Raw genomic sequence first — 115,343 nt, forward strand, 5'->3', positions numbered from 1 at the left:
ATCGGCCGCGAGGTTACGCATGGACAACCCCTCCAGGCCGTCCCGGTCGATGATGGCGAGCGCACTGTCACGGATCCGCTCGCGGCTGAGAATGCGCGGCCTGGCCACCATGAGCTCCTTCGTTGCGTTGGCGAACGATGTTAGCTTATAGTGGTCGGCATTGGCTAACGCCGTTCACCGTCAAGGAAGGTTGCGATGCGCAGGGACGTCTACACCCAGGAACATGAGGACTTTCGCGCGATGATCCGGGCGTTCATCGAAGCCGAGGTCGTGCCGGTGTACGACAAGTGGTTCGAAGACGGCATCGCGCCTCGCGACTTCTACTACAAGCTGGGCGAGCTGGGCCTGTTCGGCATCGAGATCCCCACCGAGTACGGCGGATCCGGCATCGACTCCTACAAGTTCCAGGCCATCATCACCGAGGAGTGCTCGCGCGCCGCAGTGTCCTTCGGCGGCTCCAGCGTCCACATCGGATTGTGCCTGCCCTACCTCAAGGAGCTGGCCACCGAGGAGCAGAAGCAGCGCTGGTTCCCGGGCATGATGTCGGGCGAGACCATGTTCGCCATCGCCATGACCGAGCCGGGCACGGGCTCGGATCTGGCGGGAATGCGCACCACCGCAAAGCCTTCCGGTGACGGTACGCACTACGTACTGAACGGGTCCAAGACCTTCATCACCGGTGGCGTCCATGCCGACCGCGTCATCGTGTGCGCCCGTACCGCGGCACCGCGGGAAGACGACCGACGGTTCGGCATCACGCTGCTGGTCGTGGACACCACCTCCGCCGGTTACACCGTCGGCCGCAAGCTCGACAAGTTGGGCCTGCGGACCTCCGACACCGCCGAACTGAACTTCACCGACGTGACCGTGCCCGCCGAGGACGTGCTCGGCGAGGTGAACATGGGCTTCTCCTACCTCGGCCGCAACCTGCCCCGCGAACGGCTGGCCATCGCGGTCGGCTCCTACGCCCAGGCGGCGGCCGCCGTGCGCTTCGCGGCGCAGTACACCAAGGACCGCACGGTCTTCGGCAAGCCGGTCGCCGCGTTCCAGAACACCAAGTTCGAACTCGCCGCATGCAAGGCCGATGTCGACGCCATGGAGGCGGTGGTGGACCGCGCGATGAACGCCCACGACGCCGACGAACTGACACCCGCCGATGCGGCAGCGGCCAAGCTGTTCTGCACCGATCTGGCGTCCAAGGTCATCGATCGCTGCCTGCAGCTGCACGGGGGCTACGGCTATATCAACGAGTACCCGATCGCTCGCCTCTACGCCGACAACCGGGTCAGCCGGATCTACGGCGGGACCAGTGAGGTGATGAAGATGATCATCGCCAAGGACATGGGTCTGTAGTCGACGGTTGTAACCGCCATCACAACGGGCGGTCGGTGACACCGGCGTCACACCCCCGTGGTGATCGTAAATCCCTTGCGCTGTGGTGCAATTGGCCGGTGATCATGGCACCTGGGGCCGATAGCACCGAATCGGTCGACGAGGAGCCCACCAACGACCCGAAGGAACCACCGTATCGGGCGGCGGGCGCGGTCCTGCTGCTGATCGTCGCGCTGATATTCGGCCTGACCTGGGTGCAGTTCCGCGGCTACCTCGAAGACGTTGTGCCACTGGTGATCATGGCCGAACGCGCCGGGCTGTCGATGGATCCGGGTTCGAAGGTGACCTTCAACGGAGTCCCGATCGGCCGCCTGACCTCCGCCGGGGTGGTGACCGAGGGTGACGATGTCCGTGCGAAGCTGCTGTTGGATGTCAAACCTCAATACCTGGAACTGATCCCGTCCAACGTGGATGCGCAGTTGCGCGCCACGACGGTCTTCGGCAACAAATACATCTCGCTGCTCTCACCCGCCGATCCGTCATCCGAACGACTTGAGCCCGGTGCGGTGATCAACGCGTCGGCGACCACCACCGAGTTCAACACCGTCTTCGAGACGATCATGGGGATCGCCCAGCAGATCGATCCGGTAAAGCTCAACCAGACCCTGACCGCCACCGCCCAGGCCTTGAATGGATTGGGAGACAAGTTCGGTCGGTCGCTGGTCGACGGCAACGACATCCTCGGCGAGCTCAATGCGCGGATGCCGCAGATCCGTCGTGACGTGTCCGGACTGATCGCATTGTCCGACACTTATGCCGATGCCGCGCCCGACCTGTTCGACGGCTTGGATAACGCCACGATCACCGCACGTGCCATGAACGACGAACGCGGTGCGGTGGACGCGGCGCTGCTGTCAGCGGTCGGATTCGGGAACAACGCCGCGGATGTTCTCGAGCGCGGCGGCCCCTACCTGGTGCGCGGCGCCCAGGACCTGTTACCGACCAGCGCGCTGCTGGACTACTACAGTCCGCAGTTGTTGTGCAGCCTGCGCAATTACCACAACGTGGCACCGAAGTACGCCGATATGCTCGGTGGCAACGGTTACTCCCTGGTGCTGCGCGACCAGCTGGTGGGGGCCGGCAATCGCTACGTATTCCCGGACAACCTGCCGCGTGTCAACGCCCGCGGCGGGCCGGGCGGCCGTCCCGGTTGCTGGCAGCCGATCACCCGGGACCTGTGGCCGATGCCGTACCTGGTGATGGACACCGGCGCCAGCATCGCCCCATACAACCACTTCGAGCTCGGGCAGCCGATCATGAACGAGTACGTCTGGGGACGTCAGGTCGGCGAGGACACCATCAACCCCTGATCAAGCCTTCCCCGTGCGCTTGCGGTGCTTACAGCCGGGCCAGCAGCACGGTCGCCGCTTCCCCTCCTCGAGCTCCTCCTGTGTCCGCCGTATCCGGCGCTCCCGGGTCTTGTCCTGCTTGGCGTCTTCGACCCAGCAGATGAACTCGTTGCGGGCCAGCGGCGTGATGTCCTTCCACGCCGCCAGCGCGGTGCCGTTGCCGATCAGCGCGGAACGCAGATCCGCGGGCAAGGGATGCACCACCCCGCCGGGGACCTGCTGTTCTGCCATGCCGGCAATATATCCCGGGGACTACTTTCCGAAGCCCGCATTGCGCAGTGCCTCCGCCATGGATCCCGACGGCGCCGACTCGCGACGGGCGGAGTTGTTACCGCGGTTGGGCTTTCGCTGCGGATCTCGCTGGTGATTGCCACGCTGCTGGTTGCCGCGGTTCTGCTGCCCCTGTCCGCCCTTGCCGGGCCCGCGGTCACCGCTGCGCGCGGCGTCGTCGTTGAGCCGCAGGGACAACCCGATCCGCTGCCGATCGATATCGACATCGACGACCTTGACCCGCACCACCTGTCCGGATTTGACCACTTCGTGGGGATCGGAAACGAATCGGTCCGACATCGCCGACACGTGCACCAGCCCATCCTGGTGCACGCCCACGTCCACGAAGGCGCCGAACGCCGCCACGTTGGTGACCACGCCCTCGAGCACCATCCCCGCCTTCAGATCGGCGACCTTCTCGACACCGGCGGCAAAGGTCGCGGTGGAGAATGCCGGGCGCGGGTCGCGGCCGGGCTTCTCCAGTTCGGCGAGGATGTCGGTGACCGTGGGCACGCCGAACCGCTCGTCGGCGAAATCTGTCGGCGCAAGCGCGCGCAGGGCGCGCTCGTTGCCGATCAGCTCGGCCAGCGTGATGTTGGAACGGTCCAGGATGCGCCGCACCACCGGATAGGACTCCGGGTGTACCCCGGAGGCATCCAGTGGATCATCGCCGCCGGTGATCCGCAAAAAGCCCGCGCACTGTTCAAAAGCCTTGGGCCCCAGCCGCGGCACCTTCAGCAGCGCGCTGCGGCTGCGAAATGGGCCGGTGTTCTCCCGATGCGCGACGATGGCCTCGGCCAAGGTGTCGGTGACACCGGAGACCCGCGCCAACAGCGGCACCGACGCCGTGTTCAGGTCGACCCCGACAGCGTTGACGGCATCCTCGACCACCGCGTCGAGACTGCGGGCGAGAGTGCCCGGAGTGACATCGTGCTGATACTGGCCGACACCGATCGACTTCGGCTCGATCTTGACCAGTTCGGCCAGCGGATCCTGCAGTCGCCGCGCGATGGACACCGCCCCGCGCAGCGTCACATCCAGTTGTGGCAGTTCGTGCGCCGCATACGCAGACGCCGAATACACCGAGGCGCCGGCCTCGCTGACCATCGCTTTCACCGGCGCGGGACCGCCTGCGGCGCGGATGTCGGCGATCAGTTCGGCGGCCAGCGCATCGGTCTCCCGGGAGGCGGTGCCGTTGCCGACCGCGATCAACTCGACACCGTGGCGGGCGACCAGCGCCGCCAGTGTGGCCTTGGCGGTATCCCATTGCTTCTGCGGCTGGTGCGGGAAGATCGCACAGGTGTCGACCACCTTGCCGGTGCCGTCCACCACGGCGACCTTGACCCCGGTCCGGAATCCCGGGTCGAGCCCCAGCGTGGTGCGCGTCCCGGCCGGCGCGGCCAGCAGCAGATCCTTCAGGTTACGGGCGAACACCGCGACGGCATCGGCTTCGGCGCGCTGGCGCAACCGGATGCGAGCGTCGACAGCCGCCGAGATCATCAGCTTGGTCCGCCAGGCCAACCGCACGGTGGTGGCCAGCCACGAGGTGGCCGGGCCCGCAGCGGCCAGGTCGATACCGAGGCTCTGCGCGACCCGCGCCTGGTACACCTCGTCGGCCCCACCGTCGAAGTTCACCGCGAGGATCTGCTCCTTCTCGCCACGCAACACCGCGAGCACCCGGTGCGACGGCATCTTCTCCAGCGGTTCGGAGAACTCGAAGTAGTCGCGGAACTTCTGTCCGGCCGGGCTCTTCGCCGCCTCGTCGGACCACGGTCCGGTCCGCAGCGTGCCGTCGGCCCAGAATTTGGTGCGCACGTCACCGACCAGTTCGGCGTCCTCGGCCGCCCGCTCGATCAGGATGTGCCGGGCGCCGTCGAGGGCGGCGGCGGAGTCGGCGACCTGCTCCCCCACGAATTCGGCGGCAATCTCGTCCGGTACCAGGGACGGGTCCGCGAGCAGCCGATCCGCGAGCGGCTCCAAACCGGCTTCACGAGCGATCTGCGCCTTGGTACGCCGCTTCGGCTTGTAGGGCAGGTAGATGTCTTCGATGCGGGCCTTGGTCTCCGCCGTCAGCAGCGCGTTCCTCAGCTCGTCGGTCAGCTTGCCCTGCTCCTCGATGGAAGCCAGCACGGCGTCGCGGCGCTGGTCGAGTTCACGCAGGTATGCCAACCGCTCCTCAAGGGTGCGCAGCTGACCATCGTCGAGGCTGCCGGTCACCTCCTTGCGGTACCGCGCGATGAACGGGACCGTGGCACCCTCGTCGAGCAAATGCACGGCGGCCGCAACCTGGCGTTCGGCAACCGCCAGTTCCTCAGCGAGACGGGCATTTACGGTACGGATCACGGGCGCGCTCGAAGTCACGCCGAGACCCTACCGAATAGCCCTGACAGCGGTTCGGAGGGTAAGAGCGCAGCGACCGGGATGAGTATCACGCGCAGGCACGTGCGGCCAGCACCCCGATCAGGAAGCATGCCAACGGCACCCAGCCGTCGGCCCCGGCCAGCCCGTTCTTGGCGACCAGCAGCATCGCCACCCCCGACACGCAGATCAGCACCCCTGCCACCACCGACCGAACCACCGCTCGCCCCGAGCGCGCCCCGGCCGCCCCGACCGGGGCGTCCCACCACGGCAGCCTGCGGTGTTCCAGCGGGGACAGCAGCAGGAACGTCACGAACATCACGACCGCGAAGACGGCCGCACGCAGCGCCAACATCGCCCAGAAGTCCTGCGCGTGCACGTCGTAGGCGTCGAGTCCGAATGCGTTCAGCGCAAAGGTGGCGACGGCGATCGCCGGGATGTGCCACAGGTAGAGGGTCATGGCGCCCGAGTTGCCGACCGCGACCACATACCAGACCCGGGGGCGCTGCGCCCAGCGACCGACGGGACCGGCGGCCGCGACGAAGACGCAGGACATCCAGATGCAGTGCAGGGCCAGCAACACCGTGGGCGGTGACACGTTCGAGACCCCGTGGCTGCTGCCGGTGGTGACCAGCGACACCTCGTAGGTCTGCGTCAGCGCCAGCAGTACCTGGGCAGCGAAAGCGATCACCGCCACGGCCAGCGCACCGACGGGCCTGATCAGCCTGCGGGCGTACGCCACGCCGATGACCACCGGGATCAGCCAGACGAACAAGAAGTTGCCGACCCCGGCTTCGGCCGAACCGACGGCGAACCGGATCTGGTCGACACCCGCGGCGATGGCCACCAGCAGCGCCACCACGGCCGCGGCGCCGCCGGTACTGCGGATGCGGGTGAGCAGCGGAACGAAGGCGATCACGACCAGGTAGACGCCCAGAAACCACAGCAGCGCCACACATTCGCGGCCCAACCGGTCGGCCGATTCGCCACCGAGGACCAACCGCGCCACCACCAGCGCCGCCGTCCAGAACGCCAGGTACCAGAACACCGGCCGGCACAGGCGCTGCGCGCGGCTCACCAGCCAGCCGCCCCATGGGGTGCCCGGATGCCAGCCGTAGGCGGCCGCCGCTCCGCCTGCGAAGAAGAACAGCGGCATCACCTGGACCACCCAGGTGATGGGGGTCAGTTGCGGCAACTCGCCGAGAATATTGCCGATCCACAGTCCGTCGCCGTCGATGGTGGCGAGCAACAGTGCACAGTGCCCGAACATGACGACGACAAGGGCGGAGAGCCGGGCGACATCGATGGCGCGGTCACGGTTACCCGCGTCGGCGGTCACCGATCTGGGCGCGGGCAGGAGCTTGTCGAGCGGCATGGCTACAGCGTGCCGCACTCGGCGGCCGCGCGGATGAGTAGGACTACCCGAGTTCAGGCGGTGTTGTCGGCCAGCGTCTCGATGCGTTCGAGCGCCTGCTCGGCGGCCGCGACGGTATCCATCCCACCGCCCGGTCCGCAGCTGGTCACCTCGATGGCTGCATTGTGTGCCGCCACCACCAGGTTGTCGCAGTTCCACTCCGCGCTGCGCAGCGACCACAGCACCGAACCCGCAGGTGCCTGCACGGCGGGCGCCTCGACGGTGAACGTGTAGGTGCGGTCGGCCATGGTGGTCACGTCCACCTCGCTGCCCGCGCAGGATTCCACGACCCGCCGCGCCGATGCGAGTGCGTCGGCGGCCGAGAAGTCCGACGGGTACACCGCGACCATCTCCTCGTTCACCACTTCGGAGCTGCCGTTGGCCCCTGACCAGTGCCCGCCGTCCTCGGCCGCGGGCCCGTGGTCGACGAGGAACGGCGGGTCGACCTCCAGGGCCGTGCCGGCACAGCTGTCCGGAACGACGACGGCGAATCTGTTGCCATCCTGATTCTGGATATCGGGGCTGAGCAGATCGGCGACCTGTCCGGCCGCGATCGGTCCGATCGACGCTTGGGACGTGGCCCGCGGGTTGTCCACCGTCCTGGTGCAGCCGGCCAGGACGCAGATCAGAATTACCGCAGCCAGGCGCTTCGTCACGGCTGCGAGTCTAGGCGTGGTGCCAACCCTGTGCCGTCACCGCATTTTCGCGGTGCACGTGCGCGCGAGCGTGCGCGATGGCCTCATCGAGACCGTTCATCAGATGGGTTTCGTGCCGCAACGATTCGAGGATGCCGACATTGGTCAGCAGATCGTGTTGCTCGGGGTCGACACCTTTGATGATGACCATCGTTCCGCGCGACTCCAGTTGTCCGGTGATCCGACTCAGGGCATGGGCACCCGTCGCGTCGAGGTGATGCAGGCCGGACATCCGGATGATCACCACCGCTGGCCCGGAGACCGCGAGTTCGGCGATCGTGGCCGACATCCGCTCGGCGGCACCGAAGAACATGGCGCCGTCCAACCGGAGCAGCATGATGTGTTCATCGCCGGGTCGGTACGGGCCCGGCAACGCTTCGCGATGAACACCACTGCGTCGGGCCATGGCGGCCAGCGCGAACAGCGCCGCCACCAACATCCCCAGTTCCACGGCCTGGATCAGATCCAGGCACACCGTGACACCCGCGGTGACCACGAAGATCAGCGCTCCCGACCGACCACTGCGCAGAATCCTGACGATGACGCCGCCGGAGATCATCGTCACCGCCGTCACCATCAGCACCGCGGCCAGTGCCGCCAACGGGATGGCACCCACCGGCCCACTGAGCAGATAGACGACGCCGATCAGCAGCACCGAATGCGTGAGCGCGGCGATCCGTGTTCTCGCCCCGGCTTTGACATTGACCGCGGTGCGCGCGATCGCACCCGTTGCGGGCATCCCGCCGAACAGTCCGGCGGCCACCGATGCCATTCCTTGCCCGACGAGCTCGCGATCGGGATCACCGGCGGCGGTGCCCGACAGACTCGCGGCCACCCGGGCCGACAGCAGCGACTCGATGGCAGCCAACGCCGCGATCGCCAGTGCCGCACCGAACAATGCCTTCATCGCCGCGAGATCCGCCTGCGGCCAGGTCGGCACGGGCAATCCGGCGGGCAGCTCGCCGATGCGTGGGATCGGCAGCGCGGCAACGGAAACCACCACCGATGCCACGATCACCGCCACCAGCGAGGACGGGAAGGTGGGGAGCAGGCGGCGCAGGCCGACCATCACCACGATCACCACGGCCACCACCAGCAGCGCCCACCGGGCGGTCACCCCATCTGCGGTCGTCAGCGCCTCGAGCGCAGCGGCCAAGGGCCGCAACCCCTCCGGCGCTGCGGCGCCGACAGCCGCGGGCACCTGTTGCAGAAAGATGATCACCGCGATGCCGAGGGTGAACCCTTCGATGACGGGCCACGGGATGACTGTCACGAGCCGACCCACGCCCGTCGCACCGGCGACGAACACCATGGCGCCGGCCAGGATGGTCACGATGGCCACGCTGGAAAGACCGTGCTGGGCGACGACGGGCGCCAACACCACAGCCATGGCTCCGGTGGGCCCGGACACCTGCACATGGGAGCCGCCGAACACCGCGGCGACGATGCCCGCGACGATTGCGGTGACCAGTCCCGCTGCCGCGCCTACCCCCGAGCTGATCCCGAATGCGAGCGCCAACGGCAGCGCCACCACACCCACGGTGATACCGGCAAGGACATCGCGTCGCCACGATGACCGCAGACCGACGTAGTCGCGAGCACCGGGCAGCAGCGCGCGGGCCGTTGTCCACCATCGCGACGGCTTCATCGCGCCGCCGTGCCGATGGGCGGCAGTGCGCCGATGGCGTCGAGCTGGTCGCGCTGAGCCGAGAGGGTGTCGGTCAAGAACACGCGCGCGATGACGAGCAACTCGGCGATCTTGGGGTGGGCGAGTTCGTAGTACACGGCATTGCCGACCCGGTGACCACGCACGACGTGGTGTCGCTTCAGCACGGCGAGGTGTTGGGAGAGCTGCGTGGGTTCGATGTCGGTATCGGCGAGGATCGCGCTCACCGGGGTGGCTGCCGCACTGGTCGAGAGAATCTCCAGGATCCGGATTCGCGCCGGGTGCGCCAAGGCCTTGAACAGATTGGCCTTGATCTCGTAGAGCGGTCGTTCGGGTCCGCCAAGGAAACTGTCCGCCACGTCCGCCGCACCCCTGATTGATGGATTGAGATAATTCGCAATTCACAATACCGACGTTTAGACTTCGAGTCCATGCCGACTGCCACAGGGCCCGAGACGCGACCCGGCCCGCTTCAGTACATCGCCTACTGCTACGGCAAGACGCTTCCCGCCCCCATGCGGCAGTGGCTCGCCGAGGACCTGGCCGGGCCCGGCGCCACGGTTCGAATGATGGCCAGGGTGGCGGTTCCGGCCGTCGCCATCCTGGCTCCCATCTGGTTCATCCCGATGTCGCTGTACCTGCACGTCAGCATGACCCTGCCGATCTTCATCCCGTTCGTGTTCTTCTCACACGCGCTCAACAAGGTCTGGCGGCGGCACATGCTCGCCAAGCACGGGCTGAACCCCAACCTGGTCGACGCCCTGTCCCGTCAGCGCAATGCGCACAAACACCGCGCCTATGAGGAGCGTTACGGGCCACGGTCGGGTCCCGCGGGCAGTCACGACATCTGATGCCCGGGCGCACTCGCCGTCGGTCCGGTCTGCGTCACCCGCCGCCGGGTGGCACCCCACAGGCCGACACCGATGCCGACGACCGCACCGCCGAGACCGATGATCCGCTGGGACTGCGGCATCTGATGGTGAACTCCGGCGCCACCGAGCAGGTCGGCGGCATCGGCCCCGCCGGAGGCGTGGGGGCACCTCCCGCTCGCGGGGGAAAACCACCCGCGGGTGTTCCTGCCGCGGACACCGGCGGCCAGCAACAATCCCCCGATCAACGCATCGCGGTATCCCATCGACCGCAACAACAACTGGGCGGTGGCGTCGGGGCGATCGGGCGAGCCCCACAGCCGGTTCGCGCGTAGCGGGTCCACCAAAAACGAGATGCCCGAAGCCATCCGCAATCCTCCGACTGCCACGGCCGCACCGTCGATCGACATGGCTGGCAGCCTAGGTCCGACCTCGGCCGGTCGGGCGCAATCGGCCCAACTCGCCTCCGGCCACGATCCCGCACCGCGATAATCGAGTGGTCCGCAGAGGCTCGACGAGGAGCAGATAGATGGCCAGCAGCGCCGACACCACATCCGAGCAGCAGTTCTCCCAGGATGTGGCCGCCACCCAGGAGTACTTCGACAGCCCGCGCTTCGACGGCATCACCCGGCTGTACTCGGCCCGCCAGGTCGCCGAACAGCGAGGCACCATCCCCTCGGACTATCCGGTGGCGCGCGAAGCGGCCACGGCGTTCTATCCGCGACTGCGGGAACTCTTCGAGCAGAAGAAGAGCATCACCACATTCGGTCCCTACTCTCCCGGCCAAGCCGTGACCATGAAGCGGATGGGGATCGAGGGCATCTATCTCGGTGGTTGGGCGACCTCGGCGAAGGGGTCGATCAGCGAGGACCCCGGACCGGATCTGGCCAGCTACCCGCTCAGTCAAGTACCCGACGAGGCGGCCGGACTTGTCCGCGCTCTGCTGACCGCCGACCGCAACCAGCAGTACCTGCGGTTGAAGATGACCCCCGAGCAACGTGCCGCGCAACCCCCGATCGACTACCGGCCCTTCATCATCGCCGACGCCGATACCGGGCACGGCGGGGATCCGCACGTACGCAACCTGATCCGGCGTTTTGTCGAATCAGGCGTCCCCGGCTATCACATCGAGGACCAGCGGCCGGGCACCAAGAAGTGTGGGCACCAGGGCGGCAAGGTGCTGGTCCCCTCGGACGAACAGATCAAGCGGCTCAACACCGCCCGCTTCCAGTTGGACATCATGCGGGTGCCCGGCATCATCGTCGCGCGCACCGATGCCGAGGCCGCCAACCTGATCGACAGCCGTGCCGACGAGCGTGATCAACCGTTCCTACTCGGGGCGACCAATGTGAAGATCCCGCCGTACAAGGCCTGCTTCCTCGCGATCACCCGGCGCTTCCACACCCTGGGGATCACCGAACTCAACGGGCATCTGCTCTATGCGTTGCCCGAGGGTGAATACGCGGCGGCCGAATCCTGGCTGGAACGCCAGGGTCTGCTCGACGCGGTGTCCAGAGCAGCCGAGTCCTACCGGCCCGGCCAATCCGTCGATGCCCTGTTCGACGAGGTGGAATCACAATTCGTCCAGGCGTGGCAAGACGATGCCGGGTTGGAGACCTATGGCGATGCGGTGGCCGAACTGTTGGAGTTCCGCGAGCGCGAAGGCGAACGCGCGGACATGAGTGCCGCCGATTGGCGGGAGTTCGCCAAGACCGCCTCGCTGTACGCCGCACGCGAGAAGGCGAAATCCCTCGGTGCGGACGTGGTGTGGGACCCCGAACGGGTGAAGACACCGGAGGGCTATTACCAGATCCGCGGCGGCATTCCCTACGCGATCGCCAAATCGCTTGCCGCGGCACCATTTGCCGACATCCTATGGATGGAGACGAAGACCGCCGACCTGGCCGACGCCCGCGAGTTCGCCCACGCGATCCACGCGGTGTACCCGGACAAGATGCTGGCTTACAACCTTTCGCCGTCCTTCAACTGGGACACCACCGGTATGAGCGATGACGAGATGCGGGCCTTCCCCGAGGAGATCGGCAAGCTCGGCTTCGTGTTCAACTTCATGACCTACGGCGGACATCAGATCGACGGGGTGGCCGCCGAGGAATTCGCGACCGCGTTGCTCCAGGACGGCATGCTGTCCTTGGCCCGCCTGCAGCGCAAGATGCGCCTGGTCGAATCGCCTTATCGCACACCGCAAACCCTCGTCGGTGGTCCGCGCAGCGATGCCGCGCTCGCCGCATCGTCCGGGCGCACCGCGACGACCAAATCGATGGGCAAGGGATCTACCCAACACCAGCACCTCGTGCAGACCGAGGTGCCCAAGAAGCTGCTGGAAGAGTGGCTGGCCATCTGGGGCGAGCACTATCAGCTCAGCGAGACACTGCGGGTCCAGCTGAGGCCGCGTCGCGCCGGATCCGATGTGCTGGAACTCGGCATCTACGGCGACGGGGAGGACAAGGTCGCCGACGTCATCGTCGATCCGATCAAGGACCGGCACGGCCGCAGCATCCTGACGGTGCGAGACCAGAACACCTACGCCGAGAAGCTGCGCAAGAAGCGCCTGATGGACGTGATCCATCTGTGGCTCATCCACCGCTTCAAGCCCGAGATCGTGTACTACGTGACACCCACCGAGGACAACATCTACCAAACCGAGAAGCTGAAGAAGCACGGCCTGTTCAGCAACGTGTATCAGGAGGTCGGTGAGATCATCGTCGCCGACGTCAACCAGGCGCGTATCGACGAGTTGCTGTCTGCCGACCGCGCGGCACTGGGCCGGCTGATCCGCAAGGAGGATTAGCCGAGCGCATCGCGAGCAGGGCCGAGGTTCAACAGCACCGTCTCGCCGGTGCCGGCCTCGGCACCGTCGTTGTCGGTGACGACGTAGAGGTTCCCGTTGCCGGCGATCGCGAAGCCCTCGACCTTTTCCTGAATGAATCCCTTGGTGGCGGCCAGATCGGGAAGTAGGTCGCGGGCGAGTGTCTTGGGCAGCACCGGCGGCTCGGCGGTACCGGCCGCACCGGGCCCGGCGGGCAGCGCGACCCGGTAGATGGCCTTCACCCTGGCCTCGGGACCGGTGCGGTTGTCGCGCTCGAGGACCAGCAACCCACCGTCGTGTACGACGATCTCGGACAGGCTCATCCGATCCCCGTCGGCCTCGGTCGGCTCCAGCCGGTAGCCGAACCAGTCCCACTGCCGGTTCGCCGGGGTGTACCTGCCCAGGCGCACGACTCCCGGTGGATCACCGGCGATCTCGCGCTGCAGGGTCACCCAGATCGTCTCGCCGTCGATCGCCACCCCCTCCAGGCCCTGACCGGCCAAACCCGTGGCGACCTCGGCGGGCAGCCGCACGTGATCCTTGACGGCACCGTCCGGCGCGACATTCACCAACTCGTTGCCGCCACCGTCGGGGCCCTCCACGGCCAGCACATAGCCGTCGGGACGTACCACCAGGCCCTCGATGTCCAGGCTCGCCGGTGATCCGTTCTCGGTGATGGGCAGTTCGCTGTCGATCAACGCGGGTGTCTTGGACAGGTCGATGCTCAGCACACGTGCCGGTCCGTACGCGCCGTCGGTCGCGGTGAACAGCCGGTCCGCAGCGGCCGGGTCGGCCGCCAGCGCACCGAGCGCGCCCCAGCCGATGGGCGTTCCGTCGAGGTCGCCGGAGACGACGGACGGGAACAGGGGCCTGCCGGCATCGATGCCCGCGTACGCACCGCCGTACCCGAAGATCGTGATCGCCGAACGCACGCCGTCATCGGCATGATCCGCCTCCGAAGAGACCACCAGCAGATTTCGCGAAGGGATCGTCAGGATGCCCTCCGGGTTGGCCGTGGTGGGCAGGATTTGGCGGAACGCCGGGGCCTTCGGGTCACTGACGTCATAGCCGGCGACGAAGTTGCTCCGCTCGGAGGCCACCAACACCATCGGCCGACCGCCGATCTCGGTGCTGATCAGACCCTCTGGTTCGGCGCCCCTCGATTCGGCCCGCGATTCCACGTGCATCCCGGTGCGGACCGCGAGCTCTTCCAGCGAATTGCCGGCGTCCCAGGTGATCTCGCCGGTGGCGGCGTCGAACACCGTCCAGCCTCTGGTACCGCCCTTCCAGTCACCCTCGTTGGCCGTGGCGACATGATCGTCACCGATCCAGCCGATGGCATCCGGTTCGCGCGGCACCGCCGCGATCGAGCCGCTCTGGTCGACGCTGCCGTCCTCGTGAGTGTCGATACCCTCGACGGCCTGGGTGCCCGCGCTGAAGATCGAGGAGACAGCACCGGTGTTCCCGTCGATGATGGCGATGCCGTTGTTCTCCTGCAGCGTCACCGCGACCTGTCCGCGCGCGTTGATGCTGACGTACTCCGGTTCGAGATCCTCCGGTGTGTCCAGACCGGCGGCGCGGGCCTGCTCGATGTCGAAGTCGACCCGGCGGGACCGCCACTGGGCGGGCCCACCTTCGAGGGTCAACAACTGGAGGAATCCGGTCGGCGGCTGCGGGAGGTCACCTTCGGCACCACCGGGTGGCGCGGTCTCTTCGTCACGCTGGTTCTCCATGGCGATGGCCGCAAAGCTGCCGTCCGGGCTCAGCGCGATCGAATCGGGCTGTCCACCGAGATCGATACTGCGCACCCGGGTCCGGTCGGCGACCCGGATGACGTCCACCCGTCCCGACGGTTTGGTGAGGTCCGTTCCGGTGCCGTCGACGACCACCAGCACGAACTCCCCCACCGCGGTGATCGATGTCGGCCGGTCGTCGGCGCGTCCGAGCGATCGGAGCGAAATGGTGCCTGCACCAACGGGGTTGAGAGGATCGCTGATGTCGACGAAGCCGATGCGCTTGGCGGCGGCATCGGTGTAGATGACGGTGTTGCCGTCGGCGCCGGCGGTGCAGATCTCGGCCGCGGTCTCGGCCGCCGGGTCCGCGCCCGCCGGCCGGTTCAGATACACCGGATAGGTCGCCAGCCGGTGGTAACGCTCCGATTCCGGCAAGGCGAAGTTGATCGGCGAGGTGGCGCGTTGCGCCTGCGGACCGAGTCGGCCGTGATCATCGGGTCCCGAGTCGGTGGAGCACGCTGCGACGAGGACGGTGACTGCCGCGACGAGAGCGGTGGCCCGGAACAGACCGGACGTGGTCATGGGCCCCCCGTGTTCGATTCGGTGCCAAGCGATCGTGACGTCGCCGGATGTAGGTCCAGTGTCACTCAGCTGGCCAACGAGAAAGGGCCGACCCTTGTTCCGCGGGTCGGCCCTTCTCACATGTGCGATCGGTCAGACGACATTGCCGCCGACGTTGCCCGGTCCGCCGCCGGGGCTGCCGCCCTGGCCGGGATTGCCGTTGGACTGGCCGCCGTTGCCGCCGTTGCCGCCGAATCCACCGAAGTTGCCGTTACCGCCGTTGCCGCCGCTGCCGCCGTTGCCGCTGTTGAAGCCGCCGTCACCGACGCCATTACCACCGTCGCCGCCGCGTCCGCCGCCGGTCAGGATGCCCCGGCCGTTACCGCCCTGGCCGCCGGCGCCGCCGGTGCCGCCTTCGTTGTTCTTGGTGCCGTTGCCGCCGTCGCCACCGCGACCACCGCCGAAGAGCACCAGGCCGCTGCCGCCGCCGCTGCCGCCGGCACCACCGGTTCCGGCACCGGTCTGCGATGTCCCGTTACCGCCGTTGCCGCCGCGCCCGCCGCCGCCGACGATCGCGTTGCCACCGCCGCTGCCGCCTGCACCGCCGGTGGCGTTACCGGACGTTGCCGTCGCGTCACCGCCGGTGCCGCCGTCGCCGGCGAATCCGAGTTCGACCACGCCACCGGTACCACCGGCACCACCGACGGCCGAACCGGTCTCGGACGCGGTCGCCGAGCCCCCGTTGCCACCGCGTCCCGGCGCGTACAGACCCTGGCCACCATTACCGCCGGCACCACCGGTGGCGGTCCCACCGATGACGTCTTCGGTTCCGGTTGCGCTGCCTCCGGCACCACCGCCGCCACCGGCACCGAGGATGCCCGCGGTACCGCCGTCGCCGCCGGCACCGCCGACCGCGTTCAAGCCTTCCGCACTGCCGCCGTCACCACCGGCACCACCGTTGCCGACGAGCAGGCCCGCCTGTCCGCCGGCGCCGCCGGCACCACCGACCGCGCCGGTGTTGGTGAGATCACCGTTACCGCCGCGACCACCATCACCGAAGATGAGGCCACCGCGACCGCCGTCACCACCGTTGATCGCGCCGACACCGTCGCCGCCGCGCCCGCCGTTACCCAGCAAGCCGGCGTGACCGCCGTTTCCGCCGCCGAGGCCGCCGTCGCCGCCACTGCCGAGCAGGCCGCCCTGTCCGCCATCGGCGCCCAGTCCACCGGCACCACCGTTGCCGAAGAGCAAACCGCCCCGACCACCGTTGACACCGGCCGTGACCGAGGTGAATCCGTTGCCGATGAGCAGGCCGCCGTCGGGGTTGGCCGCGTCACCGTTGCGGACGAAGAAGCTGATCACCGGGATACGGCCGCCGATATCACCGAGCAACCCGGCGATGGCCCCGGGCAGATCGCCGAGATTGGTCTGCGCGACCTGCAGGGAGCCGTCCGCCGCCGCGATCATCATGGTGACCGGCGTGTCACGGTCTCCGCCGGTGCGTGCGACAGCCTCTGCCAACACCTCGGGCGTGAACTCGGGCGCCACCGAACGTGCGGAGTCACCGGGCGCGGCGGAGAAATCGTCGGCACCGTTGTCGGCGGGAACGAACGTGATCAGGGTGCCACCGGTATCAGCGGCGGCCGGGCCACCGGCATCCTGGGCGCCGGCGCCGACCTGCGCACCGTAGAGCGCATTGGGGGCCGGGGCGGGCAGCACCGCGGTCGCAGCGGCCAGCACCGGTTGCGCGTGCACGATATGCGGGGCCGCGACGGTTGCCGAGCCCGCGAGTTCCGCGCGCTCACCGTCCACCGAGACGACGGCCACCCCCGTCGTCGCCAAAACACCCGCTGCCAATGCCGAAAAGACTGTGCTGGGCACGTTTCCCACCGAAGCTCCTTAAGCTGACACAATTTGCCGCGAGCAGTATGTCAGACGTGCGCTTAGAAAACTCTCAGTTTGCGACACATCGCGCAAACGTGTTCCGTCGAGCGCCACACGTCGGCCATTGACCGTTCATTTGTCCGGCGTCATCGCGCCAACCCTGTACCGAATCCCGTCGGCCCCATTTTGCTGATCTACGCGAGGCGACCACGGCACCCGTCCGATACATCGGTTGCTGCTCAATCGACGCGACGCGTCAGCCCGGCGCCGGGTCGAGGTCCTGTCGGGCGAACTCGACGGGTCAGTTCGTCGACATTGCCGTGATCCACCCGACACCGGGTTTAAGGTGCATTCCGTGAGCAAGATCGCATTAGCCGGCAACCGTGGCAGGTGGCTCGCGCTCACGATGTCGGTGGCGGTGTCGGCGACCGTGGTCATCGTCCAGAACGGTGCACCGCCGGCGCACCTCTCGGACCCCGAACACCGAGCGGCAGCCGGTGCGAACCCGACGACACCGCCCTCCTCCTCGGCCCCACCCGGACAGCGCGCCACCGAGGCCGAGTTGCTGGCCGCGACCGCCCCGGTCGAACCTCGGGTTCTGGACTTCCCGTTGGCCTCCGGCGTTGCGCCAGAGGCGGGCTTGCAGGTGAAGACGGTCTGGGTGGCCCGTGCCATCAGCATGATGTACCCGGAGATCACGACCATCGGTGGCTACCGGCAGGATCCGCTGAAATGGCATCCCAACGGTTTGGCGATCGATGTGATGATTCCCGACCACAACAGCGAGCAGGGTATCGAGTTGGGCAACCAGATCGCCGGACTCGCGCTGGCCAACGCCGAACGCTGGGGCGTCATCCACGTGATCTGGCGGCAGGGCTTCTATCCCGGCATCGGCGCGCCCAGCTGGACGGCCGACTACGGTTCGGAAACCCTGAACCATTTCGATCACGTCCACATCGCCACCGATGGGGGCGGCTATCCCACCGGCGACGAGTCCTACTACCTGGGCTCGATGAAACCCTGATCGCTCAGACCGCGATCGACGCCGGGCACTGTGTCGCGGCGGCCGCGCTCGGGTCGCCGCACACCGCGACCATCGTGATCAGCTGATCCGGGTCATACGGGGCGAAATCGGGTGCGGCGGGCGGCCACAGCGGGAAGATGCTGGCACCGGTGACCCCGGTGATCCGTGCGACGATCTGCGCCGCGAAGTTGGTCACCACGTAGCCGAGGTCGCCGATGAACTCGACGGGACCGACGGCCGCACCGGCCAGGAAGCTGACCAGGAAGATGTTCTGTCCGGCAACCGCTTTCAGTCCACCGACGATGCCGTCGACGATATCGACCAAAAAGTAAGGGACGGAGGCGAAGATGGTGCGGATCCCCAGCGTCACATCGGTGGCGATATCCGGGTAGCCGTTCATACCGATGATGTCCTGCAGGGCCGCGCGCAAGGCATCGTCGTTGTCGATCGGACGGACGTTGTTGGTGAGCTCGGTCATCGAGGTGCCGTCGCTACCCGGTCGGACGGTGCCGCCGAACAACGTGACAACGGTCGGGGTGACATCGACGATCTCGTACTGCAGGTTGATCAGACCGTTCCCGGGGCCTGATCCGCCGAATCCTTCACCACGCACGACGACGAAAGTGCCCGTCTCGTCCGGGGATTGGAAACCGTGGCCGAGCCCCCGCTGCGGCTGATGCCCATGGTCGGTGACCAGGATGACCGTCCACGTCTCACCGTTCACCGCCTCCCAGTCACGCACCTGCTGCATGATCAAGCCCAGGTTGCGGTCGAAGTTCAGCAGCGCATCGGTGTACTCCTGCGAGCCGCCGCCGTAGGCGTGTCCGGCCTCATCGACACCGACGAAATAGCTGAAGACGAAGTTGGCGACATCGCGGTCGGCGGCGGCGATGGTGGCACCGGTGACCGAACCGACCAGATCGTCGGACGCCGCCCAGCTGGACTCCGGGCCGATGTAGTGAACCGTGTCGGCCCGGTTCGCGCCCGCCGCGGCGATGGCCGCGATGACGTCCCAGTTGGCGATGGCCGTGGTCTGGATGCCGTTGCCGTGTGCACCCTCGAGCTGATTGAACACCGTCGGGTAGTTGTCATAGGTCCACGGCGTGAAGATGTTGTTGATCACCCCGGTCCGCTCACCCCAGAACCCGGTCAGGATGGAAGTCCATGACGGATTCGAGATGGTCGTGTGCCCCACGATGCTCGACGGCGCCGTGGTGCTCTCCTGGATCAGCGTGAAGAAATTGGCATTGGCGGGATCGGACAGCACCTTGCTGAGGTTCGTGCCGTCGACCCCGATCAGCAGGACATTTTTGCTCTCCGGCGATGCGGCCGGCGCCGCCGCCGGAGAGGCGTTGCGGCGCATCGAGTTACGTTCCAGCTCGTCGCGCACGGCGGCCAGTGCGGCGACGGCCACCGCGGCCTGCAAGGGCGGTTGCTCCGGATCGGTCTCGACAAGCGGTTGCCCGGCGGCCGCCGAGGCGAGCTCGGTCGGCGTCGTGGCGGTACCGGCACCGAGGACCGGCTGGGCGGTCTCGGCGACGGTGGCCGGCGCCCCGGTCGGTGGCAATCGGTCTGCGGTCACGACCGGCGTGGCGCCCGACGTGGTGGCCGGCTGCTCGATGCCCGTCTGTCGGGCGGTGAGGCGCTCGGTGCCCGATTGCGTGTCGGAGCCGGGCGCCTCGGTGGCGCGGGTCGTGGCGCGGGTCGTGGCACGGCGCTCCAGGACGCCTGATGTCCCGGCCTGACGGGCAGATTTCCTGGTGGTCTTCTTCGTGTCCGGTGCGGCGTCGGATTCCTCGGAGCCCGCCTGCCCCGAGGTGTCGGTCGGGTCCGTCGGCCCGGGATCTGTGCCCGACGGAGCAGCCGATCCCCCTGCGGTGGGAGACGTCGCAGGGCTTGTCTCAGAAGGTGACGTCTCCGAGGAACTCGACGTCGACGACCCGGCAGAGGAGGACGAACCCGTGCCCGAGGATGATGACGACGAGGAAGAGGATGACGTACTCGACGACGCGTCACCCGAGGCATCGGCCGACGCCGCCGGCGCCCACCCCACCGCGACCCCGACGCCCAATGTGACCGCCAACGCCCCCACTCGTCCGATGTGCGCGGCATATCCCATGAGAGTCCCTTCCGAAGCGATACCGATGCACCGCACCGAATTCGCAGCACGGACGTGCCGGTGACGGCCGCTTGCTATGGTCGCCACATCGTCGTCACACGCTGCTCGGTGAAGCTGCATCGCAAATTACGCGAACGACACCTCCCGACGGCCGGGAATGCGCGACTTGGCCGGGACGTGTCGATGGCGGTGGCTGTCGCCGCGTCGATGACGGTGCTGACAACGATGGTCGCCTGCGCGCACCCTCGGCCGCCGGCCGAGCAGCCGGCGGCCGCGAATCCGGCCGCCACCGCACCGACCGCTCCGTCGCGACCACGTCCGGCACCGGCGGCTCCCGCACAGCCGCGGCTGGCGGCCGATCCGGCTCAGATCGCCGACGATCTGGTCACCGACGAACGGATGCTGCGTGACGCCGGCGCACCGGAGCCGGTGCTGCAGATCGCGGCGCGCCGCCAACAGATGGCCTATCGAACCATCGGTAGGCATCCCGAATGGGATGCGATCGTTCGCCCGCGCATCCCGGCGGAGTTCGTCTCGGTCTACGACCTGAACATCACCGCCCGCCGCCATCTGGACGCGTTGCTCACCACCGAGGCCAACGCGACCCTGCCGGCCTGGCGGATCGTCGCGCCAAAGCCCGCCGATGAACTGCTCGACCATTACCGAGAGGCCCAGGCCACCTCGGGCGTGGGCTGGAACTACCTGGCCGCGATCAACCTGGTCGAGACCCGGCTCGGCAGCATCACCGGCACCAGCAGCGCCGGTGCGCAGGGACCCATGCAGTTCTTACCGTCGACGTTCGCCGCGCACGGCGCCGGCGGAGACATCCGCGACCCGCGCGACGCGATTCTGGCCGCGGGTCGCTATCTGGCCTCCAACGGCTTCGTCGACGATCCCGATCATGCGCTGTTCCGGTACAACAACTCCGATGATTACGTGGCGGCCGTCAAGGCCTATGCGGCGGTACTCGCCGCGGATCCGCGCGCCTTCGCCGGCTTCTACCGATGGGAGGTGTACTACCGGACCACGGCCGGCGACGTCTTGCTCCCTGTCGGTTACCGAAGCCTCTCCCCCGTTCCGGCCGTCGAGTACATCGCGGCGCATCCACAGTGATACCGGTGCTGACGAATACCGTTGCGTCGCAGAGGAGGGCAGGATGACACATCTGCGAGTGGACCTGCTGGTCATCGGATTCGGCAAGGGCGGCAAGACGTTGGCCGCAGCGCTCGGCAACCAGGGTCGCAGCGTGGTCCTGGTCGAAAAGTCCCCGGCCATGTACGGCGGCACCTGCATCAACGTGGGGTGCGTGCCGACCAAATCGATGGTCTATCACAGTGAGCAACGTCGCCCCGGCGAGGACGGGGTCACCGCTCATGCCGTCGCGGTAACGGCCACCCAAGCCTTGACCGCGGATCTGCGCGCGGTCAACTACGGCATCTTCGATCCCATTCCCAGTGTCAGGGTGCTGACCGGCAGAGCCGTTTTCACCGGGCCCGATTCGGTATCGGTGAGCACCGCCGACGGTGAGGTGACCGTGTCGGCCGCCGCCGTCGTGATCGACACCGGCTCGGTGCCGGTGGTTCCCGACATCCCTGGTCTCCGCGAATGCCCGGTTGCCGTCACCAGCGCCGAACTGCTCTCCAGGGTCCCACGGTCAGATCGGCTGGTGGTGCTCGGCGGCGGGTACATCGGGCTGGAGTTAGCATCGATGATGGCTGGCTTCGGCACCGAAGTGACAGTCCTGGAACACCATTCGCAGATCCTTCGATTCGAGGACGACGATGTCGCCGCGTCGGCGCGCGACCTGTTGGAGCGGCGCGGAGTGCGGATCGTCACCGGCGCGGCCCTCCACGAGGTCAGCACGGTGGGCGGCGGGGCGCGGGTGCGCTACTCGGTCGACGGCCAAACCACTGCCGCGGACGGTGACACCATCCTGGTCGCCCTGGGCCGGGTTCCCGACACCGCGGGCCTTGGCCTCGACACCGCCGGGATACGCACCGCTGCCAACGGCGCCGTCGCGGTCGACGAGTTCCTGCGCGCCGGCGTGCCCAACGTGTATGCCGTCGGAGATGTCAACGGCGGCCCGCAATTCACCTACATCTCCCTCGACGATCACCGCATCGTGCTCGACCAGCTGTCGGGTGTCGCTCAGCCACGCTCCACGGCCCAGCGCGCCGCCGTACCGAACTGTCTGTTCCTGACGCCGCCGCTGGCGCGCGTGGGGGTGACCGAGCGCGAGGCACGCCAGGCCGGTCGGGCCGTTCGGGTGGCGGTCAGCCCGGTGGCGAAGCTGGCGACGGTGCCGCGGGCCCGCATCGTCGGTGAGACCGCGGGCCTGATTAAGCTGGTGGTCGACGCCGAGACCGACCTGATCCTCGGCGCGGCGCTGCTGTGTCATGACGCGCACGAGGTCATCAATCTGGTGTCACTGGCCATGCGGCACCGGGTTACCGCCACCGCCATGCGGGAGGGGATGTACACCCACCCGTCCATGTCCGAATTCTTCAACCAGCTGCTGGGAATGCTGCGGTGAACCGAACCGATCGATGGTGACGGTTACGCGGCGACGATGGGGCCCGGTCCCGCGTCGGCATGCTCGCCCTGCGCAGCGGTCAGCAACGGGGCACAGACCGCGCAGGCCTGCGGGCCGATCACCGGATAGCCGCAACCCGGACACAAACCGAGCCGCCGCTCCCCTGCATTAATCATCGGGCTCCCTTTCGCCGACGCACGCGTACCCCGTGCACGCATATTTCACGCAACGACCGTCAATATTTTCGCTCCGCGTCCGATTCCTCGTTTTATGCACCTGTCCGGCACATATTCGGGGTGGCATCGGCGCGCCGGAGAGATTTTCGCACGGCGAGGGCGCGAAAATACAACTGTGGTTGATGATGCGAATGTGGCCGACGGTGCGAACGTGGCCGACGGTGCGACTGTGACCAGTGACACGACTGAGACCAATGACACCAATGTGTTCGATGGGTCAACTGTCGCTGTGGTGCCTCCGGTGACCTCGGACCCACAGCCCGCGCGCCCGGGCTATCCCCCCGCCGCCGAGGCCCCGACGGCCGACGCGAAGACCACCGGACAAGATTCTCGGCAGGGTGCTCGAGGATGGTCGATGCCGAAGAATCCGGTGACCCGGCGGCATGTCGACACTGCAGGGCGGTTGGCCCGCAGCGCGGGAACCGCCCTCCTCACGGCAGCCCATGCGGTGGCCACATCGTGTGCCGACGTCGCACGCGCCACCAGCCGGGCAGTCGGTTCCGTGCCGCCGGCTCTGCGCACCATGGCCGTGCTGGCCGCCCTGATGCTGCTCGGCATCGTGGGTTCGATCGCCTGGCGGGGCACAGCAGGCCTGCTCTGCTCGGTGGTCGTGATTCCGGTGTGCGCCATCGCACTCGGCGCGCTCGGCCATCGCCGGTACGGCAACGGCCACTCCCAGGCCGACCACACCGCGCAAACCGCGACAGCCGCTCCGGCGGCCTCCGCGAAAGACCTGCAGCGCGCGGTGGACTACGTCGACCACAAGCTCACGCTGGCGCTGAACTCCTTCGGCGCCGAGCGTCAGCAGGCGGCGATGATCGCACTGTTCCAGGCCAAGACCGCCCTCGAACTCACCCTGGGCACCGAGCAGACCGAGACGACGCCCATCGACGCACTGCTGCTCCCCGATGAGTCCGCGGCCCGCCCGCGCATCCGAGCGGGTGCCAAAACCGCTCTGCGGGAGAGCAGTTCGTTGGCGGCCTCGTGAACGGCCAGGTGGCCCATATCGAAGACGACTACACCCTGGTCATCAACCGGGGTTCGCAGGCCGGGGTGACGGCGGGCATGGTGTTCGCGGTCCACTCGGAGTTCGGTCAGGTCATCACCGATCCCGAGTCCGGACGCGAGTTGGGCCGTCTCACTCGGGAAAAGGTACGCGTCAAGGTGTTCGACGTGCAGCCGCTCTTCGCGCGGGCCCATACCGTGGCGCGCACCGACGACGTCCATGGCCTGTTCCAGGCGACGGCCGTGGTCACCATCGACGTCGGTGACACCGTCGAACTGGTCCAGGCCGAGGCCGGCCTCGCCGAGAGCGGCTGACTCCGCGCGCGGGCCCGGTCAGTCGAGACCGCGCGCAATCAACGCCTCGTTGAAATCATCGGCGGCCTGCAAGGCCCCCACGATGATCGGGACGAACACGATCCGTGGGGTGACGCGCAGGCCACGGGCGCGCCGCGCCTCGTCGACGCGGGCGATGATGTCGACAAGCAAGGGGATCGACCGGATCGTCAGGGCAAGGGCGATGGCGACCTGTCGGACCGGAAAACCGAACCGTGCCAGCGGCCCCATCGCCCGCATCGCCGCATCCAGCATCGCCGTCGTCCTGGTGGTCAGGGTCACCATCGCCGCCGAGGCCACGGCAAGCAGCAACACCCCGCACACCACCAGCGCCCGGCGCCAGTCGGTGAGCACGACCTGCAGAACGAAGATGAAGCCCACCACCCAGAGCACCTGGCGCAGTTGCACGATCAGCGACCAGACCGACAGCCGCGCCGAGCCGGCGGCCACCAGCAGTGCGGCGGTGGCCACGGTCAGCTTCATCGGGGAGTTCACCACGATGGTCATCACGATGATCACCGCGCCCAGCCCGACCAGCTTCACCCCGGCCGGCAGTCGGTGCAGCCATGATGTCCCCGGCCGGTAATCGCCAAGCACGCTCACCCCATCAACCGCCGGTACACCGCCAGCGCGGCGGCAGGTACGTCATCGGCCACCACCCGGCCCTCGTCCAACACGATCACCCGATCGGCGTCCTCGATGAGGTCCAGGTCATGGGTGACAACGATCAACTGGGTGTCCAGATCTGCGAAGGCGGTGCGGAGCATCCGCGCGTTACGCAGATCCAACAGCGTGGTCGGCTCGTCGGCGACCACCACCGCCGGCTCGGTGACCAACACGGTGGCCAGCGCCAACAACTGCTTCTGTCCGCCCGAGAGCAGGTGCGCGGGCTGGTCGGCATGCCCGGACAGTCCGAACCTCTCCAGCACTTCGGCCACCCGCGCCGCCTTGGCGGCCCGATCCATCGACAGACGCGACAGCGAGAGCTCGACGTCCTCACCCACGGTCGGCATCAGGATCTGGCGGTCGGGGTCGGTGAACACGAACCCCACCAGTCGGCGCACCTGTTTGACCGAGCGCCTGGTGTCCAGACCGCGCACCCGCACCGCACCGGTGTCGGGTATCACCAGCCCGTTGAGCAACCGGGCCAGCGTCGACTTACCGCTTCCGTTGGCTCCGACGATGCCGACGCGACGCTCGCCGATGGTCAGCGTGATGTCGCGCAACACCGTGCGCTCCCCGAATGCGTGCGAGACGCCGTCGAGGACGATGAGCTCCTCGGTCACGCTGTCCGTCCCCGCCTAGGCCCGCGCGGTCCGCCACGGGGTGATCAGCCCGGGACGCGCGCGGTGGACCTGCGCGGCGACGACGCCGCACAACACCGCCTTGGCGATATCGCCTGGCACATAGATGCCGTTGGTGGCCAGCGCGGCCCACCAGGACAGGTCGGTACGAAGCATCAGGCCCGCGGTGCCGAACAGATAGATCACCGCCATCCCGCCGACGATATTGATGCCGATACCCCACAGCGTCCGGTAGCGCGGCATCATCAGCGCAGTCAGCATCCCGATCACGATGACGGCGGGCAGCCAGCCGACGAAGAACCCGGCCGTCGGCGACGACAGTGACACCAGCCCGGTGCGGCCACCGGCCAGAATCGGTAGCCCTGCGATGGCCAGCACGGCGAACAACCCGACGGCCAACGCGCCCTTCCGCGGTCCCAGGATCGATCCGGCCAACATCACACCCAGGGTCTGCAGCGTGATGGGCACACCCGTCGGCCCGATCGTCAGTGTGCCGGGCAGACCCAGCGCGGCCAATAGACCAGCGAAAACGGCGGCCTGGGTCAGGTCGGCGGACTCGATGCGTCCGAACCGACGCGACCGGGAGGTCTGTGCACTCACGGAGGAATTATGGTCGACACCAGGAAGTGATTGACGACTCCCCCGACTGGGTACCGGTGATCTTGAAAACCGGACGTGCCGGTCATGCGGAGGAGACGCACACACATGCTCGATATCAGCCCGGTGACGTGGGGCCTGACGATAGCCGTGATCATCGTCCTGCTCGCCGTCGACCTCCTCTTGGCCGCGCTGCGACCGCACCGGGTCGGGTTCAAGGAGGCCACCGCGTGGTCGGTGTTCTACATATTGGTGGCCGTGGCGTTCGGAGTCTGGTTCGCCATGACCTACGGGGGCGACGCCGGCACCGAGTACTTCGCGGGCTATCTGGTCGAGAAGAGCCTTTCGGTGGACAACCTGTTCGTCTTCGTCATCATCATGACGACGTTCGCCGTACCCGAGGAGCACCAGCACAAGGTGCTGACCTTCGGCATCATCCTGGCGTTGATCATGCGCGCCATCTTCATCGCGCTCGGCGCGACGCTACTGTCGCTGTTCTCGTTCATGTTCCTGGTGTTCGGCCTGCTGCTCATCTATACCGCCGTCCAGCTGTTCCGGCACCGCGACGAGGATCCCGACGTCGAGAACAACTTCGTGGTCCGCGCGACGCGCCGGTTCGTGCCGGTGACCGACGACTATGACGGCGGAAAACTGTTCACCCGGGCCCAGGGCCGCCGGATGGCGACGCCGATGCTGGCGGTGCTGATCGCGATCGGCAGCGTGGATCTGCTGTTCGCGCTGGACTCCATCCCCGCGGTCTTCGGCATCACCAGCGAGGCCTATATCGTCTTCGCCGCCAACGCCTTTGCGCTGCTCGGGCTGCGAGCGCTGTTCTTCCTCGTTAAAGGGCTGCTCGACCGGTTGGTGTACCTGTCGACCGGGCTGTCGATCATCTTGGCCTTCATCGGCGTGAAGCTCGTCCTGCACTGGGGTCATGTCGACATCAATCCCAGCATTCCCGAGATCGACACATACGTGAGCCTGGCCGTGATCATCGTCATCCTGACGATCGTGACGGTCGCCAGCCTCATCAAGACGCGCAAGGACCCCGACGCGAAGGCACACCCCGGCTCGCTGCGGGCCAGCCCGCATCGGCCGGAAGAGCGCACCGATGGCGCGTAGATTGAGCCCGTGAGCTCGCCGGTGACGACCTGGGCGCCGTTACGGTCGCCGGTCTTCCGCGCATTGTGGATCGCGCAGTTCGTCTCCAATCTCGGCACCTGGATGCAGATGGTGGGCGCCCAGTGGATGCTCGTCGGTGATCCGCGGGCGGCAGTGCTCGTGCCCCTGGTGCAGACCGCCACCACGCTGCCGGTCATGCTGCTGGCGCTGCCATCCGGAGTGCTGGCCGACCTGATCGACCGGCGGCGGCTGCTCATCGCGACCCAGGGCGCGATGGCGTCCGCGGTCGCGTTGCTCGCGGTGTTGACCGGCACCGGACTGACCACCCCCACGGTCCTGCTGCTGTTGTTGTTCCTGATCGGGTGCGGTCAGGCACTGACCATGCCGGCCTGGCAGGCCATCCAGCCCGACCTCGTTCCCGCAGCACAGATCCCCGCGGCCGCGGCGCTGGGCAGCATGAGCATGAACGGCGCCCGCGCCATCGGACCGGCGATCGCCGGAGCGCTGGTGTCGCTGTCAGGGCCCACAGTCGTGTTCGCGCTGAACGCGGTGTCCTTCGTCGGTACGGTGATCGTGTTGGTGCTGTGGCGCAGGCCCACCGTCGACCAGAATTTCCCGTCGGAACGGGCGCTGGCGGCGCTGAGTGCCGGCGGACGGTACATCCGAAGCTCCCCCATCGTTCGTCGGATACTGCTGCGCACTGCACTTTTCATCGCTCCGGCCAGCGCGCTGTGGGGTCTGCTGCCTGTGATCGCCGACCGGAAGCTGGGATTGACGTCATCGGGGTACGGGCTGCTGCTCGGTGCACTCGGACTCGGTGCGGTGCTGGGCGCAGTGGGCCTGTCCCGGCTACGGTCCCGGTTCGGCGAGAACACCTTGCTGGCGTTGGCCGCCACCGGGTTCGCCGCGGCGACAGCGGTTCTGGCACTGGTGGACCTGTTCGCCGTGGTGCTCATCGCGCTGGTGTTCGGCGGGACGGCCTGGCTGCTGTGTCTGTCCACACTCAACGCGTCGATGCAACTGAGCCTGCCCGGGTGGGTCCGTGCCCGGGGGTTGTCGGTATATCAGCTGATCTTCATGGGTGGGCAGGCGCTCGGGTCGATTCTGTGGGGTGTGCTCGCGGGTACGACCACGCCGGTGAACAGCCTGCTGGTCAGCGCGGGCCTGTTGGTGGGCTGTGCGATCTCGACGCTGTGGTGGCCCTTGCACGCCAAGACAGGCAACATCGATCTGAGCCCCTCCTCGCACTGGCCGGAGCCATCGCTGGTGATCGAGCCCGAACCGCTGGACGGCCCGGTGCTGGTGATGACCGACTATCTCGTTCCGGTGCAGGATGAAGAACAATTCCTGGCGGCGATGGCGGTGCTTGGCAGATCCCGGCAGCGCACCGGAGCGGCCAGGTGGCGGCTGTACCGCAGTGTCGAGCGCGAGCAGACCTTCGTCGAAACCTTCATCGTGCGGTCCTGGGGCGAGCACCTGCATCAGCACCACACCCGGCAGACCGGACAGGACCTGGTGATCGAGCAGAACGTCGAACGGTACGCACAGGGAAAGCCGGTGTCGCATCACCTGATTGCCGTCCCGCCGCAGCGCTGACGCCCCGACACCGAGTGCGCATCCACTGCGACAGATTCGCGCGATCACCGCACTGGTTGCACACTCGGCGACACTCGGCCGGACGCACTCAGTCGGATGCGGCGAGCTCCTGTAGACGCTGATCGACCCGCGCCAGCGCGTCGCCGAAGACGTCAACCTTCTCACTGCGCTTCTCGTTGGCCTGCGCGGCCGCGCCGCGGCCGCCCTCGGCCTCGACCCGCGCCGCGCCCTGCCTGCGCAGCAGGCTGAAGTTCTTCTCCCGCGCAGTGCGCAAACGGCTCTGCAGCTCTTTGAGTGACTTCTCGTCCATCCGGGTTAGCGCTTCGGGATGACTTTCGTCGATCAGGGATTCTTCGTGCGGGGTCAGGTTCACGTGGTGGTTGCTCACCCCTTGATTCATAGCCTGCGCGCACCGGCGCGGTAGCCGAATCGAGAGATACCGGATGGCGCGCAGGACGAATCAAGGCGACGCAAACGCGTCACCGCATCATGCCGCCCTCACCGCGGCACGCACCGCAGCACACGCGTCCTCGAATCGTTCCCACTCCTGCGCCGTCGGCCGTGCCCCTCCGCCCGCCACCGCCGCCGGACTGATCTCCGGAGTAGGCAGATTCGCGTCCGCCAACAATTCGGCCAGGTGCGCGATCCGGCCTGCCGGACTGTCCGCATCGCTCTGGAAAACCCTTTTCCGAAGCCATGACTGGGCCTCGGCGAGGCCGGAGTCGATATCGACCATGGGAGCGGTGATCTGCCCGCCACACCGTCGCAGGTGTTCTTCGAAACGGTCCTCCCAGAACTCGGTCCGCCACCCAGGCCACAGTTGTGGCAACCATCGGAGCAAGCCCGGTACGGGACGGGTCATCCACACCCCGAGCGTCTTGTTCGGCACGTTGACATAGACGCCGCTCTCTGGAATCACCCCCAACTCCAAGGCCGGTTCACCGGGCCCCGGCAAGATGTCGAGCAGGTCCGGACCGAGCCACGCCGCGCTGCTGCCCCACCACAGCGGCCACGCGCGCACCCGGCCGATGCGGTCGATGACGGTGACGAGATGATGCAGCCGGGCAGTGTCCTCGGCCAGGGTCAGCTCGGGTTCGGATGGCATGTCGCGCAGCGATGCCTGTGCCCCCACATATGCCGCGATCTCCGCCGTCGCACCGTACGCCCACGAGATGGTGTAACCCGGCCAGAGTAGAACCAGAACCTCGAACATGGCCCGGCGTTCGTTCATGGTCGCCATGAGTTCCTCACCGAAGAACAGCAACCGGTGCTCGGTGAGATCGAGCAGCAGGCCGCCGTCCGCCCACAGCTCGTCGGTCCAGAAATCGCTGGTCTGCTGGTCCCGGATGTAGCGCACAGCCATCTCCGGCCCGGCCAGAAGCGCGTCGAGCATTCGACAGCCGGCCCAGTGCGCGTATCGCAACTGCCAGCCGTCGTGGTCTACCAACACGATATTGGCTCTGTTTCCCATGGTGCCCCCCAACCCCGATCGACGCCGCCACGCTCGGCGGCGCTCTTTGCATGCACTATCCACCCGACCCCCGACAAGCCCTCCACACGCTCGCGATCGCGGAATAATCCCGTCGGTGGCGAGGTAGTGTGACCCATGACGACAACATTTCCGCTGGGCCCGTTCACCGTGAAGCGCATCGGATTCGGCGCCATGCAGTTGCCCGGCCCCGGTGTGATGGGGCCGCCGCGCGACCATGATCAGGCCATCGCCGTGCTGAAGCGGGCCGTCGATCTCGGCGTGGACCATATCGACACCGCCCAGTTCTACGGACCCGATGTCGCCAACGAGCTCATCCGCGAGGCACTGCATCCCTACCCCGAAAACCTTGCACTGGTCAGTAAGGTCGGCGCCCGCCGCAGCGAACAGGGCGAGTGGCTGTCCGCGCAGCAGCCCGATGAACTGCGCGCCGATATCGAGACCAACCTGGAAACCCTGGGTATCGATCGCCTCGCAGCGGTGAATCTACGCATACATTCCGGTGATCCCAACAGTGTGAGCCCGGTGGACCGGGAGCTGTTCGACCGCCAGCTGACCGCCATGATCGCTGCCCGCGACGAGGGTTTGATCGCCGGGATCGGACTGTCCAGCGTCTCGGTCGACCACCTTCGAATTGCGCTGGACCGCACCGAGATCGTCACCGTGCAGAACGCCTACAACCTGGTCGACCGCTCCTCGCAGCCGGTGCTCGACCTGTGCACCGAACACGGCATCTCCTTCGTGCCGTTCTTTCCGCTGGGCTCCGGTTTCACCACCGACAACCCGGTACTCGGCAATGTCGCGGTGCAGAATGCGGCCGCCGAGCTCGCCCGTACCCCGGCCCAGATCGCGCTGGCCTGGACGCTGTCGGTGGCACCCAACGTGCTGTTGATCCCCGGCACCTCGTCGGTGGCCCATCTTGAAGAGAACGTCGCCATCGCCGACATTCAACTGCCCGCCGACTTCACGCCCTGACGGATACCGTGGCCTCGTCAGTGCCTTCGGTGTGCGGACATGGCAGGAGGAAACCACCGTGCCGGCCATATTGCCGTCGATCGACGGTGTCAGACCCGGACCCGTGCTACTCAGTGAGGTGATCGGTCGACGCGTTCACGACCGCTCAGGCCGATCCATCGGCCGCCTTGACGATCTGTGTGTCCGGTTCACCGGGCTCCGGGAGCCGGCGCCGGTGACCGGCCTACTCATCGCCCGCCGACACGACGCCCCGTTGACCGCCCCGTGGTCCGCGGTCCTGGGCTGCACGGCCAGTGGTCTCGTGGTGGACACCGGCGTCGGTATCACCGCCCCGTCCGGGGACGACACAGAGATCTGGCTGCACCGCGATGTGCTGGACACCCAGGTCCTCGATATCGTCGGTCGCCGAATAGCGAGGGTTTCCGACGTTCTCCTGGTGAGCCGTGACGCAAACCGCTTGGAGGCTACAGGCGTCGACGTCGGATTCGCCGGGGTTGTGCGCCGATTGGGATTGGGAAGAGTCACCGCACGCGCGCGACACGACACCGTGGCGTGGTCCGATCTACATCCGACCTCCGAGCGCGGCCACGCGGTCGCGCTGTCGACACCACGGGCTGCCATACACCATCTCGACGCTGTCGCACTGGCCGAACTGATGGGCCGGCTGGACGTGTCCGCGGCCGCCGAGGTCGTCGCGGCCTACCCTCCGGCAGTTGCCGCTTCGGCGGTGCGCGTAGACCCCGAAACCGGGGAACGAGTGCTGCGGGCGCTGCCGAACCCCGATGTCGAACGGATCGTCACCGCCATGCCGTCCGCCCATGCAGCGCAGTGGCGCACGCGCCTGCAGCGCACACCGCGACTGCTCGGTCGCCACTTGCTGCGCTCACGGGTGTGGCCGCGGCGCCGGGTACGGCGGAAGCGATGACTGCCGGTCCACGCGGCAAACTCACCGTCGCGGCGCTGGTCGCCGTGATCGGGCCCGGCTTGCTGGCCGGCCTGTCCGATGACGATCCGGCAGGAATCACCACCTATTCGGTGCTCGGCGCTCAGTTCGGCTATCAGCTTCTCTGGGTGCTGTTGCTGTCCACCATCGCACTTGTCCTTTTCCATGGGTTGGCGGCACGGATGGGTGTGATCACAGGTCAAGGGCTCATCGGTTTGGTGCGCCAGCGCTACGGTGTGCGCATCGGCGGTGCCACGCTGGCGACCCTTGTGGTCGCCAACATCGGAACCACGTGTGCCGAATTTGCAGGTATCGCCGCGGGTTCGGAGCTGTTCGGCATCGATCGTCGGGTCAGCGTGCCCGCCGCGGCCATCATCGTCTCGCTCCTGGTTCTGCGTGGCAGCTTCCACCGCGTCGAGCACGTGTTGCTCCTGTTGTCGACCGTGTTTCTCGCCTACATCGCTTCGGGAATCCTCGCCGAACCGGACTGGGGTGCTGCCGCACGCGGACTCGTGGTGCCCTCGATGCCGGCCACGGGCGCCGCGCTGGCCATCGTGACCGCCACCGTCGGCACCACACTGGCGCCGTGGGGTCTGTCGTTCATCCAGTCCTATGCCGTCGACAAGAAACTGCGCACCGACGATCTTCGGTTGGAGCGGGTGGACGTCGTCACCGGCGCCGTTCTGACGGGAGTGATCGGATTCTTCGTCGTGGTGGCATGTGCGGCGACTCTGCACGAGAACGGACTGCAGATCACCGAGGCCGCCGACGCATCTCGGGCTTTGGAGCCGCTGGCCGGCAGTGCCGCGGCCACGTTGTTCGCCATCGGACTGATCGGCGCCGCGCTGCTGGCGGCCTCGGTACTGCCGTTGTCCACCGCCTACTCGGTCTGTGAGTACGCGGGAGCAGAGGGGGCTGTGGACGACTCGTTCAGGGAGGCACGGACGTTCTATGTGACATTCGGAGCCGTCACCGTCGCCGGTGCGGCCGCCGTGTTGTTACCCGGGGTGCCCCTGGTCACCATTTTGGTGGCCACCCAGATCCTCAATGCCGTGCTGCTGGTGCCGATCCTGATCGCGATGATCGGCATCGCGCGCGACCGGAATCTGATGGGCACGTTCGCCGTCGGCCGGACCGGCACCGCCATATACGGACTGACCACCGCGGTGATCGCCGCCTGTGTGGTCGCGCTCGCCGTCACCACTGTCGTCGGTTGATCACCCGCATACCTCAGATATTGACAGTGCAACTCTCATAATTTAGCGTGGAGTCAGCTCGATACACCCACGCCGCAATCGTCCTGGAGACAACGTGATTCACCATCGCCCCCGATACGGCCTGATCGATCTCGACTACGCCGCTCGACTGAGTGATGTGACACCCGAGTCCGAAAAGCCATGCTGGATGGTCAATCTGATGAAGTACCGGGCTGTCGCAGACTATGGCGACGGGGTCGCCGGCACCATTTCCGGACGCGAAGCCGACGATCTGTACGCACCGCTGGACACCTTGGCCGAAATCGGCGCCGAGCTGTGCCTTCTTGCCGATGTCGAAACCCAACTCCTCGGCGATGCTCCGACGTGGGATCGGATCGCCGTCGTGCGCTACCCGACCGGGCGATCGTTCATCGACATGCAGTCACGGTCTGATTTCCAGGCCGCGCATGTCCACAAAGAAGCCGGGATGGATCAGACCATCGTCCTCGGCTGCGATCCGCTGCCCTACCCGCCGATTCCGCACGGATTGGAACAGCTCGACTGGAAAAATGTCCCCGAACCCCCGAGCACACAGGACGGGCCGGTGATGATCGTGCACGTGCTGCGCTTCGCCGATCCGGAATCCGCACGCACCACCCCCGATGCCATGCAGGCCTATCAGAGCGCCGCCGCCGGTGTTGCACTGTCCCACGGCGCCCGCGTGGCAGGCTGGTTCAGGGTCGACGGCACCATCGTCGGCGACGGCCGCTCCTGGCATCAGGTCCGATTCAATCTCTTTCCGAGCCGAAGGGCATTCATGGCAGTCGCCACCGACCCGGCACGGCTACAGGCGCAGAAGACTCACCGCGACGCCGCCATCGCCGACACCTACACGATGATCACCAGGCCCGTCGTCAACACCTTGGCCGAATCGCTGCACGCGTGAAGCGCCACAGGCCGCTCAGCCGGTCAACAATCGGGTGAGCGCCCCGATCCATCCGCGCCGAATCTGCGCAGGCGTCCGGCGGTGATCCTCGGTCAACTCAGACCACGCCTCGAACGACGTCAGGGTGGCGATGGTGCCGACCAAATCCCCCCGCGCCGCCGCGCCGAGTTCGTCCAGTTCGGCGGCAAAGTGGGTGCCGATATCGGCCGCCATCGCCGCGCGGTGCCGGTGCAGGATCTCCTGCAGAGCAGACACCTTCGAGGCGCGGTTGCGCACCATTCGGGCCATCGGCGCGGTCACCGCGTACTGCTCGTGGCGGCTGTCGACGAAGCGCCTGATCCGCACATCCAGGGTGCCAACGCCGAGATCCGAGATCTGCAACAGATGGGCGAATCGCTGGTAGTAACGGCGGGTGGTTTCATCACGCAGCTCGTCGAGGGTGTCGAAATATCGGAACACCGACGCGGTGGAAACACCCGCCCGGTCGGCAACCTGCTCCACGGTCGGCGGTGAAAAACCCTCCAACACAAGGTCGATGGTCGCCTCGACCACCGCCGCACGGCCCCGTTCGCGTCGCGCGCGGCGGCCGTCGACCGGTTCGGCTGGCTCCGGCGGTGTGTGGTTCATCGATCGTGAGGCTAGCACTGCTCCAAAGTATTGACAGTGGAACTATCAACACATAGCGTCGCCGGAGAGAGGGGGTTGCCATGTCGCAGCCAGACCAACACTTCGGTGGCACCATCGGTACCACCATCGCCGAATCGGTGCCGGAGTTCAGCGAACCACCACACCCGGGCCAAGATGCTCCCAACGTGGTGGTGATCGTGCTCGACGACACGGGCTTCGCCCAGCTGGGCTGCTACGGCTCCGATATCGATACCGCGCACATCGACCAACTCGCCGGCAACGGGCTGCAGTTCACCAACTTTCATGTGACACCGCTGTGTTCGCCGACCCGTGCCGCACTGCTCACCGGCCGATCCCAGCACGCTGTGGGCATGCGTGCGGTCTCCAATTTCCGGACCGGATTTCCGCACCAACTCGGACACATCACCGACCGCGCCGCCACCATCGCCGAAGTGCTGCACACCGCCGGCTACGCGACCTTCGCGGCCGGCAAATGGCATCTGGCCCCCATGGAACAGTGCTCGGCGGCAGGACCATTCGACCAATGGCCGCTGGCACGCGGATTCGATCGCTTCTACGGTTTCCTCGACGGTGAGACCGACCAGTTCAGTCCCGAACTGGTCTGCGACAACCATATGGTCGATCCCCCGGCGCGGCCCGAAGAGGGATACCACCTCAGCGAAGATCTGGTCGACCGGTTACTCGCCATGATCACCGACAGCACCAGCGTGCGGCCCGACCGACCGTTCTTCGCCTACCTTCCCTTCGGTGCCGCGCACGCCCCGCACCAGGCGCCGGCCGCTTATCTGCGCAAGTACCGCGGTGCATTCGACGAGGGGTGGGATATCGCCCGCGAGAGGGTGTACCGCCGTCAGCTGGAAACCGGGCTCATACCCGCGGGAACCGCACTGGCTCCGCGAAACCCAGGCGTGGCGGCCTGGGACACCCTACCGGCGGACCAGCAACGTCTGGCGTGCCGTCTGCAGGAGGCGTTCGCCGCGTTCCTGGACCACACCGACGATCAGATCGGCCGCTTTGTCGACGGTCTACGCCGAATCGGCGTCTGGGACAACACCGTGCTCATCCTCCTGTCGGACAACGGAGCATCCCAGGAGGGTGGGCCGATCGGGGTGCTGCACGAGATGAAGTTCTTCAACGGCATCCTGGAGGATCCAGCCGACGCGGTGGCGCGACTCGACGATATCGGCGGCCCGCACAGCCATACCAACTATCCGTGGGGCTGGGCTCAGTGCGGGAACACCCCGTTCAAGTGGTACAAACAGAACACCCACGAGGGCGGAGTGCATGTCCCCATGCTGGTGCACTGGCCGGCCGGCATCGACCAACACCACCGCGGCTCCCGACGTGACCAGTTCGTCAACGTCAGCGATATCGCCCCCACACTCTACGAACTCGCCGGTGTGACGCCACCGCCGATCTACCGAGGGATACCACAACTCCCGGTCACCGGCCACTCGTTCGCCGCTCTGCTCAACAACCCCGCCGCGCCCTCGACCAACACCGTCCAATACTTCGAGATGGCCGGTAGCCGTGCGCTGGTCGCGGGCCACTGGAAGGCGGTGTGCAAGCACATCCCCGGCGCGGACTATGACACCGAGCCCTGGGAGCTCTACGACCTGTCCCACGACATGTCCGAGTGTGAGGACCTGGCTGGAGCCGAACCCGAACGGCTGGCGGAGCTGATCGCCCTGTGGTGGCTCGAGGCCGACCGGCACGGCGTGCTGCCACTCGACGACCGCGGTATCGAACTGTTCGCCCCCCGGTTTCGGCATCACTCGCCGCATCCGGTCGAAGGCCGCTACACCTACCGTCCCCCGTGCTCGCCCATTCCGCCGCAGGCCTTCGCCCCGATCGGCGGCACCAGCTTCGACCTGACGGCACGGGTCGCCCGCGCCGACGGCCAAGACGGCGTGCTGTGGGCCACGGGCACAGAGAATTCGGGTATCGCGGTGTTCGTCCAGGACGACCACCTGGTGGTGGACTACAACGCATTCGGCGAACACACCGTGGTCATCTCGACCCGGGCACTAGCCGCCGGCGATGCGGTGTTGACCGCCAGGTTCCGGCGCGGCGACCATCGTGGCGGCACCGTGGACCTCGAGATCGATTCCGTGCCGGTCGGACACGCCGACCTGCCGCTGTACATGCTGATGATCTCCTCCGTCGGATCGAGCATCGGCTATGACCACGGATCGGCGGTATCCGATCGCTACCGCTCACCCTTCGCATTCCGCGGGATCCTGCACGAAATCACCGTCGACCTGGTCTCGTCCCCGCCCACGGGATCCGATGCCGTCGCCTCCAGGGCGGCGATGGCGCGCCAGTAGTTCCCCGACCCCGCCGACCCAGGAGACACACCATGGATATCGTCCGCACACCCGATGAGCGCTTCGCCCACCTGCCCGACTACGGTTTCGCACCGCATTACGCCGAAATCCCCAGTGGCGCCGGACAAACACTGCGCCTGCATTATCTCGACGAAGGCCCGCTCGATGCCGATCCGATTCTGCTGATGCACGGCGAACCGTCCTGGAGCTATCTGTACCGGCACATGATCGGCCCGCTGGTGGCCGCCGGACATCGTGTCATTGCACCGGATCTGGTCGGGTTCGGGCGCAGCGACAAGCCCGCGGCGACCGGTGACTACACCTACGCGCGCCATATCGGTTGGATGTCTGCCCTCGTGTTCGACATGCTCGACTTGCAGAACATCACGTTCTTCGGACAGGACTGGGGTGGGCTGATCGGCCTGCGTCTGGTGACCGCGCTACCGCAACGGTTCGATCGGGTGATCGTGGCCAACACCGGGCTGCCCACCGGTGAGTCCTCGCTGGGCGAGGCGTTCGCCGCTTGGCAGAAGTTCTCTCAAGAAGTCCCGGACCTCCCCGTCGGTGCCATCATCAACGGCGGCTGTACCACCGATCTGACCGCCGAGGTCATCGCCGCCTATGACGCACCGTTTCCCGACGACTCGTTCAAGGCCGGGGCCCGCGTCTTCCCCACCTTGGTGCCGACCAGCACCGACGATCCCGAATCGGCCGCCAACATCCATGCCTGGTCGGTCCTGTCGACCTTCGACAAGCCGCTGCTCACCTGCTTCAGCGATCAAGATCCCATCACCCGCGGCGGCGAACAGCTGTTCCTGGACAACGTGCCGGGAGCGCAAGGGCAACCGCACACCACCATCACCGGCGGCGGGCACTTTCTGCAAGAGGACCGCGGCGCCGAACTCGCCGAGTTGATCAACGGGTTCATCGCCGCCACCACCCCCTAGACCCCATCCCCTCCCGACGGTGCTCGTTGATGTCTCGATATCGGGCACCTTGCAGCGGCATGCGATACCCCTAAGGGGGTAGAAAGAGCTCACCAACGACAGCTGCCTGGAGTTCGAACACGGTGTTTACATGGGCGACACCCGTCACACCGTGAGAACTGGAGCTTCCTGACATGGGCTTTTTCATCGACCCGCCGAAGTGGACACCATCTACACCGATCCCGAATGTGAGATGACGACAGTCTTCCGCCCGGACATCAAGGTCATCTTCGACCCCTGTGACGAGAAGGCCGAAGGGGCCCGGTGGGTCTGTGCGCGGCCATGGCCGCCGTCATCCTGGGCGCCGCACAGGTGATCGTCATCGACAAGGTCGCTGCCGGCTCAAGGAGGCCGCCAATCTCGGTGCCGTGGCTGCAGTTGGTCAAGCACCGCGCGCAACCGGCCATCACGGGTCACCTATGACCCATTCCGCCTGGCGCCACCGCTGTGAGGCGTCACACAAGGGTAAACGACCTTCCGTCCGGCGCCACCACTGGCCACCTGGACCGTATCAATGATACGGTCAAGCGGTGTCCGAGGGTTTCCGAGTCACCCACCTGTCCTATGTGGTTCTGGGGGTGACCGCCGTGCGGGGCCCTACCACCTCGTATCAGCTCAAGCAGTACGTTGCCGAGTCCATCGCCTATCTATGGCCGCTGCAACACGCGACGCTGTACCGGGAGCCACGCCGACTGGAGGGTGCCGGGCTGCTGCGATCCGAGACCGAAGACGGTGGGCGCAAGCGTCAGTTCTTCACGATCACCGACAAAGGCCTTGACTGCCTTCGCGATTGGCTTCGCGACCCCACGACATCGCTACCGGCCGAACTCCACGACGAAGCGCTTCTCAAGCTGCATTTCGGTGAGCTCGTCGACCCGTCGAGCATGCGCGAGCTCGCCGAGAACCAGATCGTCGAACGTAAAGCACGCCTGGCCTATTACGCGGATCTGGAGCGGCGATACCAGGACCGGCCCGATCTCGGCTATCCACTGGCGACGTTGAAGGCGGGCCAGATGATCGAGAAGGCCTCCATCGCGTTCTGGCGCGAGATCGCGGAAACCGCCGACGAACTCGCGCCGTCGCGCCCCGGCTCGGCAACACCGCCCCCGCTGTCCCCCATCGTCCACACCGACCGAAAGTGATTGCCGCATGACCCTTCCCGACATTCTCCGCAACAATCTCGCCCTGCCCGTCGTCGCGTCGCCTCTGTTCATCTGCTCGGGCCCGGAGCTGGTGATCGCCCAGTGCAGCGCCGGCGTGGTGGGCTCCTTCCCCGCCCTCAATGCGCGCCCGGCACCCGCGCTGCGCGAGTGGCTCGAGCAGATCTCGACCACCTTGGAGCGCCGCCGGCATGACCATCCCGAACTGGCGACGGCCCCGTACGCCGTGAACCAGATCGTGCACAAATCCAACGAGCGCCTGGAAGAGGACGTACAGGCGTGCGTCGATTTCAAGGTGCCGATCGTGATCACCTCACTGGGAGCCCGGGCCGACGTCAACGACGCCATCCACTCCTACGGCGGCATCGTTCTGCACGATGTCATCAACGACACCTTTGCCCGCAAGGCGGTCGACAAGGGTGCCGACGGATTGATCGCCGTGGCCGCAGGGGCAGGTGGGCACGCGGGCACCATCTCGCCGTTCGCACTCGTGCAGGAGATTCGGGCCTGGTTCGACGGTCCACTGCTGCTTTCCGGCGCCATCGGTCACGGCCGCTCGATCCTGGCGGCACAGGCCGCCGGTGCCGATCTGGCCTATATCGGCTCGGCGTTCCTGGCGACCACCGAGGCGCGTAACGAGCCCGCCTACAAGGAGATGATCACCACCAGCGGCGCCAGTGACATCGTGTATTCGAATCTGTTCACGGGTGTGCACGGCAACTACCTGCGCGGTTCGATCGAGGCGGCCGGGCTGGACCCACAGAATCTCCCGCAGTCGGACCCGTCGGCGATGGACTTCGGCTCGGGCGGCAACACCGATGCCAAGGCCTGGAAGGACATCTGGGGCGCAGGCCAGGGTATCGGCCCGATTCGTGAGGTCACCTCCACGGCGCAGTTGGTGGAACGCCTGGGCCGCGAGTACAGCGAGGCGCGCAGCAGGCTGCTTACCGAGAGCCTCGCTCCCGCGGGCGTCTGAAGACCGGTCGGGTGTTCGGGTGGTGATCAGTTCACCGCCCGAACACCCGATTGAACTCAGTCCTCGGTGGTGAGCCGCAGCAGCGCAGCGAATTCCGTGCGCAGATCCTCGACCAGGTCCGCCGCATCGGGCACGGCCTCGGCATCGCCGACGACGCCGATGTCCATACCGTCGCGGTAACTGACCACGGTGATGTTCAAGGCAATGCCGTCGAAGATCAGACTCAGCGGGTAATGCGCGAGCAGCGGTGCACCCAGCAGGGTGAGCCCGTCGCTCGGCCCCGGCACGTTGGACATGATCAAGTTGACCGGCGGGCGCACCAGCGGCGAGCCAGATGACGTCCATCAGGCCGCGCGCCGCCACCTGGAACATCGGCGTGGGGATGATGTCGTTGACATCGGCCATCAGACTCGGCGGTATTTGCGCAGTGCGGTCTTTGGCGCGTTTCATGACATCGCTGACAAACGTGATGGCATTGCCGTACCGCCGGTGCTCGGGGTCGCGTACCGACACCGGAATGTAGGCCAGCAGCGGCACCTCGGGAAGTTCGTCGTTGGCCAGCAATCGGTTTCGTAACGCGCCGGCGCAGGCGGCCAGCACCACGTCGTTGACGGTGACGCCGAGGTGCCGTTTGACGGTCTTGACGTCCTCCAGCGACACACTGGCGAAGCCGTTGGACCGGGTGCCCGACAACCGGCTGTTGAAACGGGTACGCGGCGCGTGCACCGCGTACGGGGAACCGTCACGGCGAATCAGCCGCGCGAATTCCTGTACGCCGGGCAACGACCTCAGCACCGGGCTCTGGTCAAGGTGGGCAAGGCTTCCCGCGACATTGCGCACCTTCTGCACCGCACCTACCGGCATCTCGAGCACCGCCCGTGCAGCCAGACCGAGCCGGCTCACCGCACCGGACGACTCGCCCTGCGCCGCGGGCGGTGCCCCCAACGAGGTTGCGTCGTCGACCAACACCCCGAAAACCTCTTTGGCGCTGATACCGTCCACCACACCGTGATGCAGCGTGAAAGCCACCGCGGTGCGCCCGGGTAACCCGTGGAACACGGTGACCCGCCAGAGCGGCTTGCTGCGGTCCAGCGGCGCCTTGAGGTCGTCGCTGACGGCGGCTCTCAGGCCTTGCTCGTCGGTGATATCCAACTCGACCTCGCGTACGTGGTCGACGGGATCCACGGTCACCGTCTCGAAAACCGGGTGGTCCAACCCGAATGGCACGGTGACTACTCGCCAGCGCAGTGGCGGATAGTGCTCGATACGTTCCCGAATACGTTGCGCGACAGCAGCAGCGGTGATCGGCCGCGCATCGTCCGGCGTGTCGTAGATCGACAGCCCGCAATAGTGCGATTCCGCGCCGGCTCGCTCGGCAGCGAAAAACTGCGCATCCAAACTTGAGAGTCGTCGCATTTCAATCCCACCCCTCGGATGGCCCTGTCAACATCCGCCGCGTCATCGTTGGTCACCCTTTCTCACCCCGACATCATTTGAATCAACGTTAGAAGCTGATCGCGAAATTCGCACGGCGCGTGACCTATTCAACGAAATGAGCGGAATACCTTTCACAACAGTAAATATCGAACCGTTCACCGGTTACCGGTCAGTAGGGCATTGGACCAGAGAAATAGCCCGACAGTGAAATCGGTTCATTGACAGGACTTTTCACAAATGAACCAGTAGAGATCACGAAGGTCGGTCATCACGGGACGAAATCTGTTCGACTCCAGTCAAATTCAAATGCTGACCACCAGGCGATACACGCATGGGCATTGCTGCCGGCCACTAAATCCGCGGGGATTTTTCAGAGATGCTGCTAAACCCGGTACCGCTGAGCACCCTCGAGCGACGATTTCGCATCTACGTCATCGCATCGCGGGTACACCCGATGTGCGGGTGTATTCCTTGGGTGGCACCGCACCACGGGCAGCAGCTGAACAGCTCAGGATGCCTGGTTCACAAGTCCCGGGAGAACTGATACATCTCGTCATCGAGACCGTCGAGATGCCAACCGACGGCGGTAAAGAACTCCAAGGCCGCCCGGTTGTCCGGGTCGACGAAGGCGACCCAGCGCCGCGCGGGCGGATGCTCTTCCCAGTTCAGCACCGCCGACAAGATGGCACGCCCCAGACCTACGCGCCTACGCCACGGGCAGACGGCCAGGTCGGTGATTGCGTGTGCAACACCCTCGGAGTCCCACGCGCACCCCGCCAGGCCGATCGGCGCTCCGTCGACATCGGTGATCACCAGTTGGACGCCCTCGCTCTCGGCCAGAACATGCTCGAGCCATTCCTCGTCGAGCGGACCCAGGCGGCGACAGAGCTCGTCATCGTCGAACCACGGCGCGACCCACCGCCAGTCGGCACGCACAATCCGCCGGATTCGCACGACATCAGCAGGCGACGGACTCACGGCCGGAGAAGATGCCGACTACTCCGCGGAGCGGTAGAACGGCTCGACCGTGCCGTTGACCTTGACGACCATCGGATTTCCGCGGCGGTCCTTGGCGGTGGGCACCTCCAGGCGAACCCAGCCCTCATCCACATCGTATTCGTGCACATTGGTCTTCTCGACGCCATTGAAGCGAATCCCCACGCCGCGGATCAGTGCGTCCTCGCTGTAGTGGGCACTCCGCGGATCGATGGAGAGGTGGTTCGGAGGAACGTCGTCGTTCTGGTGCTCGGAGTCGGTCGGGTGCTCAGACATGATGGCTTTCGTCCAATGCTGCGATGTTTCTCGGCTGTGGTCCCCAAAGAACCTACGCGAGTGGGGACGACCAGGTTAGCCCAGGTCGCTCGCGGCGCACCCACCGCGACGAATCCAACTACACCGCCGGGGGCACCAGCACGAGGGCGAACCCGTCAGCGGCCCGTCCCGTCTGGCGAGCCACCAACCTGGCCGCCGGGCCGGAGATCGCGGCATCGGCCGCGCCGGGCTCTGTCAGCCGAAGCCGGGCAGCGATATCACGCAGGTCCGCCTCGGCGTCGCTGCCATGGAACCCGTCGAGCCAGGACCACAGGGACGGGGCCATCGCCCTGGGCAGGGCCGTCGAACTGCTGACAAAACCGGTGAGCAGATCGCGGATGACCACTTGGGTCTCCCCGGCACCGAGTTGTGCGCACAGCCACGAATGCGCAGTCTGATCCAGAAACCCCCGCGCGGAGTGCAACAGCGCCCACGCGAAGGTCACCTCTGCCGCTCGGTCCATCGCCACCACTTCTCTACCTCCCCCGCCCATGACCTGATTTGCCGCCGGTTCGTCGCCGCGTCCGAGCCACCGTCACGTCGTACGCCGGTGGAGACACCCCTCAGATGCATCCGCTGACACATGGATCGACAGGCTGAGCCGACTCGGGCGCGAGCATGCCTGCGCCCGGCTGCTGTTGGGTGTAGTCGACATCCCCGTCCAGCGCCGGGGCGATCGGAACGAATCGACAGAACAGGGAGACCGCCAGCGCGCAGGGCCCGTCCGCCGGTTCGGCGTGGACCGGCGACGCCAGGACGACGGCGGCCGTGGACGCAGCAAGGGACGCGGCGATGGCTGCGCCGACAACGGTCGACAGCCTCCGTCGGTTCGCCGCGGCCGAGACACCCGGTCGCGGGCCGGTCATCCGGATGGTCCCCGTCATGCCACGCCCCTCTCCTGCCGCCGATGGCAAGACGCCCGACGCATCGAGCGCATTCCCCTCTCGTCGAGTCTATTCGAATGGACATTAAAATATGGGCAAATTGGGATACCGCCACCAGAGTGCGCATGGTTCTCACCCACCCGAAAGACCGGCGCGGCCTTCGATCAGGGTCAGCAGGTCGCGGAAGATCGCCTCGAGACCGTCCAGATCGGGAGCCAAGGCGGCTTGCTCGTAACCCACCAGGAGATAGAGGGCCGCGTCGGCGAACCGGCCGGCCCGGATCCCGTCGACACCCAGCTCAAGCGCCGCGTCGAACACCACCTGTTGCCGCAATCGGTCAACCTCGGACTGAATGGCGGCGACTTCGGGATCCACCCGGCTCCAGGCTCGTATCGCACATTCCGCGGGATGGTTCAGCCGCAACGCCACCTCGACGAGCCCCTCGATACGCCGCCGCGGATCGGGTTCGGCACAGATCACCTTGAGTTGGGCCAACGTGCCGTTGACTTTCCAGTATCCGATGAGTTGACGGCGATAGTCCGCCCAGTTGTCGAAGTAGTGATAGAACGATCCGGAGGTCACCCCCAGCCGGCGGCACACCTCTGCCAGCTTGAGCCCCAGATGGCCCCGGTCACCGAGGACTTCGAGCCCGACCGCCACGTAATCCTCACGGGTCACGGTCGGCCGGACCGCTGCGCGTCGTCAGGTCGGGGCACGCCGAAATTCTAATCTATGATAAATAACCAGGGGAAGCATCTCGCTGCACGCATTGCGCGCGAGACCCGCCGGCTCGATGGAGATCCGCAAATGACTGTCCGACCAGCCACCTCCGCCCGCGAGGACCGCGCAGACCCGGGTATGTGGACGCAACCCGACGCCGTGGCGACCTGGCTACGGACCCACGGCATCGACGTCAGCACTCCGCTGACCATCACCCGAGTGGGTATCGGCCAGTCGAACATCACCACACTCGTCGTCGACGCCGCGGGCCGGGAATGGGTGATGCGCGAGCCACCGGCAGGCACCGCGGGCGGTCACACCCACAATCTGGACCGGGAAGTCGGCATCCTGCGCGCACTGGCACACACCGGCGTACCCGTTCCGGCGGTCATCGGTACCGGCAGGAGCTCCGGCGGAGCTCCGTTCGTGGTCATGGAACGCGCCGCCGGTTCGGCACTGGAGACAGAAGACGATGCGTGCTCTCTCACACCGGACCAGCGGCATGCCCTCGGCCGTTCGGTGGCCGTGACCCTCGCCTCGCTGCATCGCTTGGACCCTGCGATCTTGAACATCGAGGTATCGGGCGACCCGTATCTGCTCCGCCAGATCCGCCGGGTGACGGCGGCATGGGAACGCGTTCGCGCCGAGAGCCGCCACGACGACGCTTGGTCGGCCACGCGTGACAAGCTGGCCGAACGCTTACCCGAGGACGCGCCGGCGGTCATCATGCATGGCGACTACCGGCTGTCCAATCTGTTGGTCGCCGACGGTCGGATCACCGCCGTGCTGGACTGGGAGCTGTGCACCGTCGGCGACCCACTCGCCGATCTGGCGTGGCTCCTCGACGATTGGCGACCTGCCGCGGAACCGGCCATCGTGATGCCGAGCCCCACCCGGGCCGGCGGTTTCCCGAATCGCGCCGAAATGATCGACATCTACCGGGATGCCACCGGCCGAGGCGTCGACAATCTCGACTACTACCGTGCCTTCACCCAGTGGCGGGCGGCAAGCCTGTTGGAGGGCGTGCGATTCCGCCGCCTGTCCGGAGCGATGGGAACGCACGCCGCCATCGACCCGGGTGCTCTCGAAGACTCGATCGGGGTGCTGCTGGCATCGGCGCGCGAGCACCTGCGCGGCATCGGCTGATCCAGCTCAACGATGCGCGGCGTCGGCAATACCGTACCGAATGATGGATTGAGCGTTCTCGACGACAGCCTCCACCGAGGAGCGACGCGGATTCCACCACTCCACCGCCCAATTCAACGCCCCGAGCACCAGCATCTGCGCGATGTACAGATCGAGATCGGGACGTAGGACGCCATCTCGGGCCACGTCGTTGATCAGTCTGCGCCAGATATCGCCGTAGCGTTCTTCCTCGAGAATCTGCCTCTTCCGGATTCCCTGAGGCACCTGACCGGCGTTTCGGATCGCGGCCGTCGTGTAGTCCGATATCTCCAATTCATGTCGCAGATGAGCCTCCGCGGCAACCAGTAATCGGTCCAGGGCCGGGGTTCCGTCGGGAATCTCGTCGAGCACCGACGCCACGTGCTCCCGCATATCCGCGATGCCCGCCCACATCACCTCTTCGATCAGTTCGTCGCGAGACGGGAAGTAGTAATAGATGGCGGGCGCCTGCAGATCCGCGGCGGCGGCGACATCGGTCAATCGAAGACCCGCATAGCCATGCTCAGACAGGACCCGAGCGGCGGCGTCGAGGATGCGCTTGCGCGTCAGAGCCGACTTGGATTCGTGCTCGGACTCGCCCGAATCCACCTGATTCGCCGACGTCGAGGGCCGATTGCTGTGCCTGGGCATTCCGACATGATACGGCCGGGCTCGCCCGGGTCGGTCGACATCCAACCGGGTCGGCGGTACCGCGACAGCCCGTCATCGTCCCGCCGCGCAACCGGCTCCCGCGATCACAAAAAATGAACACAAAATAAAAAATACTTGACCGGACCGCCTGCATTGCGCACAGTGATGGGTGGCCCCCGCCGCGCGGACCGCGACGGACGCTCAAGAACGCGATACTCGAACCTCGGTGAGATCACGCCCTGAACGGGCGACGCTCGGTTCGCGCCGCGAGCATCACCGGCCGAGCACCCCCTGGATCGGAGCGACGAACATGCACATATCGGCATCGGGTGGCGCGACCGCACCGTTCCGACGCAGCATCGCGCTGACCGCTCTCCTGCCGATCGCGGTTCTCGGCGCGGCTCCGGCGCATGCGGACAACCGCAGGCTCAACGAGAGCGTCATCGCCAATGTCTACACGGTGCAACGTCAGGCGGGCTGCCCGGCCGAGATCACCCGCAACCCTGCGCTGCAGCTTGCCGCCCAATGGCATGCGCGCGATGCGGTGGCCCATCGTGGCGTGTTCGGCGAACTCGGATCTGACGGTTCCACGTCGCAATCCCGCGCGGACAGAGCCGGCTACCGCGGGACCGCGCAGCAGACCGTTGCCATCAATCCGGCACTGGCCATCAGCGGAATCGAATTGATCAACCAGTGGTATCACAACCCCGTCTCCCTGGGAATCATGCGCAGTTGCGCCAACACCGAGATGGGGGTGTGGTCGGAGAACAGTCTTGACCGCACCGTCGTCGTCGCGGTGTACGGTCAGCCGAACTGAGCGGCCACCTGCATTGCCTCAGCGTACGTCGTCAGCCGGAATACGTTCGGCGACAAGACTACCCACCCGCACCCCGGCAGCTCATCAGCGTTGCCGTGACGCGCACCCGAGAAACTGGATGAACACATGACCACTGCCGATGACACCCGCGCCGGGTGCATGGTCGGGGACCCGACATCGGTCGAAACCCGCTTCGGCTTGCACAACTGTCATCTCACCACCGGCGGAAATCGTTGCGCGTTCAGGATTCCACCATGGGCCCGCGATCGGTCGGGACGACCGAGAGTGGGCGCACTGATGGTGCTGGCCGACCATATCCTCGGCGAACTCCCCTACTTGAACAGGCCGCCGAGAACCTGGACACTCACCGGGGAACTGACCCTCGATATCATCAGCGCGGTTCCGCTGGACGGGGAACTCTTCGCCGAAGCGCGAACCGTGGCCGGACGTTCGGAGACGTTCGTCGAATGTCACATCACCGACCGCACGGGCGAGATCGTGGCAGCCGGCACGACGCGCAGCGTCACCGTTCCGGCTGCCGGAGCAGATCCGTTGGCCGACAACGCTGCACGAGACAATGCCGCACGAGATGATGCGCCGATAAAGTGCGGTGACATCGATCGCGTTCTCGGCCTGAGTTATCGGCAGTCGGGCGACCTGCTCCACGTGGAGATGACGGATCCAGACGGCTGGGTCAACGGATTTGGGATCATGCATGGCGGTATTTCCGCATGTGTCACCGAACTGGCCGCCGCCGAGTACGTCAGCGCACGCAATCCGGATCTGCACACCGCGCACGTACACACCACCTACCTGCGTCCGGTCGTCGTCGGATACCCCTATGTCGCAACGGCTCGCCCCTATCACATCGGTAGGTCCTCGGCCGTTGTCGAAGTTCTCGGCTTCGGTGGCTCCGGAGAGCTGTGCACTGTGTCGACGGTGACCGCACGCCGGCTGGGCTCCGTCGATCGGGCATCTGCTTTGACATCGACATCGACCGACGAGGAGGCCAGATGAGCACGACATTGCGCAAGGGTGACCGCGTCGGAGGCAGGACGGTGGTGCGCGCGTCCGCGCGCCACGTCTACGACATCGTGTCCGACATCCGCCGAATTCCGGAATGGAGCCCGGAGTGCATCCGCGCCGAATGGACCGGTCCTCAGCAGTTCCGCGGCAGCAATCGTCGTCGATTCGGCCGATGGTCGACCACCGTGCGCATCATCGCCGATGATCCGGCACGGGAATTCGGCTTCGCCGTCCAGATGGGCGGCGCGGACTTCACCACCTGGATCTACCGCATGGTGCCGACACCGCACGGTTGCGAGCTCAGCGAAGAGATGACCATGTGTGTCGACCTTCCCACGGTCGCGTTGCTGTTCGAACGTATCGCGCTGCGGGTCAAGGACCGCCGAACCGACCTGCAGGGCAATATCGACCAGTCGCTTCGTACCATCCGGCGCATCGCCGAGACCTCGACCCAGCCGAACGATGCGGTCCTACCGTGAACGCCGGTGCCTCAGACGCCGAGGTGTTCGACCATATCGTCGTCGGGGCCGGCTCGGCCGGGTGCGTGATCGCCGCACGGCTGGCTGCAGCCGGAGCTCGGGTCGGCCTACTGGAGGCCGGCGGCACCGACCGCCGCCCCGATGTGCGGCTGCCGCTGGGCATCGCGTCCCTGTTCGCGACCGCGAATTGGCGATATCCCATGCTGCCCGATCCGAGCAAGCACGATCAACCCGGTGCATTCGCGGCCGGTCGGATCATCGGTGGCAGTGGGTCGATCAACGCGATGGTCTACGTGCGAGGACGTGCCGCCGACTACCGACGCTGGGCACTAGCCGGTGCCACCGGATGGGACCACGAGGATGTGCTGCCGGCGTTTCGGGCCCTGGAGAACTGGTGCGACGGTGCCGACGAGTTCCGCGGCTCCGGCGGCCCGATCGACGTGAGCTGGTGCGGACACACCCACCCGCTCGACGCGGCCTTCCTCGACGCTGCCGCCGAATCCGGCTTTGACCGTAATCCGGACCACAACGGCGCGTCACAGCTCGGTGCCGGCCCGGCCCAGGTGAATCAACGGCGCGGCCTGCGCTGCTCGGCGGCGACCGGATTTCTCCGCGCCCTGCCCGCCGACCGGCGACCGCGCGTCATCACCCGGGCACCGGTCGACCGGGTCGTGCTCGAGCGCGGTCGGGCCATCGGGGTCATGACCCGCGGGCGACTCCTGCGTGCCGAGCACGATGTCATCCTCAGTGCAGGCGCGATCGGTACACCGGCCGTGCTGTTGAGATCGGGAATCGGACCCGGTGGCACCGCCGCGGATCTGTCCGGTGTGGGCCAGAATCTTCAGGACCACCTCGTGGTGGCACAGCACTGGTCCAGTCATGTGCCCACGATCAACTCCCTGACCGCGCCGCAGGCGGCACGGGCACTGGGCTCGCTGGCCGCGCGTGGCTCCGGCCCGCTGACCACCACACCGTTCGAGGCGCAGCTTTTCACCGACGATTTCCAGATCGCGATATCGCCCATCCACTATCAGCTCGATCCGCTCCGGGGACGGGCCAGGATCGGACGCGCCGACGCATTCACGGTCTACACCGTGCTGCTGCACCCGCGATCCCGTGGGCACGTCGAGTTACGCAACGGCAAACCGGTGGTGCGTCATCACCGGTTGGCCGACGCCCAGGATCGCGCCGATCTGCTCTCCGGCGCCGCACTGGCCCGCGAGCTGGTGGAATCCACATCGGCAATGCGGCCCATGGCCGGGCGGTATCTGGACGACACCGGAGACTTCGACGCAGACTGGCTGGGCGACAAGGAATCCAGCATCTACCACGCAGTCGGCACATGCCGCATGGGAACCGACGACAACGCCGTCGTCGGACCGGATTTGCGCGTGCACGCTGTGGACGGGCTCCGCGTCGCGGATGCCTCGATCATGCCGAACATCACCTCCGGCAACACCAACGCGCCCTCGATGATGATCGGCTATCGCGCCGCCGACGTCATTCTGCACGGCTGACCCTTTCACGCAGGAGCCACCTTGTCTTCACCCGCAAAGTCTTCACCCGGAACGTCCTCACCCGGAAGCCCGCCACCCCAGCGGCGTCGGCGATCGCTGGCCATGACCCGATCGGAGCTCGACGCGTTCCTCGGTGCGCAGCGGACGTGCCGAGTCGGCACCGTCTCGGCAAGTGGGCAACCGCACGTGACACCGTTGTGGTTTGCCTGGGACGGCACAGCACTGTGGTTGTACTCCATCGTCGACAGTCAGCGTTGGGTCGACATCGTTCGTGATCCCCGAGTGAGCGTCGTGATCGACGACGGGGAACGCTACGCGGAACTACGCGGAGTGGAGATCCTCGGGACCGCACAGACGGTGGGCGACGCCCCGCGGACCACCACCCCCGACACCCAGCTGATCGAACCGGAACGGCTGTTCGCGGAGAAGTACTTCGGCTCCGCCGACTTCGTCAGCGACGGGCGTCACGCATGGCTGAGGGTCATCCCGAACCGGCTGCGCAGCTGGGACTTCCGCAAGATCGCACAGCGGCCTGCATAGCTCGGTCGATCCCGGTCCTCAACTGTACAGCAGTTGGCGGGCCGCCCGCTCCCCGCTGACCACGGCGGTCTCGACGCCCAGGTGGGCCAGATAGTCACCGGCCAGCCGGATTCGCGGTGGCATCGACGTCCGCAGGTCGCGCATGCGCGCATAGTGGCCGGGCGGGCAGGTCGCCAGCGCACGATCGAAGCGGAACACCTCTGCTTCCGGCTGCGGATATCGCGAGCCCAGAATCTCCCCCACGTGTCGTTGGGCGACCGCAATGAGCTCGTCGTCGTCGAGGCGCCTGGTGGCCTCGCTGGAGAAGTACGAATCGGTCATCCGCGCGCCGGCGGGTACCAGATCCGACGTGCGGGCAGTCTTCACAATCGTCCCGAGAACTTCGCGCGGCCCGGCCCCGATCGGCAGCAACATCTCGAATGCGCTGCTGGGCCAGGGATCCCGCTCCCAGCGGAGGTTGACGTGCGCCATCGACGCATACGGAGCCTCCGTCAGGACCCGGCGGGCATCTGCCGTGGCGGCATCGCCGAGCAGCCCTGCCGCAGTGCCCGAATCGGTCGCCACCACGACACCCATGGCCGACAGCGACGTCCCGCCTGCGATTCCCACGAGCACCGACCCGTCGGACTGTGCGGTCACCGAGGTCACCTCGGTGCCGAGGCGAACCTGTGCGTCCCTGGCCAGTTCTGCGCACAGGCTTCCCATGCCCGCGCGTGGCAGAAAGAACTTCGCGCGGTGGGCGCGCTTCATCAAACCCTGGAGATACGGTATCGAAAGATCGCGGCAGTCGGTTCCGAAGGACGGCTCGATCAGTGGCCGCACGAAGCACTCGAAGAGGTTGTCACCCAACCGGCGACGCGCCCAGCTCTCCATGTCTTCACCGGTGTCGAACTCCGCCAGACTGTCGGTCTCGAACGGATCGGGCGCCGGGGACACGATCGCCTGGATTGCACGCGCCGCCAGACGCACCTTGTCTCCGACGGACAATAGAGACGACGCGAGCACCGAGGGGATGTAGTCGTAGCGGATGGCGTTCAGCTGTCGGCCGTCCCACAGACCTGCCAGCGGCGACCAGCCGGTCAGCAGATCACCGCGGCCCGCGTCGGTGAGCGTCGCGATCGTCCTGTCATAGGAATTCAACAGGTAGATGGCTCCGACCTCGACCCCGAATCCCCCGCGGGTAACGGTGCGGGTCCGACCGCCGAGTGCATCACCGGCCTCCAGCAGGGCTACCGGTCTGCCGGCACGTGCCAGGGTCGCCGCGGCGGCGCACCCCGCCATCCCGCCTCCGATGATCACGTACATGGCGATGTCTCCTCTGTCCGAAGATGGGGGTGGCAGGCCGGGAGCCGCGTCATGCCAGCAGGTAGAGGCCGATGAGCAGCAATCCGACCACGATGTTCCAGCCGCCGAACACCGCGCGCAGCGCGATCGGCGCGTCGCGCAGCTCCATGAAGTACTGGCCGACGAAATGCACCTTGGCAAAGGCGATCACGATGATGCTGATCGCAGCGCTGCGGACGCCCAGTTCGTGCCCGACGCCGAGGATCCAGGATGCGACGGTGGCCGCGACGAGGACGAACCAGACAACCGTGATGCGGTCGCGCAGAAGATTTGTCAGCATTATTTCACCAAGTAGAGGAGTGGGAAGATGACGATCCACAGCAGGTCGACCATGTGCCAGAAGCACGCTGCGCCCTCCAGGTAGCGCTGCTGGCGCTCACCGCGCACCGGCCGACGGGTAAGGGTGACCATGAACCACAACAACGCGAGTCCGATCACCACATGCAGCAGGTGCAGCCCCGTCATCACGTAGAAGTACATGAAGAACTCGTTGGTCGCGGGCACCAGGCCCATCGAGATCTTCTCGCCGTACTCGATCGCCTTGTTGACGATGAAGACCACACCGCATGCCATGGCCCCGTAGAGAAGCCGGCGGGCCAGCTCAAGGGCACCACCGCGAACTGCCCGCAGGGCGGTCACCACCAACAGCGAACTGGTCAACAGTACGAGGGTATTGACGACACCGAAGGTCTGGTTGAGCAGGAGCTGCGATTGGTTGAACTCGGCGGTATCTGCGCCGCGGTAGTACAGATACACGCCGAAAAGCATTGCGAACACCGTCATGTCCCCGAAGATGAAGACCCACATGCCCTCTTCACCGGGGAGATGTCGCTGCCGTGGCACATCCTTGCCTGCTGGAGTGTGCTTGGCGGTCGTCGGCATGCTGGCGCCCTTCGTCATTGATCGGACCGTGTGACGAAGAATTTAACATGAAATAAAAAGTGGAGTACGGTATCGGTATGGTGAGTCAGCTCAGCGAGGAAGAAAACCTGCTCGTCGACACCGTGCGTCAGTTCGTCGATCGCGATGTCCGACCGACGGTGCGCGACGTCGAACACGCCAACGAGTACCCCGAAGCGTGGATCGATCAGATGAAGCGTATCGGGATCTACGGGTTGGCCGTTCCCGAGGAGTACGGCGGCACACCGGTATCCACCGCCTGCTACGTCCTGGTCACCCAGGAGTTGGCGCGCGGCTGGATGAGCCTCGCCGGGGCGATGGGCGGACATACCGTGGTGGCCAAGCTGGTGTCCCAGTTCGGCACCGAAGAACAGCGCCAGAAGTATCTTCCGGCGATGGCCAGCGGCGAGATACGTGCCACGATGGCACTGACCGAGCCGGGCGGCGGATCCGACCTACAGGCCATGACCACCACGGCACTGCCCGCCCCCGACAATGACGGCGAACTCGTCATCAACGGCGCGAAGACCTGGATCTCCAACGCTCGCCGGTCCGGGCTGATCGCACTGCTGTGTAAGACCGACCCGAAGGCCACGCCCAAACACACCGGCATCTCGGTCGTTCTCGTCGAACACGGCGACGGCCTGACAGTGTCGCGCGACCTGCCCAAACTCGGGTACAAGGGGGTGGAGAGCTGCGAGCTGTCCTTCGACAACTGCCGAGTGCCTGCCGGCGCCGTTCTCGGCGGCGTGCCCGGCAAGGGCTTCACCCAGATGATGCGCGGCCTGGAGACCGGACGAATCCAGGTCGCGTCCCGCGCCCTCGGTGTCGCGACCGCCGCACTGGAGGACTCGCTGGCCTACGCCCAGGAACGGGAGAGCTTCGGCCAGCCCATCTGGAAGCACCAGGCAATCGGTCATTACCTTGCCGACATGGCCACGAAGCTGACCGCCGCGCGTCAGCTGACGCTGCACGCTGCACAGTGCTATGACAGCGGACGACGTGCCGACATGGAGGCCGGTATGGCGAAGCTGTTCGCCTCGGAGACGGCCATGGAAATCGCGCTCAATGCCGTGCGCATCCACGGCGGGTACGGCTACTCCACCGAGTACGACGTGGAGCGATACTTCCGCGACGCTCCGCTGATGATCGTCGGCGAGGGAACCAACGAGATCCAGCGCAACGTCATCGCCGCCCAACTCGTCTCACGCGGCACCATCTGAGCGGGAAGCCCGGAGGGACAGGTACCGCAGCGCCAATCCTCGCTCTGCTGAACCGCCGCCGCTACCGGCAGATCGATCTGATCGCATCGGGTATGCGCGACGTCCGAGACTTCCGGGTACAGCCCATCGACTGGTCGGTGTTGCCGACGACATAGCGACGATGTGCGGGCGCAGCCGGATTTCTGCACTGCAGACTCCTATCATCGAGCCATGGCGAGAAAGCCGGCGATTGCCGAATCACGTGAAGCATCGGATGACACGTCGGGTGACACCAAGGCGCAACGCACCCGGGCGCGCATCCTCGACGCCGCCGCGCGCGTCCTGAGCGTCAAAGGCTACGCAGGCACCCGCCTCACCGATGTCGCCACGCAGGCCGATCTGCAGGCACCGGCGATCTACTACTACTTCAAGTCCCGCGACGATCTCATCGAAGAGGTCATGTTCTGCGGGATCAGCGATATGCGACGACATCTGACCGGTGTGCTCGACGCGCTGCCCGACGGCATGAACTCGATGGATCGGATCATGACCGCGGTCGAGGCTCATCTGCAGCACGAGCTTGAGCTCTCCGACTATGCCCGCGCCACCATCCGCAACTCAGGCCAGATCCCCGATCATCTGAAGGCCCGCCAGAAGAAGGAAGAGGCCGCCTACACCCGGATCTGGCGGGGACTGGTCAAGTCTGCCGCCGACGACGGTGAGATCCGCGAAGATCTCGATCCCATGCTGGCCCAGGCCCTGGTTCTCGGCGCGCTGAACTGGGCGGCGGAATGGTGGGACCCGCGCCGCAACTCCGTGGAGACCATGGTTCACAACGCCCAGGTGTTCGTCCGTCACGGCCTGAGTCCGGCGCCACCGGCGAAGACCCGCCGCAAGCGGTGACACTTGCGTAGCCCGATATGAAACAGCGGATTGCCGACATTTTTGATTCTATGTTAAATTAATTGGCATGACTGAGGCTTATATCGTTGACGCCACCCGCACCGCCGTCGGACGACGCAAGGGCGGTTTCGCAGACGCACACCCGGCCGACATGGCCGCCCACGTGATCAAGACCGTCACGGGTCGCCACGACATCGACCCGGCGGCCATCGACGATGTCATCCTCGGCTGTCTGGACAACATCGGCAGCCAGGCCGGTGACATCGCCCGTACCGCGGCGCTGGCCGCCGGACTGCCGGAGTCCGTGCCGGGCGTGACCATCGACCGTCAGTGCGGATCTGCCCAACAGGCAGTGCATTTCGCCGCCCAGGCCGTGATGAGTGGTACGTCGGACCTCATCGTCGCCGGCGGTGTCCAGAAGATGACCCAGTACCCCATCCTGTGCGCGTTCAACGCCGGTGAACCCTTCGGATCGAGCGATCCGTGGACCGGGTGCGAAGGCTGGCAGGACCGCTACGGCGACCAGGAGATCTCCCAGTTCCGCGGTGCCGAGATGATGGCGGCCCAATGGAAGCTCAGCCGCGAGGACAACGAGCGGTTCGCCCTGGAAAGCCATCGGCGCGCCCTCGCCGCTATCGACGACGGCCACTTCGCCAGGGAGATAACCGAGTTCAAGGGCATCAGCGTCGACGAGGGCCCCCGCGCGGACACCACCGCCGAGAAGATGGCCTCACTGCCCACCCTGGTGGAGGGCGGAGTGCTCACGGCCGCGGTCGCCAGCCAGATCTCCGATGGCGCTGCCGCACTGCTGGTCGCTTCCAAGTCTGCTGTCGACCGATTCGGACTGACCCCCCGCGCTCGCATCCACCACATGTCGGTCCGCGGCGCCGATCCGGTGATGATGCTCTCGGCACCCATCACCGCGACCCAGCACGCGCTCAAGCGCGCCGGTATGTCGATCGACGATATCGACGTCGTCGAGATCAACGAGGCCTTCGCTCCGGTTGTGCTGGCCTGGCTGGCCGAGATCGGCGCCGATCCCGCCAAGGTCAACCCCAACGGCGGTGCGATCGCGCTCGGCCATCCCATCGGTTGCACCGGCGCCCGGCTGATGACCTCCATGCTGCACGAGCTCGAGCGCACCGGCGGACGATTCGGCCTGCAGACCATGTGCGAAGGCGGCGGCCAGGCCAACGTGACCATCATCGAACGCCTCTGATCATCATGAAGCGCTCACTCTACGAAGCCGACCACGAGGCCTACCGGGACACCGTTCGGGAGTTCCTTGCCCGCGAAGTGGTTCCGCATCAGCATGATTGGGACGAGCAACGCTGGATCGACCGCTCCGTCTTCGCACGTGCCGCCAAGTCGGGCATCTACGCCCTGCAGGTTCCGGAAACCTACGGCGGATCCGGCGAGGCCGATTACCGGTACCGCATGATCGTGTGCGAGGAGATCGCCCGGATCAACGCGCTCTCGTTCGGACTGACCGTCAGCCTGCAGGATGACCTCGTGCTGCACTACCTGCTCGACCTGACCAACGACGAGCAGAAGCAACGCTGGTTGCCGGGATTCGCCGCCGGCGACCTGATCGGCGCCTTGGCGATGACCGAGCCCAGCGCGGGCAGCGACCTGCGCGGTATGCGCACCACGGCCCGCCGCGATGGTGACAACTGGATTCTGAACGGCCAGAAGACCTTCATCTCCAGCGGCATCATGTCCGATGTGCTGGTCGTGGCCGCCAAGACCGACCCCGACGGTGGCTCACGCGCCTTCAGCCTGTTCGTCGTCGAACGCGACACTCCTGGATTCGAACGCGGCCGCAAACTCGACAAGCTCGGTCTGCCCGCCCAGGACACCGCCGAACTCTACTTCGAGGATGCCGTGGTGCCTGCTGCCAACCTGTTGGGCGACGAGGGCAAGGGTCTGCAGTACCTGATGAGCCATCTGCCCCGCGAACGGCTCGGCGTCACCGCCAAGGCGATGGCCACCACTCGGGCCATCTTCGACGCCACCGTCGAGTACTGCCAGAACCGGCAGGCTTTCGGCGCGCCGCTGACCGACAAGCAGCACGTGCGCTTCGAACTCGCCGAGATGGAGACCGAGATCGACCTCGCGGAGGCCTACACCGACCGTAGCGTGCTCGCCTACAACGCCGGCGAGTTGAGCGCGGTGGACGCGGCGAAGGGCAAGTGGTATCTGAGCGAGCTGCAGAAGCGAGTCATCGACCGGTGTCTGCAACTGCACGGCGGGTACGGCTACATGATGGAGTATCCCGTCGCCAGGGCCTATCTGGACACCCGCATCCAGACCATCTACGGCGGTACCACCGAGATCATGAAGGAGATCATCGGGCGCGATATCGCCGCCCGCTGAGCATCTGTTTATCCCCGGGACCGGAACATCCGGCCCCGGGCATATTCGTCGGTTGGACAACCCATCGGCGAAAAACCTTGATCCGTTCCGATTTTCAAATCTATACTAAAAATTCATTTGCTCGCACACCCGAGGAGCGCCCGATGACCAGCAGCCCGGTGGATTCGGCACCAGCGCACAACGATCGAGATCCAGACAACCCCGCGGATCGCGAGTACGACCCCGTCGACATCTCCCCCAAATCGTTCTGGGCGAAATCGGCCCGCGAGCGCGATATCGCCTTCGCCGAATTGCGCCGCCGCGCCCCGGTGAGCTGGCAACGGCCCGTCGAGAGTGATCTCGCGCCGTCGGAGATCACCGGCTTCTGGGCGGTGACCTCCCATGAGCTGATCCGCGAGGTCAGCACGCATCCCGAGATATTCTGCTCCGGCGGCGGTATCCAACTCGAAGATGTGCCTGACGAGTTTCTCGAGGCGGCATCGTCGTTCCTGGCGATGGATGGTCAACGCCACCTCACCTATCGCAGGCTGATGAGCGGCTCGTTCACTCCTCGCCAGGTCAAGCGCATCGAAGACCAGATCCGCGACCGGGCGGCGACGATCGTCGACGAATTCCTGACCAAAGGTTCCGGCGACTGGGTCGAGAATGTCGCCAAGCAGATGCCGATGAACACGATTTACGAGATGGCCGGCCTCCCCGTGGAGAAACGGGATGAAGCAGCGCACTTCGCCGATGAGCTCGCCGGCTGGAACGACCCCGACATCGCTGCAGGCCGATCGTCTGCCGAGGTCCTCAACGACGCTCTGGTCGGCAATCTCGGGATCGGCCTGGAGTTCGCCGAAACGACCAGGACCTGCCCGCGCGACGATATCTGGTCGAATCTGGTGACCTCTACCGTCGATGGTCATGAGCTCGACGACGACGAACTCGCCTCGATGTTCGTGCTGATGTCCTTCGCGGGCAACGACACGACCCGCACCACATTGTCACTCGGCGTGAAGGCCTTCGTCGACAACCCGGACCAGACGGCGTATCTGCTCGAGGACTTCGAAGGCAGGATCGACGCCGCCATCGATGAGGTGCTGCGCTGGGTGACGCCGGTGATGACCTTCCGGCGCACCGCGACCCAGGACACGGTGCTCGGCGGACGCCAGATCCGCAAGGGCGACTGGGTGGTGATGATCTACTCCTCGGGCAACCGCGACGAAAGCGAGTTCCCCGACCCTTGGACCTTCGACATCAGTCGCAAGCCCAACCAACACGTCGCCTTCGGCGGCGGCGGACCACACTACTGCCTCGGCGCCTTCCTGGCCAAGATGCAGCTCAAGCACATGCTGGACCAGATCTTGCATCGCCTGCCCGAGTTGCGGTTCGGTGAACCCGACATGCTGGTCAGCAACTTCGCCGCCGCGGTGAAGACCATGCATGCCGAGGCGCGCTGTCCGGTCGGACACTGAGCTCGTCCGACTCCCCGACTGAACCGGCACCCCCGCTCCGACTTCGTTGTCGAGGCGGGGGTGCCGTGGTCTGTGTGGGCGGCACCGACGGTCAGCGCGACCGGTCGAAGAGTTTCTCGATCAGGGCACGTCGCTGCCCCCAGTCCGCGGTACGCAGATCCGCATGCCCGGTCTCGGTGACGATCACCTCGATGTCATGGGCCGGTGTCGACGCGGGCCTGCTCAGCGTGTCCACCAAGGTGCAGCGCCCGCCGAACCCGGAACCGACCGCGATGATCGACAGCCCGTGCGGATGCAGCCGCGCGGCTGCGCAGTAGTCGGGGTGTCCCCCGATGCCACCGACGATCTTGTCGCCCACACCCTCGACGTTGACCTGACCGAACGGATCGATCTCGATGGCGGTGTTGACCGCGAAAAAAGGTCTGCCACGGGACAATCTGGTGATGTCGTGGCTGTGCCCGATACCGCGCAGGATGGGCCGTCCATCGGCCCAGTCATAGAGGGCTCGGTCGCCGAACAGATACGTAGCCGACGGTTCGCCGATGAGCAGCCCACGGCGCTCCAGATCGATCACCGCATCGGTCAACAGCCCGGTGTCGACCGCCATGGGCGTGCGACCGCGTTGCAGCAGTGCGGTGCCCAACTGTCCGGGACCGTACTGCACCCGGGCTCCCTCGGGGATCAGCGCCAGGACCCGGTCGGCCAGTTCCTCGTGTAACGGCTCGGGCGCCCGCGGGGCCACACGTGCCGGCATGTCACCAGCCCGGCCCACCACCGACACCGCGTCCAATGGCAGCCCGGATTCGGCGCTGGCCGCCGGTGCGGCATCGTCGAGCACCGCCCATACCGGCACACCGGCATCGACCAGCGCCTGCTGCCATGACACCTCGGTGCAGAAGTGCACGGCACCACCGCGGTGGGTCATTCGGGTGATCAGGACATCGGGACGTAGCGGCCCGGTCAACAGTCCCGGAATCGCGGCAAGACTGGTCGGGATGGCACAGGTGGCGGGGTGTGGCAGTAGACCGCGGACGCCCCAGCCCGGCATCAGCGTCACGATCCGCGCGAAGGCGCCTGCCGAAACATCTTGCGGAGCAACAGGGCTCCACCCGAGGACGAGGGTCACACCGCCGGTGTTCGCCGCGTAGTCGCTCAGTACCGCACCGATCGTTTCGGTGTTCTCGGCAAGACAGCCGAGCGCGCCCACCCCGTCACCGAGCGCGATGACGGGCCCGCGGCCGGTCGGCAGGAGCGCCAGCAGGCCGGCAAGATCAGACGTGTGCACCGGTGGCGGCCGGCTAACCGGCCACGCCGGCCGCGGTGAGCAGCGCGGCGCGGTCGACGACCTTGACCCGTGGCCGATCGGCGACCGATCCCTGCGCCCGTTCGGCATCGTCGATCAGACGCCAACCCGACCAGTCGACGACCGGAACCCCCTGCTCGCCGAGGCGGGCGCGGATCGCCTCCGGCTGCGCCGTCGGCGTCGGCAGCCGTCCGGCGGCGGCATCGGCCAACAGGCTTTCCACCGTCTCCCGAGCGCACAGTCGATTGGTCCCGATGACACCACGCGGGCCGCGCTTGACCCAGCCGGTGACATACAGCCCCGGCACGGGCGCATCGTCGGAGGTCACCCGTCCCGCGTGGTTGGACACCACCCCGGTCTCCGGGTCGGACGGCAGGCCGGGCACCGGTGCCGATCGATACCCGATGGCACGCAACACCATCGACGTCTCGATCGTGCTGGTCTCATCGCCGTCCTCGATGACCAACGCCTCGACCCGCTCGGTTCCGCTCACCTGCAACGGTCGGGCACCGAACCGGAGCACGATGCGGCGACGACCGGCGACGGTCGGACGCGTGGCGTACTCGCCGACGATATCGAACTTCAGCGCCCCCTCGTGATCGTCCGGCCGCTCACCGAGGGCGCCCTCGACGACGATGTCGACATCGGGCAGGGAACCGAGCGCCATCAGCTCGCCGACCGAGAACGCGCCCGCCCCGGCACCACGGCGAGCCAGGATCACGACCTCGCGAACCGCGCTGCGGCGCAGCTCGTTCAGCGCATGCTCGGCAATATCGGTCGCGCGCAGGGTTGCCTCGTCCAGGACGAGGATCCGTGCGACGTCCAGCGCGACATTGCCGTTGCCGATGATCACTGCCCGCTCCGAGTCCAGCGGGAACGTCGCCTCGGCGTGATCGGGATGGCCGTTGTACCAGTTGACGAAATCGGCGGCGGCAACGCTGCCGGGTAGCCGCTCGCCGGGAATGCCGAGCTCGCGACTGCGGGTGGCGCCGGTCGCATAGATCACCGCGTCATAGGACGCCGTCAGCTGTTCGTGGGTGACGTCGGTACCGACACAGACGTTGAAATAGCACTGCACGCTGGGCCCGGACAGCGCGGTGTCGAACACCGAGGTGATGTCCTTGGTGTGCTGGTGGTCGGGGGCCACGCCGAAGCGGACCAGCCCATAGGGGGTGGGTAGACGATCGAAGACGTCGACGCGCACGCCGGGGCTGCGGGTCAGATCGGCCACCGCGTAGCACGCCGCGGGACCGGCACCGACGACCGCCACCCGTAACGCATCGCGGCCGACCGGTGTCGGTGACCACCGTGCGGGTGTGGCCCGGATGTCCAGCGGCGTGCCGGCGAAGTAGTCGGCGTTGATGGTCTTGAATCGCAGTTGGGACTCCGGCAGGTCATCTTCGTGATAGATCGCGCCGACCGGGCAGACCGCCACACACGCACCGCAATCCACGCAACTGGCGGGATCGATGTAGAGCATCGGCGCTGCGGTCCCGGCGGTGTCCGGCGCCGGGCGGATGCAGTCGGCCGGACAGACCGGAACACAGCTGGCATCGGTGCAGCAGTTCTGGGTGATGACGAAGGTCATCGATTCTCCTCGGGTACTCGATCGCTGAAGATGTTGCCGCGCCGGGCTAGTCGTCGAACGACAGCGCGCTGGTGGGGCAATTGGAGATGGCCTCTGCGGTCAGCTCCCGGTTCCCATCCGGATCCCCGATCACATGTGCCTGCCCGTCGTCGCCGATTTCGAAGACGTCCGGCGCGGTCATCTCACACATGCCGATGCCCGAACACCTGGAGCCGTCGACCCGTACTCCCATCAGAACAACCTCCTCATGATCTTGATCGCGCGATCGGTGTAGGGCGGGTAGGTGAGCGCCAGGTCGGGTTTGGCGCTCTTGGCCAGCACCGCCCTGCGATGACTGAGCGCCTCGAATCCCCAACGCCCGTGGTACTGGCCGATACCGCTGGCCCCCACGCCGCCGAACGGCAGTTGCGGTACCAGACAGTGCATGGCCACATGGTTGATCACCGCGCCACCCGAGGGAATCGCGTCGATCAGGTCCTCGCCGAGTCGGTTCGAGCCGGTGAATACATACAAGGCCAGCGGCTTTGGCCGCGCGTTGATGAATTCGATTGCTGCCGCGGTGTTCTCGACCCCCAGGACGGGCAGAATCGGACCGAAGATCTCGTCGGCCATCACCGCATCGTTGGGCGCGGGATCACGGATGACGGTGGGTTCGATACGCAGTTCGGCTTCGACGCACCCGCCGCCGGTGACGATCGTGCCCGAGGTGGATTCGACCAGACCGCGCAACCGGTCGAACTGACGACGATTGACGATGCGCTGACCCGTCGAGGCCTCCTGCGCCCGGAACACCGCCATGTTCTCGACGATCTTGGCGGTCAGGGTATCCACCACCGAACGCTCGGCAAGGACATAGTCCGGCGCGATACAGGTCTGCCCGGAGTTCATCAATTTCACCCACGCGATGCGCCGAGCGGTGACGTCGAGATCCGCATCCGAGGTGACGATCACCGGGCTCTTGCCGCCCAACTCCAGTGTCACCGGGGTCAGCGTCGGGGCAGCCGCGGCCATGATCTTGCGACCTATCTCGGTGCCGCCGGTGAACAGCACATGGTCATAGCCCTGCGCGATAAGCCGCTGGGTGGTCGCACCGTCACCCTCGACGACCCGCACCGCCTGGCTGTCGAGATACTTCGGCACCAGGTCGGCAAGCAGGGCCGAGGTGGCCGGTGCCAGTTCGGAGGGCTTGAGAAGTGCGCAGTTGCCCGCGGCAACCGCGGCGACCAGCGGACCCATGCTCAGGTAGAACGGATAGTTCCACGGTCCGATCACCAGCACGCTGCCCAGCGGGTCGTACTGCACCCAGCCACGTCCGGGTCGTTGTGCCAACGGCAACGGCTGGCGCTGCCGGCGCATCCACTTCTTGAGGTGTTTGCGGGCGTACGCCGCCTCGCCCTTGGTCGACGCGATATCGCCGAGCCAGGCTTCCACCGGCGGCCTTCCGAGATCCTCGGCCAGCGCCGCGGCGATCGCCGGCTCCTGCTCGTCACACAGCGCCTCGATCGCGGCCAACTGGTCCAGCCGCCACTGCAGCCCACGGGTCCGTCCGGTGCGGAAGACCCGGTGCAACTCGGCGCGTTCACCGCCGGCGTTCTCGGACACCGGTTCCCCGATCGTCGTCGAGGGTGTCGTAGGAGACATCGATGTCATGGCGCCGACTCAGATCTCGGGCTTCGGGACGACACCGGTGGCCACCGCGCCGCTGATACCGCCGTCCGCCGCCAGGGCCTGGCCGTTGACCCACCGTGCCGCGTCAGAGGCCAGGAAACACACGACAGCGGCGACGTCGGCAGGCTGAGCGTGGCGTCCCAATAGGTCCTTGACCCCGTCGAGGGTGTCCTTGCCCATCGACTCTTCGAAGTCGGCGAGGATGGGTGTTTCGACCGGGCCCGGCAACACCGCATTGATGCGCAATCCCATCTGTGCCAGCGCCAAACCCATCGACTGGGCATAGACCGTGGTGACTTCCTTGGAGAAGTTGTAGGCGTTGCCCTGCTGCGGGTGAGCCTTGAACCACGCGGCTCCCTCTTCGAATGTCTCGGTGGCCAACAGATCCCGGATGGCATCGAGGCGTTCGGGCCAACCGAAGCCCGCCGTCGAGGACACCACGGTGACCGAACCACCGGGCACCAGTCGCTCGAAGAACGCCTCGGTCAGGTGGCGCACGGCAAGACTGTTGACCGCAAGCACGGTATCGGCCGGGGCGGTGCCGGGAATACCTGCCACATTCATCAGACCGTCGTAAGGTCCCTCCAGCGATTCGAGGGCCGCGTCGATACTGCGCGGGTTGGCCAGGTCGACCTCGATGTGGCGGGTGACGGCCGCGGTCGGCCGGTTGCGGTCCAGGCTGGTCACCGAGGCGCCGGCCGCGAGCAGTTGCTCGGCGACCTCGTGGCCGATCCCCGACGCGGCGCCGGTCACGACAAAATGTTTACCGCTGAATTCGGACATGTGTTCCTCTGATCAATCCAGGCTGTAGGGAAGGGATTTGACGGCGTGTACGAAGTTGCCGGTGAGATACTCCGGTTGACCGACCCGCAGGTTCGGTGCACGGAAGATCAACTCCCGGAACAGCGATTCCAGCTGCATCTTGGCCAAGAACGCGCCCATGCAGAAATGTGGGCCACCGCCACCGAATCCCACGTGTGCGTTGGGCTCACGGGTGATGTCGAAGCGGTGCGGATCCACGAATGCACGGGGATCGCGGTTCCCCGACGAGTAGATCAACAGCACCCAGTCGCCTTGCTTGACCTCGTGCCCGCAGAGTTCGGTGTCCTGGGTCGCCGTCCGCCGAAAGGTCATCACCGGGGTCGCCCAACGGACGAACTCTTCGATCCCACGGGCGATATGGGTGTCGAAATCGTTCTGCAACAAGGCACGCTGCTCGGGAAACTCCTGCAGCGCCAAGGTGGTCAGGGTGACCGTGTTGCGGGTGGTGTCGTTCCCGGCGACCGAGAGCAGGACGAAGAAGGCTCCGAGTTCCTCATCGGTGAGCCTGCGACCATCGACCTCGGCCTGCACCAGTAGCGACATCAGATCCGAGGTCGGCTCGATACGCCTGCGCTCGGCGAGTTCCAGCCCCATGGACAACAGCCCCACCAGCGACTCGTTGAGCACCTCACCGGGCTCTCGGCCGGCGGCGACATCGGGGTCTGCCCACGACACCATGCCATCGGCATGATGGGCGGCCTCGTCGCGGAACTCCTCGGGCAAACCCACCATCTCGTAGATGGTCCACATCGGTAGGCGTTTGGAGACCTGCTCTACGAAATCACCGCTGTCGGTGGCCAACAGGTCGGTGACGATCGTGGCGGCTTGCAGGCGCACCTGATCTCGAATCTTGGCCACCTGCCGCGGCGTGAACACCGAACTGATCAAGCGACGCAACGTGGAGTGCGCAGCACCGTCCATGGCCAGAAAGGACTGAGCTGCGTCCAGAAGGTCTTCGGGAACGGCTTCGATCATCACACCCTGACCGGAACAGAACAGGGCCGGATTCTTGCTGACATAGGCGATGTCCTCGTTGCGGGTCACCGCCCACAGCCCGTCGATCTCGGCCTCCATCAGGCCGCCCTCGATCGGGCGGTGCCAGCTCAGCGGCCGTTCGTCGCGCAGGATCTGGAAAGACTTCTCCCGTTCCTGCGCGGTGGACGCCCAGAAATCCAGCGAGGAGATGCTCACCGGGTCGAACGCACGCGCGGTCGGAGTGGGCGCACTCATTGCCGGACCTCCAGGTATTGGTCGAGAAGTTTGCGTTTGGCCAGCTTGCCGGTTGCCAGTCGGGGCAGTTCCTCGACGAAATCGACGGTCTTGGGTGCCTTGTAATGCGCGATCCGATCGCGGACATAGCCGATCAGCTCGGCCGCGAGGTCGTCACCCGCTTGGTCCGGATCGCGCAGCTGGACAACGGCCTTGACCTGTTCACCCATCTCGGGATCCGGGACGCCGATCACGGCGACATCGCCCACCTTGGGATGCAGCGCGAACACGTTCTCGATCTCCTGGGGATAGATGTTCACCCCGCCGGAGATGATCATGAATGCCTTGCGGTCGGTCAGGAACAGAAAGCCGTCCTCGTCGACGTAGCCCATATCGCCCACGGTGGACCAGTTGTCGTGCTGCGGATGTCGCGCTGCAGCCGTCTTCTCCGGGTCGTTGTGGTATTCGAAGGGCGCCAGCTCGCGTTCGAAATACACGGTGCCGACCTGTCCGGGCGCCAACTCCGTGCCTTCGTCGTCACAGATGTGCAGGGTGCCCAGCGCTGCGCGACCCACCGTGCCGCGCTTGTCGACCCATTGCTGGGACGTCACCACCGTCACCCCATGCCCCTCGGTGGCCCCGTAGTACTCCACGAGTTTCGGCCCCCACCAGTCGATCATGGCCTCTTTGACGTCCGGCGGGCATGGTGCGGCGGCGTGGACCGCCACCCGCAGCGACGACACATCGAAGCGGTCACGCTCCTCGGATGACAATTGGAGCATCCGGATGAGCATCGTCGGCACCATCTGGGTGGCGGTGATGCGGTACTGCTCGATGGCCGCCAGCGCCTTGACGGCGTCGAACCGCTCCATGAGCACCACCGTGCCGCCGAGCGCATGGATCCCGCCACACCATTTCAACGGTGCGGCATGGTAGATGGGCGCGGGAGACAGATAGCGGTCGTCGGCAGTCAAGCCGAAGCCGTGGGCGAGCATACCCACCAGCGGTTCTCCCGGCTGGTCGACCTGCAGATCCAGCAACACCGGCTTCACACCTTTCGGGCGGCCGGTGGTGCCGGAGGAGTACAGCATCTCCGCCCCGCGAGGCTGATCAGCCAGCCCGTTGCGGCCGGGCTCGATCAGTTCGGTGTAGTTGCGGTGTCCGTCGATATCGCCGCCGAGGCCGAATCGATGACCGACCCCGGAGGTGGCTGAGACGATCTCGCGAGCCAGCTCACCGACCCCGGCCGAGGCGAACAACACCCGAGCACCGCAGTCGTTGACAATGTAGGCGGCCTCGTCGGCGGCCAGATGCCAGTTGACCGCGGTGATGTACAAACCTGATCGTATTGCCGCCCAGTAGATCTCAAATGCCTCCAGGACGTTGTCGGACAGCAGCGCGATCACATCTCCGCGCCGCAGCCCGAGGTCGCGAAGGGCTGCGGCGATCGCTGCGGAGCGCTGATCCAGCTCGTGATAGGTGAGCGTCTGGCCGGTCTCGGCCATGATCACCGCAGGCTTGTCGGGATCGGTCTTGGCGTGAACTCCGGGGAACATCGGTCAGGCCAGCAGGTCTTCGCGGCCGTCGGCCTTGAGCCGTTCGACATACGGGCCGTAGAGCTTCTTACCCAACGGCGCCAGTTTGAGGAGGCTGGCGACATTGCCCTCGACCTTGATCTTCTTCTTCGCCATGGCCAGCGGCAGGTTCACCTTCCCCTGCCAGTAGGCATTGCCGGTTTCGGCTGTCATCGACATGGTCGCCATGGGCTCGGCTCCCCCGTCGACACCCGAACGCACCGCCTTGTTGGCCATGTCGATCACGACGACCGCGTCGGGATCGGTGAAGTCGAAAGCCACGACGAGCCCGGTGTCGACCAGTTTCGGACCGATCTCCGGGTCGGCGAAGGCCTCGTCGAAGATCCCGCCGATGTACTTGACAACTTCGTCAGAGCTGGCGAACCCCATCGTTCTCCTTAATTTATGTTTGATTCAAAACGTTGTCCGGACCGGACCTGAAGGTGAGGCCATCGTCACACTTGGGTCACCATAAGTCAACCTATGGTTTCGCCAAACGGCAGCCGCAGTGCGACATTTACCCTGTACAGACCGGTAAACATGCCGGACCGTCGATAGCGGGCGCTCGAGTGTCGACCGCAGATAGACCAGTTCGAGTTTTCGATGAAAACTTCAATTTCGCACCGATCATGCCCGATACCGGCTCGAAATCGCCTCCCCCGGGGCGGACTCGACCAGCGCCTCCCCGGCGGAGTCCTCGCGCAGCGCCGCGGCGCGCAAGACGACGCCCATCACGATCAAGAAGATGCTGTACGACGTCAATGCAAGCCAGAAGATGAAGATGCCGCGCCAGGAGAACGGCCCGCCGTGGAAGAAGAATGCCAGGGGGTCCGGCAGGAATGATGCGGCGATCCAGAAGTTCGTGTATCCGACCCAACGCGGCAGGGTGCGGTTCCGGTCCCGAAGAATCGCGGTGCCGATGGCGATGTTCTGGATGATGAACGGAGCGATCGGGGTGATGAACAACAACCAGCAGATGTCGTTGAGCGTCACGGTGATCTCCGGATTGCGATCGGGACGGAAGGCGATGACCGCCATCAACAGCATCGGCAGCAAGAGCAGAACCCCGGTGGCCGCCCCGGTCACCAATTGGATCAGCGCCAGGATCGGATAGCGCCCCTCCATGCGCAACATCCGATAGCCGATCAGCGCGATCAGCGGAAAAACCAGACATACGCCCAGCTGGGCGATCACCAGACCGAACAGCACCCGGGTGTCATTGGCGTAGAAGCTCACCACCTCTTCGGTGGTGCTCGATGATCCCAACGGAATCGGCAGTACGCCGGCGATCAGCCAGCCGATGAAGGCGACGATCACCGTGGCCGGACCGCACCACGCACAGATCACTTGAATTCGACGCGACAAAGCACACCACCTTGCAGAAGTTTTAATTTGGATTAAAAGATAGTCCTCCGCGGTCAACCTCGACAAGGTTATGCCCGAAGTGCCGGTCGAGCAGATCGGATCACCAATGCGCGAAGCGCCAAACCTACTCAAAGAACACCTTTTCGGCGCCATCGTCGACCGGGGTCCGGCGGCTGCCACCCGCCCGATCGGCCGGGTGCGCAGCGGATGTCCACGGCACGGTGTCGAACACACCGGATCCGCACCCTCTCGCCATTTTCGACTTTTCACTAGATTCTGGGCACCAAATGTTGACTCTTGTCAGTTTTTGAGGCTAGCGTCGGTGACCGAGCGTGAGCCATGCCACATCGGATCAGGAGTGCAATGCAGAACACACCCCGTACGGCCATCATCGGCGCCGGCATCAGCGGTCTGACCACCGCGAAGAACCTCGCCGACGCCGGTGTCAGCTACGACTGCTTCGAATCCTCTGACCGAGTGGGGGGAAACTGGGCGTTTCGCAACCCCAACGGGCACTCCAGCGCGTACCGCTCCCTGCACATCGATACCTCTCGAGATCTACTGTGCTTCAAAGATTTTCCGATGGACCCGAGCCTGCCCGACTATCCGCACCACTCCCAGATCAAGGACTATCTCGACGACTACACCGACGCGTTCGGTCTGCGCGAGCACATTCAATTCAACACCTCGGTCACCCGGGCCCACCGCTTTCCCGGCGGCGGGTGGCGCATCGATACCAGCGACGGGAGAAGCGGCACCTACGACGCGCTCGTGGTCGCCAACGGTCATCACTGGGATCCGCGTTTCCCGGATTTCCCCGGGGAGTTCACCGGAGAGATCATCCACTCTCACGCCTATATCGACCCCACCGAGCCGCTCGACCTGAAGGGCAAGCGCATCGTGGTCGTGGGGATCGGCAACTCGGCGGCCGATCTGGTCTCCGAGCTTTCCCAGAAGTCTTGGCAGAACACGGTGTACCTGTCGACGCGATCGGGCGCCTGGGTGGTACCGAAGTACATCTTCGGCATGACCGCCGACAAGATCGCACGCACGCTGCCGGTGATTCCGCTGTCCTGGCAACGTCGCGCCATGCGTCCGGTGGCGCGCTGGTTGTTCGGCAACCCCGAAAACTACGGCTTGCCCACGCCGAATCATCACTTTCTGGAGGCCCACCCGACGCAGTCCGCCGAGTTGCTCATGCGGCTGGGCGCCGGTGACGCGACCGCCAAGGTCAACATCGAACGACTCGACGGTGACACGGTGCACTTCGTCGACGGGACGTCGGTGCAGGCCGACGTGCTGATCTACGCCACCGGGTACAACATCACCTTCCCGTTCTTCGACCCGGACTTCCTCAGCGCTCCGAACAACCATCTGCCCCTGTACAAGCGCATGCTCAAGCCGGGCCTCGATGATCTGATCTTCGTCGGCTTCGCCCAGGCACTGCCCACGTTGTTCCCCTTCGTCGAATGCCAGGCCCGGCTCGCGTCGGCATATCTGGCCGGGACGTATCGGCCGCCGTCCATCGCCGAGATGCACAAGACCATCGCCGCCGACGAGCGCAAGTACATCGGACACTTCTCCGACAAGCCCCGGCACACCCAGCAGGTGGACTACTTCGACTACGAACGCAATATGCGCACCCGGGAGCTGCCCGCCGGGGCGCGGCGGGCAGCCAAATACGGACCGGTGATACTCACCGGTCGGGCACCCGCGGCCTCCCCTCGTGCCAGCTGACGCGGCCAAGGCCACCCGCCGGCGCAATCCCGGCAGGCCTCAACCACGTGGCGAGCACCGGCGCCATCGACTGTTGGCGGTGCTGGCCGAGCACCTGGAACACCAATCGTTGGCCGATATCTCGGTCGCCGCGGTGGCCGAGGAGGCCGGCTTGGCGCGTTCTGCGTTCTACTTCTATTTCAGCAGTAAGAACGAAGCGGTGACCCATCTGCTGGGCGAGATCTTCGATACCCAGATCGACGAGGCCAGCAGGGTCATCAGCAGGCCTGGAGACCCGCGGGTCAATCTGTCGGAATCACTGCACCTGGCTGTGCAATCTTGGGTGACCCAGCGCCGGCGATTCCTCGCGATGCTCGACGCCCGCGATGCCGATCCGGAGACGCGCGAGATCTGGGAAGCATGGCTGCGGCGCTACGAAGACTTCGTCGCCGGTTATATCGACGAGCACCGATCCACGGCACCGATCCCGTCACGCGAACTGGCCCACTCACTCATATCGCTGAATGCGCTGACGCTGGAACGCCATCTGCGCGGCACCGGGCTGGCGAGCGCCGAGTCGGTCCACGCGGCCCTGGAGCACATCTGGGTCAACGCGATTTACGGCGAACCGACCTCCACGATCGATCGGAGTTCCCGTTGAGCACCGCACAGCAGATCCGTATCGACACACCCGACGGCGGACATCTGGCGGCCGAGCACCACCACGCCGACAGCGATGACCTGACCGACACCCACGGGCGTCCGTGCATCGTGATGGCGCATGGCGTCGGTGCCACCCGGGACTGCGGCCTCGACGGCTTCGCGGCGGCACTGGTGGCCGCGGGCGCCGACGTGATCGCCTTCGACTACCGCCACTTCGCCGGATCCTCCGGTGAGCCAAGGCAACTCGTGCACCTGCAACGACAGATCCAGGACTACCATCATGCCGTCGGTCATGCCAGGTCACTGTCCGGGGTGGACCCGGACCGGATCGTGGTGTGGGGTGTCTCGCTGTCCGGCGGACACGTGTTGCGGGTCGCTGCCGAGGATCACCGGATCGCCGGCGTCATCAGCCTGACACCCGCGGTGGACGGTGCTGCGGCGGTGCGGACGATGCTCGGAGCGCACGGACCCGGCCACGTCATGCGGCTGTTACGGATCGGGCTCGCCGACCAAGTGGCCGCACTGCGCCACCGACCAGCGGTACTCGCGCCGATCGTCGGACACTCCGGTGAGCCCGCTGCACTGTGCGCCCCCGGCGCGGTGGACGGTATGCAGGCGATCGCCGGGCCCACCTGGCGCAATGCCATCGCGGCGCGGGTGCTCCTGCGGATCGGGATGTATCGGCCGGGTGCCGGCGCCATCCGCATCGCGTGTCCGGTGCTGATGCAGATCGCCGATGGTGACCGTAGCGCGCCCCCGGGAGCCGCGACGTCGGCCGCCACCCGGGCCCGCGCCACCGTGCATCACTACCCGTGTGACCACTTCGACGTCTACCCCGGTGCGGCACACCATGATCGCGTCACCGCACACCAGAAGGCGTTCCTGCGCCGGGTGCTGGCGCCGCGAGCCGTCATGGTTCCGTGACCCGACCCGTTCACCCACCGTCACAGAAGGAGACGATATGACCGTCATCCCCCACACCGTCGACCATTTCAGCCCAACGGTGGTATCGGCGCTGCTCGCCGATGTGCCCGGATGGCACACCGTCGAGGTCGCCACGCTGGACGCCACACCGGTCGGGACCGGCCAGATGGCCAGCAGTTATCGGTTGACACTCGACTACGCGGTGCGCCCGGCAGGCGCTCCGGACACCGTGATCGCCAAGGTGTCCAGCACCGACCCCGCCAGCCGCCAGATGGCGATCGGTACCGGCGCCTACCAGCGCGAGGTGTTGTTCTACCGGCACCTCATCGATGTGACCACCGTGCGCGCACCACGGTGCTTCGCCGCCCACATCGCCGACGACCTCGGTACCTTCGTGCTGCTTCTCGAAGACATGGGTCCGGCACGGACTGTCGAGCAGATCGGCGGCTGCACCGCCGATGAGGCGGATCTCGCGCTGGCTCAGGCTGCCGCACTGCACGCAGGCTCGTGGGGGCACGCTCGGCTGGCCGAGCACCCCTGGCTCGGCGCCGTAACGGTGTGGAATGCCCTGGCCGGCACGCTTCCTGCGATCATCGACCCGTGGCTGGAGCGTTTCGGTTCCCACCTGGGATCCGAGCACGTCGAGGCGGCCCGGCAGCTGGCCCGGGATGTGCCGGCATGGTTGGCAACGCTGGCAGAGCTGCGGTGCCTCTGGCACGGGGACTTCCGCCTGGACAATCTCCTGTTCGACGCGCAGGGCGGGCACACCTCGATCGCCGTCGTCGACTGGCAGAGCGTGGCGGCCGCACCCGGCGTGATCGATGTGTCGTATCTCCTGGGCACGTCGATGGCGGAGGCCGCGCGGGCCGAGCACGAACGCGCGCTGGTCACCGAATATCACCGGCGGTTGGTGGCCCTCGGCGTCACCGACTACGACTTCGCACGGTGCTGGCTGGAATATCGTGCACACGCTCTGTACGGCCTGGTGCTGTGCATTCCGGTCTCGCTGGGGGTACAGAAGTCCGAACGCGGGGACCGGATGTTCGCCGCGATGGCGGCCAGGGCCGCACAACAGATCGTCGACAACGACAGTTTCACGGCGTTACGCGCGCTCGCCGGCTGACGCAGGCCCCTCGACGGTTCGGCACTTTTTCGAATTGCTGTTAAATTCTACATGCTCGTGGCGATCTGCCCGTCGAGCCTGAGTCCACAGGACTACCTGACGCAGTCCGGGATCGAGCGAGCCCATATCGCCGGTGAACGCGCCGCCCGCGAGATCCCGGGTTCGCTCGGGGCCGGCTGAGCCATGCCCCACACCGACGTCAGCGAGCGCGGGCCAGCAGACCGCGCGCGCGGTCCACGACCGGCTTGTCGACCATCTTTCCGTCCACCGCACACGCGCCACCGGCCGCGGCGGCAGTGACCACCCGTTCGGCCCAGCGCAGCTCGGAATCTGTCGGCGTGAAGCGCCGATTGACAGCGTGCACCTGAGCCGGGTGAATACACATCTTTCCGGTGAAACCCAAGGTGGCCGCGTGTTCCAGATCGGCGACCAGCCTGTCCCCTTCGGTCAGATCGGTGGTCACCCCGTCTAGCGGTGCCGCGCATCCGGCGACAGCCGAGGCGAGCACCACCGCGCTGCGCGCATACTGCAATGCCGTGTGGCTGTCGGGATCGACCCCGAGCTCGGCCCCGAGGTCGACACTGCCGAAGGCGGCACGAACCACCGAATCGGCACCGCACAGGGCCGCCGCACCGGCCACTCCCCGCGCGGTCTCGATCAACGGGATCAGAGCGGTGCCGGCAGGCAACACGGCGGACACCCGGTTGAGCTGTTCGACGCTGTGCGCCTTGGGAACCATGACCGCACAGCGCCGCTGCGCGAGAACGGCCAGATCGTCTGCGCACCACTGTGTCTCGGTGCCGTTGACCCGGACCGCCACCTCGGCGCCACTGTCCAGGAATGCCGACACCGCCGCCCGCGCCGATGCTTTGGACTCGACGGCGACGGCGTCCTCGAGATCGAGTATCACCAGGTCGGCGCCGCTGTCGAGTGCCTTGGAGAATCTGGCGGGGCGGTCTCCGGGGACGAACAGCGCACTGCGCGCGTGACCGATCCGCGCGGCAAGATCGGTCAGCTCAGCACCGCCGGTCGATGTGCGGCCACGATCTTGTCCACGACGATCTTTGCCGTCTCGGCACATGCCGTGGTCCCGCCGTTGGCATACTCCTTGACGCCGTCGCCGACATTCCACAGTCCGGCCAACGGGGTCTCATGTGTCAGGTCGTAACCGGCAACGGCGCGCTGCGGCGGCCAGTCGTCTCGGGTGACGGCGATGTTGAGAATGCGGGCCCGGTTGTCGAAATCCTCGATGTTGTCCCGCAAGTCCTGCAGCAGGAGCTCGGTTTCGGCGGCCTCGTCGAAGTCACCGGTCGGATTCTTGGGCACCGCGGTCCCGGCGTAAAGATTCCACCCCGGCGGAGCCATCTCGGGGCAAACATCGGTGAAGTTGGAGACGTAGGCCAGCCTGCGCGATTTGGCGAAGCTCAGCATGCCGGGGACATCGACGAGACGGTCCTGGCTGGCGAAGTTGACCGTGATCATCGACGTGGGCCGGTCGGCCTTCTTCACCAGGTCCTGGTAATCCGGCGGCACGTTCTCCTCGCCCAAAAGTGCGACGGTGCCCGCGGGCCCGATATCGCTGACGACGATCGGCGCATCGATGCGCACCGACTGCCCGTCACGAGTCACCTCGATCCCGGTGACGGTGCCGCCATCGGCGGTGAGGATCTTCGCCACCGGTGTCGACAGCCAGATCTGTCCGCCATTGGCGACCACCGCATCGGCCAGCGCACGCCAGATACCGATGGTGCCCTCGGGATGGAAGCCGAAGCGCTTGAAGGCACTCTTGCGGGTGAAGTAGGTCAGGAACACTCGGGCGGGCAGATCCTCGGAGCCGACAGCGAAGACCGAGGCACACATGTTGCGGAAGATGCCATGCACGCCTTCGTTCTTGGTGTACTTGGCCACCCAGTCCGCGGTCGACAGTTCATCTTCGGGCAGACCGGAATCATTACGCGCGGCACCGATTCCCTTGACCAGTTTGGCACCTTGGCGGGTGAGTTTGCCCAGCAGGAACCCCCAGCCGCCGCCGGTGACGTCGACGTCCTTGCCCGCGATGCGGTACAGGATCGGCGGTGAGGGCTCCCGGATGTCGAACCGGGCCCCCACCTCTCGGCAGGTCTCCTCGGTGATGCCGCCCACCTCGATCACGATGGCCCCGTTGTTCACCTTGAAGTCGTCGATATCGTCGGTGGAGGCCCGGCCACCCACCTTGTCGAGCCGTTCGACGACCAGCGTGCGGTAGCCGAGTTTGGTCAGGCGCGCGGCGGTGAACAGGCCGCCCGCGCCGGCGCCGATCACCACGGCATCGTATGTCTCGCCCGAAGTCGTCATTGTCCTACTCCTTGAAAGTCGTTGTGTTGCTGCGATGGTGGCCGGGTCAGTACGAACGCGGCAGCCCCAGCGAGGTCTGGGCAACGTAGTTGAGCACCATCTCGCGACTGACCGGTGCGGTGCGCATCAGCCGGGTGACGAACCACAGCTCCGAGAGGCCGTACTCGTGGGACAGCCCGTTACCGCCGTGCGTTTGGATCGCCTGGTCCAGTGCCTTCAGGGCGGCCTCGGATGCCGAGTACTTCGCGATGTTGGATGCCTCGCCGGCCGGCAAGCCGGCGTCGAATTGCTGTGCGCTCAGCGCGGTTGCCAGCCGGCTCAGCTCGACGGCGATGTGACTGTCGGCCAACGGGTGGGCCACGCCCTGGTGTGCGCCGATCGGTGTCGACCACACGTTGCGTTCCTTCGCGTAGGCCACCGCCTTGTCGATCGCGTACCGACCGACGCCGCCACAGATCGCGCCGACCAGGATCCGCTCGGGATTGAGGCCGTCGAACACCTGCCGCAGACCGTTGCCGGCCTGACCGATCAGTGCGTCCTCGCCCACCTCCACCTCGTCGAGGAAGACGGTGAACTGCTTGTCCGGGGAGACGATCGAGGTGTCGATCTGCTGGATGCTGAAGCCCTTGGCGTCGGTGGGCACGACGAACAGTGACAGCTTGGACTTCTCCGGTGTCGAGTGATCGGCATCGCGCGCCACCAGCAGGACCGCCTCGCACTGATCGACCGCGGAAATGTAGTACTTCGCACCGGAGATCACCCAACCGTCGGCCGTCTTGCGGGCCGTGGTCTTGACGTTGTGGCTGTTGGAGCCGGCATCGGGTTCGGTCAAGCCGAAGGCCATCTTCTGACTGCCGTCGGCGATGCCGGGCAACCAGCGCCGCTTCATCTCATCAGAACCGTGGTGGGCCAGGATGGATCCACAGATCGCGGGCGAGATGACCCAGATCAGCATCGGCATACCGTGCGCGGCGAGTTCCTCGACCACCACCACGGCCTCAGCCATACCGCCCCCGCCGCCGCCGTACTCCTCGGGCAGGTGCACGCCGAGCAGACCGGCCGCGCCGAGATCTTTCCACAGTTCCCCGATGTCCTCGCCCTTGCGCCCGCGCTCCAGGAAGTATTGCGAGCCATAGCGTTCGGCGATGCCCGCGACGGTCTCCCGGATGGCGCGGTGCTCTTCGGTATCGGTGATCAAACCAGTCATGTCATCGTCCTTGGAATGTCGGTGTCGTCTTGGCCGCGAACGCGGCGATGGCCGCCGCCGCGTCGTCACTGCGACCGGTGTCCTTGGTGCCCTGCAGTTCGGCGGTCAGCTGCGTCCGCAGGTCGTTGTGCCAGCTGTCGCGCAGCAACGCACGCATTGTCGCGAAGGCCACTGTCGGTCCCGCTGCCAGCTCCGTGGCGACCTGGGTTGCCCGCGAACGCAGTTCGGCGGCCGGGACGATCTCGTTGACCAGACCCCACTGCAACGCCTCCGCGGCGCTGATGGGTGTGTTGCGCAGATAGGCCTGTGCAGCGCGGCGCGGGCCGATCAGCCGGGGCAGGTGATAGGTGCCGCCGCCGTCACCGGAAAGTCCGATGCCTGCGAAGGCGACCACGAACCTGCTGTCATCGGCGGCCAGCACGATATCGGCGGCATAGACGAATCCCAGACCGCCGCCCGCCACCGGACCGTGCGCGGCGGCCACAATCGGTGCCTCGACCCGGCTGAGGATGTCGAAGCCCTCGTGATAGGGCCGGATCATCTTCTCGAACAACGTGTCGTACCCGGCACCGTTGCTCTCCAGGAAATACGAGATGTCGCCACCGACCGTCAGCGCGGGCCCGTTGCCACAGATCAGGACCGCACGCACCGAGCGATCCGACTGGATGCGGCGCGCGACCTCAAGGGTTTCCTGCCCCATCCGCAAATTGATGGCGTTGCGCTGATCGGGTCGATTCAGGCACACGGTGGCCAGCCCGTTCTCGACGCGGTAGTCGATGGTCTGCAGCGCGCCGTTGCCCTCGAGCGCGGCACGCCAGGCGGCCGTATCGGTGAGTTGACGCAGCTCGGTGATCCGGCCGTCGTTGTCGAACGAGAGCACGTGGACGAAGGCCGCGTCCAGCTCGGCCCCGGAACGACGACCGCTGCCCCGGTAGGTGCCGATGACCGTCAGCCCACCGTCCTTGTTGAGCCGGTGATCCTCGGCAACGGCCCGAGCCCGGAAGTGCGCACCGATGCGCCACCAGACCTGTGCACGCATGGCCTCGGCACCGTGATGGGTGCCGCCCATCTCCAGCGGCATCCCTTCGGTGACGTGCCCGACGAACTCCGGCGACAGCAGCCGGTCGATGCTCTCGGCGTCGCCCCGGGCGAGCGCATCGTAGAGCGCCTCGGCAGCGGCGATACGGGAATCCTGTGCGGTATCAACCGACATAGCGCACGATCGATTCGATCACCGCAGCCGGCTTGGCCGCTCCGTCCACCTCGACGGTGGTGACCAGGGTGGCCTGCACCGCGCCGTCGAGCTTGTCTACGCCCGTTATCACCGAAGAAGCCCGCACCTTGGCGCCGACCGGCACCGGCGTGATGAACCGCACCTTGTTGAAGCCGTAGTTGATGGCCATCGCGATGTTGTCGACCCGGTAGAGCTCGTGCATGAACTTGGGCAGCAGCGACAGGGTCAGCAACCCGTGCGCGATGGTGCCGCCGAACGGACCGGAGGCCGCCCGCTCCGGGTCGACGTGGATCCACTGGTGATCATCGGTGGCCTGGGCGAAGTTGTTCACCCGATCCTGGTCGACGACCAGCCACTCGGTGGGACCCAGTTCGGTGCCCGCCGCGTTTTCGAACTCTTCGAGATTGCCAAAAGTCTTCATCGTGAACGCATTCCTTCCCTAAACCCGGATTCCCACCGGTTGACCCGCTTTGATCTGATCGAGGTACTCGGCCATCCCGTGGATGGGCGCGGCAGGCGCCTCGCCATCGGTGACCGACCAGCGGATGGCGGCCTCGACGATGCGGGTACTGACCTCGCCGTCGGCGCTGCGATGTCGCAACGGCACGATGGACAGTGCGTCGCCCTCGAAACGCCAGCGCCGCCCACCCGCGGCAATGGTCAGCCGGATGTGTTCCTGAAAGCCGTTGTCGTCGCGCTGCGTGGTGATCTCCACCTCATCGCAGGGGTGCACCTCGGTGCCGTCGAAGACGAAGCCGCCGACTCGTGACGAGCCGTCCGGATCGCCGAAATATGCTGCCATGAAGCCGAATCGGTCTGTACTCCCGTGCAGCCAGCGATAGAACCATGGCGCCTGCCAAGACCGCGGTCCCCAGGAGTGATCCCGCAGGCCGTGCCCGCGGACCGGCCAACGCTGGGTCCCGATCACCACCTCTCCGGTGACCACGGCGAGCTGTTCGTAGTGGTGGGGTGCAAAAGACTGCCCCTGCGCCTCGAACGTCTGCTCGTGGGCCGGCGCCATCGCCTCGAACTGGAGAGTGATTCGGCAGCCGGCCTGCGGGCTGGAGTTCAATGCCGCCGACGGGTCGCTCATCGTTGCCGGATCCGTCACCAGCCGGATGTCACCGTCGAAGCGCACACGCACGTCACGCAGCGGGGTGACCACCTCGACGGCCAGCCCACCGGCATTCATCGCCTCGTTCGAGGTGACCTGCGGGCGCGCGTAACCGAACGCGAGCCGACCGTCGGGCAGGTACAGGCAGATCGTCCGTTCACCACGGCCCTCGTTGGGCCGGTTGGCCAGCCGCAGGAAGCCGGCGATGCCGGATTCGGGGTCGTGGAATTCGAAGTACATCGACTCGTTGAAGTCCGAGTCGGAAGTGACCGCGTGGGTGTAGTCGTCGTCCAGAGTCAGCATGGCTTCGGCCGCGGCAGCCGAGTTGGCGCCGCTCGCCCCCCTTCGCATGGCAGTTGAAACTTTTTCGAATCACGAGCGCGGGCCATAAATAGGCTACGAGCACGTCCGTTCACGACGCTAACATATTTTTCTAGTTTCTGTTAGATTTTTTCTGACGACAGGAGTTCCCAGAGATGAGCAGCACGCCGATGTCCGACACCGCACCATCCGCCGCTGCGGCGCCCCCGGTGATCGGGGTGCCGCTGCACATCACTCCGACCGTCGTATGCATCGCATTACCGCTGCCCCTGCCCGACCTCCAGGTGGTCAACAGCTACGTCGTGCTCGGTGGCGACGGACTCACCCTCGTCGACCCCGGCTGGGCCTACCCTCCGGCCGAGTCCGCGCTCACCGAGGCCCTGCACCAGCTCGGATACGCCGTGACCGATGTCCACCGGATCGTCGTCACCCATCAGCACTGGGACCACTATTCGCTCGGGGTCCGCTGGCGTAACCGGTATGGCATGGAACTGCTCCTCGGCTCCGGTGAGCGGCACAGCCTGCAGGCCTTCGCGCGCCAGCCCGACAGCGTGCATCCCGCCCAGGTCGGCATGCTTACTCGGGCCGGGGCGCCGGACCTGGCCCGCCAGATCGCCGGGCTCACGTGGGAGCCCTACGAGCTCGGCGTGGCCTTCGACGCACCGGATCGCTGGCTGCACGACGGCGAAGTGCTGGCTCGCGGCGACGTCACGCTGGTGGTCCGGGAGACTCCCGGGCACACGCGCGGGCATGTGGTGTTCGAGGATGCCGAACAACACCTGGTGTTCTCCGGCGATCACCTCCTGCCGCGGATCACCCCCTCGATCGCTTTCGAGCGCGACCCCGAACCATTGCCGCTGCGGTCCTACCTCGACTCGCTGACCCTGATGCTGAATCTGCCCGACGCGCGCATGCTGCCCGCCCACGGTCACACCGCCGGCCGGACCTGGGCGCGCGCCCAGGAGCTGATCGACCACCATCGGCAACGTCTGGACCAGGTGTCCGAACTGGTCTGTGCGGGGTACTGCACGGGCCTGGAGGTCGCCGAGCAGATGCGTTGGACCCGGCACGGACGGCGGCTGGCGGAGTTGGACATCGTGCACCGGATGACCGCGGTGCTGGAGGTCGCGGCGCACCTCGACCTGCTGGCCGTCCGGGCCGAGCTGAACATGCGCGATCAGGACGGAGTTCGATGTTTCTCGCTGCCGTGAGCTTCGGCGCCGGTGCGCGCCACGATCTCTTGGACCAGTCGGAACTTCTGGATCTTGCCCGTCGGCGTCGTCGGTAGCTCGTCGGCGGAATAGAACACGACGCGCTTGGGCACCTTGAAGCGCGCCAGCGAGGTCCGGCACAGCTGGAGGACGTCCTGCTCGGTGAGATCGTGACCGGGTGCGGTGACGACGACGGCGCAACCGATCTCACCCCATCGATCGTCGGTGAGACCGATGGCGAAGGCCTGGCTGATTCCGGGATGGGCGGCCAGCACATCCTCGATCTCCCTGGGCATCACCAATTCCCCACCGCTCTTGTACAGCTCCTTGCTGCGACCGGTGACCCGCAGGTAGCCGTCGGGGCGGATATGGCCGAGATCGCCGGAATGCAGCCACCCCGAACGCAGTGTCGCGGCGGTGTCCACCGGGCGATTCCAGTACTCGAGCATCACCGTCGGTCCCGCCGAGAGCAGCTCTCCGTCGACGCCGGCCGGCATATCGTGCCCGGTATCCGGATCGACGACCCGGTACACGACCAGTTCGGCGGACCCGGGAAGCCCGGCGGCTCCGGCCATCTTGGGCCTGCCGACGGTCTCCGAGGTCAGCACCAGATCGTCCTCGGGCCGGGTGAGCGTCATGGCGCCGCCGCATTCGGTCATCCCGTAGCCGGTGACGATCTCGTCGATACCGAACAGTTCGCGGACCTGGTGCCACAGCCAGATCGGTGCCGGGGCGGATCCGCACAGCAGTGCGCGCAGCGACGACAGGTCGAAGCGTTGGCGCACAGGGCTTTCCACCATCGCCACCGCCATGGTGGGAACGCACAGCATGTCGGTGGCCCGGTGCCGCTCGATCCCGGCGAAGTAGCCTTCGGCGGTGAACGACGGCAGCAGGATGACCGCGCCGCCGACGAACATGGCCGACAACAGGCCCTCGACGTAACCGAACATGTGATAGCAGGGCAGCGAGTAGAGAATCCGACGGCCGTCCTCATAGGCGCGGGTCAACGCCGACGCGTACGCGGTGCGCAGGACGGCGTCATGGGACACCACCACTCCCTTGGGTGACCCCGTGGTGCCCGACGTGTAGAGCATGTCGCCGGGATCGCCAGGTGCCACCTCCGGCGTCGACGCCGACTGTGCCGCCCGGGCGCATGCCGCCAGATCCGCGACCGTCATCGCCGTGCGACGAACGAGACCACCGGTGTCGAGCACCACCACCTGGCGCAATGCCGGTACCGTGTCGCGGCGATCTTCGCGCGCGGCGAAGCCGGGCTCATCCCATCCCGGGGCGATGCCGTCGAGCATCTCCTGGTAGTCCAGGGCACCGAACTGCGTCATGGTGACCAATACCCGACAGCTGGAATCGGCAAGGACGAAACCGAGTTCGGATCGCCGGTAGAGATAGTTGAACGGCACCGCGATGGCGCCGGCGCGGGCGATCGCGAACTTCACCGTGACGAATTCCGGGAAGTTGGCCATCACCATCCCGACCCGATCGCCGACGCCCACACCGAGGGCCATCAGCCCCGCCGCCAGCGCACGGGACTGTTCGGCGACATCGCGATAGGTCAGCGTGACCGAATCGGTGAGGACGAACGGCCGATCCGGATACCGGTCGGCGCAGCGATCCAGCCATTGGGCCAGCGTCACGGGTTGCCACACCGCGAACCGCTCGGCCAGTGCAGTGCGACGCCGGCCTATCGCGACGGTAGCGCTCACAGCTCGGCCAGTTCATCGGCGAGCATGGCCTCACGCAGCGCGAAGCGCTGCACCTTGCCCGTCGGGGTGATGGGAAACTCGCTGGTCACAAACCAGCGGGCGGGAATCTTGTAGGCGGGCATACGAGCCCGTGCGTGCGCAATCAGCGCCTCGCGCAGACCTTCCGGCTCGGCGGAGTCGATGCGGCAGGCTACCGCCACGACCTCGCCGAGCCGTTCGTCGGGAAGCGCCACCGCCACGACATCGAGCACATCGTCGTGCTCGGCGATGACCGTTTCGACCTCGGCTGGTGAGATGTTCTCGCCACCGCGAATGATCAGTTCCTTGAGCCGGCCCGTGACCCGAAGGTAGCCGCGGTCGTCGATTGAGCCCAGATCCCCGGTGCGCACGAACCCATCCGGGTCCAGTGCGCGCGCCGTCGCCGCCGGGTCATGCAGGTACTCGATGAACTGCTGGTAACCGCGCGCGCAGATCTCGCCGACCTCGCCGGTGTTCAGCGTGGCACCGGTGTCCGGATCGATCACCTTGCAGTCCACATGCGGTAGTTGCCGACCCACGGTGGTCAACTTGTCCTCGCGGGTGTCTCCCGGACGCGTCAACGACAGCACCGGGGCGAGTTCGGTCTGACCGTAGAGGTTGTAGACCTCGGCACCGAATACCGCGGCGGCACCGTCGATCAGCTCGCTGGATACCATCGCCGCTCCCCCCATGATGACCCGAAGAGCCGGTGCCGGTGTGCTGCCCGCGCGCTGCGCGGCCAGCAGTGCCAGCAGCACCGCCGGCACGTAGAAGAGCACCGTCACGTTCTCGCGAGCCAACGCTGCCAACGCATCGGCCGGGTCGAAGCGTTCGAACAGCACCGCGGTGCCGCCCAGCCAGGCCGGCCCCAGGGTGGCGATCACACACCCGGCCGTATGGAACAGCGGTAACGGGTTGAAACACACCGAACCCGCCTCGACACCGCAGGCGTGCATGGTCAACCGGGCGACGTTCACCAGTGCGCGGTGGGTCAGCAGCACCCCCTTGGGACGACCGGTGGTGCCCGAGGTGTACTGCAGCATCACCGCGGAGTCCGCACGAGCGGTACTGTCCGCCAGTTCGCCGACCGGTTCCGACAACCACTGCGCCCATTGCGACAACGAGATACGGCGGATCCCCGGAATGTCGGCGCACACGCGCTGCGCCACCGTGGCCAGGTCGTAGTCCCGGCTGCGATCGGCATGGATCAGCACCCGTGCGCGGCTGTGCCGCAGCACATAGTCCAGATCAGCGTCGCGCAGCACCGGGTTGACCGCCACCAGGATCACGTCGGCGAGCGCGGCTCCGTACTGAACAATGGTCCATTCCACCGTGTTCGGCGCCCAGAGCGCGACGTAGTCACCCGGGTCGACGAGCGCGCGTAGCGCCGCCGCCACCTGGCGCGCCTCTCGCAGCAGATCGCCATAGCTGAGCCGGACCGTGTCATCGCGGCCGTGCCGAGTGCCCACCAGCGCCTCGGTGTGGGGGTACTCACCGGCGCGCACGGTCAACAACTCGCCCACCGTCAGGTCGACCAACGGAGCGTCACGATCACCGGCCCGAAAGGCCGGTGACCGACCGCTCAGGGCGCCGGCGATGACATCGGATGGCTCGGCCATGTGTCGATCAGACGGGGTTGCTACCGAGCGTGGCCTCGGACATATCGCTGATCTGCGACCACTGTGCGGCGATCTCGGACAGGCTGGGCGGTGCGGAGAAGGTGACACCGGAATTCTGGAATTGCGCCACCCGCTGAACCAGGCCGCCGCCGACCACGAACACCGAACCGGTATCGGTGTTCTCCTGCGAGACCAGGTAGCCGACCGCGGGAGCCACCAACTCAGGATTCAGCTTGTCCAGAAGCTCCTGTGGCGCAATGTCCTCGGTCATCCGGGTGGCGGCCAACGGCGCGATCGCATTGGCCGTGATCGAGTACTTGGCGCCCTCGATGGCCAGCGTGTTGATGAGTCCGACCAGGCCGGCCTTGGCGGCACCGTAGTTGGCCTGTCCGAAGTTCCCGTACAGACCACTGGTCGAGGTCGCCACCACGATGCGGCCGAACTGCTGCTCGCGGAAATGCGGCCAGGCGGCCCGGATGACGTTGAATCCACCGTAGAGATGCACCTTTTGGACCGCATCCCAGCTCTCACCGGACATCTTGTGGAACGCGCCGTCACGCAGGATGCCTGCGTTGCTGATCACGCCGTGCACGGCGCCGAACTCGTTCAACGCCGTCTCGATGATGGCCGCGGCGCCCTGCTCGTCGGCGACCGAGTCGTAGTTGGCCACCGCACGACCGCCGGCGGCGCGAATCTCGGAGACCACGGTGTCGGCGGCCGCGGTGCCGGCGCCGGAGCCGTCGCGGGCGCCGCCGAGGTCGTTGACCACCACCAGAGCGCCGTTGGCGGCCAGGAATCGGGCGTAGGAACGCCCCAACCCGCCACCGGCACCCGTGACGACGACAACCTTGTCTTCAACACCCGACACGTGAACTCCTCCAGTATGTTTGATTTTCTCGAATCTACGTTAAAAATTGACCGAGGGTCAAGGTGCCTTGGGCACCGGGGTCGCCGCGCTCAGCTCCGGTGGCGCCCGGGCTGGTTCGACACGATGGACACGAACGACACACAACCGCCGGGGCGGCCCCCGAGATTATGGGTCAGGGCGGTGTGCGGATCCTCGAGTTGGCGCCGGCCCGCCGCACCGCGGAACTGCAGCCACGCCTCGTAGAGCATGCGTAGTCCACTGGCACCCACCGGATGCCCGAACGACTTCAGCCCACCATCGGGGTTGACCGGCAGTCGGCCGCCGGCGTCGAAATCACCGCCCAGCGCGTCCTTCCACGCGTGACCGGTCTCGGAGAAGCCGAGATCCTCCATCAACACCAGCTCGGTCGGGGTGAAGCAGTCGTGCACCTCGGCCAGCGACAACTGCTGCGCAGGTCGGTCGATACCGGCTTGCGCGTAGGCGTCCTTGGCCGCCTTCACCACCTCGGGAAATGTGGTGTAGTCATAGGCCGGATCCACATAGCCCCGCACCGATCCCGCCACCAGGGACAATCCCTCGATGTACATCGGTCGGTCGGTGAATTCGTGCGCGCGATCCGCAGGCACCAACAGCGCACACGCGGCACCGTCGGATACGCCCGAGCAATCGAACACGCCGAGCCGGCCCGCCACCTTCGGCGCATTCTCGATGGTCTCGCGGGCAACCGGGGACCGGAACTGTGCCTTGGGATTACGCGTACCGTTGTCGTGGTTCTTCCAGGCGACGTGGGTCATGGCGGCACGCATCTCGTCGGGATGCACACCGTAGCGATCGCAATAGGCAGGATCGAGCAACGAAAAGGCCGCCGGGGCCGTCATCGAGATCTCCGGCGCCGTGCCGTCACCGGGCGGATCCTGACGCAGGAGCCCGGAATACCCTGAATCCTTGAGCTTTTCGACGCCCACCGCCATCACGATGTCGTAGGCACCCGCGGCGACCGCGTAGGCGGCGTTGCGAAAGGCCTCCGAGCCGGTGGCACAGAAGTTCTCCACCCTGGTCACCGGCTTGTCGTCGCTGCCGATCGCCCGGCTCAGCGTCAGCCCGCCGAGGCCGGAACTCAACGTGCCGAGCCAGTAGGCGTCCACATCCTCACGCGCCACGCCGGGCAGACCCGAGAGGCATTCCTGGTAGGCCTCCAGGATCAGGTCCTCGGTGGAACAGTCCCAGCGCTCACCGAAGCTGCTGCACCCCATGGCCACCACCGCAACCTTGCCGGAGATCCCGTTACTGGGCATCGACCTGCACCGCCTTCCAGAAGTAGTCGTGTACTCCACCGGCGGTGAACAGCCTGCGGAAGGTGAACCGCACCCGCGTGCCGACGGCCAACTCATCGGGACGCGCATCGGCGACTTCCAGCGTGCAACGACCGCCGCCGTCGATGTCGATCACGGCCTGCACCATCGGGGGCGACGGCGAGAACGCCAGCCGGTCCACCGTGTAGGTCACCACGGTCCCGGCCAGATCACGGACGGCCACCTCGGCCATCTCGTCGGTGGCCTGACACTGCCGGCACACTCGCTGCGGCGGAAGGTGAACGAAACCGCAGGCTTTGCAGCGTGATCCGACGAGTCCGAACTTCCATTGCCGAGCCCGGCCGGCGGGCGGCGCGGCCGGGCGATCCGGTTCCGGTCGACGCGGGGCCTCCCGCTCGACCAGACCGCGCCACGACAGGTAGGTCAGGTACTCGACGGCCGAACCGGCCGCGCGCTGCGCACTCAGCGGTCGCGACTGGCGGTGCCGGCCGAGCGCGGCGGTGGCCGCGAACACCACGACATCACACCCATCGGCGGCGGAGACGACCATGATGGTGTCCCCCGCCTCGGCGATGTCGAGAACGCCGGCCAGGGCGATGAACGGGTCGGCGGCACCACTGTGACCGATCGGCGAACTCGACACCGACTTCTGGCCCTTGACCAACGTGGCTGCCCGCTTGAGGACCGCGGTGTTCGGGCAGGTGAGGACCACGTGGTCGACATCGGCACACCCCGCGGCCGCCAGGGCCGCACCCGCTGTGTCGCGGATCAACTCGGCGTAGAGCTCGGCGCCGAACCGCTCCTCCCAGAGCTGACCGGTGGCCTCGTCGGGGCTGCGCCACCGATCCAGGAATTCCGCCGTGCTCGAACGGATCGCCAACACCTCGGCAATCGGGTCGTCCGCACCGAACCACAGGGCCGCGGCACCGTCTCCGCCGGACTTCTCGTCGGCCGAGCCCGGCTTGCCCACCCGGACATCGGCGGCGACCACCAGGCCACCCTCGCGGGCCGCCGCGCGCAGACCGGCCATGGCACTACGCGCGGTCCCGCACAGGTCGGCGGTGAACACCTGGGCGGGAAGGCCCAGTGCCGCATGGACGGCGGTGGCGTTGGTCTTGTCGGCGTAGGCCGGGCTGCTGGTGGCCAGGTACAGCGCGTCCGGCACGACGTCGGAGGGCAACGCCCGAGCGGCCGCGGCGACGGCCATGGTCGTCGAATCCTCGTCGTAGGACGCGACGACGCGGTCACCACGGCGCAGTCCGATGGACGAACCCGCCAGCCGATGGTGCGGAAGGTAGCTCGCGTACCCGCACAGCCCGATCGTCACGAGACACCCTCGAACACCGCCGCCAGGCCCTGGCCGCCACCGATACACATCGTCTCCAACCCGAGGCCTCCCCCGCGCCTGCCCAGTTCATGCAGCATCGTGGTCATGATCCGGACCCCGGTGGCTCCGATCGGATGACCGAGCGATATCCCGGAACCGTTGACGTTCAAGCGATCTTCGACATCGGCCGGGCTCACGCCCCACCCGGCCAGCACCGCGAGCACCTGCACGGCGAAGGCCTCGTTGATCTCGATCAAGGCCAGATCGTCGAAGGACAGCCCCGTCCTGGCGAAGAGCTTCTGGGTGGCGCCTACCGGCCCGATCCCCATCCGGGAGGGCTCACATCCCACGGCGGCCCAGCCACGCAGATATCCCAGCGGCTGCAGCCCGAGTTCGTCGAGCCGGTCCTCGGCGACGACCAGACAGGCCGCGGCGGCATCGTTCTGCTGACTGGAATTGCCTGCGGTGACGGTGCCACCGGGGGTGATGGTGCGCAGCCGGGCGAGGGTTTCGGCCGTGGTGTCGGGTCGGATGCCCTCGTCCGCGGCGAAGAGCTGTGGTTCACCGCGGCGGGCAGGCACCTCGATCGCCACCGTCTCCGCGTCGAACAACCCGTCCTTGTGGGCCGCGGCGGCGCGCTGATGACTGCGGGCGGCGAACGCGTCGGCCTGCTCGCGGCTGATTCCGTAATCCGTGGCGAGGTTCTCCGCGGTCTCGATCATCCCGCTGATGGCGCCGAATCTCCATTCCGGCTGCGAACGTTCACGACCGCGGTCGAGGCGGTCGTAGAGCATCTGGTTGCCTGCGCGCGATCCCCAGCGTGCCGACGTGGTGTAGTGCTCGATATTGCTCATCGATTCGACCCCACCGGCGAGCACCACGTCGGCGGCACCGGTCTGCACCGTCATCGCGGCGGTGATGACAGCCTGCAGCCCACCGCCACAGCGCCGGTCGATCTGCAGGCCGGACACCCCGATCGGAAGGCCGGCGTGCAACGCCGCCCACCGACCGATACACGGTGCCTCGGAGTTGGCATAGGACTGCGCGAACACGACATCCTCGATGCGTTCGGGATCGACCGCACTGCGTTCCACGACGGCCTTGATCACTCGTGCAGCAAGGTCTTCGGCTCGCATCGGGCGCAGACTCCCCCCGAAGGTGCCGACCGGGGTCCGCACCGGGGCGACGATGGCGGCGCGCCTCACTGGTCACCGCGCCAACGGTCGGCGGACGGATCCAGCAGGCTGTTGAGCCGCTCGTCGGGCAACCAGACGATGGTCTCCAGTTCCAGGGCATCCAGGAAACGCACCCGGCCGGTGCGCAGGTCCTGCACCCGCAGCCGCGGCGAGTTGGCGGTGTCGTCGATACTGACCGCGACCTGTGCGAACTCGCTTCCGACCACCGCACCGGCACCCTCGACGTGCACGGGTGCCGTCGGATCGAACTCAATACTCATGCTGTTCCTCAGATCAGAAAGCTCAGGGTGGGGATCGGCTTGTCGGCGTCGACGAGCTGGACCAGCTTGTAGGACAACTTCAGTTCCGCGCCGTCACAGCGCAGCCGATAGGTGGTCCGGCCGCCCCAGATGTGATTACCGCGCGGCCGGGACTCCACGACCAGGAAGTTGGCACCGACCTCGAGATCGACACCGCCGTGCGCATTGGCCCGGCCACCGAGCAGTTCGATGTTGGAGATCAGGCGACGCAGATGCGACGGTGGCGCCTGGGCATAGCGGCGCCCGGTGCGAACCTGCTTGAGCCGGGTCGAGATCCGGCTGCGATTGTCGAAGATGATCGACATCTGCCGGGACGGGTCGCTGGCCACGGTATCGGCGGGCACCCAGTACAGCGCGTCGTCGGTCCACAGGGCTTCCCACGCGTCGTAGTCGTTCTCGTCGGCGTGCCGGGCCTCGCGGTAGATGAACTGCTCGACCTCGGCACGGTCGAAGCCGTCGGGCACCGCCAGCAAGTCCTTGCCCTGATTCACGGACGTCGTCACGGCTAATTCCTCTCCATCAACGTCTTGTAATGCGACCAGAAACCGCGCATCCCGGTTTCGTCGGTGTTGGTGCCGATGGTGAAGCCGTTCTCGTCGACCCGCTCCCGGTTCATTCCCCGCCGCACGTCGAGCCACTCCGGGCTCAGCGCCGCGATGCCCTCCTGATTGCGTTCGTACATCTCGGTATCGTCGGCCAGCAGCATGCCGGCCGGTCCGACGGATCCGATGCACTGGGACACCATGCGCCGGTTCAGTTCCGGTGCCCCGGCCAACTGGACCGCGGTGGCGTACTGGACACATTCGTCGACGGAGACGGGCTGGATGTTGAACACCTGGATCTCGGCGATGAACAGGTTCGGAAAGATCATCACGTGCGGCGCACCCTCGATCAGGATCCGTTCGGCATCCGCACCGTGGGTGGCCCGCATCGCCGCGACGTAATCGGGCACCCGTGACTCGGTGGTGCCGAACCATCGCATGGGCTGGGCATACTTGCGGAACTCCGGGCGCAGGTCGTTCTCGCTGTGCCCGTTGCCGAGATCACGCGTCACCGCGGTCGACGAATCGCTGTAGAGCGGGCCGATGGTGCTGCCGGTGACCCCGAAGATGGACCCGTGCACGAACTGCGGGTGATAGCCGTCGGTCTCGTTCTCGGCGAGCAACTTCCAGTTGGCGCGCGCCTTGTGCTGCAGCCAGCCGGCGGTCAGCTCGACGCGGCCCTGTGGAGACAACCGGGTCAGCCGGTCGATCTCACCGGCTGCGGCTCCGAGGTGTTCGATCAGGGACGGGCCGTCGGGCGCGAAGCTGCCGAAGACGAAGCCGCCGTAGGAGTCCACCCGGGGGACCCGCCCCATGGCCAGGTCGAGCTTGCGGCCACCGTAGCCCTTGAAGAACGGGAATCCGATCAGATCGCCGTCATTGCGGAAGGTCCAGCCGTGGTACGGGCACCGGAAGGTGCTCGAGTTGCCCTTGGCATCGTCACACACCTGGTTGCCGCGGTGCGCACACCGGTTGAGCAGCAGATGGATCTGGCCATCGCGGTCGCGGGTCATGATGACATCCTGCGGACCGAGCTTCTTGCGCACGTAGTCGTTGGGCTGTGCCACTTCGCTCTCGTGACCGACGAAAACCCATGTCCGATACCAGATCTTCTCCAATTCCTCGGCGAAGATCGACGGATCGGTGTAGAGGCTGCCGTGCACCTTCTCCGGCCGGATCAGGCGCTCGTACCGGCTGGCTGTCCCCGCGCCGGCGTCGACGACAGATGTCGTGGGAGGTGTCATTGGTGGGCTCCTTGCCGAGATCCGAACGATGGGCGTCGCTTCTGTGCGAACGCGGCGATACCTTCTGCGAAATCCGCACTGCCGAAAAGCCTTGCCTGGTGTGCGGCCTCATGGTCGAGGACCTCGACAGGCGGCAGGGTGGGCGCGACGGCCAGCAGTTCCTTGATCACGCCGTAGGCCTGCGCGGGACCGGCGGCCAACCGTTGCGCGTCCGCGCGCGCTACGGCCAGCGCCGCGCCGGGATCGGTGAGGGCATCGACCAAGCCCCAGGGCTGGGCGGTCTCCGCGGTCACCGGCTCGGGCATCAGCAGCATCTGGCGGGCGCGCGCGACACCGACCCGTTGCGGTAGCGAGGCATAGGCGCCCATGTCGCCGGCCAACCCGACATTGGTGAAGGTGGTGGCAAATCGCGCATCGCGGGCGGCGATCACCCGGTCGCATGCGGCCGCCAGCGCCGCACCGGCACCGAAGGCGGCACCCTCCACCGCGGCGATGACGGGTTTGGGGGTGTTCCAGATCGCCCGGATGACACGCTGGGCCATCTGAGCCCGCTCCATGGCCTCGTTCTCGGACATGAGCTTCATCGTGGAGATATCGCCGCCGGAGCAGAACGTGCTGCCCGCACCGGTCAGCACGATCACCCGCACCTGCGGGTCGGCATCGGCGGCCTCCAGCGCGTCGGCGAGCTCCAGGCGCAACGGAATGTCGATGGCGTTGCGCACCTCGGGCCTGTTGAGGGTCAGGACGCGCACGGCGCCGTCGTCTTCGACGAGGACGTTCATCGTCCGACGAACTTCGGTGTGCGGCGCTCGATCACGGCGCGTAGCCCCTCGAGAGCGTCCGCGGTCCCTGACAACTCGGACACGGTGCGTGATTCCTCGGGAAGACGCTCCTCGATGGAGGCGCCCACCCCCGACCACACGAGGCGCTTGGTGGCAGAGAGCGCGAGGGTGGGCATCGCGGCCAGCTCGGCGGCGATCGCGTCGGTGCGGGTGACCAACTCGTCGTCGGCAACCACCTCGGTGATCAGGCCGATATCGGCGGCTTCCTGGGCGCTCAGCGTCGGATTGGTCAACAGGATGCGCAGGGCCTGGCGCAACCCGACCAGTTGGGCCAGCGTCACCGACGAACCGCCGTCGGGGGCCATTCCGACCCGCACCGCACCGGAGAAGAACTTCGCCGAGCGAGCGGCGACGACGATATCGGATGCGCACACCAGCCCGAGACCGCCACCTCCGGCGGCGAATCCCTGTACCGCGGTGACCACCGGTACCCGGAGTTGGAACAGGGCGGCGGTGGCCAGCTGCAACCAGGCCGTCGCCTCGCGCAGGTAATCCGGCAGCGCCTCCCCCTTGGACTCGAAGGTGTGCACGTCGCCACCGGCGCAGAAGTTGCGTCCCGCACCCGAGAGCAGCACCACCTTGACGGCCGGATCGGCATGGCAGGCCAGCACCTCGGCGTGCAGTGCCTTGAGTGTGTCGACGTTCAGGCCGTTGGCGATGTGCGGGCTGTTGAGTTGTAGCCGGGCGATACCGTCGGCGCCCACCTCCCGCAACACCGGGGCAGTACTGGTCTCGCTCATGTGGTCTCCCTGTTCTTGAACGCCGACACACCGGCCTGTCCGGCCGATCCGCTCAGTCGTGCGACGACGGCATCGGTTTCGTGGCGATTGGCGGCGGCGAGATCGGTGTCCAACCCCGCCACGACGAGTTCCTTGATGGCGGTCAGGGCCGAGCGGTCTCGGCCCGCGAGCCGGGCGGCGAACGCCTGCACCGAATCGTGGAACACCTCGGGTGCGAATGCCCGGTAGGCGAGCCCGATCCGCACCGCATCGATCCCGCTGAACTTGTCACCGGAGAGCAGCAATCCCAGGGCCTGCTGGCGACCGAGGATGCGCGGCAGCCGTGCGGTGCTGCCCCCGCCGGGGATCATGCCGAAGTTGACGTGGTTGTCCGCAATCCGCGCCTGCTCGCAGACCAGCACGATATCGGCGGCCTGCATCAGTTCGAATCCGCCGGCCATCGCGACACCGTCCACCGCGGCCACCACCGGGACCGGCAGTCCTGCGATGACATCGCAGGCATCCTTGAACGTGGTGAACAGCGTGCGCAACGCGTCGGGCCCGTCTGCCCGAAGCCGCTGCACCTCGTCGAAATCGCCTCCGGCGCAGAAATTTCCACCCGAACCACGAATGATCACGGCATGCACGTCAGTGCGCTGCCCCAGACCCGTCAACGCGGCGCCCAGCGCTCGGGCCAAGGCCACGTTGACGGCGTTCATCCGGTCGGGGCGGTTCAGCGTGATCCAGCCGATGTGCTCGCGGACCTCGACGAGCACCTCGGCATCGTTCGCTCCGGGATCGTCTACTTCGGCAGCACCGTATGCGTTCACATGTATCTCCCGCCGCCGACCTCGATCACTGTGCCGGTGATGTAGCTGGACAGGCCCGAGCCGAGGAAGACCACCGCCCCGGCCACCTCACCGGGTTCGCCGGCCCGTTTCATCGGGACGTCGGCCTCGCGCTGGGCGAACACCTCCGGCGGCATGGCCGCGGTCATGGGGGTGCGGATGAGCCCGGGTTGGATGGCGTTGACCCGCACGTTGTGGTGGGCAACCTCCTTTGCCGCGGCTTTGGTCAGACCGACGATGCCCGCCTTCGCGGCGCTGTAGTTGGTCTGTCCGGGATTTCCCGATTTCCCGGACAGCGAGGAGATGTTGACGATGCTGCCGGACTTCTGTTCCCGCATCACCGCCGAGGCTTCCCGGATGCCGAGCCAGGTGCCGCGCAGGTGCACGGTGATGACGGCGTCGAAGTCGGACACCTGCATCTTCTTCAGCGAGGCATCACGGGTTATCCCGGCGTTGTTGACGAAGATGTCGAGTCGGCCGTAGTGGTCGACCGTGCCGGACACCAGGTCGCGCACGGCATCCTCGGAGGTGACATCGCAGGCGACGCCGCGGCAGTCGCCGGCAGGTCCCGCCACCTCGGTGGCCGCCCGCGCGGCCGCGGTCTCGTCGAGGTCGGCGAACACCACCCGGGCACCGTGCTCGTACAACGTTCGCCCGATCTCCAACCCGATACCCTGCGCGGCACCGGTCACCACGGCGACCTTGTCCTGGAGCAGTCTTTCCACCCGGAATCTCCCATCGCACGAGGCATAGACAAATCTAACCGAAATTTCTAATCTAGGTTAAATCAATTGGTCGGACGGTTTCAACCATGGGGCCACCGAGAAGGGATCGACATGGATCTGGGACTGTCGGGGGCTCGCGTCGTCATCACCGGAGGCGCGTCCAACATCGGGCGCGGCATCGTGCATGAATTCGCCGCCGAAGGCGCACGCATCGTGCTCAACGACATCGACGCACCGCAGGCCGACAAGGTCCGGGCCGAAGCGCTGGAACGCGGTGCCGTCGAAGTAGAGCTCGCCATCGAAGACCTGACAGTCGACGGTGCCGCCGAACGCACCGTCGAAGCAGCGGTCTCGCAATGGGGCGGCGTCGACGTCCTGGTCAACAATGCCGGGTGGAGTGTGCCCGGCTTCGTCGCCAGCGATACCGACCGGCAAAAATGGCAGCGCACCATCGAGATCAACTTCTTCAGCGCCGTGGCCGCCACCCAGGCCGCCATCGCGGCCATGAAGGATGCCGGAGGCGGTTCGATCGTCTTCATCTCCAGCGACGCCGCCTTCGGCCAGATCCGCCAAGGCATCTACGGCGCGTCGAAAGCGGCCATGGTCGCCTTCGCGCGCACCACGGCGCGTGAACACGGCCGCCACGGAATCAGGTCGAACATCGTCTGTCCGGGCCTGGTGATGCCGGAGGGCCCCGAGGCGGTCGGGGCCGCCAGCCTCTGGGCGGTCGGCCAGGACGAGGTGTTCAACCCCAAGCAGATCGACTTCATGCTCAAGGACACCCCGATGCGTCGACTCACCACCGCCGAAGATGTCGCGCGCGCCGTGTTGTGGTTCGCCTCCCCGACCGCCGCCCGCCAGGTCACGGGCCAGATGATCTCCGTCAGCGGCGGATACACGATGCCGTGAGCGCGCGTGTGGGCGATGCTCGGTGCCGCTGAACTCAGCGGCACCGAGCATCGCCCTCGCCGGCACCACCTACCGTGACGGTGGCACCAACATCGACTGCCACGACTCCGGCTTCCCGCCGCCCGCCAGATTGGCCTGGGTGTACCGCTTCCCGTCCGGCCCGAGATAGCTGCCCGTCGTCGGGTCGTACTCGGCCACCGCGATGGGCGGCGCCACCGTCGGCGGCGCGGCTGCGGGAGCAGCCGGCGGCGCACTCTCACCGGGCCGGATCTGCGGAATCGGCTGGCCGGACAACGTGGCGTTGGGATCGCCCTTCCAGTTGAACCCGTCGTTGAGAGGAACGTAGTTCTCGTCGCTCTCGCACATCTTGACCGTCGGCGCCCGCTTCCCAGGCCGTGTCGCACACGGCAGGTTGCGCGCACCACGCACGTTGAACATGGAGTCCTGCGGGATGCGGCAGTACAAGTCCCCCGCGGGGCGGTCCGGGTAGTCGGTCAGGCTCGTCGGCCGTGCCTGATTCGGTGGTAGGTAACCGGTCAGGCATGGTGGTGGGAGGTTGAGATTCAGGTTGAAGCTCAGAAACGCACCCTTGTAATCGGGTTTGGTATCGCGATTGGTGACACCCGCGCCCTGCACCACTTCCACCGCCGACGGTGCCAGCACCAGCAGCTGCTCGAGATGCGGCTGATAAGTGACCGCCACATCCCCGAGGGTGACCAGGTTCGCCAACACCACCGGCAGGGTCGGCTGGACCCGGTCGAACAGTTGACGGACCTCGTCGGCGGCGCGCGGACCCACGTCCAGGATGCTGGTGACCGACTTGTCCTCACGCTTGAGCTGCTCGGTCACCGAGGCCATGTTGGAGGCCCACGCCTCGATCGAATCAGCGGTGGCCGACTGGGAGTCCAGGATGGGTTTGGAGTTGTCGATCAGGTTGGTCAGTGCGTCGAGATTCTTACGCGCGTCGATGGCCAGCGTGGTCGAGCCCTTGACCAGGCGGGCCAGATCCGGACCCAAACCACCTACCGCCGTGGCCGATTCGTCGACCACCGTCTGAAGGTTGTCGCCGGGGATGACCTCCAACCCCTTGTTCGTCGCCGCCAGCAGATCACTGATGTCCGGAGGTACCGAGGTACGGTCCAGCGGTATCACCGCCCCCTCGGCGAGGCGGCCGCTGTCACTGTCGGGGATCAGTGAGACGTATTGCTCGCCGATGGAGGAGGCACTGTGCACCTCTGCCGTGACGTCGGAAGGGATCTCGACGTCGGATTTGAGCGACAGCTCGGCCACCACACCGGACTGGGTGAGATCCACCCGCGCCACTCTGCCCACGTTCGTTCCGCGGTAGGTGACGTTGGCGTTCTCGTAGAGTCCCGCGGCAACCGGCAACTGGACGGTCACCTTGTAGTGGTTGTACCCGAACAGCAGGTTCGGCAGGCCCATGTAGTTGAAGATCATCACGGCACCACCGACGAGGGTGATCACCGCGAAGAACGCGAGCTGGGTGATGACTCTTCTGCTGAGTACCATCTAGGGCCCCTGATTCAGGTGGTACGGGATGATCAACGGATTGACCGCGGTGTACGGGCTGGGCAGCTGACCGATCGTGCGACCCCATTGCATCTCCAGCTCGGTGAGCTCACCCTCGAATCGGGTGCCGGTGAAGAATGACGAGTCGATACGACTCAGCGTCAGATCGATGATCGCGGTCAGGTTCGCGTAATCGCCGCGGAACCATTTGTCCAGCGTCTCCTGGGCGAACGGATACACCGAGAAGAAGCTCAACGACCGAGTGAGCGCGGGCCCGGAATCGGCCAGTGATTTCACCACCGGGGCAAGATCTTTGAGCTCCGCCACCAGAGCCTCTTTGGTTTGGTTGCTCGAATCCGCGGCAAGGGCGCTGAACTTGCCGAGCTGATCGAGTGCCTCGGTGAGGGTCTCCCGCTCATCCCGCAGGACGCTGAGCGCCTCGGGGATGGTGTCCAGTGCCCGGTCGACGACCGGGTCCTGTGCGGCGAAGTCGCCGACAAGGTTGTTCAGGCTGTCGGTGGCGCTGATGATCTCGTCGGTTTGGCGGTCGGTATTGGCGATGAACCTGTCCACCTCGGTGATGAGACTGCGCAGGTCGTTCTCACGCCCGGCGAAGGCGGTGCTCAACGCCGTGGTGATGTCCTGGATCTGACCGACTCCGCCACCGTTGAGTAACAGCGACACCGCCGCCAGTGTCTGCTCGGTCGACGGGTACGCGCCACCGGAGGCCAATTGGATCACCGAGCCGTCGTGCAGTCGGCCCTCGGGGGCCTCGTTGACCGGTGGAGCGAGCTCGATGTGCAGTGACCCCAACAGGCTGGTCTGCCCGATGGTCGCCGTCGCATTGGCCGGTAGCACGACATTGCCGTCGAGTGCCATGGTCAGCACCGCGTGCCAGTCCTGGCGCTCGATCTTGGTCACCGTGCCGACGTTGACGTCACCGACGCGCACCCTCGAGTTCTGCTGGACGTTGTTCACATCCGGCAGCTCCGCACGGATGGTGAACGATCCGGGGCCGTCACCGGCGGTGCCGGGCATCGGCAATGAGTTCAGACCGCGCCAGTCGCTGCAACCGGTCAGCAATGCCATGGCGGTCACCGCGCAACCGACCATCACCAGGGCACCTCGGCGGCCGGTCATGAACCTGCTCCCGGTGGCAGCATCATCCCGGTGAGGCCCGCTGCGGGATCGGTCTGCTGGGCCTCGGCGGGCAGCGGCGGTGCCGCATTCGCAGCCGGTGCGGGCGCACCTGCGGCCGGCGCCGGAGCCGGAGCCGGAGCCGGTGCCGGTGCCGGTGCCGGTGCCGGTGCCGGTGGCACATAATCGGGTCGCATCCAATCCTCGCTGTAGGTCACCTCATTGGGCCGTGCGACCGCCCCGACGAGCGGATTGCCGCCGATCGGGAAAAAGTTCATCTGGCGGTTCTTCACGATCGGTGCCAGGTACTGCACGCACAGCTTCGAGGACTGCTCGGCACCCAACCGGGAGGCCGCCTGGATGGCTCCGCACAGGAAGCTGATCGGATCGCTGAAGTTGTTGGTCGACAGGGCGCCGCTGAGCGTGCCCTGGGCCGGTTGATAGATGTTGATGAAGTTCTGCAGCACCGTCGGCGACATGTGCAGCAGTTGCTTGATGTCGTCGACGCTGTCGGTCAGCGCCTGCGACACCGAGGCCAGCTTGTCCGAGGTGGTACCCAAGGTCTCCTTGTTGGCGGCCACGAATGTCGCCACCGTTTTGGATACCTCGCTGACACTGGCTGCGGCAGAGCTGATCTCGTCGGGATCATCGGCCAGGGCCCATGTCACCGAGGCGAGATTGCGGTTGAGCTGCGACATCACATCCGAGCTGTCCTGCAGAGCCGACACCAGCAGCGACAGATTGCGCAGGGTGCTGAACAGGTCGGTGCTGTGGTCACCCAGTGCCGAAGTCGCCTTGGACAGTTTGATCAACGTGTCACGGATGTTCTTGCCCTGTCCCCGCAGGTTGTCGGCGGCGGTGTTGACCAGCGAACCCAGCGTGCTCACTCCCCCGGGTTCGGTGGGCTGCAGCATCTCGGTGAATCGCTGCAGTTGGACCCGCACCTCGTCCCACTCGACCGGCACCGCGGTGCGCTCCATGGGGATCACGGCGTCCGCGGGCAGGGTGGGACCGCCGGTGTAGGCGGGTGTCAGCTGGATGGCGCGAGCGGTCACCAGCGACGGCGCCAGGATGACCGCCTTGACGTCGGCAGGCACGGTGTATGTGTCGTCGATCCAGAAGCTCACCTTGGCACGGTCGGGTTCGGCATCGATGCGCTCGATTTCGCCGACCGGCACGCCGAGGATACGGATCTCGTCACCGACGAACAGACCGTTGGTGTTGTCGAAATATGCGGTGAAGGAGGTCCTGGCGATATTGGTGGTCGTCCGCACGATCGCGACCACACCGACGGTCAATACGGCAGTCAGCAGCAGCGCCAACCAGATTCGAATACGCGGCCGCGTCACTGTCCGTTACCTCCTGGCTCGGCCGGGGAACCGTCGGGTGCGACCTCGCCGGGTGCGCGCTCCAGAACGGGCGATGGGGTCGGTTCGGGAACAGACTGTTGGGCCGCCGGACCCGGCGCAGGCGGGCCGGGAGGCGGCCGACCGGGTGCCGGTTGCGGTCCGGGATCCCGGTAGGGATAGCAGCCCGGCCCGGGTAGCGGGATACCCGGTGGCCCGCATTGGCTGTCACCGGGATTGCCGGTGATGGCATCGGGAATCGTCAGGCGCGGCTCGCCACCCTGACCGGTGCGCGGGAACGGCACGGGCAATGCGGGCAGGCCGGGCTGGCCGACCTGTGGATCCGTGCGCTGCGACGGTGCGAGTACGTTCGGATCCAGGCCGAGGTCGGAGAAAGCGGCATTGATGAACGGTTGAAGATACTGACCGGGAAGAAGATTGGACAAGTAGGCCTTGAAGAAGGGCCCCGAGGACACCGACTCACCCAGCGAGAAGACGTAGGTGGTCAGACCCTTGATGGATTGCTGGACTTCCGTTTTCCGGTTCTCCACGATCGCCAGCGCGCCATTGAGCTTGTCCAGCGCCGGCTTGAGCGTGTCGGTGTTGTCGGCGACGAAACCGTTGATCTGCGCCGACAGCGCGGTGATGTTGTTCGAGATCTGGTCGAGTGCGGCACTCTGTTCGCCGAGAGCAACCAGCAGCTCGTTCGAGTCGCGGACGAGCTGGACGATCTTGTCGCTGCGCTCGCCGAGGACGGTGGTGGCCTTGTTCGCGTTGGCCAGCAACCGGCGAAGTTGTTCGTCGCGGCGGTTGAGGGTGTCGGAGAACCGCGCGACGCCGTCGACGGCGACCCGGAGATCATCCGGGGTGTCGCGGAACGTCTCGGCCAGGGTGGACAGCGAGGTCGACAGCTGATCGGTGTTCAGCCCGCTGATCTGGGCGGTGATATCACCGATCGCGTCGGGCAGCTGGTATGCCGATGTGGTGCGCTCCAACGGGATGACACCGTCCTGGTCACCGTCCCCGCGCGGGGTGATGTCGAGAATCTTGGACCCCAACAGACTCTTGGTCTTGACCGCGGCTTCCGTGCGATCACCGAGCTGCACGTCGTCGTCCACGCTGAACCGCACGAGCACGCGCGGCCCGTCCAGCGAGATGCTCTGCACCTTGCCGACCTGAAAGCCCGACACCTGCACTGCAGCACCACTTGTCAAGCCACCTGCCTCGGCGAAGTATGCCCCGTAGGTCTTCTGTGCGGACACCAGTGGCAGCTTGTCGTAGTTGAGCACCCCGAGGCTGATTGCGCCGACCGTCACGACGCCGATCAACCCGATGACCGCGGGGTTGCGCTCTTGGAAGGGTTTCATTTCGGCGTGCACCTACCGGTGTCTTGGCCTGCCAGTTTCACATACACCGGTTGACCGCCCTTACCGTTGAGTTTCAGCACGAGATCGCAGATGTAGAAGGAGAAGTAATCGCCGTTGAGCCCCTGCCGACCCAGGATCCGGTAGGACTGCGGCAGCGTGGCGAGCAGATTGTCCACGTAGTCGTGGTCGGCGACGACGATGCCTGCGGCGCGGTCGGTCTGCGCGACCGTCTCCTTCAGCGGCGGCCGGGCCTGTGCCAGCAGATCGGCGATACTGGCCGCGGACTCGTTGGTATAGGCCACCGCGGCACTCAGGTCGCCCTTGCGTTCTTTGAGGGTGTGCACGATCTCCGACAATGAGTCGACGGCGGTACCGAACTTGTCCTTCTGGTCGCCGAGCGAACCGAGCACGGTGTTGAGATTGGTGATGACCTGGCCGACGAGCTCATCGCGGTCGGCGAGGGTGTTGGTCAACGCGGCAGTGTTGGAGAGGAACGAGGCGACCGTCGCGCCTTGGCCCTGCAGCGCCGAGAGTAGCTGACCGCTCAGCGCGTTCACCTGGTCGGGATCCAACGCCCGGAACAGTGGCCGGAAGCCACCGATGAGTGCGTCCAAGTCCAGAGCAGGCGTGGTGCGCGAAACGGGAATGGTGGCACCGGGGGCCAGTCGCTGCACCGCGCCGGCTCCCTCCTCCAGCGCGAGATACCGGCCGCCGATGACGTTGTCGTAGCGGATGGCCGCCCGGCTGCCTTCGGTCAGCACCACCGAGTCGTCGGCGCTGAACTCCACGGTGACGGTGCTGTCGCCGTTGAGCCGGATGTCACCAACCTTGCCCACTTCGACACCGGCGATCCGGACGAAGTTGCCGGTTTCCAGTCCCGTCACGTTGGTGAACACCGCACGGAATGAGCGGGCTTCGCCGAATCTGAATTGGGCGAAAACTGTGAGCAACGCGAACATTCCGAACAGCGCGACCACGATGAACACGGCAAGCCGCCAGGCGGCGCCTGACAAGTTGTCCTTCATCTCGTCTGCCTCTCGATACTAGGTCGTGTCAAGGTCGGGCTGGTTCACGGTGCCGGCGGCGGCCCGGCGATCCCAGGCGGGATGGGTGCGGGTGGGACGCCGGGATAGAGCGGCGTACCTCCGGGGCCGTACTGCGGGGCGCCGTAGGGCGGAGCACCGGGATACGGAATCGGCCCCGGTGCCGGGCCGCCCGGGTAGCGGATGCTGGGCGGTTCCGGCACCGCACGGGTCACCGGGAAGTAGTTGGCCCAGCCGGGGAATCCGATGCCCGGGTTGGGCCGGTTGTCCAGTCCGGTGCCCCAACCGGTGTTGGCGATCAGGGTGCGCACGGGCCAGTTCTTGGCCACATCGGGCAGCGATCCGCAGCCCGGCTTGCCGCCGGGTCCGCCCTTGGCACCGTTGATCGGCAGATTCTGCGGATACCGATAGGGATCGTCACCGAGCAGCAGCGCCGCGTCCACGATCAACGATTTGCCGTTCGCTCCGCCGGTGTAATCGGCCTGGCCGAAATCGATGGCCTTCTTGCCACCGACGAGAAGACAGGTCAGCGACGGGTTGTACTTGTTGAACAGCGCCGCCGTCGGCCGCAGCGTGTTGATGGCCCGCACCAGATTGTCCTTGTTCGGACCCAGCACCGCGGTTCCGCTCTGGGACAGCCCGATCACGTTGAGCAACAAAGAATCCAGTTCGCGGGCGCGGTCGGCGATCGCCGCACTTGTCGTGCTTGCGGCATCGAGTACGCGCAGGATGTCCGGTGCCGCCGCGGCGTAGGCGTCGTTGAAGTTCTTGAACGCCCGCCAGTCCTCGGCGATGGTGTCAGTGCGTTGGTTGAGCGCGATCAGCACCTCGTTCGCCGCCGTCGTCGCCTCCCCCATCCGGGGCCCCTGGCCGCGCACACCCTCGGCGATGGCCGAGAAGACCGTGTTCAGCTTGGCGGGATCGATCTTGTGGATGACACCGACGAGGTTCTGGAAGACGGTGTTCACCTCGGTGCTGACGTTCTGTGACTGCAGGACGGCGCCCGCGGCGAGTACCTGTCCGGAGGGGTCCTTCGGGTAGATCAGGTCTACGTACTTGGCGCCGAACACCGTGGTCGAGGCGATCCTGGCCTGCACGTTGGAAGGCAAATAAGCAATCTTGTCGGGATCGAGCTCCAGTTTCAGGCTGACCGGATCACTGCCGCCGGTGACCGCACCAACGTGGCCGACCTGCACCCCACGCAGCTTGACCTTGGCGCCGACCTCCATGACCAGACCGGCGCGATCGGAGCTCAGCGTCACCGGCACATAGCTTTTGAACGAACCGGTGAACAGGAAGCCGGTGAGGGCCACCGCTGAGATGACGAACACGATGAGAAACGCCGTCCACCAGTCAGGGTGGATGAGAGGTTCGCCCGCCTTACGCGCCATCGCTCAGCCCGCCAGGTTGAAGTTGCCGGACTGTCCGTAGATGGACAGCGTGACCAAGAGCGTGACGCACACGGCGACCACCAGGGATGTGCGTGTTGCGCGTCCGACCGCCTCACCCACTCCGGCGGGCCCACCGCCTGCGGTGAAGCCGTAGTAGGTGTGCACCAACATGATGACCACCGCGGTCACCACCGCCTGGACGAACGACCAGATGAGGTCGGTGGGGATGAGGAATGTCCGGAAGTAGTGGTCGTACACGCCGGTGGACTGGCCATAGATGACCGTCGTTCCGAACCGTGCTGCCAGGAAGGACATGATGACCGCGACGCAGTACAGCGGGATGACCACGATGACGCCGGCCAACACGCGGCTGGATGCCAGGTAGGCCAGCGAACGGACACCCATGACCTCCAGGGCGTCGATCTCTTCGTTGATACGCATCGCGCCGAGCTGGGCAGTGGCGCCGGCACCGATGGTGGCCGCCATGGCGATCGCCGCGGTGAGCGGCGCGATCAACCGCACATTGAAGTAGGCGGAGGCGAACCCGGTGAGTGCCTCGACTCCGACCTGGGCGAACTGGTTGTAGCCCTGCACGGCGACCAGCGCACCGGTGGAGATGGTCAGGAACCCGACGATGACGACCGTGCCGCCGATGACCGCGAGGGCTCCGGTGCCCAGACTCATCGCGGCAATCAACCGCACCAGCTCGGTCTTGTAATGCACGAGGACATCGACCGCGGAGGCCAGCGTCCGACCGTAGAACTGCGTCTGCTCACCGATGCGGGTCCACCCGGCATGCCAGTTCTTCGTTGACCGAGCGAGCCGGGGAAACTGCTGCCGCACGGACATTTTGATGCTCATAGATTCACCTTGATTCCCACTGCGGTCATGAAGATGTTGATGAGGAAGAGCGCTAGGAAGGAGAACACCACGGTCTCGTTGACGGCGTTGCCGACACCGGCTGGGCCGCCGCTGACCGTGGTGCCCATATAGCAGGCGATCAGTCCCGCCGTCATCCCGAACAGGGTTGCCTTGATCAGCGACACCACCACGTCGCCCACGCCGGTGACCAGTGTCAGGCCCGCGACAAAGGCTCCCGGCGTGACGTTTTGGAAGAACACCGAGAAAACGAAGCCTCCCGCCAGGCCCACCAGGATCACCAGCGAGGCCAGCAGCAGGGCGACCACCGTCGCGGCCAGAACTCGCGGAACCACGAGCGCCTGAATGGGGTTGATGCCCATGACGCGCTGTGCGTCGAGTTCTTCTCTGATGGTGCGGGCTCCGAGGTCTGCACACATCGCGGTCGCGCCCGCGCCTGCCACAACCAGCACGGTGACGATCGGACCGATCTGGGTGACCGCTCCCAACGCGGCACCGGTCCCGGAGAAGTCCGCGGCACCAAACTCGGCAAGCAGAACGTTGAAAGTGAACACCGTCAACACCGTGAAGGGAATCGACAGCATCAGCGTGGGCAACAATGACACTCGCGCCACGAACCAGGTCTGCAGCACGAACTCACGCCAGGCGAACGGTGGGCTGAAGACGGCCAGAGCCGTGTCCATCGAGAAAGCGAAGAAGCCACCGATCCCGCGCAGGGGTCGAGACGATGCCAGCGTCTTGAGTATCAAGATCGCGCTCCGGTCCGCGCAACACGCAGCACGTCGGCTGCCGATTGCACACCGGCTACCCACGCATCGCCGATCGCGGCTGCGCAGTTCGATTCAAGGTGTCGCCACATAGCTGTCGTCCTCTGTTGTGGCAGGCAATACCGCCGGCACTCCGATATGAGCAGGGTCACAGAACGCGCTAGACACTACGTCTAAACGTTCCGCCTAGTCAATCTGTCGAATCGGGCCGCCGAAAGTTTGCCAGCAACCCCAGACGCCGATGTCACGCACACATCGCCGAACACGCGCCCACACTCCGCGACGTGACGCGGCCCACAAATTTAATCATGATTAAGCACAGCGATCAACACCCCTCGCGGATGCCGGAAAACGATGGGTCGCAAACCTCCAGGCCATCGATGACGTGGGAATTTTGACGTTATCGTAAAACCGAGCCCACGCTGCAGATCTTCGAATCGACAGTGAATTTGGGCGCGGATTCGACGCCACCGGGCCACGTCGATCAATCGGCGACGAAACATGAGGCCAGGCCCGCAGTCCCTGTGCGGGGTTGCTAGGCGGACTCAGCGTGGAAGAAGTCGGCTCCCCGGTCCGAGTGGACGCGATTCGAGGACTGGGCCACCGCTGCGACGGCACGCCGGCCTTCACAGAAGTCAGCGGTACCGAACTCGGCAAGTGGAGACCGGTGTCCACCCGACCGCCGAACTCCCCCGACCCCATTTTCGCCGGCCTCGCCGCCGTCGCAGTTTTTGAATATCTGATAAATTTTGGACGCGTCCGGATACTGTCGATTCTGCCCGCGCGGCCGTAGATGATGTCCGGATGAACGTGACCTCACCGGGATGATGCCCGGGGACACACCGACCGCAGCACACCCCGTCGACCTTCGAATTGGTGATAAGAGATGACAGCAGCACTGCCACACCCCACCGACGCCGACTACGCCGATGCGTATGGCCGCGCCTGGACCCAGGATCCCGAGCTGCTGTGCACCTTCTTCGCCGCCGACGGCACATACACCGATGTCGCGATGCGCGGGACCTATCAGGGGCGCACCGGCATCCAACGTTTCCATCGCTGGATGCTGACATTTTCCCCCGATTCGTTGATCGTCTTCACCGAGCCCGCCGTAGCCGACGGTCGCGCCTACTTCGAGTGGACCTGGAGCGGGTCCATCACCGGGCCTCTTCGTCTGCCGAACGGCAGCTCGATCGATGCGGCAGGAAAGCAGTTTTCGGCGACTGGCATTGCCACGTGCCGCTATGACGATCAGGGCTTGCTGACCAGCCACCGCGACTTCTGGGATGTCGGCCTGCTCGTCGACCAACTCGGCGACACCCTGGTCCCCCGCGGCGCCCAGTAGGCACCGGTCAGAACATCAGAGCGCTGAATCGCCAGTCCAACACCTGGCGGTCATCGCCCCCCTCGGCGCCCACCGCGAACACCAGCGACCGCAGATCGAGCACGCCACCGCCCGCCGGCAGCGGCGATACCCGTTCGATGTGCAGGTCGCTGTACACGGTGTCGCCCTCATACACCGGGCCGGTATGGTCGCAGGACTGCCAGCCCAGGACGGTTGCCAGGTTCGGCAGGACCCGGGTGGCTTGGGCAAGGGCGAGTCCGATGGTGTGCCCGCCGTACACCAGTCGCCGTCCACCGACTCGCCAATCATGATGCGTGGCAGCGATGTTGAGGCTCAGTCGGGCGAGTTCGGGGGCCGAGCTCACGACATCGGCCGAACTGCGGTAGCGGTGGCCGGCCAACTCCGAGGCGAAGTGCGGGCCGGGCACGCGCGCACGGAAGGCCGCACCGTCCCAGGATCCGGCGGGATCGGTGGCCACCTCGTCGGCGCCGATCGTCGTCAGGTCATCGTGGTGTCCGGTGTCGACAACCCCGGGTGCCATCGGGAGCATCGCGCACCGATGGAAATCCAGGACCAGCCGGCCATGCTGGTCGGTCGTCGTCATCCGCAGTGCGGCAAGGCCGGTGGGCGCCCGGCCCTCACGGACAGCATTCTGCCGAAGCCCGACCACCCGGGTCGTGGTGGACAACGTATCCCCCAGCTTGGGATAGCTGTGGAACACCAATCCGCGGTAGAAGAGATTGGCCTTGACGCGACCGGTCACCAGCGTGCTCTGTCCTATGGCGACATCGGTGACCAAGCCGGGGTGCGCTGGCAGCCCGGGCGTTCCGGTCACCGCTTCGGCCAGCTCCACATCGAGTGCCAGCCGCAGCCGGTCCCCCAGGATCGCCTGGTGCAACGCGGCCGCACCTTCGGTCAGGGTCATCCGCGGCGCACTGTCGAAGACCTGCCCGACGACGAGCTCGTCGAAGTACGGTCCCACAACTGAATTCGGTGTCGGCATCGCATCCCTTTCAGATCCACGTCGATACTGGGCCGGCATTCGTGACCGTGGCCGCACTTTTTGAAGTTAGACTAAAATATTGCGCCTATCAATTCGCGGCGTCGTCGCCTTCGGTGATATCGGGAGCATCGCCACGGACCGCCGGCAGGACCAAGCTGTCGATGACCTGGCGCACGAAGCCGGAATCGACGCTCTGGCCGCCGACCACCCGCAGTAACCCCATCGCCACCAACACGTCGGCCACCAGCGACCAGTCCCGATCCGCGATATCACCGCGCTCGACGGCATGCTGCAGAATCGCGGCCACCACGCGTCGTCCCCGGCGCAGCATCAGGTCGTCCAGTGCGGCCGCCAACTCTGGGTCACGGCTGGACTCCAGCGCCACCCGCAGCACCAGATCGTTGGAGATCAGCTCGTCGTCGTTGCGGGCAACCCTATCGACGATCACGTCGAAGTCGCCTTCCAGGCTGCCGGTGTCAGGGATATCGTCGGCAAGCAGGTCGGGCCGCCAGTAGACAAGCGCATCGGTGATCAGCGCCGCTTTCGACGCCCACCGCCGATATATCGCGGCTTTACCGACGCCCGCACGGGCGGCGATATCGTTCATATTGGTGTCGTTGTAGCCGTTCTCGGTCAGCGCGGCCAACGCGGCATTGAGGATCGCGGGATCGCGGGACCGGTCGAGTCGACCGGTGGTGCGCTGGCGAAGCTTGGGCTCCATGCCTGCCATTGTCACCGATTCCCCGACCGCGCAGAACGGCACCTACCGCGGCACCGGCCAGTTCCACACCGACATGTCCGCGGCCGGGTAGCCCGCACACACGTCGGTGGCCTTGGCGACCACGCCCTTGTTGTTGAAGAAGATCTTGGCCCAGTTACCCCACCGGGTGGCGACCTGCTCGTAGTAGATGTTCGTGGCGGTGTCTTCGGAGTATTGCCGCCGCCCCGCCGCATCCAGGGAGTAGAACCAGTGGATTCGGTCCACGGCCATCTGCTGAATCTCCGGCGGTCGGTTTGCCTTGTCGATCATATAACGCTCGAAGTAGATCGGGGAGGTATCGCGCGCGGCCGCCAGATACTGCTCGGCGTCGCAGTGCGTTTCGATCTGCCGATGTGGAATCGGGTAGTCATCGGTCGCGTCGGCGGACGCCTGCGGCGGCGCGAGCACGCCTGCGGTGCAGGCCGCCGCGGTGATCATCACACCGGCACGCACCATCAGTCGAAACGTGGGGATGTTCATCTGCGATCACCGCTCATCTCCGCCAGTGCAGCAGTGTGCTGCGGACAGTACAGGGATACGGCCGTGCCGAGGAACTGCCATACCTGGCCGGTGTTCATGGTGCGCGCGAGGTTGCGGGACAGGAATACCGCGGACTGCGAGGCATCGGCGTCCACGCCGGTGCTCAGGCGTCGGCAGGCGATCTTCGCCAGCCATGCGTTGTAGTCACGCTGTCCATAGATGCCGAACCCGTGCAGGGTGTTCGCGAAGTCGGTGTCGACATCGGCATGGGCCGGCGTTGCCCAGCCGATGCTCATCACGGTGAGCACCGCTGAAGCCGCTGCCCCACATCGATTCTTCATGGTCCGCTTCATGCGCCGACCTGCGGGATGGGTGCGGTGTGCGGCTCCTCGGGTTCGGGTCCGGCCGTGGGTTTGGGTGGGTGGGTGATCTTGTAGGTGTTCAACGGCCACCAGAACCAGCGCCCGAGCGCGGAGGCGATGGACGGCGTCATGAAGGCACGCACGATCAGGGTGTCGACGATCAGTCCGATCCCGATGGTCATGCCGAGTTGCCCGACCACCCGCAGATCACTGACGATCATCGAGGCCATCGTGAAGGCGAAGACCAGCCCGGCGGCGGTGACGACCCGACCGGTCGCCCCCATGCCGCGGATCATCCCGGTGTGCAGACCGGCGTGGATCTCCTCCTTGAGCCGCGACACCACCAGAAGGTTGTAGTCCGAACCCACCGCCAACAGGATGACCATGGACAGCGGGATCACGATCCATTGCACACCGAGGCCGAGAACCTCCTGCCACAGCAGCACGGACAGCCCGCACGCCGTTCCGAGCGAGGCGGCGACGGTCCCCACGATCACCAGGGCCGCGACCACGCTGCGCGTGATGATCAGCATGATCGCGAAGATCAGGATCATCGAGGCGATGATCGCGATCATCACGTCGGTCTTCACACCGCTTTGCATGTCGTTGTACAGCGATGCGGTGCCTGCCAATGACACCTTCGCGTTGGCAAGTGGGGTGCCCTTCACCGCGTCGGCCACCACGTCCTTCATATCCCGGACATGCTCGATGCCTTCGACGGAGGCCGGGTCACCCTGGTGGGTGATGATGAACCGCACCGCCTTGCCGTCCGGGGAGACGAACATGTCCAGCCCGCGCTTGAAGTCCGGATTTTGGAAGACGTCCGGCGGCAGGTAGAAGAAGTCGTCGTTCTTCGCCTGGTCGAAGTAGAGGCCGATCTCGGTGGCACCACGGGCGAGTTCCTGTTGCTGGGCCTGGGTGCCTGCCATCACGCTGTGGGTGGCGAGCATGAAGTCCCGCATCGTGCGCATCGAGTCGATGGTGGGCAGCAGTGTTGCCTGCATCTGGGGCATCAGGGTGTCGAGCTTGTCCAGATCTGTGCTCAGACCGCCGATCTGGTCGGCGAGCTTGTCGATACCGTCCAACGAATCGAAGATCGACCGCAACGCATGGCAGATCGGGATGTCATAGCAGTGCGGTTCCCAGTAGAAGTAGTTGCGCAACGGACGGAAGAAGTCGTCGAAATCGGCGATGTGATCCCGCAATTCGTTGGTGGTGGCCACCATGTCGTGGGTCTTCTGCACCATGCTGTGGGTGGTGTCGGTGAGATCGGTCATGATGGCGTACATGCGCTCCATGTTGGCGATCGTGGAGCTCAGTTCGTCCGCTTGCTCCAACATCTGAGCCGAGTTGTCGTTGTTGAACTTCGCGGCCTGCAGTGTCCCGGCGTTCTGGGCTCCCAGCATGAACGGGATGGAGCTGTGCTCGATCGGCGCGCCGAGCGGGCGGGTGATGGTCTGTACCCGTTCGATACCGCGCATGTGCACCACGTTCTTGGCGACTCTGTCGATCACCAGCATGTCCGCGGGATTCCGCAGGTCATGGTCGGCTTCCAGCATGAGCAGTTCGGGGTTCATCCGCGCCTGGGAGAAGTGCCGGTCGGCGACGGCCATGGCCAGGTTGGCCGGCATGTCGTCCGGGGTGAACTTCTGGTCGTTGTACTGCGGGACGTAGGTGGTCAGGCTGACGAAACCCAGGACGGCGATCAGCGTGGTGACCACGATGATCGGTCCGGGCCAGCGCACGACCGCGGTGCCGACCTTGCGCCAGCCCTTGGCGGACAGTTGCCTTTTCGGTTCCAGCAGGCCGAATCTGGAGGCGACGGTCAGGACCGCGGGGGCGAGCGTGAGGGCTGCGAAGATGATCACCAGGATCGACAGCGCACACGGAATGGCCATCGTCCGGAAGTACGGCAGGGTGGTCATGGTGAGGCAGAGGCAGGCGCCGGCGATGGTGAGCCCAGAACCCAGGATCACATGCGAGACACCGTGGTAGGAAACGTAGTAGGCGTCCTCGGGACTGCGGCCTTTGGATCTTTCCTCGTGGTAGCGACCCCACAGGAAGATCACGTAGTCGGTACCGGCCGCCAAGGCCAGCATGGTCACCATACTGACCGCATACGGTGTCAGGCCGATCAGGTTCAGGTATCCGGCCGCCGCGGTAACCCCCTGTGCGGCAGAGAGTTCGAGCCCGATGATGACCATCGAGATTCAGCATCGTCACGATCGAGCGGTAGATGACGAGCAGCATCGCGATGATCACGCCGACCGAGACCAGTTCCATCACCGCCATGCTCTGGTGACTGGCAATGCTGGTGTCGGCGTTGAGCACCGTGTTACCGGCGACGTGGGCTTTGATGCCCGGCGGCGCGGGAACCGAATCCACGATCTGACGCACCGCCGCGACAGATTCGTGACTGAGGCTGGTGCCTTGGGAGCCGTTGAGGAAGATCTGAACATAGGCGGACTTTCCGTCCACACTCTGCGATCCGGCGGCGGTCAGCGGGTCGCTCCAGAAGTCCTGCACGTTCTGGACATGCTCGTGGTCGGCCTTGAGCTTGGCGATGATGTCGTTGTAGTACGTGTGGGCGCTGTCCCCCAGCTTGTCGTCGCCCTCCAAGACGACTATTGCCGTGGAATCGGAGTCGTACTGTTGGAACACCTTGCCGATGTTGAGCATCGCTTGATACGACGGTGCGTTGGTCGGGCTCAGCGGTACCGATCGGGTAGCCGACACGTCGTCGAGCGAGGGCACGAATATGCCGAGGAGCACCGCGATGGCCACCCAGCCCAGGATGATCGGTAGTGCCAGCACCCGAATCAGACGAGCGATGGCGGGACGGTGCGGTGCTGAATGCGTTGTGCTCATACGGATTTCACCAAGCAGTAGATGAACGGTTTGATGGAGTCCGAGCTGGCGCGGTCATCACGTACGTCGCCGTCGACGGTGACACGGCAGGCGAGGTCGCTGGTTGCGGTGTCCCCCTGGGCCATGATGTTGGCCGACATCGAGGGCAGCGTCGTGATGATCGTGTGCGACCAGGGCAGCGGCGCATTCTCGACCAGGTTCGGTTGACCGTTCTCGTCGAGATAGTTCACGGTCACCGATCCCCCCGAACCGGTGACCTCGTAGGTGATGTGCTTCGGGTTGAAGTTCGCGGTGATGCCCGAGCCTTCGGCGGCGACCGGAGCGGGCGCGATGGCCGAATCACGGATGCGCCCGATGACGAAAACGCCCAATGCGACGACGACCACCAGCAGCAGCAGAGGTATCCATGACCTCTTGAGCAACCGGACCACCGAATCTCCCTATGTCGAGCACCATCTGGCGGGCCGTGCTGCCCCGGCGAGCGCGTGCGACCGGCGGTGGACGGCGAGTCCTGGCGCCCCACAGGACGATTCTCGCAGCCGGCGTAGACACCGCTTTGAAGGACGGACTCTTGGTTTCCGATGAGTCCACGCTTGGTTTCGCGCTCCGTACGGTCGGTCGTCCAGCAGCACACCGCCAGCTATTGCGAGGGTCGCTGCACCGTCCAACGCTCCATCAGTTCTCCGAAGTCGGGCGCGGCCCCTGGGAGGAGACCGGACGATTGCGGGCGAAGTCCGTCCAACGCCAGGGCGAGATACCTGCGGCGAAGTTCTTGGTCGCGCTTCGGGTTCTGGCTTCGAATGCTGCATATTTGCCCGGCGAGCAGAGGAACATCGGCGCTGGTGAAATCTCGCCGCAAGTCACCGGCGGCAATCGCTCGGTCCACCACCTGCTGCGTCAGCTCATAGAGATCATTCGCCAACGTCACGACGTCCTCGTGGGGCACGAACAACCCTGCAAGCATCAACTGCGCTCCAGCGCCGGATTCGATGTAGTGCTCCATGAAGCCCGTGAAGGCCTTCCATGGATCTGCCCCGCCTTCAAGCGCGCGCTTAGCGGCGGAAACGATTGACTGCATGCCATCGGCGGACACGGCGTTCAGAAGCTCGCCCTTGGACTTATATCGTCTGTACAGACTGGCCTGGCCCAGCCCAGCGCGGGCCGCGACATCGGACATCTTGGCCTCAGGCCGCTCCACGAATACCTCGCGAGCCGCGTTCAGCACGGCGTCGTCGTTGCGAAGGGCCTCACGGTACCGACCTCGTGGCGTTGGGACCTTTTCTGCCGTCACCACTCGAAGATTACCCACGCGGACATCTGCCCCAGTCGCGTGTGAGGCTCGGGATGAGCACGTGATCGACCAACGCGCGGACGGTGTGTTGGTTTGGCGGATCAGCGGCCACGAGGGAACGAAACACCAGGTAGCCGGCCAGGACATCGTCGAGTTCGTCGTCCGGCACCTCGGCGCCGCTGATCTCTCCTCGGTCCACTGCGTCTCTGATCACCTCTGCGAATACGCGCTTGCGCCGGAGAACGAACTCGTTGTGAAAGGCTGCGGCAAGCGCAGGACTACGGGCCAACTCACCCAACACCGCGCGCATGGTGCTCCCGTGCTCGCTGACCCGTCGACACACCGAAGTGCCGATCTGGAGCAGGTCCTCCCTCAGTGAACCGGTGCACGGGGCCACCTCCGACGCTCGCGTGCCTTCAATGAAGGCGGCCAGCACCAGCTCCTCCTTGGAGGGCCACCGTCGGTACAGCGTTGACTTACTGGCTTTGGCCTCGGTCGCCACTGCTTGCAGGTTCAGTCCGTCGTATCCAGACGTCTGAAGCATGCGAAGCGTCACCGCGAGCAGTTCTGCCTCTCGGGCGGTCCAGCGCGATTTCGGCAAGGTGGCCGTTGCATCATGCGTCGTTCCACGAGACAAGCGATCACCTCAATCTGCTTGGCCGCCAAGTGTTTTGACGGCGGCTACGTGTCCGACGCATTGTTGCCAACGCGACGCCGGTTGCCGACCGTTTAAGGACGGCCGCGGTTGCAACTAAACGGACTGTACCGTATCGTTTTACTTCGGTCCGGCACAATGCCGGCCGTAAACGCGGGCAGATGTCATCGCGCCGCATGTCGAAAGGCTTTCTCGGGGTGAAGGGTTTTTCGTTTGGCGGCCTGATGAAGCGACGGTGGACCGTCGTCGTCGCGCTGGTGGTGGTGGCCCTGGTCGTCTTCAGCGTGACCCGGCTGCATGGGATCTTCGGGTCCGACAACCAGGTGTCCAGGCCTGCCGCCGATTCCCTGGAGAACACCGGATTCAACCCCAAGCGTGTCCTCTTCGAAGTGTTCGGCACGCCAGGCGCCACGGCCACCATCAACTTCCTCGACGAGCACGCCCAACCCCAACGCGTCGACGACGCGCCACTGCCGTGGTCGCACACGTTGACCACCGACGACCCGACACTGTTCGCGGATCTCCGCGCTCAGGGTGACTCGGCTCCCATCACGTGCCGCATCACCGTCAACGGCATCGTCAAGGACGAAAGGTCCGCTAGCAACGTGAACGGATACATCGCTTGCCTGGACAAGTCCGCATGAGCCAGCACGCCGAGCACGACTCGACGCAGAGGTCCCGGCCCGCACGGCTGATATGGACGCTAGCGTTGCCAATTCTGTTGCTGTGGATCGCGATTGCGGTGTTGAGCAACACCATCTCCCCTCAGCTGGAGACCGTCGGCGAAGAGCGCTCGGTGGCGATGAATGCCGCCGATTCGCCGTCGATCATGGCGATGCGGCACATCGGGCAGAAATTCGGCGAGTTCGACTCCGACAGCGCGGCCATGGTCGTCATCGAGGGTGAGCAGAAGCTGGGTCAGGATTCCCACGACTTCTACGACGTCCTGGTCAAGAAGCTCAACGCAGACACCCAGCACGTCCAGCACGTCCAGGACTTCTGGGGCGACCCCCTGACTGCGGGAGGCGCGCAGAGCAAGGACGGCAAGGCGGCGCTGGTCCAGGTCTACCTGCGCGGCAACCAGGGTGAGGCGCTGTCCAACGAATCCGTCGACAGCATCCGCAATATCGTCGCCGACACCCCCGCCCCCAACGGGGTCAAGGCCTACGTCACCGGCGCCGCCCCGCTGATCACCGACAACTTCGAAGTCGGCAACGCGGGCACCCACCAGGTCACCGCGATCACCTTCGCGGTCATCGCCGTGATGCTGCTGATCGTCTACCGATCCCTGTTCACGATGCTCATCATGCTCGTGGTGGTCGCCGTCGAGCTGATGGCCGCCCGCGGCGTCGTCGCGGTGCTGGCCAACGAGGGCGTCATCGGCCTGTCGACCTACGCCACCAATCTGCTCACGTTGATGGCGATCGCCGCCGGCACCGACTACGCCATCTTCCTCGTCGGCCGATACCAGGAAGCCCGCAACCGAGGCCTGGAACGGGCCGACGCGTACTACGACATGTTCCGCGGGACGGTGCACGTCATCGTCGGTTCGGGACTGACCATCGTCGGCGCCGTGGCGTGCCTCTACTTCACCCGGCTCCCCTACTTCCAGACCCTCGGGGTGCCCGCAGCCCTCGGCGTGCTGGTGACGCTGGTGGCGGCATTGACCCTCGGGCCCGCCGTCGTCGTGATCGCCACTCGGTTTGGTCTGCTGGAGCCCAAGCGCAAGGTGCGGAACTCCGGATGGCGCCGCATCGGCACCTCGATCGTCCGCTGGCCCGGTCCCATCCTCGTCGCGTCACTCGCCGTCGCCGCCATCGGCGTCCTGGCGCTGCCAGGGGCCAAGATCAGCTACGACGGGCGGCCCTACTTGCCCGACACCGCGCCGGCCAACGTCGGATACGCCGCCGCCGAACGCCACTTCTCCGAGGCCCGGTTGAACCCCGAGCTGTTGATGATCGAATCCGACCACGACATGCGCAACCCGTCGGACATGCTGATCCTGGAGCGCGTCGCCAAGGCCGTGTTGCACACCCCGGGCATCGCCATGGTGCAGTCGATCACCCGGCCGCTGGGCACACCGCTGACGCACAGTTCCATACCGTTTCAGATCAGTGCCCAAAGTGCCGGGCAGATCATGAACCTGAGCTACCAGCAAGCGCGAGCCCAAGACATCCTCAAGCAGGTGGACCAGACCAGCAAGACCATCGCCGTCCTGCAACAGCAACTGGAACTGCAGAAGCAGAGTGCCGCCGCCACCGACGAGCAGGTGCAGGCCTTCCACGACACCGT

The 115,343-nt window shown here is 66.1% G+C and carries 114 protein-coding genes and 2 pseudogenes (2 of these 116 cut by a window edge); 43 read left to right on the plus strand and 73 right to left on the minus strand.

Annotated elements, in window-relative coordinates; all coding sequences use genetic code 11:
• Positions 1-108: the start of a TetR/AcrR family transcriptional regulator gene (locus G154_RS15975; RefSeq protein WP_023985872.1), read on the minus strand. The gene continues 531 nt to the left of window position 1, outside the view; only the first 108 of its 639 coding nucleotides appear in the window; it begins with the start codon at positions 106-108; the stop codon falls past the left edge of the window.
• A gap of 87 nt (positions 109-195) precedes the next feature.
• On the opposite strand from G154_RS15975, the gene G154_RS15980 reads away from it, so the two are divergent.
• Together G154_RS15980 and G154_RS15985 are read left to right on the plus strand one after the other, a co-directional pair.
• Entirely contained in the window at positions 196-1,353 is a 1,158-nt protein-coding gene (locus G154_RS15980; RefSeq protein WP_019509933.1) for an acyl-CoA dehydrogenase family protein, read from the plus strand.
• 104 nt (positions 1,354-1,457) lie between these two features.
• On the plus strand, positions 1,458-2,702 hold the full coding sequence (locus tag G154_RS15985; RefSeq protein WP_031601529.1) for an MCE family protein: 1,245 nt from the start codon (positions 1,458-1,460) through the stop codon (positions 2,700-2,702).
• Here G154_RS15985 and G154_RS15990 read toward each other — a convergent pair whose 3' ends face one another.
• From G154_RS15990 to G154_RS16015, 6 genes are all read right to left on the minus strand, one after another.
• On the minus strand, positions 2,703-2,972 hold the full coding sequence (locus G154_RS15990) for a YdeI/OmpD-associated family protein (RefSeq protein ID WP_019509931.1): 270 nt from the start codon (positions 2,970-2,972) through the stop codon (positions 2,703-2,705).
• Between the two features lie 21 nt (positions 2,973-2,993).
• Positions 2,994-5,372 (minus strand): Tex family protein, encoded by a 2,379-nt coding sequence (locus tag G154_RS15995; protein ID WP_023985873.1) that lies wholly within the window; start codon positions 5,370-5,372, stop codon positions 2,994-2,996.
• 67 nt (positions 5,373-5,439) lie between these two features.
• Entirely contained in the window at positions 5,440-6,744 is a 1,305-nt protein-coding gene (locus G154_RS16000; RefSeq protein ID WP_019509929.1) for an acyltransferase family protein, read from the minus strand.
• Positions 6,745-6,797: 53 nt separating this feature from the next.
• The gene (locus G154_RS16005; protein WP_051154388.1) at positions 6,798-7,439 is read right to left on the minus strand and encodes a sensor domain-containing protein; all 642 of its coding nucleotides are present in this window, start codon (positions 7,437-7,439) and stop codon (positions 6,798-6,800) included.
• A 10-nt stretch (positions 7,440-7,449) separates the two neighbouring features.
• Entirely contained in the window at positions 7,450-9,126 is a 1,677-nt protein-coding gene (locus G154_RS16010) for a SulP family inorganic anion transporter (RefSeq protein WP_019509927.1), read from the minus strand.
• Entirely contained in the window at positions 9,123-9,503 is a 381-nt protein-coding gene (locus G154_RS16015) for a metalloregulator ArsR/SmtB family transcription factor (RefSeq protein WP_019509926.1), read from the minus strand. Before G154_RS16015 ends, G154_RS16010 begins: the two co-directional genes overlap by 4 nt.
• 72 nt (positions 9,504-9,575) lie before the next feature.
• Here G154_RS16015 and G154_RS16020 point away from each other — a divergent pair, with 72 nt between their 5' ends.
• Complete coding sequence (locus tag G154_RS16020; protein WP_019509925.1) at positions 9,576-9,995, plus strand: DUF5313 domain-containing protein; 420 nt, start codon at positions 9,576-9,578, stop codon at positions 9,993-9,995.
• Here G154_RS16020 and G154_RS16025 read toward each other — a convergent pair.
• Complete coding sequence (locus G154_RS16025) at positions 9,983-10,423, minus strand: DUF4267 domain-containing protein (RefSeq protein ID WP_019509924.1); 441 nt, start codon at positions 10,421-10,423, stop codon at positions 9,983-9,985. The genes G154_RS16020 and G154_RS16025 overlap by 13 nt on opposite strands.
• A 119-nt stretch (positions 10,424-10,542) precedes the next feature.
• Here G154_RS16025 and aceA point away from each other — a divergent pair, with 119 nt between their 5' ends.
• On the plus strand, positions 10,543-12,822 hold the full coding sequence (aceA, locus tag G154_RS16030; RefSeq protein ID WP_019509923.1) for an isocitrate lyase ICL2: 2,280 nt from the start codon (positions 10,543-10,545) through the stop codon (positions 12,820-12,822).
• Here the strand turns inward: aceA and G154_RS16035 are convergent.
• A complete protein-coding gene (locus G154_RS16035) occupies positions 12,819-15,155 on the minus strand; it encodes an esterase-like activity of phytase family protein (RefSeq protein WP_019509922.1) in 2,337 nt (778 codons plus the stop codon). The genes aceA and G154_RS16035 overlap by 4 nt on opposite strands.
• Before the next feature lie 132 nt (positions 15,156-15,287).
• Complete coding sequence (locus tag G154_RS27295) at positions 15,288-17,015, minus strand: hypothetical protein (RefSeq protein ID WP_131701303.1); 1,728 nt, start codon at positions 17,013-17,015, stop codon at positions 15,288-15,290.
• A gap of 409 nt (positions 17,016-17,424) precedes the next feature.
• Here G154_RS27295 and G154_RS16045 point away from each other — a divergent pair, with 409 nt between their 5' ends.
• Positions 17,425-18,042, plus strand: coding sequence for a hypothetical protein (locus tag G154_RS16045; protein WP_045546473.1), 618 nt, complete (start codon positions 17,425-17,427; stop codon positions 18,040-18,042).
• Between the two features lie 4 nt (positions 18,043-18,046).
• Here G154_RS16045 and G154_RS26485 read toward each other — a convergent pair whose 3' ends face one another.
• Positions 18,047-19,624 (minus strand): alkaline phosphatase family protein, encoded by a 1,578-nt coding sequence (locus tag G154_RS26485; protein WP_019509919.1) that lies wholly within the window; start codon positions 19,622-19,624, stop codon positions 18,047-18,049.
• A gap of 178 nt (positions 19,625-19,802) precedes the next feature.
• Between G154_RS26485 and G154_RS26490 the strand changes: the two genes are divergently transcribed.
• From G154_RS26490 to G154_RS16065, 3 genes are all read left to right on the plus strand, one after another.
• The gene (locus tag G154_RS26490; RefSeq protein WP_019509918.1) at positions 19,803-20,225 is read left to right on the plus strand and encodes a hypothetical protein; all 423 of its coding nucleotides are present in this window, start codon (positions 19,803-19,805) and stop codon (positions 20,223-20,225) included.
• Positions 20,226-20,368: 143 nt separating this feature from the next.
• A complete protein-coding gene (locus G154_RS16060; RefSeq protein WP_045546474.1) occupies positions 20,369-21,274 on the plus strand; it encodes a lytic transglycosylase domain-containing protein in 906 nt (301 codons plus the stop codon).
• Between the two features lie 43 nt (positions 21,275-21,317).
• A complete protein-coding gene (locus G154_RS16065; protein ID WP_019509916.1) occupies positions 21,318-22,694 on the plus strand; it encodes an NAD(P)/FAD-dependent oxidoreductase in 1,377 nt (458 codons plus the stop codon).
• 23 nt (positions 22,695-22,717) lie between these two features.
• Here G154_RS16065 and G154_RS26495 read toward each other — a convergent pair whose 3' ends face one another.
• A complete protein-coding gene (locus G154_RS26495; RefSeq protein WP_155944850.1) occupies positions 22,718-22,870 on the minus strand; it encodes a hypothetical protein in 153 nt (50 codons plus the stop codon).
• Between the two features lie 415 nt (positions 22,871-23,285).
• Between G154_RS26495 and G154_RS16070 the strand changes: the two genes are divergently transcribed.
• On the plus strand, positions 23,286-23,918 hold the full coding sequence (locus tag G154_RS16070) for a hypothetical protein (RefSeq protein WP_031601533.1): 633 nt from the start codon (positions 23,286-23,288) through the stop codon (positions 23,916-23,918).
• Entirely contained in the window at positions 23,915-24,250 is a 336-nt protein-coding gene (locus tag G154_RS16075) for a hypothetical protein (RefSeq protein ID WP_019509913.1), read from the plus strand. Before G154_RS16070 ends, G154_RS16075 begins: the two co-directional genes overlap by 4 nt.
• Positions 24,251-24,268: 18 nt before the next feature.
• Here G154_RS16075 and G154_RS16080 read toward each other — a convergent pair whose 3' ends face one another.
• Genes G154_RS16080 through G154_RS16090 form a run of 3 tightly spaced genes read right to left on the minus strand, consistent with a single transcriptional unit; the run spans position 24,269 to position 26,172 of the window.
• Positions 24,269-24,871 (minus strand): energy-coupling factor transporter transmembrane protein EcfT, encoded by a 603-nt coding sequence (locus G154_RS16080; RefSeq protein ID WP_019509912.1) that lies wholly within the window; start codon positions 24,869-24,871, stop codon positions 24,269-24,271.
• Positions 24,868-25,554, minus strand: coding sequence for an energy-coupling factor ABC transporter ATP-binding protein (locus tag G154_RS16085; protein WP_019509911.1), 687 nt, complete (start codon positions 25,552-25,554; stop codon positions 24,868-24,870). Before G154_RS16085 ends, G154_RS16080 begins: the two co-directional genes overlap by 4 nt.
• 15 nt (positions 25,555-25,569) lie before the next feature.
• Positions 25,570-26,172: a biotin transporter BioY gene (locus tag G154_RS16090; RefSeq protein ID WP_019509910.1), complete on the minus strand. Its 603-nt coding sequence runs from the start codon at positions 26,170-26,172 to the stop codon at positions 25,570-25,572.
• A gap of 105 nt (positions 26,173-26,277) precedes the next feature.
• Between G154_RS16090 and G154_RS16095 the strand changes: the two genes are divergently transcribed.
• Together G154_RS16095 and G154_RS16100 are read left to right on the plus strand one after the other, a co-directional pair.
• A complete protein-coding gene (locus G154_RS16095) occupies positions 26,278-27,291 on the plus strand; it encodes a TerC family protein (protein WP_019509909.1) in 1,014 nt (337 codons plus the stop codon).
• A gap of 9 nt (positions 27,292-27,300) precedes the next feature.
• Positions 27,301-28,887 (plus strand): MFS transporter, encoded by a 1,587-nt coding sequence (locus G154_RS16100; protein WP_019509908.1) that lies wholly within the window; start codon positions 27,301-27,303, stop codon positions 28,885-28,887.
• An 88-nt stretch (positions 28,888-28,975) separates the two neighbouring features.
• Here G154_RS16100 and G154_RS16105 read toward each other — a convergent pair whose 3' ends face one another.
• Together G154_RS16105 and G154_RS27135 are read right to left on the minus strand one after the other, a co-directional pair.
• Positions 28,976-29,275 (minus strand): hypothetical protein, encoded by a 300-nt coding sequence (locus tag G154_RS16105; protein ID WP_023985877.1) that lies wholly within the window; start codon positions 29,273-29,275, stop codon positions 28,976-28,978.
• A gap of 99 nt (positions 29,276-29,374) precedes the next feature.
• Positions 29,375-30,358 carry a hypothetical protein gene (locus tag G154_RS27135; RefSeq protein ID WP_019509906.1) on the minus strand — a complete coding sequence of 328 codons (984 nt, stop codon included), beginning with the start codon at positions 30,356-30,358 and terminating at the stop codon, positions 29,375-29,377.
• A gap of 135 nt (positions 30,359-30,493) precedes the next feature.
• Between G154_RS27135 and G154_RS16115 the strand changes: the two genes are divergently transcribed.
• From G154_RS16115 to G154_RS16130, 4 genes are all read left to right on the plus strand, one after another.
• Positions 30,494-31,351: an oxidoreductase gene (locus G154_RS16115; RefSeq protein WP_019509905.1), complete on the plus strand. Its 858-nt coding sequence runs from the start codon at positions 30,494-30,496 to the stop codon at positions 31,349-31,351.
• Between the two features lie 214 nt (positions 31,352-31,565).
• On the plus strand, positions 31,566-32,276 hold the full coding sequence (locus tag G154_RS16120; RefSeq protein ID WP_234827593.1) for a magnesium transporter: 711 nt from the start codon (positions 31,566-31,568) through the stop codon (positions 32,274-32,276).
• Positions 32,273-33,511, plus strand: coding sequence for an NRAMP family divalent metal transporter (locus G154_RS16125; protein ID WP_031601535.1), 1,239 nt, complete (start codon positions 32,273-32,275; stop codon positions 33,509-33,511). Before G154_RS16120 ends, G154_RS16125 begins: the two co-directional genes overlap by 4 nt.
• 94 nt (positions 33,512-33,605) lie before the next feature.
• Positions 33,606-34,436 carry a hypothetical protein gene (locus G154_RS16130; protein WP_019509902.1) on the plus strand — a complete coding sequence of 277 codons (831 nt, stop codon included), beginning with the start codon at positions 33,606-33,608 and terminating at the stop codon, positions 34,434-34,436.
• 15 nt (positions 34,437-34,451) lie between these two features.
• On the opposite strand, the gene G154_RS25600 is transcribed toward G154_RS16130, so the two are convergent.
• A complete protein-coding gene (locus tag G154_RS25600) occupies positions 34,452-35,063 on the minus strand; it encodes a TetR/AcrR family transcriptional regulator (protein ID WP_019509901.1) in 612 nt (203 codons plus the stop codon).
• 80 nt (positions 35,064-35,143) lie between these two features.
• On the opposite strand from G154_RS25600, the gene G154_RS16140 reads away from it, so the two are divergent.
• From G154_RS16140 to G154_RS16155, 5 genes are all read left to right on the plus strand, one after another.
• Positions 35,144-37,411 (plus strand): arylsulfatase, encoded by a 2,268-nt coding sequence (locus G154_RS16140; protein WP_019509900.1) that lies wholly within the window; start codon positions 35,144-35,146, stop codon positions 37,409-37,411.
• Positions 37,412-37,443: 32 nt separating this feature from the next.
• Entirely contained in the window at positions 37,444-38,358 is a 915-nt protein-coding gene (locus G154_RS16145) for a haloalkane dehalogenase (protein ID WP_019509899.1), read from the plus strand.
• 303 nt (positions 38,359-38,661) lie between these two features.
• Complete coding sequence (locus G154_RS26835) at positions 38,662-38,820, plus strand: hypothetical protein (RefSeq protein WP_019509898.1); 159 nt, start codon at positions 38,662-38,664, stop codon at positions 38,818-38,820.
• Positions 38,821-38,927: 107 nt separating this feature from the next.
• Positions 38,928-39,539, plus strand: a complete 612-nt coding sequence (locus G154_RS16150) for a PadR family transcriptional regulator (protein ID WP_019509897.1) — start codon at positions 38,928-38,930, stop codon at positions 39,537-39,539.
• Between the two features lie 7 nt (positions 39,540-39,546).
• A complete protein-coding gene (locus G154_RS16155) occupies positions 39,547-40,533 on the plus strand; it encodes a nitronate monooxygenase family protein (RefSeq protein ID WP_019509896.1) in 987 nt (328 codons plus the stop codon).
• 56 nt (positions 40,534-40,589) lie between these two features.
• Here G154_RS16155 and G154_RS26500 read toward each other — a convergent pair whose 3' ends face one another.
• Positions 40,590-40,820: a WS/DGAT domain-containing protein gene (locus G154_RS26500; protein WP_157884754.1), complete on the minus strand. Its 231-nt coding sequence runs from the start codon at positions 40,818-40,820 to the stop codon at positions 40,590-40,592.
• 7 nt (positions 40,821-40,827) lie between these two features.
• Between G154_RS26500 and G154_RS26505 the strand changes: the two genes are divergently transcribed.
• The gene (locus G154_RS26505; RefSeq protein ID WP_019509894.1) at positions 40,828-41,109 is read left to right on the plus strand and encodes a hypothetical protein; all 282 of its coding nucleotides are present in this window, start codon (positions 40,828-40,830) and stop codon (positions 41,107-41,109) included.
• An 81-nt stretch (positions 41,110-41,190) separates the two neighbouring features.
• On the opposite strand, the pseudogene G154_RS27405 reads toward G154_RS26505, so the two are convergent.
• The 6 genes and pseudogenes from G154_RS27405 to G154_RS16185 form a co-directional block, all read right to left on the minus strand.
• Positions 41,191-41,949 (minus strand): annotated as a pseudogene (locus G154_RS27405) (wax ester/triacylglycerol synthase domain-containing protein); the annotation flags it as partial.
• A 543-nt stretch (positions 41,950-42,492) separates the two neighbouring features.
• A complete protein-coding gene (locus G154_RS16165) occupies positions 42,493-42,948 on the minus strand; it encodes a GNAT family N-acetyltransferase (RefSeq protein WP_110807191.1) in 456 nt (151 codons plus the stop codon).
• A gap of 18 nt (positions 42,949-42,966) precedes the next feature.
• On the minus strand, positions 42,967-43,242 hold the full coding sequence (locus G154_RS16170) for a DUF3297 family protein (RefSeq protein WP_019509891.1): 276 nt from the start codon (positions 43,240-43,242) through the stop codon (positions 42,967-42,969).
• A 118-nt stretch (positions 43,243-43,360) separates the two neighbouring features.
• Positions 43,361-43,744 carry a hypothetical protein gene (locus G154_RS16175; RefSeq protein WP_131701304.1) on the minus strand — a complete coding sequence of 128 codons (384 nt, stop codon included), beginning with the start codon at positions 43,742-43,744 and terminating at the stop codon, positions 43,361-43,363.
• Between the two features lie 100 nt (positions 43,745-43,844).
• Complete coding sequence (locus tag G154_RS16180; RefSeq protein WP_019509889.1) at positions 43,845-44,165, minus strand: hypothetical protein; 321 nt, start codon at positions 44,163-44,165, stop codon at positions 43,845-43,847.
• A gap of 132 nt (positions 44,166-44,297) precedes the next feature.
• Positions 44,298-44,843, minus strand: coding sequence for a TetR/AcrR family transcriptional regulator (locus G154_RS16185; protein WP_019509888.1), 546 nt, complete (start codon positions 44,841-44,843; stop codon positions 44,298-44,300).
• A 129-nt stretch (positions 44,844-44,972) separates the two neighbouring features.
• Here G154_RS16185 and G154_RS16190 point away from each other — a divergent pair, with 129 nt between their 5' ends.
• The gene (locus G154_RS16190) at positions 44,973-46,031 is read left to right on the plus strand and encodes a phosphotransferase family protein (protein ID WP_019509887.1); all 1,059 of its coding nucleotides are present in this window, start codon (positions 44,973-44,975) and stop codon (positions 46,029-46,031) included.
• A gap of 6 nt (positions 46,032-46,037) precedes the next feature.
• Here the strand turns inward: G154_RS16190 and G154_RS16195 are convergent, their stop codons facing one another.
• A complete protein-coding gene (locus G154_RS16195; protein WP_019509886.1) occupies positions 46,038-46,700 on the minus strand; it encodes a TetR/AcrR family transcriptional regulator in 663 nt (220 codons plus the stop codon).
• Between the two features lie 310 nt (positions 46,701-47,010).
• On the opposite strand from G154_RS16195, the gene G154_RS16200 reads away from it, so the two are divergent.
• The 5 genes from G154_RS16200 to G154_RS16220 all read left to right on the plus strand — a co-directional run bounded on the left by G154_RS16200 (position 47,011) and on the right by G154_RS16220 (position 51,079).
• Positions 47,011-47,517, plus strand: a complete 507-nt coding sequence (locus G154_RS16200) for a CAP domain-containing protein (protein ID WP_019509885.1) — start codon at positions 47,011-47,013, stop codon at positions 47,515-47,517.
• 126 nt (positions 47,518-47,643) lie between these two features.
• Entirely contained in the window at positions 47,644-48,534 is an 891-nt protein-coding gene (locus G154_RS16205; protein WP_081650020.1) for a PaaI family thioesterase, read from the plus strand.
• On the plus strand, positions 48,531-49,022 hold the full coding sequence (locus G154_RS16210) for an SRPBCC family protein (RefSeq protein ID WP_019509883.1): 492 nt from the start codon (positions 48,531-48,533) through the stop codon (positions 49,020-49,022). The genes G154_RS16205 and G154_RS16210 overlap by 4 nt, the downstream gene beginning before the upstream one ends.
• Positions 49,019-50,539, plus strand: a complete 1,521-nt coding sequence (locus tag G154_RS16215) for a GMC family oxidoreductase (protein WP_019509882.1) — start codon at positions 49,019-49,021, stop codon at positions 50,537-50,539. Before G154_RS16210 ends, G154_RS16215 begins: the two co-directional genes overlap by 4 nt.
• 102 nt (positions 50,540-50,641) lie before the next feature.
• Positions 50,642-51,079, plus strand: a complete 438-nt coding sequence (locus G154_RS16220; protein WP_019509881.1) for a pyridoxamine 5'-phosphate oxidase family protein — start codon at positions 50,642-50,644, stop codon at positions 51,077-51,079.
• An 18-nt stretch (positions 51,080-51,097) separates the two neighbouring features.
• Here G154_RS16220 and G154_RS16225 read toward each other — a convergent pair whose 3' ends face one another.
• Genes G154_RS16225 through G154_RS16235 form a run of 3 tightly spaced genes read right to left on the minus strand, consistent with a single transcriptional unit; the run spans position 51,098 to position 53,323 of the window.
• Entirely contained in the window at positions 51,098-52,384 is a 1,287-nt protein-coding gene (locus G154_RS16225; RefSeq protein ID WP_019509880.1) for an NAD(P)/FAD-dependent oxidoreductase, read from the minus strand.
• Positions 52,385-52,433: 49 nt separating this feature from the next.
• Entirely contained in the window at positions 52,434-52,703 is a 270-nt protein-coding gene (locus G154_RS16230; RefSeq protein ID WP_019509879.1) for a cytochrome C oxidase subunit IV family protein, read from the minus strand.
• Positions 52,703-53,323, minus strand: coding sequence for a cytochrome c oxidase subunit 3 (locus G154_RS16235; RefSeq protein ID WP_019509878.1), 621 nt, complete (start codon positions 53,321-53,323; stop codon positions 52,703-52,705). The genes G154_RS16230 and G154_RS16235 overlap by 1 nt, the downstream gene beginning before the upstream one ends.
• A 59-nt stretch (positions 53,324-53,382) precedes the next feature.
• On the opposite strand from G154_RS16235, the gene G154_RS16240 reads away from it, so the two are divergent.
• The 5 genes from G154_RS16240 to G154_RS16260 all read left to right on the plus strand — a co-directional run bounded on the left by G154_RS16240 (position 53,383) and on the right by G154_RS16260 (position 59,261).
• Positions 53,383-54,546: an acyl-CoA dehydrogenase family protein gene (locus G154_RS16240; RefSeq protein WP_023985883.1), complete on the plus strand. Its 1,164-nt coding sequence runs from the start codon at positions 53,383-53,385 to the stop codon at positions 54,544-54,546.
• Positions 54,547-54,756: 210 nt separating this feature from the next.
• Positions 54,757-55,428 (plus strand): TetR/AcrR family transcriptional regulator, encoded by a 672-nt coding sequence (locus G154_RS16245; protein ID WP_019509876.1) that lies wholly within the window; start codon positions 54,757-54,759, stop codon positions 55,426-55,428.
• Between the two features lie 67 nt (positions 55,429-55,495).
• Positions 55,496-56,647 carry an acetyl-CoA C-acetyltransferase gene (locus tag G154_RS16250; RefSeq protein WP_019509875.1) on the plus strand — a complete coding sequence of 384 codons (1,152 nt, stop codon included), beginning with the start codon at positions 55,496-55,498 and terminating at the stop codon, positions 56,645-56,647.
• Between the two features lie 5 nt (positions 56,648-56,652).
• Positions 56,653-57,804 (plus strand): acyl-CoA dehydrogenase family protein, encoded by a 1,152-nt coding sequence (locus G154_RS16255; RefSeq protein ID WP_019509874.1) that lies wholly within the window; start codon positions 56,653-56,655, stop codon positions 57,802-57,804.
• Between the two features lie 143 nt (positions 57,805-57,947).
• Positions 57,948-59,261 carry a cytochrome P450 gene (locus G154_RS16260; RefSeq protein WP_019509873.1) on the plus strand — a complete coding sequence of 438 codons (1,314 nt, stop codon included), beginning with the start codon at positions 57,948-57,950 and terminating at the stop codon, positions 59,259-59,261.
• A gap of 91 nt (positions 59,262-59,352) precedes the next feature.
• On the opposite strand, the gene G154_RS16265 is transcribed toward G154_RS16260, so the two are convergent.
• The 9 genes from G154_RS16265 to G154_RS16305 form a co-directional block, all read right to left on the minus strand.
• Positions 59,353-60,546, minus strand: a complete 1,194-nt coding sequence (locus G154_RS16265) for an acetyl-CoA hydrolase/transferase C-terminal domain-containing protein (protein WP_019509872.1) — start codon at positions 60,544-60,546, stop codon at positions 59,353-59,355.
• Between the two features lie 13 nt (positions 60,547-60,559).
• Positions 60,560-62,152 (minus strand): FAD-dependent oxidoreductase, encoded by a 1,593-nt coding sequence (locus tag G154_RS16270; protein ID WP_019509871.1) that lies wholly within the window; start codon positions 62,150-62,152, stop codon positions 60,560-60,562.
• A 46-nt stretch (positions 62,153-62,198) separates the two neighbouring features.
• Positions 62,199-62,384 carry a ferredoxin gene (locus tag G154_RS16275; RefSeq protein ID WP_019509870.1) on the minus strand — a complete coding sequence of 62 codons (186 nt, stop codon included), beginning with the start codon at positions 62,382-62,384 and terminating at the stop codon, positions 62,199-62,201.
• A complete protein-coding gene (locus tag G154_RS16280; RefSeq protein WP_110807189.1) occupies positions 62,384-63,802 on the minus strand; it encodes an aldehyde dehydrogenase family protein in 1,419 nt (472 codons plus the stop codon). The genes G154_RS16275 and G154_RS16280 overlap by 1 nt, the downstream gene beginning before the upstream one ends.
• Before the next feature lie 9 nt (positions 63,803-63,811).
• Positions 63,812-64,603 carry a coniferyl-alcohol dehydrogenase gene (locus G154_RS16285; RefSeq protein WP_019509868.1) on the minus strand — a complete coding sequence of 264 codons (792 nt, stop codon included), beginning with the start codon at positions 64,601-64,603 and terminating at the stop codon, positions 63,812-63,814.
• Between the two features lie 12 nt (positions 64,604-64,615).
• Complete coding sequence (locus G154_RS16290) at positions 64,616-65,872, minus strand: cytochrome P450 (protein WP_019509867.1); 1,257 nt, start codon at positions 65,870-65,872, stop codon at positions 64,616-64,618.
• On the minus strand, positions 65,869-67,407 hold the full coding sequence (locus G154_RS16295; RefSeq protein ID WP_019509866.1) for an acyl-CoA synthetase: 1,539 nt from the start codon (positions 67,405-67,407) through the stop codon (positions 65,869-65,871). Before G154_RS16295 ends, G154_RS16290 begins: the two co-directional genes overlap by 4 nt.
• A gap of 3 nt (positions 67,408-67,410) precedes the next feature.
• Positions 67,411-67,815 carry an SCP2 sterol-binding domain-containing protein gene (locus tag G154_RS16300; protein WP_019509865.1) on the minus strand — a complete coding sequence of 135 codons (405 nt, stop codon included), beginning with the start codon at positions 67,813-67,815 and terminating at the stop codon, positions 67,411-67,413.
• Between the two features lie 237 nt (positions 67,816-68,052).
• Positions 68,053-68,790: a hypothetical protein gene (locus G154_RS16305; protein WP_131701305.1), complete on the minus strand. Its 738-nt coding sequence runs from the start codon at positions 68,788-68,790 to the stop codon at positions 68,053-68,055.
• A 363-nt stretch (positions 68,791-69,153) separates the two neighbouring features.
• Here G154_RS16305 and G154_RS16310 point away from each other — a divergent pair, with 363 nt between their 5' ends.
• The 5 genes from G154_RS16310 to G154_RS27300 are packed head-to-tail and all read left to right on the plus strand — an operon-like array spanning position 69,154 to position 73,396.
• Entirely contained in the window at positions 69,154-70,527 is a 1,374-nt protein-coding gene (locus tag G154_RS16310) for an NAD(P)/FAD-dependent oxidoreductase (protein ID WP_019509862.1), read from the plus strand.
• A complete protein-coding gene (locus G154_RS16315) occupies positions 70,517-71,167 on the plus strand; it encodes a TetR/AcrR family transcriptional regulator (protein WP_023985885.1) in 651 nt (216 codons plus the stop codon). The genes G154_RS16310 and G154_RS16315 overlap by 11 nt, the downstream gene beginning before the upstream one ends.
• A complete protein-coding gene (locus G154_RS16320) occupies positions 71,164-72,093 on the plus strand; it encodes an alpha/beta hydrolase (protein ID WP_019509860.1) in 930 nt (309 codons plus the stop codon). Before G154_RS16315 ends, G154_RS16320 begins: the two co-directional genes overlap by 4 nt.
• A 37-nt stretch (positions 72,094-72,130) precedes the next feature.
• Positions 72,131-73,216 carry a phosphotransferase gene (locus G154_RS16325; protein ID WP_019509859.1) on the plus strand — a complete coding sequence of 362 codons (1,086 nt, stop codon included), beginning with the start codon at positions 72,131-72,133 and terminating at the stop codon, positions 73,214-73,216.
• A 51-nt stretch (positions 73,217-73,267) separates the two neighbouring features.
• Positions 73,268-73,396 carry a hypothetical protein gene (locus G154_RS27300; RefSeq protein WP_019509858.1) on the plus strand — a complete coding sequence of 43 codons (129 nt, stop codon included), beginning with the start codon at positions 73,268-73,270 and terminating at the stop codon, positions 73,394-73,396.
• 19 nt (positions 73,397-73,415) lie between these two features.
• Here G154_RS27300 and G154_RS16330 read toward each other — a convergent pair whose 3' ends face one another.
• From G154_RS16330 to G154_RS16355, 6 genes are read right to left on the minus strand one after another with little or no spacing between them, the layout of a single operon-like run.
• The gene (locus tag G154_RS16330) at positions 73,416-74,231 is read right to left on the minus strand and encodes a CoA ester lyase (protein WP_023985887.1); all 816 of its coding nucleotides are present in this window, start codon (positions 74,229-74,231) and stop codon (positions 73,416-73,418) included.
• Positions 74,228-75,550 (minus strand): NAD(P)/FAD-dependent oxidoreductase, encoded by a 1,323-nt coding sequence (locus G154_RS16335; protein ID WP_019509856.1) that lies wholly within the window; start codon positions 75,548-75,550, stop codon positions 74,228-74,230. Before G154_RS16335 ends, G154_RS16330 begins: the two co-directional genes overlap by 4 nt.
• Positions 75,551-75,596: 46 nt before the next feature.
• Complete coding sequence (locus tag G154_RS16340) at positions 75,597-76,757, minus strand: acyl-CoA dehydrogenase family protein (RefSeq protein ID WP_019509855.1); 1,161 nt, start codon at positions 76,755-76,757, stop codon at positions 75,597-75,599.
• 1 nt (position 76,758) lies between these two features.
• Positions 76,759-77,970, minus strand: a complete 1,212-nt coding sequence (locus G154_RS16345) for an enoyl-CoA hydratase-related protein (RefSeq protein ID WP_019509854.1) — start codon at positions 77,968-77,970, stop codon at positions 76,759-76,761.
• Complete coding sequence (locus tag G154_RS16350; protein ID WP_019509853.1) at positions 77,960-78,412, minus strand: MaoC family dehydratase; 453 nt, start codon at positions 78,410-78,412, stop codon at positions 77,960-77,962. Before G154_RS16350 ends, G154_RS16345 begins: the two co-directional genes overlap by 11 nt.
• Positions 78,413-78,430: 18 nt before the next feature.
• Positions 78,431-79,456: a hypothetical protein gene (locus G154_RS16355; RefSeq protein WP_234713063.1), complete on the minus strand. Its 1,026-nt coding sequence runs from the start codon at positions 79,454-79,456 to the stop codon at positions 78,431-78,433.
• A gap of 125 nt (positions 79,457-79,581) precedes the next feature.
• Here G154_RS16355 and G154_RS16360 point away from each other — a divergent pair, with 125 nt between their 5' ends.
• A complete protein-coding gene (locus G154_RS16360; protein ID WP_019509851.1) occupies positions 79,582-80,637 on the plus strand; it encodes an MBL fold metallo-hydrolase in 1,056 nt (351 codons plus the stop codon).
• Here the strand turns inward: G154_RS16360 and G154_RS16365 are convergent.
• From G154_RS16365 to fabG, 13 genes are all read right to left on the minus strand, one after another.
• Positions 80,604-82,358, minus strand: coding sequence for a class I adenylate-forming enzyme family protein (locus G154_RS16365; RefSeq protein ID WP_019509850.1), 1,755 nt, complete (start codon positions 82,356-82,358; stop codon positions 80,604-80,606). The genes G154_RS16360 and G154_RS16365 overlap by 34 nt on opposite strands.
• The gene (locus G154_RS16370; protein WP_019509849.1) at positions 82,355-83,995 is read right to left on the minus strand and encodes a class I adenylate-forming enzyme family protein; all 1,641 of its coding nucleotides are present in this window, start codon (positions 83,993-83,995) and stop codon (positions 82,355-82,357) included. The genes G154_RS16365 and G154_RS16370 overlap by 4 nt, the downstream gene beginning before the upstream one ends.
• Before the next feature lie 7 nt (positions 83,996-84,002).
• Positions 84,003-84,863, minus strand: coding sequence for an SDR family NAD(P)-dependent oxidoreductase (locus G154_RS16375; RefSeq protein WP_019509848.1), 861 nt, complete (start codon positions 84,861-84,863; stop codon positions 84,003-84,005).
• An 89-nt stretch (positions 84,864-84,952) separates the two neighbouring features.
• A complete protein-coding gene (locus tag G154_RS16380; RefSeq protein WP_023985891.1) occupies positions 84,953-86,158 on the minus strand; it encodes an acetyl-CoA acetyltransferase in 1,206 nt (401 codons plus the stop codon).
• The gene (locus tag G154_RS16385; RefSeq protein ID WP_019509846.1) at positions 86,148-87,503 is read right to left on the minus strand and encodes an OB-fold domain-containing protein; all 1,356 of its coding nucleotides are present in this window, start codon (positions 87,501-87,503) and stop codon (positions 86,148-86,150) included. The genes G154_RS16380 and G154_RS16385 overlap by 11 nt, the downstream gene beginning before the upstream one ends.
• A complete protein-coding gene (locus G154_RS16390; RefSeq protein ID WP_019509845.1) occupies positions 87,500-88,708 on the minus strand; it encodes an acetyl-CoA C-acetyltransferase in 1,209 nt (402 codons plus the stop codon). Before G154_RS16390 ends, G154_RS16385 begins: the two co-directional genes overlap by 4 nt.
• Complete coding sequence (locus tag G154_RS16395; RefSeq protein WP_019509844.1) at positions 88,705-88,959, minus strand: hypothetical protein; 255 nt, start codon at positions 88,957-88,959, stop codon at positions 88,705-88,707. Before G154_RS16395 ends, G154_RS16390 begins: the two co-directional genes overlap by 4 nt.
• Positions 88,960-88,967: 8 nt before the next feature.
• Complete coding sequence (locus tag G154_RS16400; RefSeq protein WP_019509843.1) at positions 88,968-89,489, minus strand: aromatic-ring-hydroxylating dioxygenase subunit beta; 522 nt, start codon at positions 89,487-89,489, stop codon at positions 88,968-88,970.
• A 14-nt stretch (positions 89,490-89,503) separates the two neighbouring features.
• Positions 89,504-90,784, minus strand: coding sequence for a Rieske 2Fe-2S domain-containing protein (locus tag G154_RS16405; RefSeq protein ID WP_019509842.1), 1,281 nt, complete (start codon positions 90,782-90,784; stop codon positions 89,504-89,506).
• Positions 90,781-91,566 carry an enoyl-CoA hydratase/isomerase family protein gene (locus G154_RS16410; RefSeq protein WP_019509841.1) on the minus strand — a complete coding sequence of 262 codons (786 nt, stop codon included), beginning with the start codon at positions 91,564-91,566 and terminating at the stop codon, positions 90,781-90,783. The genes G154_RS16405 and G154_RS16410 overlap by 4 nt, the downstream gene beginning before the upstream one ends.
• Positions 91,563-92,366, minus strand: coding sequence for an enoyl-CoA hydratase/isomerase family protein (locus tag G154_RS16415; protein ID WP_019509840.1), 804 nt, complete (start codon positions 92,364-92,366; stop codon positions 91,563-91,565). Before G154_RS16415 ends, G154_RS16410 begins: the two co-directional genes overlap by 4 nt.
• The gene (locus G154_RS16420) at positions 92,363-93,121 is read right to left on the minus strand and encodes an enoyl-CoA hydratase/isomerase family protein (RefSeq protein ID WP_023985894.1); all 759 of its coding nucleotides are present in this window, start codon (positions 93,119-93,121) and stop codon (positions 92,363-92,365) included. The genes G154_RS16415 and G154_RS16420 overlap by 4 nt, the downstream gene beginning before the upstream one ends.
• A 50-nt stretch (positions 93,122-93,171) precedes the next feature.
• Complete coding sequence (gene fabG / locus G154_RS16425) at positions 93,172-93,918, minus strand: 3-oxoacyl-ACP reductase FabG (RefSeq protein WP_019509838.1); 747 nt, start codon at positions 93,916-93,918, stop codon at positions 93,172-93,174.
• Between the two features lie 111 nt (positions 93,919-94,029).
• Here fabG and G154_RS16430 point away from each other — a divergent pair, with 111 nt between their 5' ends.
• Positions 94,030-94,827, plus strand: coding sequence for an SDR family NAD(P)-dependent oxidoreductase (locus G154_RS16430; RefSeq protein WP_019509837.1), 798 nt, complete (start codon positions 94,030-94,032; stop codon positions 94,825-94,827).
• A 69-nt stretch (positions 94,828-94,896) separates the two neighbouring features.
• On the opposite strand, the gene G154_RS16435 is transcribed toward G154_RS16430, so the two are convergent.
• The 8 genes from G154_RS16435 to G154_RS16470 are packed head-to-tail and all read right to left on the minus strand — an operon-like array spanning position 94,897 to position 104,203.
• Positions 94,897-96,357, minus strand: coding sequence for an MCE family protein (locus G154_RS16435; protein WP_019509836.1), 1,461 nt, complete (start codon positions 96,355-96,357; stop codon positions 94,897-94,899).
• Positions 96,358-97,497 (minus strand): MCE family protein, encoded by a 1,140-nt coding sequence (locus tag G154_RS16440; RefSeq protein ID WP_019509835.1) that lies wholly within the window; start codon positions 97,495-97,497, stop codon positions 96,358-96,360. It abuts the gene before it with no gap.
• Entirely contained in the window at positions 97,494-98,843 is a 1,350-nt protein-coding gene (locus G154_RS16445; protein ID WP_019509834.1) for an MCE family protein, read from the minus strand. The genes G154_RS16440 and G154_RS16445 overlap by 4 nt, the downstream gene beginning before the upstream one ends.
• Entirely contained in the window at positions 98,840-100,207 is a 1,368-nt protein-coding gene (locus G154_RS16450) for an MCE family protein (RefSeq protein ID WP_019509833.1), read from the minus strand. Before G154_RS16450 ends, G154_RS16445 begins: the two co-directional genes overlap by 4 nt.
• Complete coding sequence (locus tag G154_RS16455) at positions 100,204-101,232, minus strand: MCE family protein (RefSeq protein ID WP_019509832.1); 1,029 nt, start codon at positions 101,230-101,232, stop codon at positions 100,204-100,206. The genes G154_RS16450 and G154_RS16455 overlap by 4 nt, the downstream gene beginning before the upstream one ends.
• Before the next feature lie 44 nt (positions 101,233-101,276).
• Positions 101,277-102,641 (minus strand): MCE family protein, encoded by a 1,365-nt coding sequence (locus G154_RS16460; protein ID WP_019509831.1) that lies wholly within the window; start codon positions 102,639-102,641, stop codon positions 101,277-101,279.
• 3 nt (positions 102,642-102,644) lie between these two features.
• The gene (locus tag G154_RS16465; RefSeq protein WP_110807199.1) at positions 102,645-103,490 is read right to left on the minus strand and encodes an ABC transporter permease; all 846 of its coding nucleotides are present in this window, start codon (positions 103,488-103,490) and stop codon (positions 102,645-102,647) included.
• An 8-nt stretch (positions 103,491-103,498) separates the two neighbouring features.
• Positions 103,499-104,203, minus strand: coding sequence for an ABC transporter permease (locus G154_RS16470; RefSeq protein WP_019509829.1), 705 nt, complete (start codon positions 104,201-104,203; stop codon positions 103,499-103,501).
• A 970-nt stretch (positions 104,204-105,173) separates the two neighbouring features.
• On the opposite strand from G154_RS16470, the gene G154_RS16475 reads away from it, so the two are divergent.
• On the plus strand, positions 105,174-105,632 hold the full coding sequence (locus tag G154_RS16475; RefSeq protein WP_019509828.1) for a nuclear transport factor 2 family protein: 459 nt from the start codon (positions 105,174-105,176) through the stop codon (positions 105,630-105,632).
• 7 nt (positions 105,633-105,639) lie between these two features.
• Here the strand turns inward: G154_RS16475 and G154_RS16480 are convergent, their stop codons facing one another.
• From G154_RS16480 to G154_RS16515, 8 genes and pseudogenes are all read right to left on the minus strand, one after another.
• A complete protein-coding gene (locus G154_RS16480; RefSeq protein WP_023985897.1) occupies positions 105,640-106,635 on the minus strand; it encodes a MaoC family dehydratase in 996 nt (331 codons plus the stop codon).
• Between the two features lie 88 nt (positions 106,636-106,723).
• On the minus strand, positions 106,724-107,365 hold the full coding sequence (locus tag G154_RS16485) for a TetR/AcrR family transcriptional regulator (protein ID WP_023985898.1): 642 nt from the start codon (positions 107,363-107,365) through the stop codon (positions 106,724-106,726).
• A gap of 33 nt (positions 107,366-107,398) precedes the next feature.
• Positions 107,399-107,833, minus strand: coding sequence for a DUF5078 domain-containing protein (locus G154_RS16490; protein WP_234713072.1), 435 nt, complete (start codon positions 107,831-107,833; stop codon positions 107,399-107,401).
• A gap of 38 nt (positions 107,834-107,871) precedes the next feature.
• On the minus strand, positions 107,872-108,216 hold the full coding sequence (locus G154_RS16495) for a DUF732 domain-containing protein (RefSeq protein WP_023985900.1): 345 nt from the start codon (positions 108,214-108,216) through the stop codon (positions 107,872-107,874).
• Positions 108,217-108,224: 8 nt separating this feature from the next.
• Positions 108,225-111,105, minus strand: a pseudogene (locus G154_RS16500) (RND family transporter).
• A complete protein-coding gene (locus G154_RS16505; RefSeq protein WP_019509822.1) occupies positions 111,102-111,536 on the minus strand; it encodes an MmpS family transport accessory protein in 435 nt (144 codons plus the stop codon). Before G154_RS16505 ends, G154_RS16500 begins: the two are co-directional and overlap by 4 nt.
• Before the next feature lie 209 nt (positions 111,537-111,745).
• Entirely contained in the window at positions 111,746-112,396 is a 651-nt protein-coding gene (locus G154_RS16510) for a TetR/AcrR family transcriptional regulator (RefSeq protein WP_023985901.1), read from the minus strand.
• A gap of 10 nt (positions 112,397-112,406) precedes the next feature.
• The gene (locus G154_RS16515) at positions 112,407-113,033 is read right to left on the minus strand and encodes a TetR/AcrR family transcriptional regulator (RefSeq protein ID WP_045546458.1); all 627 of its coding nucleotides are present in this window, start codon (positions 113,031-113,033) and stop codon (positions 112,407-112,409) included.
• Between the two features lie 215 nt (positions 113,034-113,248).
• Here G154_RS16515 and G154_RS16520 point away from each other — a divergent pair, with 215 nt between their 5' ends.
• Positions 113,249-113,695 (plus strand): MmpS family transport accessory protein, encoded by a 447-nt coding sequence (locus G154_RS16520; RefSeq protein WP_019509819.1) that lies wholly within the window; start codon positions 113,249-113,251, stop codon positions 113,693-113,695.
• Positions 113,692-115,343: the 5' portion of an RND family transporter gene (locus G154_RS16525; RefSeq protein ID WP_023985903.1), read on the plus strand. Its footprint extends 1,255 nt past the window's final position; 1,652 of the gene's 2,907 nt are visible here — the first part of the coding sequence; it begins with the start codon at positions 113,692-113,694; its stop codon lies beyond the right edge, outside the window. Before G154_RS16520 ends, G154_RS16525 begins: the two co-directional genes overlap by 4 nt.

It is taken from the genome of Mycobacterium sp. VKM Ac-1816D (assembly GCF_000416385.1).
GTDB lineage: Bacteria > Actinomycetota > Actinomycetes > Mycobacteriales > Mycobacteriaceae > Mycobacterium > Mycobacterium neoaurum_A.

Coding starts and splice junctions, on each gene's coding strand:
- G154_RS15980 (WP_019509933.1), top strand. CDS start 196: ATGCGCAGGGACGTCTACACCCAGGAACATGAGGACTTTCGCGCGATG.
- G154_RS15985 (WP_031601529.1), top strand. CDS start 1,458: ATGGCACCTGGGGCCGATAGCACCGAATCGGTCGACGAGGAGCCCACC.
- G154_RS15990 (WP_019509931.1), bottom strand. CDS start 2,972: ATGGCAGAACAGCAGGTCCCCGGCGGGGTGGTGCATCCCTTGCCCGCG.
- G154_RS16000 (WP_019509929.1), bottom strand. CDS start 6,744: ATGCCGCTCGACAAGCTCCTGCCCGCGCCCAGATCGGTGACCGCCGAC.
- G154_RS16010 (WP_019509927.1), bottom strand. CDS start 9,126: ATGAAGCCGTCGCGATGGTGGACAACGGCCCGCGCGCTGCTGCCCGGT.
- G154_RS16020 (WP_019509925.1), top strand. CDS start 9,576: ATGCCGACTGCCACAGGGCCCGAGACGCGACCCGGCCCGCTTCAGTAC.
- G154_RS16025 (WP_019509924.1), bottom strand. CDS start 10,423: ATGTCGATCGACGGTGCGGCCGTGGCAGTCGGAGGATTGCGGATGGCT.
- aceA (WP_019509923.1), top strand. CDS start 10,543: ATGGCCAGCAGCGCCGACACCACATCCGAGCAGCAGTTCTCCCAGGAT.
- G154_RS16035 (WP_019509922.1), bottom strand. CDS start 15,155: ATGACCACGTCCGGTCTGTTCCGGGCCACCGCTCTCGTCGCGGCAGTC.
- G154_RS16045 (WP_045546473.1), top strand. CDS start 17,425: ATGTCGGTGGCGGTGTCGGCGACCGTGGTCATCGTCCAGAACGGTGCA.
- G154_RS16060 (WP_045546474.1), top strand. CDS start 20,369: ATGACGGTGCTGACAACGATGGTCGCCTGCGCGCACCCTCGGCCGCCG.
- G154_RS16065 (WP_019509916.1), top strand. CDS start 21,318: ATGACACATCTGCGAGTGGACCTGCTGGTCATCGGATTCGGCAAGGGC.
- G154_RS26495 (WP_155944850.1), bottom strand. CDS start 22,870: ATGATTAATGCAGGGGAGCGGCGGCTCGGTTTGTGTCCGGGTTGCGGC.
- G154_RS16070 (WP_031601533.1), top strand. CDS start 23,286: ATGCCGAAGAATCCGGTGACCCGGCGGCATGTCGACACTGCAGGGCGG.
- G154_RS16095 (WP_019509909.1), top strand. CDS start 26,278: ATGCTCGATATCAGCCCGGTGACGTGGGGCCTGACGATAGCCGTGATC.
- G154_RS27135 (WP_019509906.1), bottom strand. CDS start 30,358: ATGGGAAACAGAGCCAATATCGTGTTGGTAGACCACGACGGCTGGCAG.
- G154_RS16115 (WP_019509905.1), top strand. CDS start 30,494: ATGACGACAACATTTCCGCTGGGCCCGTTCACCGTGAAGCGCATCGGA.
- G154_RS16125 (WP_031601535.1), top strand. CDS start 32,273: ATGACTGCCGGTCCACGCGGCAAACTCACCGTCGCGGCGCTGGTCGCC.
- G154_RS25600 (WP_019509901.1), bottom strand. CDS start 35,063: ATGAACCACACACCGCCGGAGCCAGCCGAACCGGTCGACGGCCGCCGC.
- G154_RS16140 (WP_019509900.1), top strand. CDS start 35,144: ATGTCGCAGCCAGACCAACACTTCGGTGGCACCATCGGTACCACCATC.
- G154_RS16145 (WP_019509899.1), top strand. CDS start 37,444: ATGGATATCGTCCGCACACCCGATGAGCGCTTCGCCCACCTGCCCGAC.
- G154_RS16155 (WP_019509896.1), top strand. CDS start 39,547: ATGACCCTTCCCGACATTCTCCGCAACAATCTCGCCCTGCCCGTCGTC.
- G154_RS26505 (WP_019509894.1), top strand. CDS start 40,828: ATGATCAAGTTGACCGGCGGGCGCACCAGCGGCGAGCCAGATGACGTC.
- G154_RS16170 (WP_019509891.1), bottom strand. CDS start 43,242: ATGTCTGAGCACCCGACCGACTCCGAGCACCAGAACGACGACGTTCCT.
- G154_RS16175 (WP_131701304.1), bottom strand. CDS start 43,744: ATGGACCGAGCGGCAGAGGTGACCTTCGCGTGGGCGCTGTTGCACTCC.
- G154_RS16180 (WP_019509889.1), bottom strand. CDS start 44,165: ATGACGGGGACCATCCGGATGACCGGCCCGCGACCGGGTGTCTCGGCC.
- G154_RS16190 (WP_019509887.1), top strand. CDS start 44,973: ATGACTGTCCGACCAGCCACCTCCGCCCGCGAGGACCGCGCAGACCCG.
- G154_RS16195 (WP_019509886.1), bottom strand. CDS start 46,700: ATGCCCAGGCACAGCAATCGGCCCTCGACGTCGGCGAATCAGGTGGAT.
- G154_RS16200 (WP_019509885.1), top strand. CDS start 47,011: ATGCACATATCGGCATCGGGTGGCGCGACCGCACCGTTCCGACGCAGC.
- G154_RS16205 (WP_081650020.1), top strand. CDS start 47,644: ATGACCACTGCCGATGACACCCGCGCCGGGTGCATGGTCGGGGACCCG.
- G154_RS16210 (WP_019509883.1), top strand. CDS start 48,531: ATGAGCACGACATTGCGCAAGGGTGACCGCGTCGGAGGCAGGACGGTG.
- G154_RS16220 (WP_019509881.1), top strand. CDS start 50,642: ATGACCCGATCGGAGCTCGACGCGTTCCTCGGTGCGCAGCGGACGTGC.
- G154_RS16225 (WP_019509880.1), bottom strand. CDS start 52,384: ATGTACGTGATCATCGGAGGCGGGATGGCGGGGTGCGCCGCCGCGGCG.
- G154_RS16230 (WP_019509879.1), bottom strand. CDS start 52,703: ATGCTGACAAATCTTCTGCGCGACCGCATCACGGTTGTCTGGTTCGTC.
- G154_RS16235 (WP_019509878.1), bottom strand. CDS start 53,323: ATGACGAAGGGCGCCAGCATGCCGACGACCGCCAAGCACACTCCAGCA.
- G154_RS16240 (WP_023985883.1), top strand. CDS start 53,383: ATGGTGAGTCAGCTCAGCGAGGAAGAAAACCTGCTCGTCGACACCGTG.
- G154_RS16245 (WP_019509876.1), top strand. CDS start 54,757: ATGGCGAGAAAGCCGGCGATTGCCGAATCACGTGAAGCATCGGATGAC.
- G154_RS16250 (WP_019509875.1), top strand. CDS start 55,496: ATGACTGAGGCTTATATCGTTGACGCCACCCGCACCGCCGTCGGACGA.
- G154_RS16255 (WP_019509874.1), top strand. CDS start 56,653: ATGAAGCGCTCACTCTACGAAGCCGACCACGAGGCCTACCGGGACACC.
- G154_RS16260 (WP_019509873.1), top strand. CDS start 57,948: ATGACCAGCAGCCCGGTGGATTCGGCACCAGCGCACAACGATCGAGAT.
- G154_RS16270 (WP_019509871.1), bottom strand. CDS start 62,152: ATGACCTTCGTCATCACCCAGAACTGCTGCACCGATGCCAGCTGTGTT.
- G154_RS16275 (WP_019509870.1), bottom strand. CDS start 62,384: ATGGGAGTACGGGTCGACGGCTCCAGGTGTTCGGGCATCGGCATGTGT.
- G154_RS16280 (WP_110807189.1), bottom strand. CDS start 63,802: ATGACATCGATGTCTCCTACGACACCCTCGACGACGATCGGGGAACCG.
- G154_RS16285 (WP_019509868.1), bottom strand. CDS start 64,603: ATGTCCGAATTCAGCGGTAAACATTTTGTCGTGACCGGCGCCGCGTCG.
- G154_RS16290 (WP_019509867.1), bottom strand. CDS start 65,872: ATGAGTGCGCCCACTCCGACCGCGCGTGCGTTCGACCCGGTGAGCATC.
- G154_RS16295 (WP_019509866.1), bottom strand. CDS start 67,407: ATGTTCCCCGGAGTTCACGCCAAGACCGATCCCGACAAGCCTGCGGTG.
- G154_RS16300 (WP_019509865.1), bottom strand. CDS start 67,815: ATGGGGTTCGCCAGCTCTGACGAAGTTGTCAAGTACATCGGCGGGATC.
- G154_RS16310 (WP_019509862.1), top strand. CDS start 69,154: ATGCAGAACACACCCCGTACGGCCATCATCGGCGCCGGCATCAGCGGT.
- G154_RS16325 (WP_019509859.1), top strand. CDS start 72,131: ATGACCGTCATCCCCCACACCGTCGACCATTTCAGCCCAACGGTGGTA.
- G154_RS27300 (WP_019509858.1), top strand. CDS start 73,268: ATGCTCGTGGCGATCTGCCCGTCGAGCCTGAGTCCACAGGACTACCTG.
- G154_RS16335 (WP_019509856.1), bottom strand. CDS start 75,550: ATGACGACTTCGGGCGAGACATACGATGCCGTGGTGATCGGCGCCGGC.
- G154_RS16340 (WP_019509855.1), bottom strand. CDS start 76,757: ATGACTGGTTTGATCACCGATACCGAAGAGCACCGCGCCATCCGGGAG.
- G154_RS16345 (WP_019509854.1), bottom strand. CDS start 77,970: ATGTCGGTTGATACCGCACAGGATTCCCGTATCGCCGCTGCCGAGGCG.
- G154_RS16350 (WP_019509853.1), bottom strand. CDS start 78,412: ATGAAGACTTTTGGCAATCTCGAAGAGTTCGAAAACGCGGCGGGCACC.
- G154_RS16355 (WP_234713063.1), bottom strand. CDS start 79,456: ATGCGAAGGGGGGCGAGCGGCGCCAACTCGGCTGCCGCGGCCGAAGCC.
- G154_RS16360 (WP_019509851.1), top strand. CDS start 79,582: ATGAGCAGCACGCCGATGTCCGACACCGCACCATCCGCCGCTGCGGCG.
- G154_RS16370 (WP_019509849.1), bottom strand. CDS start 83,995: ATGGCCGAGCCATCCGATGTCATCGCCGGCGCCCTGAGCGGTCGGTCA.
- G154_RS16380 (WP_023985891.1), bottom strand. CDS start 86,158: ATGCCCAGTAACGGGATCTCCGGCAAGGTTGCGGTGGTGGCCATGGGG.
- G154_RS16395 (WP_019509844.1), bottom strand. CDS start 88,959: ATGAGTATTGAGTTCGATCCGACGGCACCCGTGCACGTCGAGGGTGCC.
- G154_RS16405 (WP_019509842.1), bottom strand. CDS start 90,784: ATGACACCTCCCACGACATCTGTCGTCGACGCCGGCGCGGGGACAGCC.
- G154_RS16410 (WP_019509841.1), bottom strand. CDS start 91,566: ATGAACGTCCTCGTCGAAGACGACGGCGCCGTGCGCGTCCTGACCCTC.
- G154_RS16415 (WP_019509840.1), bottom strand. CDS start 92,366: ATGAGCGAGACCAGTACTGCCCCGGTGTTGCGGGAGGTGGGCGCCGAC.
- G154_RS16430 (WP_019509837.1), top strand. CDS start 94,030: ATGGATCTGGGACTGTCGGGGGCTCGCGTCGTCATCACCGGAGGCGCG.
- G154_RS16435 (WP_019509836.1), bottom strand. CDS start 96,357: ATGGTACTCAGCAGAAGAGTCATCACCCAGCTCGCGTTCTTCGCGGTG.
- G154_RS16440 (WP_019509835.1), bottom strand. CDS start 97,497: ATGACCGGCCGCCGAGGTGCCCTGGTGATGGTCGGTTGCGCGGTGACC.
- G154_RS16450 (WP_019509833.1), bottom strand. CDS start 100,207: ATGAAACCCTTCCAAGAGCGCAACCCCGCGGTCATCGGGTTGATCGGC.
- G154_RS16455 (WP_019509832.1), bottom strand. CDS start 101,232: ATGAAGGACAACTTGTCAGGCGCCGCCTGGCGGCTTGCCGTGTTCATC.
- G154_RS16460 (WP_019509831.1), bottom strand. CDS start 102,641: ATGGCGCGTAAGGCGGGCGAACCTCTCATCCACCCTGACTGGTGGACG.
- G154_RS16465 (WP_110807199.1), bottom strand. CDS start 103,490: ATGTCCGTGCGGCAGCAGTTTCCCCGGCTCGCTCGGTCAACGAAGAAC.
- G154_RS16470 (WP_019509829.1), bottom strand. CDS start 104,203: ATGGACACGGCTCTGGCCGTCTTCAGCCCACCGTTCGCCTGGCGTGAG.
- G154_RS16475 (WP_019509828.1), top strand. CDS start 105,174: ATGACAGCAGCACTGCCACACCCCACCGACGCCGACTACGCCGATGCG.
- G154_RS16480 (WP_023985897.1), bottom strand. CDS start 106,635: ATGCCGACACCGAATTCAGTTGTGGGACCGTACTTCGACGAGCTCGTC.
- G154_RS16485 (WP_023985898.1), bottom strand. CDS start 107,365: ATGGCAGGCATGGAGCCCAAGCTTCGCCAGCGCACCACCGGTCGACTC.
- G154_RS16490 (WP_234713072.1), bottom strand. CDS start 107,833: ATGATCACCGCGGCGGCCTGCACCGCAGGCGTGCTCGCGCCGCCGCAG.
- G154_RS16495 (WP_023985900.1), bottom strand. CDS start 108,216: ATGAAGAATCGATGTGGGGCAGCGGCTTCAGCGGTGCTCACCGTGATG.